Below are 115343 nucleotides of genomic sequence, written 5' to 3' on the forward strand. Positions count from 1 at the left end.
TCTTTTTGGTTCTCTTCAACCCGGCGAGCCGCGTCGTTACATGCTGCAGCGATAAGATCTTCTAGCATCTCTTTATCGTCTTCTAACAGGCTAGGATCGATATCCACTTTACGTACACTGTGAGAACCTGTCATGGTCACTTTAACAAGGCCAGCACCGGCTTCACCGGTCACTTCCATACGCGCAATTTCTTCCTGCACTTTAGCCATCTTGTCTTGCATCTGCTGGGCCTGCTTCATCAGGTTACCCATACCGCCTTTTCCAAACATATCTATTTCTCTTCAATTAAGGGTCGAATAAAGTTGGCTCATCTTACTTAAATAATGTCGATAATCAATCAAAGCCGTACAAACTTATGACTGAGGTAACGCCTTAAAGTTCGACTTATCGATGAGCTCAATGGTATTTCCTTTTAAACTCAATAGCTCAGGAGCATAACTTAAACTATCGTCTTCAAGCTCTGCCCCCATCTGACTCATTAGCCATTGGATATTGCTATCGGTTAACAAGCCTTGGTGTGCCTGAGCTTGGATCTCCCGATGAAAACGCTGTCGTACCTCAAGTGGTGTCTCTCTTTCGCCATCGACTCCCACAGAAATGTTAACTTTACTTTCACCGCCTAACGCTTTGGCTAAAGCTTCTTCTAACTGCACAATGGCAATATCCGCAGCCAGGTGCTTCTGATTAGGCTTTAATAAGAGAGACAAGGGCTCGGTAAACTCATGACATACTGAATTCACCGCCAATTGACGCACCCTTCCGCCGACATCGATAGCAGACATCAAACGATACCACTTAAGGTCTATTTCATGGCCTGTCACCTCCCCTTCTCCCAGAGGGGGAAGCGGCTCAAATGACTGAGTTTGTATTCCTGTCTGTACCTGTTCTTGTCTAGGTGCTTGTGCTGTTAATTGAGCTTCTACATGAGTCGATGACGATTGATGGACATCTAAATTTTGCTCATAACCACCTGAAGAGCAGGCACTTACAGCCGGCGTTACTTCAACAGGTTCTTCCCAAGGAGGCCTGTCTTCAATCTCAGATGCTGAAACAGGCTCAGTAACTTGTGTCTTAACTTGAGTCAAAGGTTGGTCTGCACTCACCTGCTCATGTGGAGCCAGAGCGTCTAGCGAAGACGGTGCTTCACTAAGAGCTTCATTATCAGTTAGCGGTTTTCGCTTAGGAGGGGCAAACTCCTTGCGCTGGGGTTCAGACTTTTTTTCACCACTCTCCTCAGGCGTTTTGGCCAGATCCGTGAGCAGTGAGTCTCGCGCCGCTAAGACGGCGTCTAAAATATCGTCTTCCGGATCAAATTCTGTTGCTAACTCCGGTTCAGCTCCGCTAGTTGAAGAGTCAACTCTCAACTCTGTCGAAGGCGTCACTGCTTGCTTTACACTATCAGCCGTAGGCAGACTTTCAAAAGCTTGGTAATCCCTCTCTTGCTCTTCATTCTCTTGTTGAAAACCATACTGAGCATCGAAGGCAGCATCTTGAGCTAACTGTTCAGGGCTTAACAGACTCTGAGGTAAACCAGACTGATTTGTATCAGGCTGGTTTATTTCAATAACACCTTCTTCGGGCGAAGTTACGATTTCTTTTTTGTCATCAACTAAGCCTGTCGTTTCAGCTTGGCTCTCAGTTTCAGTCTCAGTCTCAGTCTCAGTCTCAGTCTCAGTCTCAGTCTCAGTCTCAGTCTCAGTCTCAGTAAGAGTTTGGCCAGTGGTGACTTGATTGACAATAGTTTCGTTAGCCATCGGAGACGGCTCAATGACCTCTACCGATTTATCATTCGCCGCAGCATCTGATGCTACAGATTTATCAAGGTTTTGCTCTGCAGTGTTAATGCTGCTCTGCTCTACCCCCAGACTCGATGCCTGACTTAAAATGATCGCTTGCTCGCTATTAAGGGCAAGTAAATCATCTGCCTCATCATCTTGTTCAGCTTGGGTTTGAATTTCTGGCGTAAGTTCAGAAACAGGTTCTGTTTTAGCTAACACAGGCTCGCTAGTAAGCTTTTCTTGCCTAGCTCCTCTGTTCACAGCTTCGGGCAAAGCCACTTTAGCAGGCTTATCCACCACCCAACGGGTCACAGGTGTTTCAGGCACGAAGGAGACGGCCCTCAGCAGCGCCATCTCTAATCCGGACTTAGGATCCGGCGCATGGGGGAGATCTTTCCTCCCCGTCAGTAACAACTGATAATAAAGTTGTACCTGTTCAGGGCTGAGTTGCTCCGCGAAGACCTTAATCTGTTCACTATAAATGGAAAGCTGAGCCGCTGCGGGTGCAAACTGAGTCAAGGTTATTTGATGCAATAATTCCAGTAAACTTCTGAGCACTTCTTGGGGATCTGCACCAAAAGACAAGATTTGGCCTATCACCCCCATTAAATTCTCGATATCCCCTTGGACTAAAGCATTAAACAAGGTGATCACATGTTGCTCATCTATACTGCCAAGCATGGTCTGTACTTGAGTCAACTGCACGGTTCCGGCACCGAATGCAATGGCTTGATCTGTAAGACTCAAAGCATCTCGCATGCTGCCATTGGCCGCTTTAGCCAACAGAGTCAACGCATTTGACTCGAATGTGAGCTGTTCCTGGGTAAGCACATGGGACAGCTGGGATGAAATTTCATCCTGAGTCAGGCTTTTCAAGTTAAATTGCAAACAACGAGACAATACTGTCACAGGCAGTCGCTGAGGATCTGTTGTTGCCAATAAGAATTTAACGTGTTCAGGTGGCTCTTCGAGCGTCTTTAATAACGCATTAAAACTGCTGCGTGACAGCATATGCACTTCATCGATGAGATACACCTTGAAGCGGCCACGACTGGGACGATACTGCACATTATCGAGCAGTTCCCTGGTATCATCGACTTTCGTTCTCGAGGCCGCATCGACTTCAATCAAATCGACAAACCGCCCTTCGGCAATTTCAACACAGCTGGAACACTGACCACATGGAGAGGCAGTTACGCCCTGTTCACAGTTTAGCCCTTTAGCGAATAGCCGAGCTAAACTGGTTTTACCCACACCTCGGGTGCCGGAAAACAGGTAAGCATGGTGTAATCTTTGCTGAGTGAGCGCATTGGTTAATGCAAGTAAAACATGAGACTGACCAACCATTTGCTCAAATGTGGCAGGGCGCCATTTTCTGGCCAACACCTGATATGACATGGAACTCCCCAAAGTGTCATTTAGTAAATTCGGGAGCACGCTCCTCAGTAATCTGCACCATAACATGTCATGTTAACAGGCGCTACTGAGGAGCATTTGTACGCTGTATTATTCGCCGTCAAATTGCTCCATGGCTTCTAGAGGCTTCTCACCACCGATATCCGTCATAGAGATAACCAGAAGCAACATGATTGACTTAGCCAGCTACCTGCGGGTAATTTTTGTACGCTGTATTATTCGCCGTTAAATTGCTCCGTGGCTTCTGGATTAATAGCCTTCAAAACCACTGAGTTTACGTTGAACTAGTCGCCTTCAAACTCACAAAGTTTAACCAGTTTAAGATCCATGGCTTCGAGACGCTTTTCACCACCAATATCGGGCAGGGAAATGACAAACGCAGCATGATTGACTTTGCCACCTAGTTTACGGATCAACTTGACAGTGGCTTCTATCGTGCCGCCCGTAGCAAGTAAATCATCGACCACTAATACTTTGTCATCAGCAGAGATGGCATCGGTATGCAATTCCAGAACATCTTGACCATATTCAAGATCATAGCTCTGAGAAATCGTCTCACGCGGCAATTTACCAGGCTTACGCACAGGTACAAAACCGACACCTAGTGCCAAGGCTAAAGGCGCCCCGAACAGGAAGCCACGAGCTTCAGTACCAACGATTTTGGTAAAGCCTTGATCTTTGTACTCCTCAGCCAGGAGTTCAATGCTTGCTCTATAAGCCGCAGGCTCTTCAAGCAAACTTGTCACGTCTCTGAAAAGGATCCCGGCTTTCGGGTAATCAGGAATTGTTTTTATGCTCTGTTTTATCAATGCTAAGCTGTCTTTGTTCATGACCATCATCTTTTGGTTTGGCTGGCTAATCGCGCCAGCTTTAAAAAATCCGGCTAAAGCTTATGTGTCTTTCAGCATACTTGCAACAATCTGCCCTACTAAATAGGACAAAATTTGAGGCATTGAGTCACAGTTTTGCGATATATTCTAATTCAGTCATCTAGTTCAGGGATCTGCTTGAGGTATAAACCTAGCCCTATGGCGATGCAGAGCAGCATTACTTTTACCCATATTAATGGTGCGATGGCGATGCTAACGGTAAAGCTGAGTCCACTGACAATATAAGCCTTCTTCTTTAGCCCTTTGCGGATCCCTCTGTTCTGCGCCCAATCATTCAATGCTTCTGAAAACCAAGGATGAGTCATCAACCAGTTGTGTAGCCGGTCACTAGAGCGGGCAAAACAGAAGGCGGCGAGTAAAATAAAAGGCACGGTTGGTAATATTGGAAGCGGGATCCCCAGCAAGCCCAGCGCCAAGCTGCATAATCCACAAATCAAATAAAAACCACGTTTAAAAGCCATTATCTTCCTTAGCTATTTATTTAGTTGTCAGCTGAGATATTTATAACTTAAATCATCGGTTAACGCACTAAATTAACGAGCTTAGCCGAAGTCAAAAAAAACCACTCAAAAGAGTGGTTAATTTACCCAAACAATTACAGGGTATCTAGACTTGTATTAGTCTAAAAATCAGATGAGTCCGGTAAGTTTCAACCAAGATAAGGTCGCAGGTAAAGTTGGGATCATCATGACTAAGATGAAACCAATGAAATAGATGATGTTAAATGGATCTTTAAATGGCTGACTCATAACTTCCTCGCTCAATGACTCGGGTAATTTTATTGATCTAGATCAATTTTTGGCAACATTATAGAGATTTGCCCATTGTTTAGGAAGCGAGTATTTAACCTTTTTACTGGCATAAATGCTTTTGATTATGATTTTATTAGGAATAATGCTCTTAGCTAATATCGATAAGCTCCCGAAGCTTATCGACTCATTAGAACCTATTACGTCAAATCCATTAAGACGGATGTTGTTTCACGACTCCCTTAACGGCGAGTTCAACTAACATGTCTCCACAACCGTGAGCTAATATCTCCTCTTCCATCTGGGGATAGGTTTGTTTCAGCCAACTGAGTAGATGGTAGAAACTGACAGATTCATATTGGGATAAGTAACCCAATACTTGGGCCGTTAAAGGGTTGAGCTGCAAGAAAATAACTTCATCCTGTACATCGCGATATAGGCAAAATAACTGCGGAGTTTCGGCTGGAGCAACAGGTCGATAATCCTCGCTAATTCGCTGTACATCGAAGCTATATTGCAACACCTTAGCCGTATCAGACAAACACAGTGACACTTGCTCTATCGGCTCTTGGATATTCTGGTGCAGCGGATTATCTTTAGCGACTGCCACGACCAGCTCCATATATTCATAATGAGCCAGTTCGATAATAAAAACGGGATCACTCTCTTTCAACAGGTATTCAGACTGGAGAAAAACGACAAATTCCTGAGCTATTTCGATAAATATCGGTGTCTGACAGTCATGGGTCACAAAAAATTCTTGGACTAGCGCTAACCAGTCTTCTTCTGAATATAAACTTTTCAACACAGGAAATGCACTGGTCACAAAGCCATTAATATTATTGAAAAACAGATCCCGGTAAATCTTCATCCGCCTGGCTTCTGTGCCCTCAGGTAAAGGACGCGAAGGCTCCTTTATATAATCGATAAATGACTGTTGAATGGCTTCAAAACTCATCATGCACTCCTTGAAGTCTGGGACAAACCTGCCTGTTGATAACGATGGATTTTGTCTATCTCTTTAAGCAGCACTGGGGTCTTAGGGATATTAAAGTCTCGCTCTAACAAGGTAGGATGTACTCCATGTACTTGATAACAAGTTTGGAGTAGTTGCCATACAGGTGACACAATATCTGCGCCATGGGTATCGACAATGATATCTTTTGCTTCTTCAAAATGGCCAGCTATATGAACATAGGCAACGCGCTCTGTCGGCATAGTCCTTAAAAATTCATTGGCATCATAACCATGGTTAATTGAGTTCACATAGATGTTATTCACATCGAGTAGCATTTTACAGTTTGCTTCATCAAGCACTGCAGTGACGAATTCTAGTTCACTCATTTCGGCGCCCGGCGCCGTATAAAAAGACACATTCTCGAGAATAAGCGGCCTCTCGATAATATCCTCAACTTGCTTTACACGCTTAACCACATGCTTGACCGCCTCCTCGGTAAAGGGGATTGGCATAAGATCATACATGTGTCCGGCCCCCGAACAGTAGCTAAGGTGCTCTGAGTAAACCTCGATATTATGCTCATCCATAAAGGCTTTTACATTTTTGACGAACTCTATATCTAAGGGCGAAGGGCCGCCTATGGACAGAGATAATCCATGGCAAAAGAAGGATTTTTTCTCTGTAAGCTGCCTAAATTGTCGACCATACTTTCCCCCTAAAGTCATCCAATTTTCCGGGGCGACCTCGAAGAAATCGATAGCGTTTGGAATAGCGTTGCAAAATTCATCCAACATTTCGCGCCTCAAACCTAACCCCACCTTGGCTCGTTCAATCATATTCACTCCCATAACCTTTGCCCATATAGCCAATCTCAGCGTTATACTTTAATAAAAACAATTAAGGCCAGTATACACTGGCCTTAATTGTCTATTCATTATCCCAAAGGCTGCGCCTCAACAGATAATACAGAATACAGCGTTACTTACATGTCGCCGCCACACTTACCTTCTTTGCCTTTTTTCATATCGCCGCCACATTTTCCTTCTTTGGCTTTCTTCATGTCACCGCCGCACTTGCCCTCTGAGGCTTTCTTCATGTCGCCGCCACATTTTCCTTCACCACACTTGCCCTCTTTGCCCTTCTTCATGTCACCGCCGCACTTGCCTTCTGAGGCCTTCTTCATGTCGCCGCCACATTTTCCTTCACCGCACTTACCTTCTTTGCCCTTCTTCATGTCACCGCCACACTTGCCTTCTGAGGCCTTCTTCATGTCGCCGCCACATTTTCCTTCACCGCACTTACCTTCTTTGCCCTTCTTCATGTCACCGCCACACTTGCCTTCTCCATCGACAAGCTGGTATCCCGCTTCCATCTGACTAAAACCAAATGGATTAGCTTGTGCCTCAGTAGCAAACGCTGAACCAATAACAACGGTACCAAGGGCAGCAGCAACAGCAGTCTTTTTAACTAAATTCATAATGTATTCCTTTCAAATCAGTAAAGTAGTATAGGTTACCAACCAAACTGCATGTCAGCTGGCTTGCATAAGTAGACCTGATGTAGTGCAAACTTATTTCAAAAAAATTAACAAGATCACATTTATGACGCATATTTAAGTACACTTCAAGCCTAAGTATAATAAATAATCCAATAAATTCAAAAGATAAGGCTATTTTTATCAAGTTAACGCTAAGTAACAGAAACATGTTTTGAATCCCGCTTCATCATAAGCTAAAATGCTGCCCGCACAGGCTACAGGACTGATGTTCTATATGCCTAAACCAAGCTAACATCAATGAACTAAACAAGAATGAATCAGACAAGAGCGAAAAAATGCGTGTAATACTCGCCCCAATGGAAGGCGTCGCCGACGCGCCTATGAGAGCACTGCTAACCTCTGTTGGTGGCTATGATCTTGTCATCAGCGAGTTTATTCGCGTGGTGGATCAACTCTTGCCTGAAAAAGTCTTCTATCGCCTATGCGCCGAATTGGCTAATGAGAGTAAGACTAAATCAGGAACCCCTGTCAGATTACAACTACTCGGCCAACACCCCCAGTGGATGGCTGAGAATGCCCAGCGTGCTATAGAACTTGGCTCTCTCGGTGTAGATCTAAATTTTGGCTGTCCAGCCCCTATGGTTAATCGCAGTAATGGTGGAGCGGCACTGCTTAAAGAGCCTGAGACCATCTACCGCGTGGTTAAAGCAGTCAGGGAAGCCGTCCCAGAGCAGCTCCCAGCAACGGCAAAAATACGCCTAGGTTGGGATGATAAGAGTCGCTGCGTCGAAATAGCTCAGGCAATTGAGGCTGCTGGAGCCACTGAGCTCACCGTGCACGCCAGAACCAAGGAAGAAGGCTATAGGCCTCCCGCTCACTGGGAATATATTCAACAAATAAAACAGGCTATCTCGATACCTGTGATCGCGAATGGTGAGGTGTGGAGCCGAGAAGATTATCTCAAGTGCCAGCAAGTGAGTCAGTGTGATGATGTCATGATAGGCCGCGGCGCATTGGCCGTGCCTAACTTAGCCCATGTGATCAAGGGCTCACAAGCTAAAATGTCCTGGTCAGAAGTATTACAGTTACTGCTAAAGTACTCGGACTACGAGATAGTCAGCGAGAAAGAGAAATATTACCCCGCACGAATAAAACAATGGCTAAAATTCATCGCCAAACAATATAGTGAAGCCGATGAGCTGTTTACTCAAGTGAGAGTATTGAAAAAGACACCGGAAATTCTGTCTTTACTCAGAGAGCTTTCATAAGCCTAAAGTACGTTGAAATCAGCAAGAGTCTCCCCTGTGGTCCAACCTCTTAAGGGAAGTAGACAAAACTTCCCACATCTAGTATAAATTTTGATGATGTAAGCACTAAATATGGCCTAGAGTTGATCTCAGTCATGGTCAAAATGCCTCACACGTTTAGACTTAATATCCGAAATAACTTATCAGGCATATACTCGTGAGTAGATCCCACATCAGACATGAATTGTCACAGCTAGAATCTAATCTAAGGATAGAGATAGGTAAGCTTGCACTGAGTAAAAATATTAGCCTCGATACTCAAACAAGTTCCCTGTGCGAACTCATAGCCCTGCTAACCCAGGCAGGACTATATGAGCACCCATTATTCAACCAAATAACCCAAATAGATGCCGCACTGTGTCAGCTAGATATTGGTCTATACGGACTTTGCTCCGATTGCGAGAACGAAATAGAAGTCGAACGATTAGACATCAATCCCGTAGAGCAAAGGTGTGCCCTATGCTCCGAGAGCCATGAACATGAGCATAGGCAAGAACTAAGACTCACCCATTAGGCTAATTTGACCGACTCGATCTAACTTCACTTTTCTTAATCTATTTACCCTACCCTTTCCCTCAAAAGCCACAAATAAAAAAGCCTGCATAAGCAGTAATGCCGGTAAGTTAAGCTTACTGGCATTTTTTATTTCTGGCATATTTCTGTGGTCTGCGCTTGACCGTTCTAGGAAAAGACCGAGTTCGTCGGGGCTCTAAAATCAGGCTTTCAGCCATTTCATAGAAATATTTAAGCTGACGAGGAATTGCACCTGGTGTCGAGTAGGGCAAACCCACTAATAGCCTCAATATATGAGCCAAAGAACCATTAAAACTCAACTGATAAGGGAGATAATCACCTTTGAGTTGATGGCACATTTTCACCATCTGATAACGCACTAGATTATAGGTGAGTAAAATCCCCCACAACTCCTGTTTTACAAGCTCTGGCAATCGACTTCTCAACGTTAAACGATTACCTAGCATGTATTGTTTTTGCTCTCGATAACCTAATTCTATTTCCCATCGATGCACGTATAAATCAGCTATGTCTGCAACGGGATAACGCATGGGATCTATCATTGATGTCAAAACCGAGTATTCCTTGCCATTAACCTTTCGACTTATGAGTCGTACTTCCAGCTCATTAGGCAGTTCTGGCCATCGTTTTCTAGCATGTGGATTACTTTTTAATTGGACTATTTTATCGTTGCGCCCCAAGCTGCGAAGCACCTCATATTGGACATTTTTTTTCAAAGGAATCAACCAGTGTCGCTCGTTACCAGTGGATTGCCACTGATAAAGTAGCCCTAGCGAATAAAAACCTCGGTCAAATAATGTCAGGCTATTATCCGGTGTGGAGTCGATGAGCTTTTCGGCCAAAATCATCTCATTAACGGCGTAATCATCGAAAGCACTGGCGGTAATAAGATGGCTACTTAATTCCATTTGGCAGACCATACGAACTTGAGGATATTGAGTCTCTTTTTGTCGAGAAAAGGCTTCTGCATTATCGGGAGTATCTTCCGCCCGCCAGACTACACCATCGACTCCCAGTAACGTCAGTCCATTCCAGTTTGGATGTAGAGCTTCACGATTCCAGTGAGCTTGAGTGCACTCAAACAGAGCTTTCATTGCCGCTTCACCGAGATTTTTTCGTCGTTGAGTTAATGCGCTCGGAGCAACAAATGGCTTGCCCTCTCTATCAACGATATCGAGCATGTTAATGATGTGAGCCATCGACTTATCATTATAGATAGCCATTCCAATAATAAGCCAAGCCATTGACTCTAGTGTTAATTTACGTTTTCTAATCGTGACTGTTTCAGTTAATGAATACGCTTCCTCTATCAACTCCAGAGGGAGTAAATCTGCGAGGGTTTCAACTTGATGGGGCTTGAGTTGGTTGATCATGTCAAAAGCTTGGGAAACTTGCATAAAAAATCCGAGACCTAGAGATAGGACTCGGATTCTGAAGCATCTAGAAGATCAGTCAACCGATCGATAAATCACTAAATGATCGGCATTACTGCATAAGCAGGCTTCTATGGTCTGTCACATCCCATACTAACTTAGATGCTGATTTTTCTCGGCGAGTCTATTGAATATGGCGTTAAATGAAAGTGACGCCCCATGCGCAATTTTATCGGCAAATTTTTTCTTAAGCTGATAACGCACCTTGATCACGGTTCTTTCTTTCGCTAGCTTCATCACCACGTCATCACTGGTGGATATGGCATCGATAAGCCCCAGTTCGATGGCTTGTTGACCATACCAATGTTCACCCGTGGCGACTTTATCAAGATCTAATTCGGGGCGGTATTTAGCGATAAACTGTTTAAATAGCACGTGAGTTTCTTCGAGCTCTATCTGAAACTTCGCACGTCCTTCATCTGTATTTTCACCAAACAGGGTTAAGGTGCGCTTAAAATTTCCTGCCGTATGTTGCTCATAATCAATATCATGCTTCTTAAGCAGCTTATTGAAGTTAGGTATTTGTGCCACAACCCCAATCGAGCCAACGATGGCAAATGGAGCCGCATACACCTTATTCGCCACACAAGCCATCATATAGCCGCCGCTGGCTGCCACTTTGTCGACACAGATAGTCAAATGAATATCTGCCTGACGCAGACGGTCCAACTGGCTGGATGCCAGACCGTAGCCATGAACCATGCCACCACCGCTCTCTACATTGACGATCACTTCATCGCCCTGCTCTGCAATGGCTAAAATGGCACTGATCTCTTCACGCAAAGAAGCCACTTCACTGGCATCTATGCTGCCCTTAAAGTCGACCACGAATACTCTAGGCTCTAATGCCTCTTCATCTTGCTGCTTCTCGGCTTTCTCTTTGGCCTTCTCGTCCGCTTTAAGTTGCTTCTCATAGGCTTTGAACTGCTTCTTACTCAACAGTTCCTCTTTAAGATCATGCTTAAGGTTTTTAAGATCTTCAGAGAGGTTCGTCAGCAATAGCTCTCCCTTCCCCCCTTTCTGCTTTATCGCAGAAGCAAGCACAACGACAACAACAGCGATAATTGATAACACTATGGTTATTGCTTTGGCGAAAAACAGTCCATATTCGTACAAAAATTCCAAAGTATGCTCCGGCTTTATTTTATCTTGAATGCAAAATTGTGCTTATTCTATCAGTCATCGGCCCAATAACAAATGCACTATCAGGTAAATCAGCCAATAAAAAACCCAGCAAATGCTGGGTTTTAAAGATTAACATTAAGGAGTATTAGCCAGCAGGAACCGCACATGGCTGAATAACATCATCATCTTCAATCATAATAGTCGCAGAACCTTTACCCGCTGTTAGTGCAAACCTTGTAACTTCTTTTTGCATCTCTACAGTTGCGGCAGTACCAGCAGGATCGACAATCGAACTATGATGGCCTTCGGCAAAGCGTACAGCACCAGAACCAGCCGTTGTAGTATCGATACACTCTAAACTCAAGGCAGCGATAAGTGGCTCAGTACCAGCAGTAGGGAAACCTTCGACACTGTTTGGCAATACCTGATCAGGTTTATTATCTTCGGTTCCGTCACCAACTATTTCAATCAAGTGTACGGGAAGACCCGTTGCTTTAAGCATAGCAGCATGGTTGATTGGATCGGCGCTATCTACAGCGGTCTGAACCGCAAAGGCAAATGCAGGTAAGAAGCCTTCATAGACAGCTTGAACAAGCGCTGTATATTCTGGCGTACCAGGTTCATAGCCAGCAGTATTCGCTTCATCAACCAAAGCCTGGAACGTATCTGTCGTTACGATATTTTCGAACAACATAGGGCCAAATGTTGCCGAGCCGATAAAGGTTCCGGCAAATCCCCCCGTTGGCGCAACCAATGATGATGCATTGAGAGCATAGACATTTGGCAGAGCAGTACCTGTTTCTGGGTTAACTAAGCCTGTGCTGGCATAGGTTGAGAAATTGGTATTTACAATAGCGCCGAGACTCAGCCCTTGTGTGCTTATCTTGCCTATATCGAATATTTGAGGCAACTCCATCTGAGCCAGCTGCATAGACAGACCAGTCAGTGCTAATCGTAAACCAAGATGATCTGCAACACTCTGACGGAAATTATCACGCACAGATAAGGTGCTGGCGATATTGATGAAAGCCAATGGATCACCATTTACAAAAGCTTCAGGTTGTCCGATTGCAACGCCGAACTCAGGCGCTGAAGCCGATACTTCATAGACCTCATCATCATTAGCATCGAATGAACGTGCGCCATGCAATGGATGATCGATTGCAACGGTCGCTATGCCCATAGCCGCATAAGTTCCGGCGAAAGTCATCGCAGTCTCTTTACCGCCCCCCAAACCATGTAGTGCAATATTAGTGGGCCAACCAGCTGTAGGCGGTACGAAGGTAATACCTTGCTCTGCACTAAAAGCAACGAGTTTAGCCGCATCAGGCAAAGTAATAAATACTGGAACTGTCTCATGCCCTTTAATGGCAGGAATAGGGTTAAACTTAGTTAGATGTTTGGCTTTATCCGCCGCGGTGCCATCATCGAGTAACCAAGTTTTTCCAGCTAAAAGCGCAGGGTTAGCAATGCCTGCTGCAGGGTCAATATCATAGGCCATGGCTTGCATACCGTAACTTTCTTGACTCATGGTGCCCGCTTGTAGTGCCAGCATCACTGAAACTGGGCTATCACCTGCTGCCTTCCAGCTGCCATTAATTGCTGGCATCATATTTTCATCTAAACACTTTTCAGATGAGCAATCACCGAAGATAGGCAAGATTAACTCAGCTGTATATACATTGGCCAAATCAGCAATTTTGAATATATCACCCGCTTCGGAAGGAATACCTGCAGCGGTTGCAACTGTATAACCTAATGGCGTAGGCAGAACAGAGAAGCGAGGGGCATAAGGATTTTCTGGGGTAGGGTCAGCCATTAATAGTTTTAATGTCTCATACACATCAGCAACAGATTGAGTGGTAAACAGACCCGAATAACTAATTGTTTCAAGATCCACACCATGCTCAGCCGCTATGCCCTTCTCATAACTATTCACTAAGGTTTGAAGAGATAATTGAGCTTCAGTTTCAAGTGGATGAGTGTCAATATCCAACCTGACAGAGTTGTAAGTCGATGAAGGAGCAATCCCCTGACCTGCTGAATCTTGTATTAGATTGGTCGTTACATAGATATAAGACTGATTTGCCTTTAATGGTTTTAGAGGAACAATAACAATTTTATTGCCGACAGCCTTAGAGACAAAATCAACACCAAATGTTAACTCGACGCCGACTTTACAGGCAGAAACTGATGGACTGACTTTACATTCGGGATCAGAAGATAACGGACCACCGACTGTTGCCTCGAACATCCTCACCGCACCGGTCTGAAATACTGAAACCTCATCGAGTGATAACATTGTGCCATCATGATCAGAAGCAAGTTCTACATCGATAGAGATAGGTGCCGTGGTCGACCAGCCATCGAGTGCACCGAGAGCCATTGAAGGATCGGTATAATCGCTGGAGCCGTCGAGCGCTTCGCCAGGGAGATTAATCGTGCCATCTATGGTGTCATTAAAGAGCAAGTCATTTGGCAAAGGTAGAGTACGTTTTGCAGGATCTACATTACCTGGATCGAATGCGATATGAGACTCAGGGATCAGAGGCTCAACCTTATCTTTTAACTCATCGACACTATCTTCACTACAGGCCGTGAGTCCTAGCGCAGATGCAATCGCAACACCCAAAAAGAGTCTTTTCATCTTTGTTCCCCAAATCTTGTTGTAATAATTTTTGTTTTCCCCAAAAAATTTGGTCACAATAGGCAATACCGTGTGACCAAAGTAGGACTTTTACCAGTCCTTACCTAAGCTCAAGTTAACGTAAAAATATTGACTTAGCTACATTTTTGTCACATACAAACAATGAATATGCGCACAATAATTAATCATTTGTTTAAAACAAGTGTTCATCACATCAGTGACTCTAGAGGTGGCGGGGTTTTCCGCCGACAGGAAATATTGACTCATGTTGGAATATCAAGCTGCAAAAGATCTACTTATTAACAAAACTATACTCGTAACAGGCGCTGGTGACGGGATCGGACGCGCGGCTGCCATCAGTTTCGCGAAGCATGGCGCCACCGTTATTCTTCTAGGGAAGACAGTTAAGAAGTTAGAAGCCGTATATGACCAGATAGTGCAAGCCGGTTACCCTAAGCCTGCGATTGTTCCTTTAGATTTAAAAGGCGCAACCGAGCAAAATTATATCGACATGGCAGAGACTATCCAAGAGCAGTTTGGCCATTTGGATGGTGCTCTACATAACGCGAGTCTGCTAGGCGTTTTAGGCCCATTTGAGCATATCTCAATGGATTCAGTGAAAGAGGTCATGCAGGTGAATGTTATCGCCGAAATCATGATGACCAGAGCACTACTGCCTATCATGAAGAAGGCACCTAAAGCATCACTGGTATTTACCTCTAGCGGCGTCGGACGTCAAGGCCGTGCATTCTGGGGCGAATACGCCATCTCTAAATTTGCAACCGAAGGCATGATGCAATCTATCGCCGATGAATATGAAGGTTCGAGCTTGAGAGTCAACAGCATCAATCCTGGTGCAACTCGTACAGGTATGCGCGCAAATGCCTATCCGGCCGAAAACCCAAGCACACTCAAAGAGCCAGAAGATATCATGGCGACTTATCTTTATCTGATGGGCGATGACTCTGTAGATGTCAACGGTCAGCAGCTAAGCGCGCAGTAAGGAAGGTTCTAGAGCCTAGAGCCTAGGGCTTAGGTTCTAGGGATTTTCAGTCCATAGAAATATTGCATAAGTGTTCCGACACAAAAAAGGCTGCATTTGCAGCCTTTTCTAATTCATACTAGATAGGTTCCTAGGCACTAAATCCTAGTAATCTAGTCATTTATTTAACTAAGTTCTCTTACGAACAGGTTTGCTTGCTACGGATTTATGCTTACGCACTGCTCGACGGATCTTAGCACCTTTCACTTTTGAGCGAGCGACGCTGTGCTTATCTGTACCTATAACAGTACGAGTCTCCTCTTTCAAGCCAGCCGTTTTTCTCAGGTAATTCACCTGCTCCATGGTCAACTCAACCCAACCGCCACGAGGCAGAGACTTAGGCAGCTCAATCATGCCGTAACGAATACGGATAAGACGGCTCACCTGCACTTCTTGAGATTCCCATAAACGGCGAACTTCACGGTTACGACCTTCGGCAAGTGACACATGCCACCACTTGTTCATGCCTTCACCGCCAGCCGCTTTCACCTTATCGAAACTGGCCGGGCCATCTTCTAAGGTGACACCGGTTCTCAGGCGTTGAATACAGGCATCATTAACTTCACCGAAAGTACGTACTGCGTATTCACGTTCAACTTCGTTAGATGGGTGCATCAAGCGGTTTGCCAGCTCACCATCTGAAGTAAACAGCAACAGACCTGAGGTGTTGATATCGAGACGACCAACTGCCACCCAACGCGAATCACGTGTCTTTGGCAGACGGTCGAATACCGTAGGACGACCTTCAGGATCTTTGCGACTACAAATCTCACCTTCTGGCTTATGATAAGCAATCACTCGACAGATCAGATCCTCTTCAGATTTAATCGAAACGGTTCGACCATCTATACGGATCTTTACATCGGCTTCGATGCGATCACCAAGATTAGCAATCTCACCATCTATACTAATTCGACCTGCAGCAATCCATGCCTCCATCTCACGACGGGAGCCATGGCCTGCACGGGCCAAGACTTTCTGCAATTTTTCACTCATTAGTAGACTCTTCTGTGTTTAATGTATCTTCAGACCCTGTTTCTTCATTTGAATCCGAACTTGAATTCACATTTGAAAAAAGGGCCTCTAAAGACTCAGTATCGGTTAACGGCGGTAAGTCCGCTAGACGTTCTAAGCCAAAATAGGCTAAAAAATCGGTGGTAGTAGCATACAACGCCGGTCTGCCCGGAACTTCTTTATGCCCCACCGTTTTAATCCATTGTCTATCAGTCAAACTTTTTATGGTCTGACTACTGACTGCTACGCCCCTGACAAACTCTATATCACCTCGAGTCACAGGTTGACGGTATGCAATTACGGCCAAGGTTTCTAAGGTTGCCCGTGAATATTTTGGTGCCTTCTCCTGCCACAGGGGCTGAAGATAAGGACTTAAGGCTTCGATAGTTTGAAATCGATAGCCGCCGGCGACGCTGACTAGCTCAACACCTCGCCCCTCATAATCTTGTTGTAACTCTTCAATCGCAGCTTTGATCTTAACCCGAGTGACACTGAAATTCACTAGCACAGACTCTTTCAGGCTCTTTATACTGACGGTTTTACCTAATACAAACAGGCTCGCTTCGATCAACTGCTTAAGCTGATCGGGATTTATCTGCAGTTTTTGCTGCTTCTTCTGGCTAGACAATCAATACGCCCTAACATGTATGGGGGAAAATGGGTCACTCTGTACAAGCTCGACCAATAACTCTTTAACCAGTTCCATTAAGGCTAAAAAACTGACTACCACACCACCACGCCCTTCTTTGGCATCAAAAAGTGCTTCAAATGGCAAGTATTCCTCACCATCCAGCTTAGCCAAAATCTGTATCATGCGTTCTCGCGTCGACAAAACTTCACGCCTAACATGGTGATGTTCTGTCGCCTCGATTCGCTTCATGACTGCACCAAATGCTAAAGCTATCTCAGTTAAAGACACTTGAGGGGGCACTATCACAGGCTTGATATCCGATGCCGGTGTTACCTTTGCCTGAAACACATCTCTCTCGAGTCTGGGCAGATTATCGAGTTGCTGCTGCGCCTCTTTAATCACCTCATAGGCCTTAAGTTGACGTATTAACCTAGCTCGAGGATCTTCCTCCTCTTCATCTTCAGTCACAGGCCTTGGCAGTAACAGACGAGACTTAATTTCAGCGAGGGTGGCCGCCATGACTAAATAATCGGCGGCAAGCTCGACTCGTGCGCCTTGCAGTAGCTCAATATACTCAAGATATTGCTTAGTCACGGGCCATATTGGCAGCTCTACAACATCGAGTTTTTGCTTACGTATCAGGTATAAGAGTAAATCTAGCGGGCCTTCAAACGACTCAAGAAACACTTCCAGTGCTTCTGGCGGAATAAAGAGATCGGCAGGAAGCTGTTTTACCGGCTCACCTCTGACAATGGCCAAGGGCAAATTTTTTTGAGTCCCTTGCATCGAGTTCCTCAGCTTAAACTACTCTAATACTTGATTATGTTCTGTTTTTAACCAACCAAAACGGTATAAAATAAAATCTTCGACAGTTCAATAAGCACCTTAAATAAAGGCGATTAGCAAACCAGCGCGCGATTATACCCTGTTCACAATGAGTTGCACAGATAATTAGCCGATAGAGATGATGAGAATGAAACGCCCATATTGGGCGCCGACTGAGGGAGGTAATGAATTGAGAGCTAGATAAAGGGGCTGATATCTCCAGCGCCTTCGCGGATCACTTCCATAGCACCATCTGACATGTCGAGCACTGTTGTCGGTTTCTCACCAAGGTAGCCACCATGTATGATCACATCGACCTGGTGTTCCAGAATATCGCGAATATGCTCTGGGTCTGACTCAGTAAACTCTTCACCCGGTAGAATCAAACTGGTCGACATCAAAGGCGCATCCAAGGCTTCAAGCAAGGCTAGCGCGATAACATTATCCGGCACACGAATACCAATCGTCTTCTTCTTTGGGTTTTGCAGTCGCTTAGGCACCTCTTTACTGGCCTTAAAAATAAAGGTGTAAGGTCCTGGTGTATGGTGCTTGAGCACTCGATATGCCTGATTATCGACCTTAGCATAAGCTGATAACTCAGACTGATCACGACACATAAGAGAGAAATTATGATCGTTATCAATCTGACGAATACGCGCCATACGGCTCATGGCATCTTTTTCGCCAAGCAAACACCCAAGGGCATACCCTGAATCTGTCGGATAAACGATGACGCCGCCATTCTTAAGGGCATTAACCGCTTGATTAATCAAACGTGGCTGGGGGTTTTCTTCATGTACGTAAAAAAACTGACTCATATACTCTTATTCCAATACTTCAAATCTGTGGGGTAGCCCGGCTAGTTTCTAGAAAAGTGCTCTAAAACGCTTTTGAAAGCTCAGATGCAAGGTGAACCTAAGCTTGAGAAACTATTCGCTCACTATTCCAACTGTCCATCTGCCACACCCAATTAACACCCTTGGGCTGAAACATGCTCTTACCAAGCTCGATAAAACTGCCTGGAAAATGAAAATCACTGCCAAGGGATGCAGCTAACTCATTTTGCAGACTTAATGCGATTAAATTATTACGATCTTCTATCGTCTGACGACTTCCAACCACTTCCATGGCATCACCGTCAGCCTCTTTAAATTCCCGCACCAGACGTTTGACCCATTTAGCCGACAGCTTATAGCCACTTGGATGAGCCAAAATTGCAACACCGCCAGCTTGATGTATCTTCTCGATAGCCGTGGCCATATCCGACCAGTTATTAGGCACATAACCCGTTTTACCGCGAGCCAAGTATTTCTTAAATACATTTGCCATGCTGGTTGCATATTCATTATTGGCAAGCCAACGGGCATAATGCCCTCGACTCAATGCGGCGCCTCCAGCCAGAGCTTTCGCCCCTTCATAGGCTCCTTCAATTCCAGCCTTAGCTAGCCTTATGCCTATCTCTTTGGCCCTGATCTCACGCAGCTCTCTCTGGTTTGCAAGAAAAGCTTCGAACGCCTCATCTTCCAGACTCACATTGAGGCCCACAATATGAATATCGTGGTTATGCCAGCTCGTCGAAATTTCAACACCATTGACTAACGTTAAGGGGGACTCATGATTTTGATTATAGGCGTGAGCTTCGGCTAATCCTGCGGTGGTATCGTGATCGGTGATCGCAAACATCTGCACACCATTTCCAATCGCTCTTTCAATCAGTTCGGAGGGGCTAAGTTGACCATCCGAAGCATTTGTGTGGCTATGGAGGTCGATTAATAATATTTCATCTGTCATGGACTTATTCTACTTGAGTTTGTTAGCAAAAGGGGAATAAACATAAATAAGAGCTAAATAGCCTAGAAAACTCTTGTTAAACTCTCATTATTCCAGCACTAAAAAACCCATAATTCCCCCCTTCTGGTCAGATAAGATCAAATATAAAAATATTCAATTGACATCATTGACTCGCTAATGCTTTTATATAGCCACTGAATGCAAAGAAAGCATTTAACTTTTACACGTTCTCACTTTTAAAACGGAATCATTTTTCAGATGAAGACATTTTTTTCAGCACAAAACATCAATTGGTGGTGGCACTTCCCAACTTAGCGGGTGGTGTGAAATTCTGTGCTCATGTAAAAGAGACAAGATTCAACAAGAAGCCCGCACAAGATGCGGGCTTTTTTGTACCCAATTTTGAGCAAACATAACCAATTAGAAAAAGCCGATATTTAAGCGCATAAATGAAAGAATTGAATAGAGAAGAGAAACAACAGATGAAACTAGCTCAAGTCAACACGAGTAAGGAGCGGATCTCCTACCCGGAAGATCCTTTAAGTTTATATCAGCATCTTACTCAAGATGCGCCCCACACCATGTTGCTCGAATCTGCTGAAATCGAGAGTAAGGATAATATCAAGAGCCTAATCCTAACCGATGCAGCCTTGATGATACGTTGTGAAGGTTACCAACTGACATTTACCGCCTTGACCGACAATGGTCAGTCTCTACTCTTGCCGATTCAAACCTTCTTTCATAGTGCCAGTTCAAACTTAGAAAACAACGTACTTAAGCTGACATTAGCAAAACAAACCGCGCAGCTAGATGAAGATGCCAGACTCAAATCTACCTCTCCCTTAGATGGTCTGCGCGCCTTAGTCCAAGAGATTGATTGCGGAGCCAGCCCGGCATTTGAAGACCTATTCTTAGGTGGCGTACTGGCTTACGATCTTATCGATACCGTCGAGCCCCTACCTCAGGTGCCCCACGGTGCTAACACGTGCCCGGATTATCTGTTTTACCTGGCCGAAACCCTGCTCACTGTCGACCGTCAACAAGAAACGGCCAATATCGTCACCCATAACTTTATAGCAGAGCCGACGCTCAAGAACGAGTATGCCAAGGTACTCGCCAAACGTGTCGAGTTAGTCAAAGCTCAGATTGAACGGGTCGCAGCCGCTGGCGAACTGATACCGGTTACCGCCGAAGTTGCTGTCGATATCTCGGACGAGACTTTTAAAAACACAGTCATCTCTCTTAAGTCTCATATTGTGGCCGGTAATATCTTTCAGGTCGTGCCATCACGCAGTTTCAGCTTGCCATGTCCCAACACTCTCGGAGCCTACCGCGCCCTGCGCCTGACAAACCCGAGTCCTTATATGTTCTATTTCAGGGGCGATGATTTCACCGTGTTTGGCGCATCACCTGAGAGCGCGCTTAAATATGAGACTCACACTAATCAGGTGGAGATTTACCCCATAGCCGGTACCCGTCAGCGTGGTAAGACAGCCGATGGTCAGATAGATGCCGATCTCGACAGCCGTATTGAACTCGAGCTCCGTCTGGATAAGAAGGAGCTTTCTGAGCACTTGATGCTGGTCGATCTTGCTCGAAATGATGTAGCCCGTATAAGCCAAAGTGGTACTCGTAAGATCCCTGAGTTATTGAAAGTAGACAGATACTCCCATGTGATGCACTTAGTCAGTCGCGTCACAGGGCAACTACGTATAGATCTCGATGCCCTGCACGCCTATCAGGCCTGTATGAACATGGGCACGTTAACTGGCGCACCTAAGGTGAGCGCATCGCAACTTATTCGCGGTGTCGAGCAAACCCGACGCGGCAGCTATGGCGGAGCAGCAGGTTATCTCAATGGCCTTGGTGACATGGATACTTGTATCGTCATCCGCTCAGCCTTTGTTAAAAATGGCATCGCCCATATTCAAGCTGGAGCTGGTGTAGTATTTGATTCAGATCCACAGGCCGAAGCCGACGAAACTCGTCAAAAGGCACAGGCCGTAATAACCGCAATAAAAATGGGAGGCGGACTATGAAACTTTACCTTTTAGACAATTTCGATTCGTTCACCTACAACCTGGTGGATCAATTCAGAAGCTTAGGCTTCGAGGTGGTTATCTATCGTAACGATCTCAGCGCAGACTTTATCGCCAACAAGTTGTTAAACGAAACAGGCAAGGCGGCCCTGGTACTCTCACCCGGCCCCGGCGCGCCCCATGAAGCTGGCTGCCTAATGGCGCTAATTGCCAAACTGGCCGGCAAGGTGCCTATGCTGGGAATTTGTCTCGGTCATCAGGCCATAATTGAGCACTACGGCGGCAAGGTTGAACGCGCCCCTCAAGTGGTACACGGTAAAGCAAGCCCGACCTTCCATGAAGGAGTCGATATCTTTGCCAATCTGCCCTCACCGCTTCCTGTGGCCCGTTATCACAGCTTAGTGGCAACCCAAGTGCCCGATTGCCTCGAGATAATAGCCACAACCGAAGATATGCCTATGGCTATCAGCCACAAGAGTCATAAGGCGGTAGGTTTTCAATTCCATCCGGAATCAATTTTAACTACACTCGGAAGCCAACTGCTGACACAGACCCTGAACTACTTAACCGATGCCCATATTCATACCTCAGCAAAACAGGAGATGCACAATGAGCCAACTTCAACCTCTATTAGATAAACTCTATGCAGGCCAAAGTGCAACCCGCGCCGAGTCGAAATCTCTTGTTGGCGCCATCATCCAAGGTGAGATGAGTGAAGTAGCCATGGCTGGCATGCTGATCGCAATGAAGATGCGCGGTGAGACTATCGATGAAATCTCAGGCGCTGCCGATGCATTGCGCGCAGCGGCAAAACCATTTCCAGCCCCGAGTGATAGTACACGTGCTCAAGGCATCGTCGACATCGTCGGTACTGGCGGTGATGGTCATAACACCATCAATATCTCTACTACTGCCGCCTTCGTCGCAGCAGCAGCGGGAGCTAAGGTGGCCAAACACGGTAATCGTAGTGTCTCGAGTAAATCAGGTTCATCGGATCTGCTTGCCCAGTTCGGTATCGATTTAACCATGGCGCCTGAAACCGCACGAGATTGTCTCGATGAACTCGGCCTGTGTTTCCTGTTTGCTCCCCACTACCATGGTGGTGTGCGTCACGCGGTGCCTGTTCGCCAAGCACTGAAGACCCGCACCCTGTTTAATGTATTAGGACCTTTGATCAATCCATCTCATCCGGATTTCATCTTGCTCGGGGTATACAGCAGTGAACTGGTTAAACCTATCGCCGAAGTATTGAAAGCATTGGGCATGAAGCGCGCTATGGTAGTCCATGGCAGTGGTTTGGACGAAGTGGCTATCCACGGTGACACCTTAGTGTGTGAGTTGGTTGAAGGTGAGATAAAACAATACCAGATCACACCAGAAGAGTTAGGCGTAACCCCTGCCCAGCTTAAGGATCTCGAAGGAGGCACTCCCGAGCAAAACGCAAAATTCACTCGCGCCATACTACAAGGGCAAGGTCAAGCCGCACACAGTCACGCTGTTGCCGCCAACGCAGGTTGTGCGCTTTACATCTCAGGTGTGTGTGACTCAGTCAAAACAGGTACAGCCTTAGCACTCGAGACCCTAGCCAGTGGTAAGGCCTACAGCTTACTCGAGCAACTTGCCAGTGCCAGCGTTGCAGCAAAGTCAGATGAAAAATAGGATTAGGAGCAATAGCGTGAGTAGTTCAACACTAGACTTAAGACAAAGCAATAAAGAAAACGGCGACAGCCCGTCTAAGAGCAGTAATGTATTGACTAGAATCGTCGATACTAAGGCTGCACATATGGAAGCATTGAAGCTACGCTTTCCGGAAGCGAGCCTTAAACCCAAAATATCAGATCGCAGTTTGTTCGAGGCATTAAGGGCGCCAAATGCCGGTTTTATCTTCGAATGCAAGAAAGCCAGCCCATCCAAAGGCCTTATCCGAACGGATTTCGATGTCGAAGCCATAGCCGATGTCTACAATGACTATGCTGCTGGGATCTCGGTACTCACAGATGAGCAGTTCTTTCAGGGCGATATGGATTATATTCCCAAAGTCCGCGCCCGTGTTAAGCAGCCAATCCTGTGTAAGGATTTTTTCATCGATAGCTATCAAGTTAAGCTCGCCGCCCACCAAGGCGCAGATGCTATCCTATTGATGCTTTCCGTACTCGATGATGACCGATACTTAGCTCTGGCCTGCGAAGCAGACAAGTACCACCTCGACATACTCACAGAGGTGAGCAATGAAGCCGAGCTCGAGCGCGCCATTACACTCAATGCCAACATTATCGGCATCAATAACCGTAACCTGCGTGACTTGTCTACCGACTTGGCCACGACAGAGGAGCTTGCGCCTCGTATACCGTCAGATCGTGTGGTGATCAGCGAATCAGGGATATACAATCAGGCACAGGTTCGACGCTTGAGTCCATTAGTAGATGGCTTCCTGGTCGGCAGCTCACTGATGGCAGCTGATGACTTAGACTTGGCTTGTCGTACATTGACGCTCGGCCACAACAAGGTCTGCGGTCTCACATCGGTAGAAGATGCAAATGTTGTCGCCGATGCTGGCGCTATTTATGGTGGTCTCATTTTCGCCGAAAAGTCACCTCGCTATATCACGCCAGACAATGCTAAGTCTCTGGTAGCTACTCATCGGTTCTCGGGTACGCAGCTCAATTTTGTCGGTGTATTTGTTAACGCGTCGGCTAAGACTATCGCCGATATAGCATCATCACTCGAGCTGTTTGCGGTGCAACTCCACGGCAGTGAGTCTGAGTATGATATCGCTCAAGTTCGAATCGCCTTAGAAGCCACGAACAGCAAGGCGCAGATTTGGAAAGCTGTGGCGATTAAACTTGATCCGGAGCAAACCGACAGTGAGCTTGCTATTCCCACAAATGTCGATCGCATCTTGTTCGACAGCAAAAGCAACAAGGCAACTGGCGAGCAATTTGGTGGAACAGGCCTTAGCTTCGACTGGCAACAGTCACTACCAAATAAACAAGACGCCATGCTTGCTGGCGGTTTAGATGCAGACAATGCCAATAACGCGAGCAAACAAGGATTTTATGGCCTGGACTTTAACTCAGGCCTAGAGAGTGCACCGGGGCAGAAAGATCATCATAAGATCGCCGCCGCTTTTAGCGCCCTCAGACAGTATTAATATATTGAACTTTAAGATTATTTATCAGATTAAACTTTGAAATTATAGTCGGCGTGTAGAACGCAGAAATTAAGTATGAGGTTTAGGAGCGTGCGCGGAGTTTGTGCTTACAAATGAGCACACGTGACAACAAGATCATACTCAATAGCAAGTACTACTCGCTGAACAACACTTTAGGATAACCTTATGACCAAACTCGACCCCTACTTCGGCGAATACGGCGGTATGTACGTACCGCAGATATTAGTGCCTGCACTAAAACAGCTCGAAACGGCGTTTATTGAAGCTCAAGAAGATGAAGCCTTTCAAGCCGAATTCAGTGATCTTTTGAAAAACTATGCAGGTCGCCCAACGGCACTGACATTGACCCGAAACTTGAGTCCAAATCCTCTGGTAAAAATCTATCTCAAGCGCGAAGACCTGCTTCACGGCGGCGCCCACAAGACCAACCAGGTTTTGGGTCAGGCCTTGCTTGCCAAACGCATGGGTAAGAAAGAGATCATCGCCGAAACAGGTGCTGGCCAACACGGTGTAGCAACCGCCCTCGCCTGTGCACTGTTAGATCTAAAATGTAAGGTCTACATGGGCGCTAAAGACATAGAGCGTCAGTCTCCTAACGTCTTTAGAATGAAGCTAATGGGCGCAGAAGTTATTCCCGTCACATCTGGCTCATCTACCCTGAAAGATGCCTGTAACGAAGCCATGCGAGACTGGTCAGGCAGCTATGAAAAAGCTCACTACTTACTTGGTACCGCTGCCGGGCCGCATCCTTTCCCCACTATCGTGCGTGAATTTCAACGCATGATTGGCGAAGAAACCAAGAAACAACTTTTTGAGCGTGAAGGACGTCTTCCCGACGCGGTTATTGCCTGTGTTGGTGGCGGCTCAAACGCCATCGGCATGTTCGCCGACTTCATCGATGAAGAAAGTGTACAACTTATCGGTGTAGAGCCTGCGGGTCTTGGTATCGATACCCCTATGCATGGCGCACCACTTAAGCACGGTAAAACAGGCATTTTCTTTGGCATGAAAGCACCGTTAATGCAAGACAGTGAAGGTCAAATCGAAGAGTCTTACTCTATATCGGCGGGACTCGATTTCCCATCGGTCGGTCCTCAGCATGCGCATCTTGCGGCTACCGGCCGCGCGACTTACGAGTCCGCAACAGATGATGAAGCACTTGACGCCTTCCAGCTGCTCGCCCGTTGTGAAGGGATTATCCCGGCGCTTGAGTCATCACACGCCATAGCATATGCACTCAAGCTTGCAGAAAAAGCCACCAAGGAAACCATCTTAGTGGTTAACCTATCTGGCCGAGGTGATAAAGATATCTTCACCGTCGCAGACATTCTAGAAAACCGTGAAAAAGCACAGGAGAGCGGCGATGACCGAATCTAAACAAGCAGGCCGTTACCAGGCAGCATTTGCCGCACTGAAAGAAAAAAACCAAGGCGCGTTTGTGCCATTCGTGACCTTAGGCGATCCAAGCCCTGAACTGTCATTAAAGATCATCGACTGTTTAGTCGAAAATGGTGCCGATGCCCTGGAGCTGGGCTTCCCCTTTTCTGATCCATTGGCCGACGGCCCTGTTATTCAAGGTGCAAATCTACGCTCACTGGCAGCCGGTACTACACCGACTCAGTGTTTCGAGATGCTCACTGTCATTCGGGCTAAATATCCGGAGCTACCCATCGGTCTTTTGCTTTATGCTAACTTGGTTTATACCAAGAGTATCGATAGCTTTTACGCTAAGGCTCAAGCTGCTGGTGTAGACTCGGTGCTTATCGCCGATGTGCCCGTTGAAGAAGCTGAGCCATTTATCGCATCTGCCAAGGCTCATAATGTAGCGCCTATCTTTATTGCACCGCCAAATGCAGATAGTGACACCCTAAAGATGGTGAGCGATAAAGGTGAAGGTTATACTTATTTGCTTTCACGCGCCGGCGTCACAGGTACAGAGGCAAAAGCCGGGATGCCAATCAGTGAAATTTTATCTCGCCTCAAAGAGTACAACGGTGCGCCGCCACTACTGGGTTTCGGTATCGCTGAGCCTTCCCAAGTGAAAGAGGCTATTGAAGCTGGCGCTGCAGGCGTAATCTCAGGTTCTGCGGTAGTGAAGATTATTGCCGCTAATAAAGATGATGAAACCGCATTGTTAACTAAGCTTGGTGAATTTACCCGCAATATGAAGGCCGCAACCTAAAGCTTAACCAATAGACACCAGAGCGCCAACTCACAGAGTTGGCGCTCTTATTTACAGCTACACCACTGCAGTGACTATATTTTTACAACGCTATCATAGGGATTTTTTGGATCAAACTTAACGTTTACCGATTTGCCATCCGGATATCGTTTCTGTTTTTGCTTAGCGCTCAAGCTTGAACTTTCACCAAACGATGAGTCTCTTCCAGAATAAGGCGTGCCGTTAACTTCATACTCATAAGTTAATTTTAAAACGTATTTAGTCTCGGTATACCTAACTTTTCTATCATTTTGTGTTTTAGTCTTTTGTTCTACCTTTTTAACAATTTCAGATGATGTAACATGCCCCTCAACAGACGGCCATTTAGAAACCTCCTGACCGCGCATACAAGCTTTTATCAAGACCACACCAAAAATAATGGCGAAAAAAAGCACAAGAATATTTTTCATAAATCCCTCTATATTACAACAAATTGAACCCCAAAATATTTCAGCAAACTTGATACTGATTTGTTAACTAAAATCTGTTCTTATGTATGTCTATGTAGAAAACTAAACCATATAGTTGAGATTAGTCATCCCAATCTATTTAAGAATGTAATAACGACAAATAAAAACGCCCGAGCATGCTCAGGCGTTTTTATTTGTTAGCGGTAAGCAATGACTGAATTAAGCGTCCTTCTTAACCGCCTCGAGATTAGCTTTATGATCTAGCTCATTCGCTGGCATCTCTTTACCGTCACTCTTCAGATAGTGATCCATCCAGCGCATCAGACGTAGATGATAGTCATACTGAGCGGCAGCCTTACGGTTACCATGGCCTTCGCCCGGGTAGTAAACCAAACGTACCGTTTTCCCCTGCACCTTCATGTAGCGGTAAAGTTCCATAGATTGCGCTGGGTGAACACGGGGATCATCTTTACCATGCATAATAAGCAGTGGCGTTTCTGACTGACCCGCCCAATAAATTGGGCTACGCTCTAAGTACCACTGCCACTTATCCCAAGGGTAAGAGCGGGCATGCACCAGATGCATCTCGTTAGAGATATCGGTTGTACCAAACTTGGATAGCTGGTTAGTCACACCGACAAACATCACGCTAGCTGCGAAATGCTTAGTCAGTTTGGTCGCCGCCCAAGCTGAGGCATAACCACCGTATGAACCACCGGTAATACCGACCTTCTTACTATCAACTAAGCCCATATCGACTAAATGGTCTTTAAACTCGACTAAATCATCGAACTCTTTACCAGCATAATCATTCTGACCAAGCTTTGAGTAGTCGACACCTTTACCCGTACTACCACGGTAGTTCGGGTAAAACACTGCATAACCTTGAGTCGCGCCCAGCTGACCAGGACGGGAATAATTGGTCAGCCAACCGTCTTTGTCATGACTCTCTGGACCGCCGTGTACCGACATGATAAGTGGATAACGTTGACCCTTTTTATAATCCAGTGGGTAAATAAGTACGCCACCTATCTCTACACCATCTTTCGCGTTAAACGAAATAGACTCTTGCTTAGCCAGGCGTTTGTCATCGAGCCAAGTGTTCGAGTTACTCAAGCGGCTCACTTTGTGCTTACTACCACGCAGCATATAGACTTCATTTGGATGCTTATCGGTATTGGCGCGAAGTGCAATGGTCTGGTCAGAATCTGAGAGGCTCAACTGAGAGGCGATAAACGTACCCGCTTTAACTACTTTTTGATAATCATTGCTACCAGGTTTGATTAAGCCAACAACCGAGTCAGTATCAATGTTAGTGATAAAGTAGAGCTCATTTTTGTCATTTTTCCACTCGAAATCACTCACGTGACCTAAGTGATTGGGTAACCACTCACTGATCTTACCGGTTTTAGTTTCTGCGAGATAAAGACGGCCAGCGGCAGGATCGTGCTTATCTTCGGCGCCTAAAATAGCGACATACTTGCCATCATAAGAAAACTCGGCATCACCCAGCTTACCTTCGGTGATAAATGAGGTCATCACCTTCTGCTTCGCCACATTAACGATGTGCCACTGAGACTTCATGTACTTATCATCAATAAGCGCAGTTGGTTGAGTCTTCACTAACAGCCGCTCGCCATTTGATGACCACTGCACATCAGAGACATAGTCCTCAATGTTCCAGGCTACTGGTGTCAGCGGCTTATCGGTCACCGCCAAGTCAAGCACGAACAATTGCTTATTCGTGAGGTTCTCTTCATAGACTTCGGCCATAAAGCCGAGCTTTTTAAGTTCTTTGACGCTTTTGTCTTTAGCTGGTTTGGCAATAATGGCGATCTGCTTACCGTCATGGCTTAGGGCATAGCTAGCGACATCAGTCTCTTTTAGCGCTAGCGTCTTTTGCGCCTGACCACCGTTAAAAGGGATCTGATAAAGCGCGGTAAACTTGTCTTCGCCCATTTTGGCGAGAAAATAAATCAAGCTGCCATCTGCAGACCACTGAATGTTATTAACCGTCACCTGACCTGTGATGTAAGGGCGCTCGACGCCTTTATCATCCACAAGATAAAGCTCAGCCCAATGCAGTCCATTTTCTTCTTTATACAGCTCACGGGGCACATAGCGAGTAAAGGCAACATTATCACCCGATGGACTCACTTGTGCTTGTGCGACTTGCTGTAAGCCAATCACTTCTTCAGCGGTCAAGGTATCGCTTGCGCTCGCAGTAAAACTAAACAGGCCAAGGGATAAGGCTACGGCGTATTTAACAGCATTCAACTGTCTCTTCATATTTTGTAAAAACTCCAATCTGTTCGCTATCTTGTTATTATGATCTTGTTGTTACCATCTCGCTTTACCGCAGCATTATAGATTTATCGATAATAAAACGGAAACAAATGCAAAAGGGAGTTAACGTTATAAACTTTCACTATGAAATGAGCCTGAAAAACAAGAGACTGATTACAGAGAAAAGCAGTTTTATTAAGAGTAATAAATAAGTAAGCTCTCAATTGGATAAGCTAAGTCGTGACAGGATATTAAAAATGGAAACAATAATAGAGAAGCTTGAGCAGTATCGAGAAAGGAATGGCTTTGAACATACGAATTACACTACAAGGAAAGACAGCAGTGGTGACCTTCGAGAAATAACCTTCAAACTCTCTGGCTGGCTTGGTCAAGTTCGTATCACAAAAGATATCGCCTCCAAATATCCGGCATTTAAAGACGGGTCGAAAATTAACTTATTGATGCTTGCTTACTTTGGTACTATGTTGGGCTATTACCTGCAGCAAAAACAGACATCATCACTCCTGTTTTCCCTGGTAATTGGCGGATTTACAGCCTACTTTGCAGCTATGATATTAAGAGAGATAAGAATAACTGACCTCAAACGATTTTTGTTTGAGTAGTTAAGGCTCAAGCCTCTTGGCTATCATTTAACAATTCAGCCTATACCTTTTCAGCTTACGCAATTCGCAACCGTCTTGATTACAGCTTATGGTCATTCTCAAAGCTCTATAGATGCCAAGATAATTCAACTTGCCGTAGCAGAGGTCTTAGGCACAGATAAAATCAATGCAACAAAATTCACAAGTATAGCAATGGCTGCTTCCCTAATGCTCACGGAGATTTTAGGGTATGGATTATGGCAAGCACAGGAAACTCAAGTCTCACAGCCTACTCGACGCCTGGATAAACCCCTTACCTAAGAGCTGGCGTCCTATACTGACGGCGAATCATATGCCTTAGATGAGATTAACGATTCATCAAGGACTTCAGCCTTGTTTCATATACATCATCTATGCTGTATATCAGCTAGGCTAAACCGCTTATGCTACTTGTTTACCCCGCCGCTCGTGTTACACTCGGGCTCTCAATTTTGAATAGCCATTTTGATAATATTCCTATGAAACAACTGCTCGATTTTCTGCCTTTAGTCATCTTTTTTGCCGTCTATAAATTCTTCGATATCTATGTAGCCAGTGGCGCCTTAATCGCCGCAACAGCGCTGCAATTGATAGTCACCTATGCACTCTACAAGAAGATAGAGAAAATGCATCTGGTGACCTTCGTGATGGTGACCTTTTTCGGTACCCTCACCTTAGTATTTCATGATGACACCTTCATCAAATGGAAAGTAACTGTCGTTTACGCGCTATTTGCTATCGCTCTCGCAGTCAGCCAGTTCATCAATAAGCCTATCCTCAAGAGCATGCTAGGCAAAGAATTAGTCGTCGAAGACAGAATTTGGGCCCATGTCACCTGGTATTGGGTAACCTTTTTCATCGCCTGCGGCCTTATCAATATTTATGTGGCCTTCAGTTTGTCCCAAGAAACCTGGGTCAACTTCAAAGTATTTGGCTTAACCGCACTGACCTTGCTTAATACGGTCGTGACGGTGGTTTACCTGTTTAAACACATGCCTGAAGAACATAAGAAAGAATTAACTAAGAAGTAATCCGGCACTGATAAGAAGTCACTGAATATCGGTCATGGGTGCTTAGCTAGCCTAATAAAAGGAACTAAAACTATGTGGTATATGATCTCATCACAAGATGTAGAGAACAGCTTAGAGAAACGCCTTGCCGCTCGCCCAGAGCATCTGGCACGCCTACAACAATTGGCCGATGAAGGTCGTCTGCTTGTTGCAGGTCCACACCCGGCTATCGACAATGAAAACCCGGGAGAAGCTGGGTTTACCGGTTCACTGGTGGTTGCGGATTTCCCATCGTTAGAAGACGCTCAAGCCTGGGCCGATGTAGACCCTTATATTGCTGCTGGCGTGTATGACAAGGTCATAGTTAAGCCATTTAAGCGCGTACTGCCGTAACATACGTTTAGTAAAGGACTCTGAATAGATGAAAATAGTATCTTTTAATATCAATGGCATTCGCGCCAGACTGCATCAACTCCAGGCGCTTATCGACACGCATCAGCCAGATGTTATTGGCCTACAGGAAACCAAGGCACACGATGATGTGTTCCCGGCTGCCGACGTCGAAGCCATGGGTTACAAGGTGCATTACCACGGTGGTAAGGCCCATTACGGCGTTGCCATGCTCTCTAAGCTCGAACCTATTAAGGTACAAAAAGGCTTCCCGACAGATAGCGAAGATGCTCAGCGCCGAATGATCATGGGAACCTTCACCCAAGAAAATGGCCGTCCGTTAACTGTGCTTAATGGCTACTTTCCTCAGGGCGACAACATCAGCCACGAAACCAAGTACCCCGCCAAGCGTCAGTTCTATAAAGATCTGATGACTTACCTTAACGAGCACCACACGCCAGATGAAGATATCGCAATTATCGGTGATATCAATATCTCACCTGTTGATCTCGACATAGGCATAGGCGAGCCAAACGCTAAACGTTGGTTAAAAACCGGTAAGTGTAGCTTTCAGCCAGAAGAACGTGAATGGCTGAAGACTCTAATGGATTGGGGATTACTGGATACTTTCCGCGAGCTGCACCCTGAGCGCACCGAGCGTTACTCTTGGTTCGATTACCGCAGTAAAGGTTTTGTGGATAACCGCGGCCTGCGCATCGATGTGGTACTGGCGACTAAGTCACTCAATGAACGTCTGGTCGAATCCGATGTAGATTACGAACTTCGCGCTATAGAGAAACCATCGGATCACGCCCCGATCTGGAGCTCGTTTAAATAACCACTGACGCTAGATAGCTTTAACTAGCTGACTGATTGAAATATAGGCCCATTGCAACTCTAAGCTGCAATGGGCCTTTTTGTTCCCCTCATAACCCGCACCCAGTAATTCACTATTTAAAAGTAATAGAGCTTTTATTCAGCTATAGCTGAGATTGCAAACTAAGGATATTAATTTGTTATCTTTAGTCACTACCCTTCGCTTATCATTTTCTAAGAAGTAAGTAATAGTCGAGAGAGTGGCTAAATAATCGCTAATAAAAACTAAAAATACGCGCACTGTTCACTAGTATCACTAGAAGACAGGAACGCGACAAGCATTGAGGCAAGTATGGAAGCATCGTTTTGGAATGGTAAACGCGCCCCGGGGATCTCTGATTCCATAGACTTAAAACAATACGGCTCGGCTATTGAAGCCATCGAAGAAGCCTTTACCAAGTACGAAGATAATCCGGCATTTACCAGTTTGGGCCACACTCTTAGCTATAAAGACATTAACCATTACAGTGCCGCATTCGCCCATTACCTGCAAAACCAAACCTCGCTGGTTCCTGGCGATGCTATCGCCATTCAGATGCTCAATACCCTACAATACCCCATCGCCGTGTTTGGTGCATTACGGGCGGGACTGCGTATAGTCAATACCAATCCCTTGTATACCGAACCTGAGATGATTCATCAGTTTAATGATTCAGGCGCAAAAGCCCTTCTGTGTATGGATATCTTCGCCAAGTCGGTTGAGAACATTCAGACAGAAACGAGTCTCGAATTGATCATCACCACCAGCCTTGCCGATATGCTGCCCCCAGTGAAGCGCGTATTGATCAACTCCACAGTCAAACACATCAAGAAGATGGTTCCCAATTACCACTTGCCTCAGGCGGTGTCATTTAGAAAAGTCCTGAAACAGCATTTAGGCAAGGGATTTACCCCTGCCCATCTCGATAAACCAGACGACACCATAGTCCTACAGTACACAGGAGGCACTACAGGTGTCGCCAAGAGCGCCGAGCTCACTAATACCAACATCATCGCAAATATGCTCCAAGCTGGCGTAGTGACACATCAGCATGATGAACACGGCGCGCCTATGCTGGATGATGGACAAGCGATCATGGTCGCTCCTTTGCCCCTGTACCATATCTACTCTTTTACTGTGCATCTAATGGCATTTTTCAGACTGGGTCAGCACAGCATACTTATCGCTAACCCAAGAGATACCGAAACCTTCATCAAGGCGATGAAACCTTTTAAAATAAATGGCCTGATGGGGCTGAACACGCTATTCGTTTCCCTGATGGAAAGTCCGAGTTTCAAACAAATCGATTTTAGTGAGATGAAATTTACCCTGTCCGGCGGCACAGCCCTGATGGACGATACCGCCAAGCGCTGGAAAGCGCTCACCAGCGTTGGCATCTCCGAGGCTTATGGCCTGACCGAATGTTCACCCGCCGTATGCATGAATCCAATTAATGGTTTAGAGCGATTAGGCACCGTGGGTCAAGCGCTGCAACACACGGCGCTCAAGTGCATAGATGCACTCGGTGAAGAGGTGTCGGTTGGCGAGCGAGGTGAGCTCTGCGTCAAAGGTCCTCAAGTGATGAAAGGCTACTGGAATCGCCCTAAGGCCACCCGTGAGTCATTCACTCAAGACGGGCAATGGCTGCTCACCGGTGATATCGCCATTATCGATGAAGATGGTTTCGTCAGCATAGTCGACCGAGTCAAAGACATGATCATAGTTTCTGGTTTTAACGTATTTCCCAATGAGATAGAAGGCGTAGTGGCCACTCATCCTGATGTGGTTAACTGCGCCGCTATCGGTGTTGAAGATACTAAAACCGGTGAGGCGGTTAAGCTCTATGTTGTTATACAAGACAATGCCTCACTGACAGGAGAAGAGATCAGAGCGTTCTGCAAGAACAAGCTCACTGGCTATAAAATCCCTCGTCAATTTGAGTTTAGAAGCGAGTTGCCCATGTCGCCTGTGGGAAAAATTCTTCGGCGCAAACTAAAAGATGATAGCAGAGCAACAGAGGAAGCGAGCAAACAGAGCGCTTAGGGTGTCTGTTTCTATAGCCGTATCTATCTTCTATTTCTCTTTATTTGGACTTATATTTGCCGTTCTGAAGCGCCCAGGCGCTTCGCCCGTCCAACGTTTAAAGGCTCGCTGAAAAGCAGTAGGTGAGCCAAAACCTAGCAGGTAAGCGATTTCACCTAAGGTTAACGCCGTATCCTGTACATAACTTATGGCTAAGGTGCGGCGAGTATCATTCAAGGTTTGTTGAAAGCTGCCGCCCTCCTCCACCAGTTTGCGCCTGACGGTCCAGGGAGCCATGTTCAGCTGCTCCGAGACTTGTTCCAGTGTCGGTGTACTCCCGTCTAGCAGAGGGCCAATGACACGGCTGACCTTCTCATGAAAACTCAATCCCAAACGCACTTTTTCCAGCTCTTCATCTGCACCTCTTCGAAGTAACTCAAAGGTTGGCGCGCTTCGATTGATACAAGACCAAGCTAATGCCTCGGCTTTGATGACGATATAATTACTCGCTTGTTCAAACAGTACTGGGCATTTAAACAACTCATGGTATTTTTCTGCATAAACTGGCGCTGGAAACTCGAAGCAGACTTTTTCAATCCCGTCATTTTTGCCACTCAGAGCTTGGATTATCTGGCACCAACCAGACAAAACGGAATCGACAACGAAATAGTTGTAATCGTTATAGGGCTTGATGGAATAAAACATCAGCACCCCTTGGCCTTGCACAACGCCATACTCCCGACTCAGTTCCAGAAACCTATCCTGCTCCATACCAAATGCCTGATTCACAAAAAATTGCGATTGGCCTCTGGAATTGTATTTATTGAGAGGCTCAAAGGTGGCTATCAGCTCACAGGCCTGCCTGAGATCTTGGGCGCTAAGTGCCAGTAAGCCTGCCATCCCCAAATTGGTGGCCGTGGTGACTTCTCCCATAACCAGCCCAAGCCAAGGTAATTCACAGGCTTGTATACAGTCATGACCCAGACGCATAAATTTAGGAATACTCACCCTGGCATCGGGTGAAGCTAACGATATTGAATCAATAGAATATTTATCCAATATTTCATCGCACTCAACCTCAAGGTGCTCCATAGCCTTGAGCATGATCTCAATATAAGAAACCGAAATATCACCTAGCTTCATACTCGTTCACCATGTAAAAAATCATTCATGACGCAAACAACAGTCATTAATTTGTAATCTTTAGTCATTGGCCAATGCTATCATTAGCTCTATCTTTAACCAAGAATAAATAATAAAAGGGAAGAGAGATGAGCAACTCCTATCCACATTTAATGGCACCACTAGATTTAGGTTTTCGTACAATTAAGAATCGCAGCTTGATGGGCTCGATGCACACGAACTTAGAAGAAGCCCCCAACGGGTTCGAGCGCATGGCAACCTACTACGCCGCTCGAGCAGCCGGTGGGATAGGCATGATAGTTACCGGCGGTTTCGCCCCAAATATCGAAGGCGGCGGCATGCCCAATGCCACCATGATAGCCACAGATGAAGATATCGAGAAGCACAGGTTAATTACCCGAGCCGTGCATAAAGAAGATGGCGTGATCTGTTTGCAAATTTTGCATACAGGACGTTACGCCTACCACCCTAAACTGGTGAGTTGTTCACCCTTGCAGGCACCAATCAACCAGTTTGTTCCCAGAGAGCTGGATGAAGCAGGCATAGAGAAACAGATCCAGGACTTCGTCAACTGCGCCCTCAACTCTCAAAAAGCGGGTTACGATGGCGTCGAGATAATGGGGTCCGAAGGTTACTTCATCAACCAATTCATCTGTAAGCGCACCAATCACAGAACCGACCGTTGGGGTGGCAGCTATGAAAACCGCACCCGACTGGCGTTAGAAATAGTTCGCAGAACCCGTGAAGCGGTTGGTGAAGCGTTTATCATCATCTTCAGGCTCTCCATGCTCGACTTAGTCGAAGGCGGCAGTACCTGGCAAGAGGTAGTCGAGCTGGCTAAGGGCATCGAAAAGGTTGGCGCGACGATTATCAACACAGGTGTTGGCTGGCATGAGGCACGGGTTCCCACCATAGCCACCAGCGTCCCCAGAGGCGCCTTCGTCGAACTCACCAAACGCATGAAGAAAGAGGTGAGCATTCCGCTTTGTACCACCAACCGCATCAATACCCCGGAAGTCGCCGAAGAGATCCTCGCCGAGGGTAATGCCGACATAATCTCCATGGCCCGGCCTATGCTTGCCGATCCTGACTTCATGGCCAAAGCTCAAGCGGGAAAATCCGATGAGATCAACACCTGTATAGGTTGTAATCAGGCCTGTTTAGATCATATTTTCCAGATGAAACTCGTGTCTTGTCTGGTGAACCCCCAGGCCTGCCATGAGACCGAACTGATTATAAAGCCCACCAAGCAAAGCAAGGAAATCGCCGTGGTTGGCGCAGGACCCGCGGGTCTGGCCGCGGCAACGACCGCAGCCAGACGTGGACACAATGTCACCCTGTTCGAGGCCGATGACAAGATTGGCGGTCAGTTCAATATTGCCATGCAAGTACCGGGTAAAGAGGAGTTCAGCGAAACCATCAGGTACTTTAAGAAACAACTCGAGCTCACCGGCGTCAATGTCAGGCTCAATACCAGACCCCGCGAAGAAGACTTGATTGGATTCAATGAAGTATTACTGGCAACCGGTATCATCCCACGTCAACTGGACATTCCAGGAATTACTAGCGACAAGGTACTGAACTACTTAGATGTACTAAGAGATAAAAAACCGGTAGGCAAGCGCGTGGCCATCATAGGCGCTGGCGGCATAGGATTCGATGTGGGTGAATATCTCTCCCATCAAGGACCGTCAACTAGCTTAGATAAAGATGCCTATATGAAAGAGTGGGGAGTGGACCTTAGCGGATCGACACCGGGCGGTTTAATCGAACCACAATGTGAGCCCTCGCCGCGGGAGATTTTTTTGCTGCAACGTAAGTCTTCGAAAGTAGGAGCTGGCCTAGGTAAGAGTACAGGCTGGATCCACAGAACCGTGCTGAAAAACAAGGGCGTGAAGATGATTAAAGGTGTGCAGTACAATAAGATTGATCATAGGGGCCTGCATATCTCTATCGAAGGTGAAGAGCAGCTGCTCGAGGTGGATAACATCATCATCTGCGCCGGGCAAGACTCACACAGAGCCATGCAAGCCAAGCTTGAGGCCAACAAGGTGAAAGTGACCCTGATTGGCGGTGCAGATATTGCTTCCGAGCTAGATGCAAAGCGGGCGATTAAGCAAGGTACCGAAGTCGCTGCAGCGTTATAATTTACAGATCCTAGGACCTAGGTTCTAGGATCTTCTTTAAAAATAATAACGACTCGCCAGCTGCCATTGCTGTTCGACTAAGTCTTTGGCATAACCTTGTTCGACCCGGGCAGCTCGTTCTGAGTCGATACGGTTATATTCTGCCTGCATAAACCAACCTTTACTGAATTGATAACTATAAGAAAGTGTCATAGCTTGACCCTCCTCGCTGTTATCATCATCAAATGTTAAATCATCGTCTGTGACACTAAAATCTTCGAAACGAGCCGATAACCTGTGTTTCTGCCATCTATGACTGAGCAAGATAAATGCCGAATAAAAACCGTTATCGACTATGTTCATGCCATAGGGAGACTGCATCAAGGTATCTCCTTTCATATATTGAGCGATAACCTCCATGTTATAGGGCAGACGCCACTTGGTGCCCATATGCACAAACTGAGTCAACCAGGCATATTGACCCTGTTTCACTACTCTCGTATCGGCATCATTATCATAATATCCCACTTCCAGTCGCCCCAGCCCCTGCATGCGCCACTGAGTCTTCACATGATAGCCGATGCGATCATCTAGCTCTAAGAAAGGATCTGACTCTTTTGCCTGTGAACTTAATGAACCGCCATCCAGACTGGGAAGTTCGCTCAAGGGGAGTTTCTCTTGCCAAAGCGTCTGACGTGAACTGTTAGTCCAGCCGTGCCAGGCCAACATGGCCCCTGTGGTATCGTTATTTTGAAAGAATTCGGCGGAGAGAGTAAAGTCATGGCGGGAATCATGAAACTTACCCAGATAGTCCAGGCTTAACTGAGCACCGATATGGCGCACCTCTTCACCTAACCAACTGTTAATTCCTGAATACGTTAAGGTATAGGGAGAAGACCAGGCGGTGGCAATATTTTCCATAGAGATTTCAGGATACATAACCCCGAGTTTGCCTGACAAACGTAATCCATTGTTCCAAGGCAAACCCTTGTATTTAAAATAGGCCTCGGTAATGCCGATATTATCCTCCACGCCATCCCAATAAGCATTAGCTACCACATGTGCTGAGAGCGGGTTATCCCAATCGATATCATAACTCACACCCGCCTGTGCCAGTGAGAGCTGACCATCAGGATTGTATCTAAACTTGCCAAGCCCACCATCAACATAGGAGGTGATGCCGTCGGTATAACTGGCCCTGACATCTATGATCCCCGAGAAACTCTGCTCGGCAGCGAATCCCACCGACGAGTATAAACTCAGTATCCATACCCAATATTTCATCCATGCTCCTCTGTATTGCACTTGTTGCCGATAGGCTTCAATCCTTAAAAAGTAAACATGACGGCTAGTAACCAGAATTTACCAACCAAGCGACTAAGGTATCGGCATCGGCCGGCTTAGACAAATAATAGCCTTGCCCCATCTCACAGCCTCTCTCGGCGAGCCATTTTAGAGCGCCCTCATCTTCAATGCCTTCGGCGACGACACGTAAACCTAAGCTGTGGGCTAACTGCAAGGTCGAGTTCACTATGATTTGGTCGTCTAAATTAACCATCAGGTTTTGCACAAAAGACTTGTCTATCTTTAACTCATCCACAGGCAACTGCTTAAGCTGAGCCAATGATGAGTAACCTGTGCCGTAATCATCGATAGATAATTTAAGGCCATACTGCTTCAGTACCCTGAGTTGCTTGATGGCATTCTCGGGATCAGACACCACGGCATCTTCGGTGATCTCTAAAGTTAACGCCTCAATGGGTACACTCCTGTCTGATATAACATCCAGCACATACTGACAAAAATTCGTATCTTTTAAGTTTTCCGCCGAGATATTTATCGCGATGCCTAAGTCTATACCTTGGTCTTTCCAACTCAGGTATTGATCGATAGCTTCATTCATCACCCAACGGGTTAAAGCATTCATCTGGCCCATCTGCTCGGCAATAGGAATAAACTCATCGGGAGGGATCATTCCCCTATCTGGATGCAGCCAACGCACCAGCGCCTCCACGTGAGTCACCTTATTCAGGGTTAAATCTAGCTTAGGCTGGTAAAAGAGCACCAATTCCCCGTGCTGTATGGCTGATTTGAGTTCGTTGATCAGCTGCAATCGCTCTAAAGTATTCACATCGATCTGTTGATTGTAGATCTGTTGCTCTAGTTTATTCTTCTTAGCATGTTGCATCGCCGTATCGGCTTGACGGAGCAAAGTTTCTAAATCACTGGGGTAATGAACAAAACTCACGCCTATGGTCAACTGCAGATGCAAGGAGATGTCTTGATAGCGATATTCAGCTTCGATATTTTTCTGCACCTTAGCCAGCAAGCTGCGCAGTGCCTTGGGAAAGGTGTCTTTAAAGGCTAAGACAAATTCATCGCCGCTCATACGGCACACGAGAGTGATATCATCGATGGAAGACAGGCGCCTGCCGATCTCTTTTATAACCTCATCTCCCACCACATGCCCTAAGGTGCCGTTCACCTCAGTCATGCGCTTAATGTTAATCAAACAGATAGCCACGGCCGACTTAGCTTCAAACCAGGGCTGAGTCACACGTTCAAGTTCGTTCTTGTTAGATAAGTTAGTCAGAGGATCATGATAGGCCTGAAAGGCAATCTTACTTTCACGACTGAGAATCGCCTGCTGCATCACAGTAAACTCTTCGGCCAAGTCTTGCATCTCTATGCTATTGCCCACCTGCACCTTAGAGTTGTAGTTTCCCTTGGCGATATATCGCGCCTGCTCAATCAATAATTTAATCGGTTTAGTCACACCACTGGAGATAACGAAAGCCAGTAACAGGGAGATGGGCAGCATCAATAGAATTAAGCCCAATTGTTGTAGCCATTGCTTCTGAAACGACTCGAGTACGTCATAACGGGTTAAATACATGAATGCATGCAGCTGCTTCTCGTTTACCTCCCCGAGTGCTTCATGCCACAGCACATATTCATCATTAAGCTGACCGTCTTGGATATAATCAGACACAGCCTGATAATCATCGGCATTTAATTGTTCGGCAGACAAGCTGACTAATTGATTTTTTTCCCCCGCAGATGTCACCATAAAACCCGCATTGAGTCCGGTTTTCATCTGTAATGAACGCGCTAATTCATCACCGATGATGAAGCCAAAGCCCACCCAACCAATGACATTGTTAGCCCCACTGGTTAAGGGAGCAAATTTTATCTGGTATATATTATCTTCCAAAGGATATAAAGGCTTGACTCCCTGCAACTCGCTATCCAGTTGGAAGCGGAATGCTTCACCTTGCTCGGGGCCTACTCGAACCTTTCCCTTCTCCATCCCTTTGGTCTTGAGCATCAGCTCACCAATAATCTCGCCTTCGATATCCACGGCGATAGCGATATCTGCATTGATACGCTTTCTGTGATTATTCAGTGCTACTAAAAAACTGCGGCTATCGCCATCGATAAAGATATCTTTGAGGCCAAAGTCTTTAGCCGCAGTATCTGCGAAAGCTGAAAGGTAATAATTACGGTCGTTATACTCGGATTTAAACACCAACTCGGCCACCGAGAGTTGGTTTCTTAACTGCTCTTGCTCTAGGCGTTTATTGGCGTAAAACGTGATGGAAAACGAGATTGCCTGCACCGCGATCAATAAGATCACGAAAAAGGCAAATATGCGTGTCTGTATTCGATTGAATATACCGAACATCAATAGCCTTCCAAAAACTCAAAGTCATCGAGACTCTTCTGGGACGGAATATCCCCCATCAAGGCTGAAACTGTAATAGATAACGCCTTTGTCAGCGGTAGAGTCACCTCCTGTGACAGAGTGTTATCACGGGTTAATAGCTGAGGATGCCAGATCACTAAGGTATAATCGGCGTCAGCAGCGTTCTCAAAACTGACCCATCCCATCTCATCGGTTAAGCCAAAGTACGGTGTGTCGACCACCAGCAGATGGCCACTCATCCAGTCATGAACATTGCATCCCATAGAGACATGGCCAACCTGATCAAACACCATGGTCTTGGTGGCGTTATCTTTACGTAATTTAAAGGAGAAACGTTTGGGGCCAGCCGCTGAGTAAATATGATGAGTAATATCATCATCGTTGACGAATTGCAGCTCGTAGCCTTTCTGCACCACAGTAATATAAGGGGTGAATTGCTTGTTTCTCTGGTGGACCTCCAATGGCGCCGCCATATTATCCATCGCAACTTCTGACTTAGACCCATCAAGGTGTTTAGGCTGCAGGTAGACCACCATATTCTCCATCGCCTCGCCGGCCGGATCCACGAGTCTGATCGTTTCAGCATTCACTGTGAAACTTGACATCGCAAAGGGACCTAAAAAAAGTCCACCGAAGAGTAATACTTCCCGTCTATTTATCACATCAACCTCAACTCTCGTTATTACAGAATTAGTCATCACAAAGAAACGCTAACAGGTAAAAGACAACAAGATATCGTTTCACCCGCGGTTGTCCCGCTGGTATAAAGAACGGAATAGACAGAAATAAATTTCACATAAAACTAACAATCAAGTATTTATTTAGAAGAATCACACTCATAAGATAAATAATAGGCAATAAAAAAACAAAACCAAGGTTTTGCTTTTTATTCGTGCTCAAATGAAGAATTAGCTGGTTTTATACTGCTGTAAAATACCATCTAACGCGGTAGATGAATGCTGCAGCTCTGCGGCCAATGAGACTGAACGCTGGGCCGTTTGCTTAATCGTCTCCGACTGTTCGCGTATATCATTGAGTTGCATGGCAATATCACGTGCAGAGACACTCTGCTCTTCAGCAGATGCGGCAATTTGTGAACTCATATCGAAAACATCGTTTGTCGATGCCGCCATAGAATCCACATCTTCACCCACAGAGACTATAGCGCCTCGCCCCTGATCGGCCTGCTCGACTATCTCCTCAGTCACCCGAGTCAATTTAGTCGAGCCAGACTGCAAGCCTTCAATCATAGACTGGATCTCCACCGTCGCCTGTTGCGTTCGGCCCGCTAGGGTTCTCACTTCATCGGCGACCACGGCAAAGCCGCGCCCTTGCTCACCGGCACGAGCCGCCTCAATGGCAGCATTCAGCGCGAGTAGATTCGTCTGCTCAGAGATGCTGTTAATGGTGGTCACTACCGCTCCTATCTCAGAGGCGTTACTTGACAACTGAGACACCGAGTCAGATGCAGCCCCTATCTTAGCCACAAGCCCCGAGATACGCTCAACCGCATCTGTGATGCGCACTTTGCTCTCTTCTGCTTGATGTGAATTGGCCTTGGTCTGCTCAGAGGTATTAGCCGCATTGCGTGATACTTCTTCGATAGCAGCGGTCATCTGATCCATGGCCACAGCCACGGTATCTAAAAACTGATGCTGGAAACCGATTAACTCGTCACTCTGTTTTGCCTGCTGATTAAATTCATCGGCAGCTTGAGCCAAAGTCGCGGCATTGTTACCTATCGCAGTGACCATCTCACTCATGTTATCTGCGCTACGATCTATCTCGGTAGCGATCATAGAGAAATCATCTTTACCGAAAAAATTAAGTCTTTGAGTTAGATCGCCATCGGCCAAACGCTTAATCGCGATATACATATCCCACAAGCCTCCACCTAAAGAGGTTGAGATCCAATAACTCAATTGAAACAGGGGCAATAAACCTGCCAGAGCAATCCAAAGCATAACGTTAGCATCACTCAAAGCCTTGGCTTCCCAATCGGCCACACGCGTATTGAGTTGCAAATATTGGCTGCCAACGGCTGAAGTGACAGTCACATTATCCCCCTGACGAGATGAGCTGATGCGACTGACCACTCGCAGACCTTGCTCAGTGGCAAACTGACGTAGTTCATTATTTTTTAGCCCCTGAGCATTGGCTACAGACGCAAAGGCATCGACCATAGACTGGGCTCGAACTTGAGAGCTTTGTACTGCATGTTCTTTTACATAATTCAAATTAACCAAAGCGATACTGGCTGTGATCAGTGCCACCAGAGAACACACTAGCCAAAACTTACCGTTCAGGCTGAGCTTGATCATCAAGGCGTCTATTTTTCTAAATTCAATTTGTTTCATATTAGTAACCTGGTCCTAGTTCGGCTAATCACTCTTTAATAAGCGACACAATCTAACCTTGCTATTCGCTTGTGTTCGTTTGTGCGGTGACTTTATTTGTGTTTGACGTCCCCATGAACGTTCGCCACTTGTGAGTCAGACTAACAAGTTGTCCGGTAAATAAGGTCATGGAGTAACCGAGCAATGCGCCCAGTATTAATGCAGGCAATATATTAGCAATATCGCCTGCCATAGCGAAGGTAATGCAGCAACCAATAAAGGCGCCAGGAATGAAGGCAAGTTTATGATAACTGGCTTGCAGGCACATGGCTGCTGTGACAATTCCAGTGAGCAGATAGCCCACAAAAGGCGACTCAAAATAACCACTGCCGCTGATAACAATCCAAGCCCAAAACACACCAGACAGATTCGTTGCCCAACTTATCAGTACGCCTTGAAAACCCGGTTTAGTTTGAGCGAAATAGGTACTACAGGCTAGAAAGCCTATCCAAGTGACTAGGCTGAATGCATCGGCGACGCCGGCCCAAACAGCCGCAAGTAGACCCGCCGAAATGGCAATTTGCCAACGATTTTCCATGTATTGACCCCTCATTACATAGGAAGAAGGCCAATTCTTATTGTTTGATTGACCATTTTGTTGATTAAATTACTCCCTTTTGTAAAACAAAAATAGGATCTAGGACATAAACTCAGTATTAACTGCTGCTTATTTGCGCCAAAATGCGATTTTAGCGGCATTTTCACCAATATGAGCTGACAACGAAGAAAACGAAATGTAGTAAAAAGACTAAAATTTATTCAAGTCTTAATCAAAAATTTCGGTGATAGTAAGAATGACCTATGCAACCACAGACGAAGACCCTATCTCGTTCCTAATTCTATGTTCCTAGTTCCCTGATAGATACCGACCGAGACGATGGCCTAAACACAGCAGCGTATAACTCGGAGGAAGCCCCCAAGATTCAGGAATGACCGAGGCGTCACAGACAAACAAGCCTTTCACTCGCGTCTCTAAGTTTTCATCCACTAACTCACCAATTTTAACGCCGCCTCCGGGATGCGCAGCAAAATGATGGCTATTAAATATCTTGGTCGCCCCCGCCTGTTTGAGAATACTGCGGGCAAGCTCAGTCCCGGTAGCCAAACGCTGTCGATCCATATCTGTCAGCGACTTATTAAGCCATTTCGGACCTATGTTACCACCCAGATCATCTTTGACCTTCACCATGATGCTCAAAGTTTTTTCATGAGCCATAAGTCTGTCTAAGCGGCCCACTTGCGTAGCAAACGCCAAATACAGAGGCTTAGGTAAAGTGAGATCTGAAAGCGTTATGCCCTCATCGCTTAAGTGCATGCCAGCGGCCATGGGGATCTCTTGACCTGCAGCCTGTTCACTGCTGCAGTTAAGATCATCCACAGTGCCCATCACGGCTATCACAGGGTCGACAAAGTAACCTTTACCAGCTTGGCCAAAATCTGTCTGATCTAAACCCAGTGCTGCTAAGCCCGATTGCTCTAAACATGAGTTTTGCAATATCCTCGGCGAGCCTACACCACCCGCCGCAAGAATCACCTTGTCGGCGAGCAGAGTATGTACGCTGCCTGCTTGATGATATTCCACGCCAATAACACGGCCACCTCGATGAAGTACCCGGCTCACCTTGGCCTTAGTGATTAATACTGCATTACTGTGTAACGAGTCATCGACAAATTCACGCGCCGTCCACTTGGCATCGAAAGGGCAACCATAACTGCAGCGGTGGCAAGATGAACGGCACTTATCGATATGGACAAATTTCTGCAACTTTTGCCAATCGTGCCCAAGGGATGACGCCCCCAGGCTAATCCGCTTGGCTAAGGGACCGATAAGATGATCGGGCAAGGTATTGATAGGCAGTGCTTGACTCATGGCCGCTAAGTCTTGTGTCAAGTCTATACCGTACTTTTGAAACATGGCTAACGGCGGTGCCATGGCTGTCGCGAAGTTAATCGCCGAACTGCCGCCGACGGTAATGCCCCGCATCAGCAACGACATGTCGGCATGCATCAAGGCTCCCTTGCCTGGAATACCGGCTATCTTCACCATCTGAGATAATTGACCAGTCAGTGGCGCATCATCACCCCACTCCAGCATCACCACAGACTGACCCGCTTCAGCCAGTTTTTTAGCCACGCTTGCCCCGCCCGGGCCTGTGCCGACGATGATGACATCAGGCTGATTGCCGTTCTCTACCAAGTTTCACATCCAATAATTTATTTAGAACATTGATAATACTAATAAAAATAAAAAATGCCAGTCAAACTGACTGGCATTTTTTCATCGAGGGAGCTTTGAGCGTGAACACCTGCTACACAGTAAGCAGCTTACTCACAGGCAAGTCACGTATTCTCATTCCAGAGGCCGCAAATATGGCATTGGTCAGGCTAGGCGCGACCGGAGGGACACCTGGCTCGCCCACACCTGCAGGCGGCGCTTCTGACTCGATGACGATAGTCTCGATTTCAGGACATTGGGGCATTCTCAACATGGGATAATCATGAAAATTCGACTGCACCACGTGACCATCCTTAAAATCAATTTCCCCCATCATGGCAAGGCTCAAGCCAAACATGACAGCGCCTTCGGTCTGTGACTTCACTCTATCGGGATTGACCACAGTGCCTGCATCTATGGCAGATATCGCCTTTAATACTTTCAGCTGCTTATCCTCTGAGACTTGGACTAATAAAGCCGTCGCCACGAAAGCGGTGAAGCTTCTGTGGACCGCAAAGCCCCAGCCTTGATTTTTACCCGCAACGCCAGCCTTATCCATGGCCTGCTCGACCGCATCGATGACACCACGATATCTGGCTATGTCTACAGGATGACGCGCTAAGTCTTCACCATAGTTACCGTATTTGAATGCTTGATTGGCGAAGGTCTCTTGACGAACCTCACCTAACAGCGCTTTCCACATCACAGTGCAGGGCTTATTGGCTTTCACCGCCAGCTCATCGACGAAGCTGCCGATACCGAAGGCGTGCTGAATGTTACACACTGAGCGCATCCATCCGATACGGGTATGAGCCTCGGCCTTAACCGCTTCGCACCTGAGACTCTTGACCGCCAACGGCACGTCGACAAAACCTAGGTCCAACTCCCAGCCTGCGGGGTAATCAGCTCCTTCTGAAAAGGTCGACCCTATGCTTGGAAACCCTGAGCGCTGCAGTATTGCTTCTGGCATCTTGTCACTGCCAAGTTTGGCCTGATAGTGCTGAGCGCTGATGGCATGCAGGTAGCCATTTTGGATCTCATCTTCACGACTCCAGCACACCTTAACGGGGCTCCCCGCTTTTTTAGATAATAGCGCTGCCTCGACACAATAATCAGGCTTAGACTTACGTCCAAAGCCGCCGCCAAGCAAGGTGACATTCACCTTCACTTGCTCCTCTTTCAAGCCTAAGGCCCCCGCCACATTTTGCTGTACGCTTTGAGGTGTCTGGGTCGATGCCCACACTTCACATCCCGATGCGGTGACACTCGCCGTAGCCGATGGCGCTTCCATTGGCGCATGAGCCAGATAAGGCACGGTATACAGGGCACTGACGGTACTTTCTGCTGGCCAGTCTGTGACCTCTTTACCTTGCTGACGCATCAGCTTACCGGGCTGAGTGACCCGATCTTTCAAGGTATTTAAATAAACCTGAGAGTCATGGTCATCATTACTCGATGCCGACCACGCTATCTTCAATGCTTTACGGCCTTCCAGTGCACTCCAGCTATTACTGGCAATCACAGCCACACCGCCCAAGGGGTGAAACATGGGGGCGCCTTTGGTGGGTGACAGTTGAATCACATCCACGACGCCGGCCACTTTACGGGCTGCAGCATCATCGAGTTTAGCTACTTCACTGCCAAACACAGGCGGACGTGTGATGCTCGCGCACAGCATGCCGTCGACTTGCACGTCATAACCGTATTGCGCCTTGCCCGTGAGCATATCCTGCATATCGACGATAGTGTGGGACGCACCTATATGCGTGTACTCACTCACCGGCTTAAGGCTCAAAGTTTTAACATCTGGCAACTTCACTTTTGACGCTGCCATGGCAAGTTCACCAAAGGTGGCACTCTTACCCGATTTAGCATGACTAACCCGATTATTACTGGTCGAAACTTCAGATAACTCGACTTGCCATCTGTCTGCAGCGGCCTGCTCCAGCATAGTCCTAGCCAAAGCGCCCATCTCACGCATCTTATCGAAGCCTTTGCGAATACTGCGGGAGCCATCGGTATTTTGACTACCATAGCGCTTATCCGCCAGCCCCTGCACCACAACCACATTATCCCAGTCGGCACCCAGCTCATCGGCTAACACCTGAGGTATTCCGGTACGTATACCCTGCCCCATCTCGGAGCGATGGCAGGTCAAGTACACCTTGTTATCTTCGCCAATAGCAATAAAAAGGTTAAGGCGTGAATCAGCATTCTGCGCCATCACCATGGGACTCCAACCTAGTCCGCTGGCTCCCAATGCCAAACCGCCTCCTGTGGCGCCAAAAAGCTTAAGCACATCGCGGCGGCTAAAGTTCTGCGTTGCAGTAAATGAACTCATGCCGTCACCTCCTGTTCAACACGGCTATTATCACTGCTCTCGTCACTGTGCTGAGTAAAAGAGTTCTGATCAGATGCGCTTTTAATGGCTGATTTGATACGGGTATAGGTGCCGCATCGACAGATATTGCCCGCCATTGCTTCGTCTATATCCCTGTCACTCGGCTTACTGTTAGTGGTTAACAAGGCCGCCGCCGACATCAATTGACCTGACTGGCAGTAGCCACACTGAGGCACGTTATGCTCGGTCCAGGCTCGCTTGAGTTTATCCGCTTCAAGGCCCTCGATGGTGGTCAGCTCTTTACCCTGAACTTGGCTCAAACTGGTTAAACAGGCTCTAGCAGGTTTTCCGTCAACATGAATGGTGCAAGCGCCACAAAGGCCCGCACCACAGCCATATTTAGTGCCGGTCAATCCCAACATGTCACGTACGGCCCACAACACAGGCATCTTAGGATCGGCATCCATCTGGAACAGCTTGCCATTTATCTTCAGTGTCAGATTATTATCAGACATTACACACTCCTCGTTTGCCAATCACATCGAAAGATGGGCATGCTTTTTATTAAAATAATTATTAGTCTATTCTGAGCAGAATGGTTATTTAGAATTTGCTTTTGTCGGTACGTTTTTCGATGGACAAGCTGTTAACCAATCGTGCAACTCATCTCGGGTATCAATATCGAAAGAGGCACTCTCCATTTCTACAGCCACCATATTGCCATGGTTAAACAAGTCATTTAACACAGGTTTAGCCCCGCGATCACCGCTCAATTTGAGTAACTTCGGGTAATCGTCTCGATGAAAAATGGCCGGAACCGATAAGGAACCGAGGTAAAACCCACACACACGAGTGTCTACCTGACGCCTCGCTTTTATTAAGGAATGGAAATGTTCAGGCTGCAAGGCCACCTGATCGGCAAGTGAGATCATCAAAGACTCGGCCCTCTGCTCTTGGGCATAATCAACAGCGGCCTTGACCGAAGTGGACATGCCCAGTTGCCACTGAGAGTTATAAACGAGTTTAGCATCGCCTGGTAATACCGATGACAAGAGATCGGCATGAGCGCCTAAGATAACCACCAATTCGGCACCTAGTTCATCGCTAAAAAATTTAAGCTTTCGGTAACTGTCCAACAACAATGGAGTACCTATATCATCTATGCCCTGCGCCAGCTTAACGCCATTGAAGCGCCGACTCTGGCCAGCAGCCATCAAGACGATCAATGGAGGTTTCATTGTTTGCTTAGCCTTCATAGCATGACCTTATCCAGAGCAATCTGCTCAGCTTCATGGAATACCCCGTGGCACTGAGACAAGATACTTAAAGCCACAGATTCGGGAAGCTCCCCTCCCAAGGCAATGCCTGCGGGTGCGGCAAACAAGCAGTTAAAATCAGCTAGGTTTAGCCCAGCTTTTTCTAATACTTTATCGCGTCTGTGAGCGGGCCCCAATAACGCCGTATACTTGATTTTATCTGAGATCTGACAAGCATAACTGAGCGCATTAGCATCTAAGTCTAGATTGTGTTGCATGATAATGATGCCATCTAAACTTTCGGCAAAATTATCGGGTAGATCGTCTATCGTGTGCTTAAATATTTTGGCACCAGGAAAATCATAATTTCTGGCATAACTGGCTCTTTCATCGATAAGATCGATCTGCCAGCCGAGATTAAGCGCCATAGACACCATAGGCTGGGCATCTAAACCGCCACCAAATATGGCAATCCTAAACCTAGGCCTCATAGGAACCACCAGCTCGCTTCTATCGGTGTGCAAGATCCCTGTCCGCTTAAAGTCATCAATTGAAAATTCGGCATCACAATACTCGACAATTTTAGCGCTGACATTAGCCAGTTCAGTACCTCTTCTGGGCAGAGTTAATTGATAAAAGAAGGGCTCGCCTTTATGTAGTTGCTCAGCAAGCTGATGAAAATGCAGATAATGGTTATCTCGGCTCAGCGGCACTAACATGAGATCAACGATGCCGCCGCAACCTAAATGATAACTCACATCGGTTTCATCGCTGGCATCATATTGCACCAACATGGCTTGCCTTTCCTGTATCGCCATTTGTGCATGGCGTCTCAAGTCACCTTCTAAACAGCCACCACTAAGGATGCCAATCGCACGCCCCAAAGGGTGAAACAACATCATGGCACCGGGTTTACGATAAGAAGAACCTTGCACATGAGTAATGATGGCCAACACCCAGTCATCGTTTGGCGCAGACTGCCAATGGGAGAGAATATCTTCGATATGATAGGACATATCCATTTGTCTCTTATTGTTATCGATACAGAAAATCTAAGCTAACAGAGATGTTTAACAGAGTGAATAGCCAATGCATTGCAAAATATGTCTGCAATGCCAATGCGGATAAATCATCGACCTTCACAGAAGAAGACATTCCATGCGCAATAGAAGCAACGATTTGTTCCACAATGATATGAAATAAGCAGTAAATAAAAATGGCCCCTGAATTACAGGAGCCATTTATAGACTTTTTTATACGGTGCTAATACTAATCGGTATTTCTAGCCAAAAAGCTGATCCGCCACGAAAGGGTTTTGATCACGCTCTGTGCCGAAAGTCGAAATGGGTCCATGGCCAGGAATAAACTCCACATCACGACCCAACGGCCAAAGGTTTTTGGTGATCGAGTCTATCAAGTCTTGATGATTCGACTGAGGAAAGTCGGTGCGGCCAATTGAACCATGAAATAACACATCGCCCACCCATGCAGTACAGCTACTGGCCGAAAAAAACACTATGTGGCCCGGTGTGTGCCCCGGACAGTGCAGCACCTCTAAGGTCAAAGCACCTAAAGTGACGGTATCACCACTTTCAAGATATTGCGTCGGTGCGAATGGGGCACAATGTACAAACCCAAAATGTTTACTCTGCTCTGGCAGATTATCTAACCAGAAACTATCGGCCTTATGTGGACCGATAATAGGAATGCCAGCATGCTCAGACAATGCGTTTGCGGCGCCGACGTGATCGATATGACCATGAGTCAATAGTACTTTTTCTAACTTAACCCCAAGCTTATCCACCTCAGCCAAGATTCGCTCCATATCACCGCCAGGATCAACAACAGCTGCGGCCTTGGTTTGGTCACACCAGATAAGACTACAATTTTGCTGAAATGGTGTGACAGGAATAATCTGGTACTTCATGAGTTTCCGCCTAAGCTGGCTATCTATTTCGGGAATGTTAAATAACTCTTTTTTAAATGACTGTTTTAAATAAGAGGCATTTACTATAAGACATTGGTATTTTCTATAACTGCTTTATATATATTAAGTTAAGGTTAAGCCAAGTTCACTCTTTTATCTCTCGGGTATACCCAAAAATTGATCTAGATCAATTTGCGTGAAGTATCTCTACATCATCACAAGGTTTTTTAAACTTTGTATCCCCAGTAATTTTGTATACAATTTGCCAATAATGACGCTCTGCTCACCATTCTAGTGAGAGATAAAATGAGCATCAACTTCTCACTCTATTGTACAAGGCCGCCATGAAATCTGACTTAACATTTGCAGGATTAAAAGCCATAAAACACAGTTTCTCACTCCCCCTAGATTATGCCAAGCCTGATGGCAAGCAGATCACCGTATTCGCTCGTGAGTTGGTTTCCCCTGACAACCGAGACAAACAGCTTCCCTATCTGGTATTTTTCCAAGGTGGACCAGGATTCGGGGCGATTCGCCCCGCCGCTAATGGAGGCTGGATAAAACGCGCTTTACAAGAGTTCAGAGTCTTATTATTAGATCAACGTGGCACAGGCCTTTCTACACCTGTGAGTTACCTAAGCCTGAATCATATGGACTCAGAGCAACAAGCCCAGTACCTGACAAACTTTCGCGCCGATAGCATCATCAAAGATGCCGAAGCGATACGCGCTCAGCTAAGCCCAGATAAAAAGTGGAGTATCCTAGGCCAAAGTTTCGGTGGTTTTTGTGTCTTGAAATACTTAAACGATGCTCCAGAAGGGCTCAGTGAAGCCTATATCACAGGCGGCATTCCATCACTGACCCGTCACGCTGATGAAGTATATCAAGCCACCTATAAGCGAGTATTAGCGAAAAACCAAGACTTCTTTAAACGCTTTAGCGACGCCCAGACACTCATCACTCAGCTTGCCGAGCACATCAGTAACAATGAGATCCGTATCGCCACCGGTGAACGACTCACCGTTGAAATGCTGCAACTGCTAGGCATCAATATAGGCATGGAGCAAGGGCCAGAGTCTGTCTACTACTTGCTTGAACAGGCACTTATCGAGACCGAATCAGGCACACAGGTAAACCCGCTATTTCTGGCACAATTTTGTCAGTTACTGGATTTTAATACCAACCCCATTTTCGCCCTGCTCCATGAGAGTATCTACTGTCAAACACACGCTTCAAAAGGCGAAGTCTCAACAAGCAGCGCTTCAAATTGGTCGGCTCAACGCATTCGTGGCCAATATGATGAATTCAATTACGAGTCGGGCAAGCCCTTCCTCTTTACCGGAGAGATGGTCTACCCCTGGTTTTTCGAGCAATTCACTAACCTCAAACCACTCAAACATGCCGCCAACTTACTCGCCCAGAAATCTGATTGGTCACAGCTGTATGACTTGGACACCCTGGCGAACAACCAAGTCCCCGTCGCTGCAGCCATCTATAGCGAAGATATGTTTGTCGAAATGAACTACAGCCTGGAAACCGCCAAGCGAGTCGGCGAGCTCAAATATTGGTTAACGTCTGAGTATGAACACAATGGCATCCGCATGAATGGTGAGCATATTCTTGATAAGCTGATAGCGCTTAATCGTGGTGAACAGCTGCGTTAATGCCCAGCCAAGCAGGAGCAATGTGCATGGCATTTGATACGTGAAATGCACTGGTTCAAGATTTCATAGATGGCATAGTTTTCAACTAGCCTATCTGCGGAACATCCTCCCGTTATTCAATAACGGGAGGATGTTCATTCAGCTCTAGCTCTAGCTCTAGCACCAAAAACTCACAAAAATAAAGTCACCAATGCTCATAGATCAATGTCTTCTAGGGTAATTCCCCCGCCTTTATCTCTTCTGAAATTTGATAAGGCATCATTCCTCGTCCTGACCAGAGAATTGTAGAGTCGAAATCAATGCTCAACATGTATTTAACATTGTGAGGGAATTGAAAATTAGGAAGGTCAAGCGCTGTAGGCAAGATCTATATATGGCTCCTTGGTTTCTACGCATGAAACTGAAAAATCGAACAACCCAGAGCTTCTCACCCATTTAGTGGGACTAGTATTAGTAAAACAGACTCTCCCGATATACTTGGATTGATTGCAGTTGAATAAAGCGATTTGTTTCATTGTGACAGATCTTGATCATAGTGATGAACCTTACATTGCCACGTACACGACCTAGCCAGAACCCGCCGTGACTGGCGACTAGTTGGAGCAGGTATTACAATAAGCCACAATGAATTGACATTATCAGGCCTGCTTAATTAGCCATTAATATCGCATACAAAAAAACCAGGTTCTGTCGCAAACAGAGATCGGGCCGCTATAAATTGAGGGGACGGACTTCCTCAGACACAACTAGGCCGCTAAAGAATAAAATTGTTCCCATGGGGTCATAATTTCAGTCGTGTCCATTTGCCCCAGCTTAATCATGGAGCAAAGTTCAACGCCTGCCAGTGTCGACTCAGCCCCTTTCCAAGATTTCCAACCTAGACATTGATGCATTTTTCCCTTCACTTTTCGATGGCTTTGCTCGACAATATTATTCAAATATTTAACAGCCAAAACCTCAATCATAAACAGCATATATCCAGATAACCAAAGACGAATATTGATGGTATCTAATGCGGCGGCATTCGCGCCACTTTTATCAATGACAACTTTTTCAGGTAAACCATGTTGGTTGATAGCCTTGTTGAAAAATGCCCGTGCCGCTGGCTCATCACGGGTTTCACTCAAATAAAAATCAATAATAGCGCCGTACTTGTCCACGGCTCGATAATAGTAAACCCACCGACCTTTAACTTTTATGTAGGTTTCGTCCATTCGCCAAGAACCAGATACTCGACGCTTTTTCTTCCTGAATATGGCTTCGAGTTGCGGCGCATATTTGATAACCCACCGGTTCAGGGTTGAGTGGTCAAAATGGATATTTCGCTCAGCGAATATCTCCTCAATTTCACGGTAACTGAGTTTGTAGGCCAGGTAATAGCGAAGCGCCTGCATGATGATATCTGATGGATAATGTCGCCCCGAGAAGTTGAGTGTCATGCAGTGGATGTTCTTAATTAATGTCTGAACATCATCGACACTTTAGCTGGTTTCGTCAACTTTGCGACAGAACTGACCGGTGGCTATTAACCAATAATGCTGTGCATTGAAGGTGGTACTAGTTAAATCCTTTACATACAGTTGTTTGTGCGTTTGTTTTTGCGAGTGTTAAGTATGTTTGTTGTCAGTTTTTTAATTGGTTTTTTGTAAGGTCATAGGATTTTACCTGTCATTAATTTGACTGGTAGATGTTTTTTTGTCTATTTTTATTATTGTTTTATCCAATGATTAAATGTTTTTGTTCTATTTTTACTCTGTTTTTATCGTGTTTTAAATTATAGGATGAGTTGTTTTTACTTAATAGGGCTTTGTGGCATTTTTAAATTTAAATATTTACATTCTAAGTTTGCATGTAGAGTTTTTAGCTGGTTGTTCTTATAAGTGCTTGAATGTTTTAGATATGGTTTTATTTATTTTTTATGATGTTCAACTATGTCTAGAACGATTGTTTAATTATTTTGTTTTGTTCTCTTGTTAATATAAAAAACTTGATATAGATTCTCGTTCCCATTTTGGATTCATACTTAACGGAGTAATAATGAACAAGATTAAACTTATTGGCTTACTGGCTTTGTTTGCAACGACAGCAGCATCTGCAAATGAGACGATTGTATTTCCTGGTTCTACAAGCACGTCTGCAGTGGAGGCATCGATCACCTTCCCACAAGAGAAGTCACCGATTGCACTTGTTGGTGGTTATCAAGTCGAGGGTGGTATTTTGACATCAAGAACCTATAACTGCGGCATTAACATCAGCGATCTTGAGATTGAAGCTAAGTTGCATTGGGACGGCGCGACTCCACAAATTTTGATAGTAGGTGAAAATCTTATTATGTGCCGTTCTGGCTCTACTGGCCCATTTTCAGTTGACCTAACTGAGTTCATTACTAACATGCCTGCACACATTTTAGACAGAATTGAAGTGGCGAATGGCGTACGTCTTGGGCTGTAAGCATATCAATTCGTTCTCTTAATGTACCCAATAAGGTTCTGTCGCAAAGTTGACGAAACCAGCTAAAGTGTCGATGATGTTCAGACATTAATTAAGAACATCCACTGCATGACACTCAACTTCTCGGGGCGACATTATCCATCAGATATCATCATGCAGGCGCTTCGCTATTACCTGGCCTACAAACTCAGTTACCGTGAAATTGAGGAGATATTCGCTGAGCGAAATATCCATTTTGACCACTCAACCCTGAACCGGTGGGTTATCAAATATGCGCCGCAACTCGAAGCCATATTCAGGAAGAAAAAGCGTCGAGTATCTGGTTCTTGGCGAATGGACGAAACCTACATAAAAGTTAAAGGTCGGTGGGTTTACTATTATCGAGCCGTGGACAAGTACGGCGCTATTATTGATTTTTATTTGAGTGAAACCCGTGATGAGCCAGCGGCACGGGCATTTTTCAACAAGGCTATCAACCAACATGGTTTACCTGAAAAAGTTGTCATTGATAAAAGTGGCGCGAATGCCGCCGCATTAGATACCATCAATATTCGTCTTTGGTTATCTGGATATATGCTGTTTATGATTGAGGTTTTGGCTGTTAAATATTTGAATAATATTGTCGAGCAAAGCCATCGAAAAGTGAAGGGAAAAATGCATCAATGTCTAGGTTGGAAATCTTGGAAAGGGGCTGAGTCGACACTGGCAGGCGTTGAACTTTGCTCCATGATTAAGCTGGGGCAAATGGACACGACTGAAATTATGACCCCATGGGAACAATTTTATTCTTTAGCGGCCTAGTTGTGTCTGAGGAAGTCCGTCCCCTCAATTTATAGCGGCCCGATCTCTGTTTGCGACAGAACCCACCGGTCTCACAATTGACTGTCCCCCTTTAATTTAAATTAAAAGCCCTCCCCTTACCTAATAACATAGAAAAAGAGAATAAATAGAGTGACAGCAACTCCATACCTTAAAAAAAACCAATAAGATATGATGTAAATCAAATAATAATAAACAACTAAAAAGTAGATAAGGATAAATTCAACCGACAACAATTAATATTGGAATTTACATTAACACTCTCTTGATATAAAAATAATTATCATTAATATAAAACCCAAGAGTTAATAAATGCTGTTTAACCTTATCAAGGAAGACCATGAAAAATAGATTCACATCAAATATAATCTTAGCGACTATCTTAGCAAGTACGCCTGTATACACTTTGGCAAACCAACTTAACAATGCTATTTCCTTATCATCTCAACCCTTAATTTCAGATCAATTATCCATCCGCTATGATCAAGCATGGAAAATAAGTTTTGCTCAGGATCACGCGCAAATCGTGCAACAAATTCCTGATCCACATGTCATTGCTGCTGGTGAATTAAAAACAGCATTAGAAAAGCATGGCTATCATGGCATTGATCCAGACAAAACGTTTTTTAACATGTTTGATGGCGGGAATAGCAGCCCACGAAGCTATAACGGCTGGGAACATCACAATCAACCTCATCGCTCTTACACGCTAACTCAAGCAAGCATACTCAACATATTTAATCAATTTAGCGACAGTTTTCCTGGCGATATAGACCTGTTTACGGGCGTATATAAACAGGGAATGGGCGCACCTCACTATAATGAACACAATGACGTTCGACTTCTGTCTTCAAAATTATGGGACATTGTCTATTATGATCTTGATATTCAAGCTTCTTACACACTAGCGCTAAAGAATTTTTGGCAAGAATACGGTGAGAAGTTTACCCATTTAATGCGTGACAACTTCGCCTTTTCTGCCCATCAACAATATACGCTAGGCTTACTCAGCCAAGCACAATATCAACTCGCTACCGCAGCCATCAAAGGTCAACGCTCTCAGGATATTTACGTCTATCGTTTTGATATTTACGGTTATGACTCAACCGATATATTGCTCATTGAACAAGAGGGACGTAAAGCCGGTTTACTCTATATTCCTGGTGCTAATCAATCTTTTATCCCTTTTAACAATGAACGTCACCTGAAGAAGATTCTTTATACAGCTATACAAACTGACGCATCAAAGCAAGCACTCGCTAAACATTTCAGTCTCTATAATCGCCAAGACGGTGTGAGTTATTCAGGAGTTGATTCAGCCTTAAGTGGACTCGCTGATGATTCATGGGATGAATCCTATCTGATGATGAAAAAGCACCCTATCTATGATGACGTTTTTGCTCGCTTAACTGAAATTCAAAAAGCCAGAATGGCCAGTGATGGCGATACCGTTATCAAATCCAATAGCGAATCTAGACGTGATTATATTCTGAGTACGACTTACTCCTTATTCACCGTATTGCCTATTATGGATCTGATTTTGCCTGAACTTGGCATCCCAATCACCTTAGCAATCGGCTCTACTCAACTGGGATTAAGCATAGATCAATCGATCAACGGCGATACATTAACTGAGCGTCTACAAGGCACCAAAATGACGGCGGTAAACTCAGCGCTACTTGCTGCGACAGTTGTCATCCCCACCGTTGCCACATATGGCCGTAATGTATCAGAGTCTCTCGGGGTTATTGCAGAAAGTATCGATAATCAGATACTGCTTAATCGAGGGGTGACTGAGCCAGAAATGGCAGGCTTCAACCGGATCCCAACAATCGTAGAGCACCCTCAAACAGGTGAGGAGCTATTAGGTGTAAAACTCACCGACCAACCGCGAACTGTGCTACTCAAAGCTGATGGCTTCGGAATATATAGGGAAGTGGAACCTTTAAGCGGGCGGATTATTACCAACTCACGTGTAGTACGAACACTCAATTATGAAACCGGTGAAGCACAATGGCTAAGCAATGGGGGGTTAAGAGCCGGTGGCGTCAGTGAGCCGATTGATGAAGCAGGCAGTGTCGCCGAAGCTGAACATAGTGAAGGGGGAAGTTCGCAATCTGAGATTTTACTGCCAGAGGATCTTCCAGAGCGTCCAGGGATAGGTGGATCAGGTTACGCTGATATGGGGGGACGTCTCGATGATGTTACCCGCGACTTCTTAGAGCTTGAGATGAGAGTCGACCCCTATTCAAAACTAACCGATATTAACGCCCTGCATAACTTAAATCAGCAAGCTCAGGCTGAGATCCAAAACGTACCATTTTTACACCGTTACCAGCCCGAACTAAAGGGGATCACCACTTTCAGGGGCGACGAGCGCTTACCGGATGAACTCTTTCACTCAGGCTTTAACCGCAGAGTCGAACCCGTCGAGTATATACGATTAGCCGAGCATACCCGAGCGATTCGCGGGGTCATCTCAACCAGTACCGATGAATCGGTGGCGGTAAGTTACGCCATTCACAACCAACGAGGTTACGTTTATGCCATTGAACTCAATCACGGCGGAGCTGCAGTTGAGACAACGTTACGTAATGAAACCTTAAATGAAGTTGCCACTCTTAATATTCCACCGGAAGACATAATATTTGCAGTTGGGCCCTTTAATAACACCGAAGTAAACTTCAGTATTATTAAGGAACAAGTCGATGCAAGAACCGCTGAGTTACTGATAAATCCACACTCCATGGCTACAGCTGAGGTCGCTGATGCCGCATTTGAAAAACTAAAAGCCAGCTTAAAGTATGAGCTAAGTCCGGAGATGTCTTTCTCCGAACGCTATGAAAATCGTCAAGATCTTTTCTGGCATGAAGATGAGTCATTAGTAGAATAAGCACCAATAACACTTAAAGCTGAACACAAGCCTTTAAGTCATCGATAACGCTATGGAACCTAGTATTATTGGGTTCCATAGTCACGATTAAAGCTACAGTTTGGGGGTTTCGCCCATACATCAATTAGCGGTTAAGTCGTAAATCCTCGTCCGAACAGGGCGGGGATATAAGCCCAAGGCTCCATTACAGTCCTTGATGTGCGGGCGCTTTAAGCTAAATTTAGAAATTCAAACCTTAAAAAAGTAGGTGTCCATTGTGATTGTATTTTTACAAACAAGGTGACTGGCTCGGCAGATATGAGAAAATGGCTGCATAAACTGCTTACCTGAGCAGAAAGAGACCATTTGATTATCTGTACAAACTGGATAATTTAGATCGCAACGCCACCAGCATGCTCAATATTATTGATAATTGCTATATAAAGTAGTGCAGCCCTTAATTTTTAGAAAATAGATTGAGTACCGAGGGCACCTGAGGAAGATGGTTATCCAAATATAAGCCGCTGAAATCAGCTTGGTCTCTCAAAGAGAGCAGGCCTCTTCAGCTGTTATTACTTCTCCTGTATGAAAATCTTTTATAGGTCTATCGCCAATTTGTTCGTAAGTTATTTCGCTGTATACAATTTGATTACCTTCAGGGGTCGTATTAATAGCTGTAACTTCAAAGTATGAGTTTCGGTTAATTAACACTTCCAGCTCATCATCTCTCACACTTGGAATGACAATCCCATGCACCCCTTTGATAAGTTCAAAACGGGACATCTGTCCGTTATGAAAAATAAAAGCCGACATTTTAGATACGGAGGTTGAAATAAAAGAGCTTGGACTCACCACATCACCAACTTCAACTAGATGTCCATATTTAGAAAGTAAACTCTCACCACGGTATACAATCCCCTTAAATTTAATTCCATTCTCGAATGCAGAATCCATAACCTTAATTAACTGTGAGGTTTCCTGTTCTATTATTCCTCTTCTAAATACGTCACGAACACTCTGATAAGCATCATCTTGAAAGCGTTCAAGAGCATGAAGCTCTTCATCAGACAAAGTATTCATTTGCTGGTTGGCTTGTTGATAGAGTTCATCCCTAACCCTATAGTAAGTTTCAAGATTATCACTAGTGCCAGGATCGGAAAGATCTTCAATTATGTGCTTTATTTCTGTAGGACTGTAATGTTGAGGGTTAAATGTAAGACCCGCTATAGTGTGAAATGGAATGAAAAACAAGCTGATTATTAGGATTTTAGAATAATTAAGTTTCATTTTTGACCTGTTGGTATTTATTGGTAATACAATACTTATTACTGGTAAGTTAAGTTTAACTCAAACTCATAATACACCTTATAGAAAGTACGGGGTGCAAATGTAAATTTTGACTCATGCATTGATGTATTTTAATTTTAGTAAGACTGGGGTTAGCCGTGTTTTCAAGATCTTTGTATCAGGGGGATAGATGGGTTAAGTAGGCTAAATTTAAATGGTGAATCAATTGAAGTCAGAGTTTAGTAGATAATAATAGGTTTAAATCAGCTTCGTTTGAGGGGCTCATCCCAATCACGACACATTTAGATACTGTAAAATACTGACATGGTCATTTTATCAAGAGGGAGCGTTAAGAAACTCCATACCGCTATTTCTCGATTTTATTCTATCAAGACAATTTATTTAATCCCTTAAGGCAGTCTCCATATCTATGAAGGTTTAAAGAAAAATAACCCGCTAATTGATGGCTTAAGCATCCCCTCATAATAACCAGAGGCAGCAAGGCTTCCAGAGTATAATAAGCCAAATCACTCTATGTTCTAAAATTTATAACATGATAAATAAAGCCCTTATTCATAATCACATCGATGAACTCTTTGGCCATGACATGCATGCTAAAAGGGTCACCTCACTTGCTAATGCCGCTCACGGAGTGATTGAAAAGGGGTCACTCGCTATTCATGCCATTGGCGCTGGCTTAGCCCAAGCCAATAAACTTAAGCGTAAGTCTGCTATTAAACAAGTAGACCGATTACTCAGTAATACAAAGTTAAACGTCTGGCAATTACTGGACTCCTGGGGGCCTTATATTATCGGTGCACGCAAAGAGATAGTGGTCTCTCTCGATTGGACTGAATTTGATTCAGACGACCATTCAACCATCGTACTGAGTATGCAAACAACCCATGGACGTAACACGCCACTGCTATGGAAAACCCATCGTAAACATGCTTTAAAAGGTAATAGAAACAACCATGAAGATGAGTTGTTGGTTAAGTTAAGGTCGATCGTTGCAGAGGATGTTAAAGTGACAATTGTTGCTGATAGAGGCTTTAGTGATACGGCACTATTTAACTTCATTGAACATGAGCTGGGTTTTGACTTCATCATTAGAATTAAGGCTAATATCAAAGTCACCGATGCGGTAGGAGAGCTGTTTCCAGTAAAGGACTGGCTATTACCCAGCGGCATAACAAGAACCCTTAAGGACGTTCAAATAACGGGTAATAAGCAAGCAGTCGCTCGGGTCATTTGCACCAAGAAAAAAGGCATGAAAGAAGCTTGGTATTTAGCATCAAGTCGACGTGACCTAGTGAGTAGCAAGATGTTGACTTTATATGGGAAACGTTGGGGGATAGAGACGACTTTTCGTGACATTAAAGACTATCGTTTTGGCATGGGGATGAGTGCCACCTACACGCGTTCCCCGGTACGTAGAGACCGGTTGTTTTTGCTAAGCGCCTTGGCGATAGGCTTGCTGACGCTACTAGGAAAAGCGGGCGAGGATGCTGACTTGGAAAAGACAATAAAGGCAAATACCAGTAAAACTCGCTCATACTCTCTGTTTCGCCAAGGTTGTATTTACTATGAACTGTTACCCACGATGCGAGAAGAGTGGGCAGAACCTCTAATGGATAATTTTTATCGTTACCTTAAAAACCAGCCTATTTACCGTTCAATTTTCGGGATTATTTAAAATTGAAAAATGAGGGGATCTCTAAGAATTGATGGGGTAAAGGTATGGTGAACACCCCTCCTAATGATCAGTAGACATTAAGCAAACCTGTCAGGATGAGGGGATATAACCATCCACTCCCCTAGGACAGTAGAACGTCCTCTCCCTGCTTCCTATACTCTTCACCACTCTTGCGGCAACAATACATCGAATTGGATCATTTTTATGCCAGAATTTTTAGCGACCCTTACTCACGGAAAACGATTTAAGGCCGCCGTAAAAGAACTCCCATCTGATGACCTGAAAGCGCTCGCTACCAGACTTGAGAGAATCATTGCTGGAATAGAAACACAGGCCACAGCCACCCTTGAAAAAGAAGCTGAGCGTAATGCGAAAATTGAGATCATAAGAAAACAAATGACCATGTTAGGGCTCTGCATTAATGACATTAATTCGCCCCCTAAGCCTACTAGGGGGAAAAACGAACGACGTCCAGCAAAATACATGATTGAGGTTAATGGCCAAATCATCACCTGGACAGGTCTGGGGCGCAGACCAACCGTATTTAATATTAAGTTGGATGAAGGTTTTGCGCTTAATGATTTTTTAATCAAATAAACCATCCCAACTCCCTAGAGTGATTTGCTTTTTGCTAAGAAGCTGTAAGGCATTAGCTCGCAAGGTACGTCACTTTATCCAGTATCGCTTGATAGCTGCTCAGTGGATGCTGCTGTATAAGATAGCAAGGCTGCAACTTACTGAAGTTAGCGCTTCAGGCCAAATTGGCTGTCCCATTACTTCTATTATTCATCTAAAGGTATTAGCAATGAATAAGCTTGTTATTAGTTTAATCCTTTCGCTTGCGAGTGCACCTGCACTGGCCCGCGATGGGGCCTATTACCATGACCCCGATGATCTTACCCATCGTACTTCTTGGATGTCCTCAATAAAGGACGAAACCAAGATTACCCGTATTTCAATTCCGGGGACACACGATACAGCCTCGAGGCACTATGGAGATATCACCAAAAACCAAACTCTGACTATCCGTCAGCAACTTGATGCTGGTATTCGGTATTTCGACATCCGGCTGAAAAGCGTGTTCGGCTCGCTGCACCTCTATCATGGCCCTATGTATCTCTGGCAAACCTTCAACGAAGTGATGACGACAACCCGGGATTTCCTCAACGAGCATCCTAGCGAAACGGTTTTGATGCGGATCAAGAAGGAACAGCCGGATCTGACATTGGGGTTCAACTTCGAGGAAAACATTAATCACCACATCAATCTGTTTAGCGATACTTTCTGGAACACAAGCTCTAGTTCGTATATTCCCAGTCTCAGTGAGGTGCGCGGTAAGGTCGTCATTTTAAAAGATTACTCGAGTAGTCAGGTGACAGGGATCCGATACTCTCAGTTTGATATCCAGGACAAGTTCAATATGTCGAACAACTGGGATTTGTACGATAAGTGGCAGAGTGTAAAGGGACACTTGCAAAAAGCCAATGCCAATCAAAGCGACATGGGCTACATCAACTACCTATCGGCATCGGGCAGTAGCTATCCCTATTTTGTGGCCAGCGGACATGTGTCGAACGATACATGGGCGTCGCGGCTGTCGACAGGGCTAACGACCCCCGGCTGGGAAAACAGCTATCCAGACTTCCCGCGAACGGCCTGTTTTATTGGTATATGCACTATTTCATTTGAGGGGACGAATATTCTGACACGCGACTACTTGACCCGCTCCGATATGGTTTATGCCGGTATTGTAGCGGCTGATTTTCCCGGTGAGGATTTAATCGCCAAGGTTATCGACCTTAACCAGAAGCCAGGCATAGTGAAAGATGATCCATTTGCCATCAGGAATGCCAAGTACCAGAGCTGCTTCGATTTCCGTGGTGGGGTATCTAGCAACCAATTCCTGTCCCTGAACCCAAACTGCCATGTGACAGGGTCGCAAGTGTTTAAGTATGAGCTCGGCTCCAAGCAACTGAGGGTTAATGGTACTCACTATTGCCTAGATGTTAAGGATGCTCAGAACAAGCATCGCCAGCCAGTTATTGCTTATAGCTGTCATAGCGGCAAGAACCAGCAGTGGCAGCTAAACTCAGACCGCACCATCAGTAGCCTTATGAGTGGTACTCGCCGTTGCTTGGATGTAGATCAGAATCGATTGGACTCCTATGGCAACCCGACAATGACTATATTGGAGTACTCGCCGGGCTCACCGGTTCAGCAATTCGATAAGTTTTTCTAGCCAACTATATGACCTGTGCGGCAGCTAGGATCCCCCTTACTCTCTCTGATGCTTCTCGAATCGAGAAGCATCTAGGGCATTACAGCTTCCTACATAAAGTTTAGGTATATTACTGTCGTCCCCTATCTGGTTTTAAAAATAGGAAAATTCGCGTTCCTCTTTATCAAGCAAGCGCTCGAACTGAAGCTGACCGTCACTCACCCACCACATTCGGCCTGCATCGGTAAAAATCCTTAATCCCATGGCAAACTGCTCAAGGATATCGTATTCGGTTACACCATGAGACGCGAGATCCCGCAAGTCCAAGAGGCTGACCAATACCTAAGACAATCAGATGAGCAAGACCAACAACTGACGAAGGGTAGCCACGGCACGTTTCAGTTCATGGATGTTCAGCTCAGGCAGGTGAGTGAGGTTTTCATTTTCATATGGTTGATTAATCGTAATAGATAAGGGCTGGGGGAAACAGGACACGGAAAATACGATGGGAAATAACAGTGCCTAGTGATGTTCACTCAGCAGTGTCGTCCCTTGGGGATCACAGTGACACCATGCATCAACCTAGATACTGTAGGATCAATCTTTGCAACAGAGCCATACTTAGCTAAGTGTTGAAACTTTTCCAAGCTTTGGAGTTTAATATGGTTAAGTCCAGTATGTTTTCTTGGATAGCTTTTGCTGCTTTATCTATCTGCTGTTTGTCAATATTTTTGCTAAAAGCCGCCATCGCAGAAGAGGTATCAAAACCCACATTAATTGTTACCTATGGCTCTCATAACGCTGAGCCCTACGCAATAACCGAAAGTAATCAGTTGGTTGCAGGCATAATTAAAGACATCTCTGATGAAATTGCTGATGAACTTGATATCAATGTTACTTACATTGAAACACCACGAAAAAGAGTAGAGCGCTACTTGACCAGTGGCGAGGTTCACTTTACACCGATCTCAAACCCTAAGTGGTTAACACCCAATGAAGCTTATCGCTGGAGTCAGCCACTTTTTATTGAGCAAGATAGATTATGGGTTTTGAAAACGTCTCCCAAAGTCATAGAGGAAGTAGAGGAACTCTTCGGAAAAGTGGTCGGCACAATACGGAACTTTATTTATCCGACCTTAACCCAATATTTTGAGCAGAAGCAGATTTACCGCTCAGATGTAAGGGAGATGCCATCGAATATCGCTAGATTACAGCTCAAACGTATAGATGGTTTTATAGGCTCAAGAACATTAGTTATGTTCGAACTAACTAGACAGCAAGACAGCGCGATAGCTTTAAGCCCCTTGGTGATAAGTGAACACAATATTCATGGTGTACTGTCAAATAAGGCCCCAATCACGTTAGCCGAGCTTAATAATGCGATAGGTAAACTAAATAGTCGTGGTGTTATCGATGGGATTATTGAGAAGTACGCCCCGAAAGAGTAATCTTTGCAACAGAGCCATTAGCGGCTTGTTTCAAAATGGGAAAAGAAATATCCACCGTTAGCCCCTTACCGACACCACTGGTGAGCTTGATATGACCATTCAGCTTTTGAGTGACGATATTATGAATAATGCTGAATCCTAGCCCACTGCCCCCTTCATCTCTTTTAGTGGTGAAAAAGGGCTCCATCACCTTTGGCAGAATCTCATCAGCAATACCAATGCCATTATCACGATATTGTATGCTGACTTCATTTTCTTGAGCCGATACAAGCAGTGTAATCGTGCCATTATTTTGCTCTGCAAAACCGTGGATAATAGAGTTGGCTATCAAGTTAGTTATCACCTGAGATAGGAATCCTGGATAAATAAAGCAAGTGCGATCTTCAATGCAGTCAAAATCAACCGTTACTTGTGCTCTCTTGGTTTTAGGCAACATGCTGTGGATCACTTCTTTGAAGTAATCAGATAGCAATACCTCTCGTGCTTGTTCACTCATTTGATCGACTGATATTTGTTTAAAGCTGCGAATGAGATCTGCCGCTGAAGATAAGTTTCGGGTTAAAATCGTCATTGAGCTACGACTTGATTCTAAAAAAAACTCAAAATCCTTCTCATTTAACTCCCCTGAGGCAAATTTCTTGGCTAATATTTCAATTTCATCTTGCAAAAAGCTGGTTGCGGTAACGCCAATACCTATGGGGGTATTCACATCATGAGCTATACTGGCCACCATTCTCCCCAATGAGTTAACTTTTTCCGTTTCAAATAGTTGTAATTGTTTCTGTTTTTCAAGTGCTTGACGTTCTAATAATGCAATTTTAAATAGTTGAAATGCCGTATACATTTGATCTGTTTCTAAGGTGGCAGAGTATTGAGGTATTTCTGTCTCATAATCGCCTTTACCAAGATCAATCATTCCTTGGGAGATATTACTGACTTGTTCGGTTATTTTTCCCGTTAAAAAATAAAAGATGATAACCAGTAATGTACACGCAATGAGTATGCATGAAATTATCCACACACTTAAAGTATTTGCTAAGGCTAGTTGAGACGAAATATCTATGCTCATCTCTAATACGCCGCGCACATCACCTAATTTCCAGTCTGATTTCGGCGTTAGTGGGTGATTATTATGACAATCAACACAAGTTTTAACTTGCATTTGATCAGAAATCGCGACTCTTAATACCGTATGATCATTTTCTTTATTGACGACACTAATTATTTTTCTTGGATTTTCATTGAGTTCCAACCACGCTTTTTGTTGAAAAGGGTCAAGTACAATATGTTGACGGTTAGGAAAAGGGTAAGGACTGTATAAGTTCAATTTACTGCCATGTTCATCGAACAGCTGGCTTAAATCGTGAATCATGGTTGCTGGCAGAGGGATTTTATCAGTCTCACCTAAGTGCTTAATCACCGGTGTTAATACGCCATACTCTTGTACTTTCTTAACGATATTGTTGGTGTAATAAGTACGTAATAATTTCAGTTGTTTTAAGGAGTTAAGTGCTGTGTGCAATGCATGTTGCTCAGCATTTCTTTCAACCAGCATTGGAATAGAAAAACTAAGTACCGCTAACATAATCGCCATAATAAGCGAAAGTGGGAATATTATCTTGAACCGTAAATTTTTTTGAAAGAATGACATAGCTATCCATTTTTTCTGAGCTTGACCTTTACTTAGTCCATCACTGAAATATAGCCATAGATGACTTAGAAAGAAACTTAAAGAGTGTTATGAGATAACAGGCCTAATACAAAAGAGGAGATTAGCTGAATCGACGATCTTGACAACAGAGCCCCTATTTATCTCCATTCAATATTTGCGAAATCTTAGTCTCAGCTTTTTCGATCACTTCTTTATGCTTGGCACTCGCCTTATTCAAATCAACGCCTTCCTCATTGAGGGTCTGATAATGAACCAGGCTAGAGGTGTACTGGTTCTTCACCATATATTGAATCACGTGCTCGAGTGCACTTTGCCACTTGCTGCACGGTGTATGAGTAACACACAGGAGGGAAAAGGGTTATCTGATTAGAAAATCATTAAGCTCAAAACCTTCATCCAGCTTACGATTAAATACGGTTGGCCTGCGCCCCCGCCCCGTCCAAGTGATGACTTGGTCATTAACCTGAATCTTGTATTTTGCTGGACGTCGCTTGATTTTCCCGCCAGCAGACCTTGGGGGCGAATTGATATCATCCATGCAGAGTCCTAGCTCGGCCACCTGTTTTCTGATGGCCTCAATTTTCGCATTACGTTCTGCATTTTTTTCAAGGTCGGCAGCGGCCTGTGTTTCTCTTTGCTTAATGATGCTCTCAAGTCGGGTGGCGAACACCATCAGTTCGTCAAAGGGGAGTTCTTTTACGGCTGCCTTAAATCGTTTTCCGTGAGTAAGGATTGATAAAAATTCTGACATAAAAATGATCCTATTCGATGTTGTTTTGCGATAAACGTGATGCACAGTATAGGAAACAAGGGGGGGGGCTCTACTGTCCTAGGGGAGTGGATAGTTATATTATTCCGCATCTAGTTAGCAATTTTTTGAATCATTATGAGTAGGACGACTCTAACGCTCGCGTTCTGCAAACATAAAAGCCCCGATAGACGGGTTTATACGATTCCTTTGAGTAAGCCTCTGGTTTTCTAAACAAGATAGAATTCACCGGACGCTTACTATATTACTATGACCTTATCTATGTGCCATCCATAAAGCGCCTGTTAATGGCAACGAATATCGGGCAATAGAGCCCTGCATCCTTGGGGCGTTTTAAAAATACTCACTGATAGCTAAGTAGCGTTGACGTATATGCTCTATTAATAGGCGTATCTTCTTCGGTGGTTTACGCGTAAAAGGATAGACAGCATATACGCCAAGTTTTTTTGCGACTCGATTAGGCATCACATCGATTAAATCCCCCTTTAACAGATCGTGGTAAACTAAGCAGCGAGGTACATAAGCGATACCATATCCGCCTAAAGTCGCTTTTCTTAGAGCGGAGGCATTGTCAGTGGTAAAGTTGCCTTTAATTTTGAGAATATAGTCCCCCCCATCCCCTTTGAATTCCCATTCACTTGCCCCTGTTGTCTGGTAGGCGTACTGCAAACAATTATGGTCAATTAATGTTTCAGGCTCCGTGGGCTGGCCGTGGCGTTTGATGTAATCCGGCGTGGCGCAAATGATCCATTGAGACTCTATTATGTGACGGGCGATTAAGCTTGAGTCTTCTAAATAACCGGTTCGAATGACAAGATCATAATTATCTTCGATAAGGTCGACAAACAGATTTTCCAGTGACATATCGACAGTCATACCAGGGTACAGAGCGCAAAATTCGGCGACGGCATCGGCTAAGAGCAGTTCTCCTGAGATCGTCGGCACTGACATTTTAATGTGACCTGTGATGCTTTCACCAAATCCAGAGATGGTATTTATGGCTTCAGTGGCAACTTGCTGAACATTGGCAGCTCCTTTGTACAACTTTTTTCCCGCTTCACTGAGTGTCAACTTTCGGGTTGTTCGATAGAGAAGTTGCACACCAAGATCTGTCTCTAATCGTGCAATTCTTTTACTCACCACCGAATTAGTCAGTGAATTCTGTTCTGCAACGCGGCTGAATGAACCTTGTTCAACCACTTGAGCAAATAAAATCAAGTCATCAATCTTTGTCATATTAACTCGTTTTTGGAAAAAATCTTTTTCATTATTGCTCTATATCACAAAAAGTAAAAGAGGTACGGTTGCATTGTTGTAACAAGACAGTCTCACATGAGGGTGAGTAAAAATCGAATCAGGCTGGATCACAGTCAATAATATAAGGAATCACTATGAGGGTTGCCACCTCAAATAGACATTAGGTCAATAGTGAGATTAAAGGATAAATAAGCATGAACCAAACCCTACTCGCGTTAATCGCATTCACCCCGATTGTGGTCGCAGGCGTCCTCCTCGTCCCCCTCAACTGGCCAGCAAAACGAGCCATGCCAGTGGCTTTTATAATGACCGTTATTATCGCGCTATGTAACTGGGAGATGACAGTCACCCGTGTCGTTGCTTCATCACTGCAAGGTTTGGGCATTACGGTTTCAGTGCTGTGGATCATCTTTGGTGCCATTTTTTTACTGAATACGTTGAAGCATACTGGCGCAATAAATGCGATACGCAATGGTTTCACGGGTATCTCAGCCGATAGACGTGTCCAAGCCATTATTATTGCTTGGTGTTTTGGCTCTTTTATTGAGGGCGCGTCCGGCTTCGGTACTCCTGCGGCTATCGCTGCACCGCTGCTAGTAGCAATCGGTTTCCCTGCAATGGCAGCCATATTGATGGGGATGATGATCCAATCGACCCCGGTTTCATTTGGTGCGGTTGGCACGCCGATTATCGTGGGAGTAAACAAAGGCCTCGATACCCATAACATCACAGAAGCCCTTGTTGCAAATGGCTCAAATTGGGACGTCTATTTACAAGAAATCACCACCAATGTCTCGTTAATCCACGCCGCTGTCGGGACGTTTATTCCCCTATTAATGGCCATGATGTTAACTCGATTTTTTGGCGAAAAAAGAAGCTGGGCCGAAGGTCTGGATATCTTGCCTTTTGCACTGTTTGCAGGCTTAGCTTTTACTATCCCCTATGCATTAACCGGCATGTTGCTTGGGGCTGAATTTCCCTCGCTTATCGGTGGTTTAGTGAGTCTGGCGATTGTGGTGTCTGCGGCTAAGAAAGGTTTTCTTGTTCCTAAAAAAACATGGGACTTTAAACTGGAAGCACGCTGGCCTACGGAGTGGATTGGTTCATTAAAAATGGAGATTAAAGAGGATAACAAGCCGATGAATCTGGTATTAGCTTGGACGCCCTATGTACTGTTGGCGTTTATCTTGGTCGCTAGTCGTGTGAGTGCAGATTTAAAAGGGTTACTGCAAGGCGTGAGTTTCACTTTTAATCACATCCTTGGAGAAGTTGGGGTCAGTGCTTCTATTGAGCCATTTTATCTCCCTGGTGGTGTTCTTGTGTTTGTCGCCGTGTTGGCCGCGTTACTGCAATCTGGCAGTGTAAAACCTTTGGCCAGTGCATTGGGTGAGTCGAGTAAAACCTTAATGGGGGCTGGCTTCGTCCTTATGTTCACTATACCTATGGTGCGGATTTTCATTAACTCTGGCGTTAACGCCGCTGATTTAGCCAGTATGCCGATGACTACGGCTCATTTCGTATCAGACGTTATGGGAGATTTGTTCCCTGGTTTTAGTGCCAGCATTGGTGCTTTAGGGGCCTTTATTGCAGGTTCAAATACAGTGTCAAACATGATGTTTAGCCAGTTTCAGTTTGAGGTCGCTCATACGTTAGCGGTGTCGAGTGCCGCGATGGTGTCATTGCAAGCGGTGGGTGCGGCGGCAGGAAACATGATTGCAATCCATAATGTGGTAGCCGCTTCAGCCACGGTTGGCCTGTTAGGTCGAGAAGGGGCGACGTTGCGCAAGACCATTATCCCTACTCTGTACTATCTTATTATCACCGGCATTGTGGGATTAATTATGATTTACGGTTTCCATATTACCGATGCACTAATGGTTAACGAGTCACACCAACAAGGAGCCACCTATGCGGATCTATCCGGCAAAACCTAAAACCGTGTATTTTTATGGCACTTGTCTCGTGGATATGTTCGATCCCGAGGCCGGACTCGATGCCATAAGCTTACTTGAGCAACAAGGCCTCGAGGTGATTTTTATTGAAAAGCAAACCTGCTGTGGTCAGCCCGCTTATAGCTCAGGTTATACCAAGGAAGCCAAACTTGTGGCACAAAACCAGATGGATCTCTTTGTTGATCCTTGGCCCGTGATTGTGTTGTCGGGGTCCTGTGGGGGCATGATGCATCACCATTATCGTCGCCTGTACCAAGGTGATAGTGCCCAAGCGACAGTAGAGAAATTTTGCAACCGGGTATTTGAGCTTACTGAATTTTTGGTCAATGTGTGTCGAATTAAACTCGAAGACAAAGGGGATGCTACGTCTGTGGTGATGCATACTTCATGTGCTGCTCGCCGTGAAATGAACGTTCATGTGACCGCAACTCAGTTACTCAACCAGCTGCAAAATGTAGAGCTTAAAATACCAGCCTATGAAAGTGAGTGTTGCGGTTTCGGGGGGACTTTTGCTGTGCGCCATCCTCACATCAGTCAGGCAATGGTGGAAGATAAGACACGTCATTTATCTGAGACCAAAGCGGCAGTGCTGGTCAGTGCTGACTGGGGATGTTTATTGAACATTAATGGGGCCTTTGAGTATCAAGGGCAATCGTTGAAAGGTCGCCATATCGCCAGTTTCTTACTCGAACGTATCGGAGGTAAGTGAGATGAATCATTCATCAAAGGGTCCTGAACATTTTCATTCTCAAGCTAAAGCAGCGCTTGGTGATCCTCAGTTGCGACAGAACTTTCGTGGGGCAATGGATTACCTGCAGGATAAACGTAAAAGCGCCTTTCATGATCCGGTCGAAGAGGAGAAAATTCGCGACCTATCTGAAGCGATACGCCAGCGTTGCTTGAGTAAATTACCTCAACTGCTCGAGTTGTTGGACACCAACTGTACCCGCAATGGTATTGAGGTACATTGGGCGGAAAATAGTGATGAAGCCAATGATATTATTGCCAGAATAGCTCAGCGTCATGAGGCAAAATTGATCATTAAAGGCAAGTCTATGGTGAGTGAAGAAATTGAGCTCAATCATGAGATGGCCAAGTTAGGTATTGAATGCCTGGAGAGTGATATGGGGGAGTATATCGTCCAACTCGATGGTGACAAACCGTCTCATATCATCATGCCTGCTATTCATAAAAATAAACAGGAGGTGAGTGATACCTTTGAGCATCACTTAGATAATTTCACGCCGACACTCGATGTCGATGAGCTGATTCAAACGGGACGTACTCGCCTCAGACAGAAATTCTACGATGCTGACATTGGCCTATCTGGGGTTAACTTTGCGGTTGCCGAAACTGGCAGCTTATGTTTAGTGGAAAATGAAGGCAATGGCCGCATGTGTACCACTGTCCCTAAGGTGCATATCGCCATTACCGGCATAGAGAAAGTCGTTGAATTTTTATCCGATGTGCCGCCGCTGTACAGTGCCTTGACTCGCTCAGCCACAGGACAAGCCATCACCACTTACTTTAATATCATCAGTTCTCCCCGCAAAAGTGGGGAGCGAGATGGTCCTCTAGAGGTGCATCTTGTCTTGTTAGATAACGGCCGGACTCAAGCTTATCAAGATGCAGACATGCGTAAAACTTTGCAATGTATCCGCTGCGGAGCCTGCATGAATCATTGTCCTGTTTATACGCGTGTTGGCGGACATGCTTACGGCACTGTGTATCCAGGTCCGATAGGTCAAATTATCTCACCGCATCTTATGGGACTTGATAAGACGAAAGAGTTAGTGACGGCCTCTAGCTTTTGCGGGGCTTGCGCTGAAGTCTGCCCGGTTCGCATTCCTATTCCTGATATATTGCAGCGATTACGTACCGCAGCGAAAAATCCCCCTGAGGCAGATATGATACCGATGACAGGTCAAGCCTCTGCGGCCAGTACCTTAGAGTCATTAGCAATGAAAGGGTTTGCGTTTGCCGCGACGACCCCCACTCTCTATCACGCTGGAACGTGGTCGGCAACAAAACTCAAAGGCTTAATGCCAGACAATATAGGCCCATGGACACAATGTCGGACCTCGCCCAAATTTGCCGATAACACCTTGCATCAGCTTATAAAAACGCGTAACAAAAAAAAGGGAGAGACATCATGAGTCTAACGGCTTCCAGCAGGGTAGCTAAACGGGCAATATTAGCTCGACTTAACCGGGTTAAGCTCCCTCCCATAGAGAAAGAAACCTTGAGTTATCCAAGGTGGAAAACCCAAGATGAGCAATTACTAACACAACGATTTATCGCGGGTTTATCAGCGAATCATGCAGAGGTTATTTGCGTCAACTCAACAGAAATAGCTGCAACACTGACACAGGTGCTGACAAGTAAGGCATATAAGAGCGTGGTGTTAGGCTGTGCTTGTGATGAAACCTTGAGTGATAGCGCCGCTAATGAGTGCACTGCTTATCACTGCGAAAAGGGGGAGTTTTATGCAGAGATACTGGCAGGGGCGCGACACTGTGATTTACTTCAGTTTGATTCAGTTGTTGAAGATTTCAAGTCACGTCTGTTTAATGAAGTCGATGCGGGGATAACACACTGTTTTGGCGGCATAGCGGATACTGGCACCTTAGTGCTTTGGCCAGATAGGGCTGAACCCAGAACCTTATCATTAATTCCCCCTTGTCATATCGCGTTAATCAAGCGTTCGACTATCGTTAGCAATTTCGCCGGGATGATGAGTGAGCAAGCGTGGCAGGAGAAAATGCCGACCAATATTGTCTTGGTCTCTGGTCCCTCAAAAACGGCTGACATTCAGCAGACGTTAGCCTATGGGGCTCATGGCCCTAGTCAGTTAATTGTGATCTTGGTTGAGGATAGGTAATGGCGGCGGTTTATCTTTGCATGTTGAACTCGACATAAGTACGACAATAATTAACGTCGCTAGCACGGGGATGTGCAGCGACTTAACTGACAACTCAGTCAGTTACAATTATAAACGCCTAATGAAAGACTCTATATAGGCTGGTGCTCTGGCATTTAATATTGGATCTGCTGACGGGGCTATTCCCTTAGGTAATTGTACTGGATTAAAAATACTCTTCTCACATTGTAGAGTTGCAGCTTCATCATCTCGACTGCCATTAATAATCACTTCTCCTACTAACAAGTGTTGGCGAGATTCAGGCCATAGAATAGTAGGATCATCTATAGAGTCACCTTCTTCAGCAAATTTAATATACACATTCCACATTGCTGGTTTAGCTTTTATACGTGTTAACAACTCTTCTTTTAAAAAATCATCAGTTAGATGAGCTAATTGAACTTGGGATAGCGTACTTTTCTCCTCAACAGGTTCAAATATCCAACGCCCTGCCGTTATTTGATTATCATAAGTATTAAATAGAAAGCTGTTAACACCAAAGTAAGCGCTGTTTGCAAAGCTAGAGCTCGGTAACATCTGATCTATATGTTCAAAGAATGCTTTCGCATCAGGTTTATTATCAATCAGCCATTGCTTACCTTCGGCCCCTTGTTTGACTTTGGTTTGAAAGGTAAAAAAATCGTCAATATCACTCGCAAAAAAGACTTGCGAATTCGTAGTCACAAAATTCAAGCTTTCATTATTGCCATCAATCTTGAGTGACATAAAACGACCAGCTCCCTTATCTGAGGCATGTGGATTGGTTCCTCCGAGGGAGAAACGTGCGATAACCCCGATTTCTGCTTGATTAAAAAGTGGTATAGCTAATGCGTTATTTATTTTGGCCGAAGGTTTAAATACACCTGACGTACAAAAGCCTTTAGCGTGGTTACGCAATTTTACCTTTTTACCCGCTTCACGACTTTCAGTATCCAAAGTACCATTAACGGCATCGACTAATTCGGGGATGGTTTTCTCAGTAGCAAACAATGGTGCTGAGAAGATTGATAAGCTAGATAAAATACTGACCTTAATGAGGCTATTAACATTTTTTGAAATCATGATTCTGTCCTGCCCTTAGTTATATAATTAACAAGAAACAAGTACGGCTTGGAGCGGTAAATCTTTCACTATTAGCTGACGCATTGTCTTTTTTAACACTTTGCAAACACAACAAGATCAATGAGTACGCGAACCCGCAGCAAGTAAGTAAAAAGCAGAGTTAATCCCAACAGAGTAATCAGATGCTAAGCCATTCTCTAACGACTGAGCGGGATATAAAGAAATTAGCGGTTGTTTTAAGGGCTGAAAATGAAAGTCTAAGAGTGCATTTCCCGCGCTTGGCAGACGTTAGATTAAATTGAAGGTACGAGCTTGAATGACATATACCAACACCACAAGCCTCTGGATTCCGGCTCAAAAACGCTACCTGAATGACGAGAAACAATGACCAATTTAGTGAAAGAGAAGTCGATCAAAATAAAGGGGCCTAGCGAATAAGCTCAAATGAACTCAGAAAACGCTTAAACTCTGAGTTTATCCACTCATTATACCCCGTATTGCGACAGGTTTTATCGCTCAAAAACCAAATTAGATAACATATATAACACTCCAGCATCTTTTACGCAGAACACCCCTATAAAACCCACCACACACCTTACACTCAGACACCACTCTGCAGGCGTCTCAACACAAACAGCGTCACAAAAATGGAAATGGAACAATATTGCAACACATTGGTTTAATTTACTTTTTATATTCACATTCTAGCTGTTTTATGTTTACCTTATGCCCCCACATATTGTGTGGCGACTAAAAACTCAGCCTGTAAACAGGCTGAATCCTTTAAATTCGCTTAACTTTATGCAGTTATCAACGTGATATATCAAGGAAAGAGAATGAGATTATTTACAGCTTCAACATTGGCGATAGCCCTATTAAGTGTAAACGCAATGGCTGCCGAGGATAATGCCTTTCAACATGAAGCTAGTGTCGGTTATTTGACCAATTCAGATGAAATGGGAGATGGGATTCTAGGCGTCAACTACCGATACTATGTTAATCCTGTAGAACAAAACACCAGCCCTTACGCACTCAATGGATTTCTGGCTCAAGAATCTAATATCGGGGCACTCTATACTAATTTTGATGACAAAAATATTGATACCGTCGGTGTTGATGGCACTTATGTCTTCGATTCCAATTGGTTTGTGGGCCTAAACTACCAACGTAACAGTATCGGTAATGTTGACCTCAACACTTACGGCGTTGAACTGGGTTATTATGTTAATGATAACACCTCATTTTCAGCTTTTTTTGATGATGGCACAGATGACAATGCAGAGGAAAGTTACGGATTAACCATTCGTCGTTATTTAGAATTAGACTCCACGCCTGGTATTGATTTATCAGCAAACTGGCTACATGCCGACTCAGAAAACAACTACACCTTAGGCGCTGACTGGTACGTATCCAACTCATGGTCTGTTGGCTCAGGGTATACGCGTGATTCGGATGATGGGGATTTCGATATCAGGACAGCTTATTGGTTACGCATCTCTGATGATTTTTCCGCTAACTTCGCTGTCTCAAAAATCATTAATGGGGATATAGACGGTGTGGGTTTAGGTATCGCACTCACAGGTCGTTTCTAATCCTGTAGTCATACAAACTTATATGGCGCTCAGGGCGGTTCATCAGCCCTGGGCTTTCACAGGACATTTATTTAAATTCCGTTATGCCCTTTGGATTCACAGAGAAGATCACCAACCTCTAACTAACGATTTGACTCGCGTCAACTGTTCTTTAGGATAGTAGCCCATCATTGTTCTCCCCTTCACTATAGAGAAGATAATTTTAAATAATTGCCTTCTTTTGGCCAAAAAAGCATTGTTGGTGCCCAAAATTATTCAAGTTCTATATTTACCTCAACAATAGCTACACGATAAAACCATAAAATCCTTGTTCAAACTGGAGTTATACAAAAGTGAATAATTTCCTAAATCAATGGTTCGATATATACGATAAAGGGAATGGAGTTGAGCTTGAATCCCTCACCAATGATGTAAAATTGCAATGGTTCGATCTCCTTCAGCTTGCTAAGGCGGAAAAATTGAATGCTTGGAATAAATGCCCGCCAGGGAGGTTATCACTGATCTTGCTGTTTGGTCCTGTGGCTTACTTACTCAAAGACAATGATAAAGCACTACATGAAGAGGCTAAATTGCTCTGTATTGAGGGGATAAGAAAAGGATTTGATTCCCAATTAAAGTTAGTTCAACGTCGATGTTTTTACGATCCACTATTTTATTCATCAAAAGCTGAAGACCATAGGCTATTGTTGCTACTTCTTAAAGGAATGGAATCTCAAGCATCTGAAGATGAGAAAAAAGCGTGGTTTACCTGGTTTACACAAGCTTCCTCCATTAGATAATGGACTGGATAAAAGTACGACCTTGAATGACATATACCGACACCACAAGCCTCTAGATTCCGGCTCAAAAGCGCTACCGGAATGACGAGATACCATTACCCAAAAAATGAACTCGGGTAAAAGTTATATCTGAGGACATTTTCTTTCATATGTCTCAACATTGGACAGTATGCCGTCTCGATTTTCTCTCATTATACTCGCCACAGGCTTCATACCATTTTTTACCATTACCCTCCCCGAAGCCGGATTGCTTGATAAGTGTTCGGCTTGGAGGTGATCTATGCCCAATTTAGTGAAAGATAGCTCGGTCAAGGCTGTAACAGCCTCCGAACAGTAACCCCGTCCCCAAAAGGGCACACCAAACCAATAACCCAGTTCGGCTTTTTTACCGCAAATTTGTACTAGGCTGACCGTACCCAATAATCGGTCAGTTTCTTTTTCCGTGACGGCATAAATTAATCCTGAGCCATCCTGCCATCTAGCTGCATGGCTTGATATCCACCCCTTTGCCATCTCTAAGGTATAGGGATATGGAATATTCATGGTTGGACTTGATACCTTAGGATCGCCAGCCAAATGGGCAACTTGAACGGCATCTGATAACGCAAACGGGCGTAAGATAAGTCTCTCGGTTTCCAGTAAAATTTGCTCCATGACTGACTCCATAACTTGAATATTTAAGGCTTAATAGTGCCATTAATTAACTTACTGGCCAGTTAGTTAGACGATTGTAAGCAAAACTATTTGTGCTTACTCAAGAAAAATATCATACCCAGCGAATAAAACCACACAGACTTCTTATACCAATCGCGCAAGTACGACAGCAGCTGCGGATCTTAACAGCATAGCCCTTCTATGGCATCAAAGTCATCAAAGTCATCAAAGTCATCAAAGTCATCAAAGTCATCAAAGTCATCAAAGTCATCAAAGTCATCAAAGTCATCACGGTCAACATGCCCTATTTATTATCAATTTAAATTTGATAATAAATCAATTTATAGCTGCTTTAAACGAACAAGAATCACGTTTAATCTAAGCCCAATTATGCACAGCTAGCACAATGGCTCTGCATCGCTTTCAAAGAAAATTTAAGAGAACCACTTTATGTCGAACAAGATTACTATCGGGGTTACCGACCTATCTTTTCACCATGTCGCAGCATCGCTTGTGTATAACGTATTATCAGAAATGGGCTTTGAAGTTGAGCGTATTTACTCTCCTCATCAAGACAACTTCGCTAAGCTAAAGTCTGGCGAAATTGATATGTTGTCGTCTGCATGGCTGCCTTCTAGCCATGGTATCTATAAATCAGATGTGGAAGCCGCCCAGCCTTTACTTGAGCTAGGTTTGCATTACCAACCCTATGCACTTTGGGGAGTGCCTGATTACGTACCGGAAGAGGTGGTTTCGCAAGTCAGCGACTTAGTCAAACCCGATGTTATTGTTCGCATGAATAAAAATATTCAGGGGATTAACCCTGGTGCTGGAATCACTCGTTTCTCAATCAAAATGATGGATGAATATGCCCTTAAGGGTGCAGGTTACTCTTTTAATACTGGCAGTGAAGAAGACTGCTTTGGTGCATTTGAAACAGCCGTAAACAATAAAGAGTGGATTATAGTGCCGTTATGGAAGCCGCAATTCTTGCACCACAGCTACCAAATTCGTGAGATATCAGAACCAAAAGGCTTGCTAGGTATCGTAGACAGAGCCGTACTTTTGCTGCGCCAGGACCGAGTATCTCTATTTACTCAGGCACAATTGGACCGACTAGATGCACTGCGCTTTTCAAATGAAATCATTGCGGCGCTTGACTATCAAGTATCACGGGAAGGCATGCCTATAGATGCTGTGACTAGGGCATGGTTAAATCAATCTCCATACTAAAACAGCTAAGACATTGGGCTATTGAAGAGTCACTTTGATGTTCAGAGAGTTTAGATACAGCGGCAAGCTCAAGACAATGCTCCACCTATTGATACTCTCTGAACGACGCTTCATTCGAAGCTAAGTCAAAATGCATTTTTCCATTGTTCGGTATCGACAAACCATCGTTCTTCAAAGATTTTGTTCCCATCGAATCTGAACAAGACTGAAAGCTGAGAGCCTGCAATTTTGTCTGACTTCCATTCAACAATAGAAACCACTTCGCTCCCCCCTTCAATTTGTCGCAAAGCTGTTATTTCAAACCCCGGTGGCAGTAGTCCTCCTAGGCCGTTTAATGCTTCGCGAAATGCTTGTCGACCTTTTAATACATCGGTTTGTCCTGGCATAATAAACACCATCTGATCCACATAATCAGCCACTAAGGTATCGAAGTCCCCCGCACCTACGGCTTCCCAGCCTGCTTGTACTATGTCCGCTAAACCCATGAGTTTTTCCTTTATTGATACATCATCGTTTTTGTATCATCTAACTATAGAAGTTATCGGTTGATCTTGTGGTGTCCCTCTCCTTACTCCCTGTTAATAAGTGGTTGCCAATAATCGCCACATCCTTATAAAATATCATTAAACATCATTGTGCTTTTAGCTCTTGAGTTCAGATCCCTGCTTCTGGCTGTACTGATTGATCTCAACTGTTGAGTGAGCAATATTAAAGCGCTCTTTCAGCAAGGTTTTAACTGCTATTTTGACCTGATCTGTGTCTGCATCTTCGTTGACATCGACTTCTAGGGTGATCATGGGTCGCTCTTGCGTGATAGACCATGCATGGACGTGTCGTACCTTAATCACGCCTGAGAGTTCAGCTTCTAACTCCTGAATAAGCTTACGTCGGTCGAAGTCCCGCGGCGCACCTTCTAACAGGATATGACCACTTTCACGCACGACGTGCCAGGCTGAACGCAGAATAATGATCGCAACAAATACTGAGAGAATAGGATCGATGGGTGTCCAGCCAGTATAAATAATGACTAAGGATGCAATGATAGCGCCGACCGAGCCAAGCAAGTCTCCCGCAACATGTAATAGTGCCGCCTTGATATTGAGGTTGTCCTTCTCACCTCGGGTCAAGATCCAAAAAGCAAGAATATTAACAATCAAACCACCAACGGCAATCAACAGCATGGTTCCGCCAAGGACTTCTACGGGCTCATTAAGCCGCTTAATGGCTTCAAAACAGATCCAGGCGGCGATCAAAAACAGAGAAAGACCATTAACCAGAGCAGCCAATACCGAAAAACGATCGAAACCATAAGTGGCTTTCCAAGACGCCGGGCGCTTAGCCAGATGAAAAGCGAACCAGGCCAAGCTCAAAGCGACAAAATCCGTCAACATATGCCCAGCATCTGCTATCAGCGCAAGTGAGCCAGATATGAGCCCGCCCACCACTTCGGCAATCATAAATCCGCCAGTCAGAATGGCTGCTATCCCGACCGCTCTTTGATTACCGGTGCCATGAGTGTGACCGGGTGCATTATGGTCGTGATCCTGTGCCATTGGCTGATTCCTTAAAAATTAAAGTGAGAATTATCTCAGTTCCACAGTTTATTTAATCTAGGCTAACTCAGCTCTAGATGACTTGGAAACTTAAGATTATTGAACATTTACATGACCAAATACAAAAAACTTTACATCATATCCATGACGATAAAAATTAACACCAAAGCGCAGTAAACCGATTATCATACTGATTACCATGGTCATTTATTGATACATACTATCAACAGATGTTTCAAGCATTAAACCCTTTTGAAAATTTGTGTTGCTTGTATTGTTGATCTAATTATTCTGGCTAATTTACTCCTTGCTTAACTAAATAGATATAAGATATATTCTAAAAATATATCCACATAACCAATTATAATTTAGGGGAATAATTATGATGGCATTGATATTTTGTTTGTTCTTAATCGCTATGATTTTAGCGGTGCAGGGCAAACGTAACTTGGCATTCTATGGCTTTGGTGTCTCTCTTGCGGTGAGTCTCTATTGGTTCTCACACCATGCAACCGACACTCTCGCAATTTTATTATAGGACGCTTAAGATGACTGAATCATTATCGCGACAACTCAATGCACTTGGCGCTATCGCCATCTCTTTGGTACTGGCATTCGCCTTCTACTCTCAATTTGCCGCTGGTGAGCTTCCCTGCCCCTTGTGCCTATTGCAAAGGGTTGGTTTCGTTGCCGTCATGTTTGGCCTGCTTTGTAATGTTATTTATGGTCCAAGGACCTCGCATTACGGCATTATGCTATTCGGCGCACTATTTGGTGCTGCGGTAGCCCTTAGACAAGTTGCATTACACGTGATCCCTGGAACGCCTTTTTATGGCGACCCATTCCTGTCATACCATTTTTACACCTGGGCCTTTATCACGTTCTCGGTGATCGTATTGGGCACTGGTGTCATGCTGTCATTTACCTCTCAGTATCAAGAGGTAAAGTATCAAAGCCTGTCTAAAATGCCGCTACTGAGTAAAGTCGCTGTTGGCGCAGTGCTTTTGGTCACCCTGATGAACGTACTCAGTACTTTCGCTGAATGTGGTCCATTCGAGTGCCCTGCCGATCCTGTTCAGTACTGGTTATTCAGCTAGACACTTGATAACGATAAACGGACACGGCCTTGGCTCTGTCCGTTTTTTTATGCCTTCAATCGACCCATGATTCATTCTCTTCAGTCCCTCTAATCACTCAGCCTTTATACGCTCAGTGAACCTTAATCTGCCCGCTATTTATCTTCCGCATAATCTTGCTTAAGGCTTTCCTCTTGTTCCCTCGACCAGTATCCCGCTAACAGTGAGCCAGATAAATTATGCCAGATAGAGAATATCGCAGCAGGCAGCGCCGATGCGGGACTGAAAAACTTAATAGATAACGCAGTAGCCAAACCTGAGTTTTGCAGGCCGACCTCGATAGAGATAGTTTTACAAACTGTATGACTAAAGCCTAATAGTCGGCAACAGCTATAGCCCAATACAAGGCCTATAGCATTGTGCAAGAACACAGCAACAAAAATGATAGGTCCTATCTTGTCGAACTGACCCGCGTTCAAGGCCACGATAATGATGATTGCCATCACAATGGCCAGAATTGACACTAGAGGCAAAGCTGGCGTTATCTTACTGACTTGAGAGTTAAAGAGGTGATTAATCATCACTCCGACGGCGACCGGCATTAACACGATTTTGACTAAGCTTACCAGCATTGCCGACATTGGAATATCTATCATCTGACCTAGAAGGAGTTCGATAATCAAGGGGGTGAGTAACACGCCTGCCAAGGTTGATAGTGCTGTCATGGTAATAGACAGGGCCACATCACCTTTTGCCAGATAACAGACCACATTTGAGGCTGTTCCCCCCGCGACGCTGCCCACCAGCACCATACCGATAACCATGTCACGCTCTAGTCCCAAAGCTAAACTAATTAAAAGCGCACTGATTGGCATAATACTAAATTGTAAAATCAGTCCCACCAGCACGGCACGCTTCTGCTTTAAGGCTCTCGAAAAATCATCCAAGCTAAGAGTTAACCCCATCGAGAGCATGATAATGATCAGCAGAGGCACGATTAAGAACTTAAGCTCGGTAAACCACTGGGGCATAAAATAAGCCGTTGTAGCACCGAGTAGTGCAAATATAGGGAACAAGCGATTGATCTTTTCTAGCATGGAGCCTCTTTAAACATATTAAATAGGGTTGGTATAACACAATCAATTGGCGTACTTACATACTAAGCTTTATCACTATTTGAACTAACAGTTTGTGTTCACCTTAGTTAGGCTCGCTATTCGCTTGCATATGATACTCAAACTCATCTTCGCCGGTAATGATAAAACCAAGCCTTTGATATAATTTAAGAGCCGGATTACCTTTTAATACGGTCAGCTCAACGGCCCTATTGTCAGCCTTGGTTAGCACTTGCTGCACCACTTTTTTACCTAGTCCTTGCCCTTGAAGGCTAGGGTGAATTTGGATCTGCATAATCTCAACTTTGCCGTCATCCTCGCGGTACTTTAACGTACCGATCGTCTCGCCGTAAAATACGATTAAATGAGAACATGTATACCCATCGTCCAGACGTAATTCATGCTCTTTTTCAGACAAAAATTGACCGGAGTTCTCGAGGTGCTCAACCATAGTCAATTTACGTAAATTCAATAAATATGCCCTATCATCTTGCGTGGCTAGAATAAACTCAAAACTCATTAATGACCTCATTGAACTGACTGTTAGGATTGGCTAGAGTTAATGAATTGACTCACCTCTGACGAACTTGTCAGCCTGATAAATCGAATGATTCAATTATTTATTAATCACGAATATGCCATAGATTCCCAACGGGGGCTTTAAATAACGGTATATATAACGAGGTTGAACGGAAGAAGGGATACACTTTCAGAAAGGCTAACACAATAATATTCTTAAGGAATAAAGGGAGCTTCTCAGCCAAAAGGACCAGTGATGACTGAGAAGCAAATCCACCTATCGGAACAGAGAGACCAACAGGCAAATTTTGGAGCTTACCAAAGTGACTAGTAACACTTTGATACACGAGAATATAGACTAAAACTCAGGACAAGATAACTCCCCTTTAGGACAGGTAGACAAACTAGAAATCAAAAAGAAGCGTATGTCTGCCCCATAATATAGAAGATATCAATGTCCTCAATTACCATTCATCTTTGAGTAATAGCAATGGGTATAAAGCACGCTCGTTAATGATGAAAATTGAATGGCAGGCCAAGCTTAACTAAGCTACACCTAAAGAATAAAGAACATAAACAAATAGGAGGAAGCGATGAATTACCACTTAGGCGACTTAAGCAGTGATATATTAATCGGCATAGTCAATGAGCACTTGCGTCTCACTTGTGAAGACAAACAGGCTCTTTTTTATGATCTGGATATTCCCGGTGATTTGCTTGAGAAGAAACTCAGTGACGCGGGTTTTACTTATCACTCTGCCAGCAATCAATATCGAGAGATGAAATAACCCGATAACATGTTATCGGGTCCTTGGCACTCCAATCACAGCCACTAAAACCTTAGCCACTATATGCGCCACTGGCATAGTGCAATTCATAGCTGTGGCTGTAAATCTCCAGGATATTACCAAATGGGTCTTCCATGTAAATCATGCGATAAGGCTTCTCGCCAGGATAATAGTAACGTGGCGCCTTCATGCGTTTCTTACCGCCTGCGGCAACGATCTTCTCGGCTAGCTCTTCGACATTGGGATCTTGAACACAGAAGTGAAAGATGCCTGTCTTCCAGTATTCGAAGTTATCTTGTGGGTTTTCTTGATTCTTAAACTCAAACAACTCCACGCCGATACGATCGCCGGTCGACAAATGGGCAATACGAAAACGCTCCCATCCCGCACCGAACACATCGGTGCACATCTCACCTATGGCACTGGGATCTTCGACAACTTCCGATGGCTCCATGATCACATACCAGCCTAACACCTCCGTATAAAACTTAACTGCGGCGTCTAAATCCGGGACTGATATACCGATATGGGAAAACGTTCTTGGATAAGGCATGGCCTGTTGCTGTACGTGAGCTGGAGTGCCGTTATTTGTATTCTCGTTACTTACATCATTATTACTGACATTGTTCGTAGACATAGTGACCTCGTTAATCAATGTTGAAAGGGGACTGCTTTCGATGAGGTCAATATACTCAAGACAAATAAGAATTAGAAATTATCAATATTTCTCATTATAATAATTTTTTGTTATCACAGAATCATATTGAGTTGGCAAATGCTGAATCCTACCTGGTTGCACACCTTCAAGACCTTAATCGAGGTCGGACACTTTACTCAAACCGCCGAGAAGCTTTATATGACTCAGCCCGGCGTCAGTCAGCAGGTTAAGAAGTTAGAGTTAGCCTGCGGTTATAGCTTAATAAAGCGTGAAAACAAAAGCTTTGAGATAACCGAGCAAGGTCGACAGGTCTATGATTTCGCATTGCGATTGGCGAGTAACGAAACTGAGTTACTGGAAAGCCTAAGTTTTGATGACCCCTATTCAGGGTTATGCCGACTATCTTGCTCGGGAGCATTAGCACTGCATATTTACCCTGAACTCCTTAAGCTACAGGCACAACACTCAAGCCTGATCATACATCTTGAAGCCGCGCCCAATTATAAAATACTCGATGATATTCAAGACGGTGCTATCGATATCGGCGTAGTGACTCACCTACCTAGTCCGAGTCTGTTTAATTCACAAACCTTAGGTTGTGGGCCTCTATGTCTGATTTTGCCTAAACGATATAAAAACGAATCTATTACAGCTGCGGTACTCAAACGGTGTGGCCTAGTGAAGCACCCCGACGCCGCCCACTATCTGTCTCTTTATTTTGATCTCTGCAGCGAGCCTGAGTTTGCTCAACTCAATATTGATACACTCGACACCGTCAGCTATGTGAATCAGCTGAGTCAAATATTACTGCCCATATCCCAAGGCATAGGTTTTACCGTACTACCAAAGAGTGCATTGGATAGCTTCTCTCATAAGGAGAAGGTATACATTCATAGGCCCAAACAGGCCGTCGCAGAGCAACTTTATTTGGTACAGAAGCGAAACCGTCAACTACCCGCTCGTTATCAAACAATAACAGCTCAACTAGATGCACTAATTAAACAGTCAGGGAGTAAGAAAAATGAACAAGAATGATGGATACCCTGAGCTTACCTATAATGCTCATCAAACTGCCACTGTTAAGTTGTGCCCACGATTTTGCAGCTTGATATATTGAGCCCATGAAAGGATTCTTTATCTCGTAGTAAGCCTCTCTATCATAACGAAATCGATTTGCTAGCGCCTTTTTACGACGGCATATGCTGCCCGAGTAATGGCATCTGCACGCAAGTCATCACAAAAGACTAAAGGATAGGTTTTATAATAGACATTCATATGTAAACTTATAACGAATAATTAACTAAGACCTTTATCTTAAAGACGTATTTGCCCATAATAGCGAAAATTATCACCTTTAGATGTAAAACCAAACGGTCGCCTTGTTTATTTAATTCACTATGGGGTGAACAGCTAATTTTTTGATAAGACTTTAACCTGAAATTCAGGCTTATCAAATATTATCTAATCACTCAGCATCTCAACTATTTTCATTACTTTGCATAATTAGATCTCAAATGAACTCATACTCGCTCAAGAAAAAGATACTTATTTCCGTCGTAATCGCACTTTCACTCGTCATAGGTTTACTCTCCTGGCAAAGCTATTCCAGTCAAAAGTCTCTTTTGATGCAAGGCAGCATTGAGCAAGTTCAACGTTTGGGCGATCAACAAGCCCAGCGGATCCAAGAATGGCTATCTGCTCGCCAAAGTGCCATAGCCGCCGTCGCAACCAAAATAGAAGGCGACTCCCTCAGTGCTCTACAACAAGCACAAGATTCCGGGCATTTTGAATTAACCTACTTTGGCACTCAAACAGGACAAATGCAGGACTCAGATCCCAGCATAGACCGTACAGGCTATGATCCCCGCAGCCGACCTTGGTACCAACAAGCCATGCGTGAACGCGGTCCTATCTTGACTAAGCCTTATGTCGATGTTGCCTATAACATTCTAGTTGTCACCATGGCTCAACCTACCTTACAAGGTGTTGTGGGTGGTGATTTGTCAATTGATAGTCTCGTCGATAGTATCAACAGAATGAAATTACCGTCCAATGGTTACGCCATCATGATGCATAATGACGGCACAGTGATCGCGTATAAAGACCAGAGCAAAACAATGAAACCTATAGGTGATATTGACTCTGAACTCCACCGCGGGTTACCTGAATTAAGTCGTAAGACAGGGGCACTTCTACCCGTCTATTTTGACAGTGAAGGTAAAGAGAAGTTGGTTTGGGGCGAAGAGATCCCAAACACGGATTGGGAGTTGATCTTCATACTGGATAAAGCGACCTTAGAAGCTCCTCTATCTTCTTTGTTGCTCACTCAACTTGGCTTATCTGCCCTAGTGTTACTACTGAGCGTAATTGCGATCTCATGGTTACTAAGCATGTTATTGGGTCCTTTGAATAGAGTCTCTGTGGCACTGGCTAAAATCGCCGATGGTAATGGTGATTTAACTCAGCGCATCGAAGTCGATAGCCAAGATGAAGTAGGCGTACTTGCCGATAGCTTTAACCGCTTTGTCGGCAGCCAACATCAACTTATCAGCCATATCCGCCAATTAGCCAGTGAACTCGATGCCGATGCGGAGCAAAGCTTAGCCACCAACCAAACTTCAGTTGCAGAACTTCAACGTCAACAACAAGAGGTCGCTATGGTGGCCACAGCCGTTACCGAGATGGCAAGTGCAACTCACGAAATTGCCGCCAATGCGGAAAATACTGCCACTGCAGCACAACAGTCCGCAACCAGCAGCGGAGAAGGAAAAGCCCTGGTGGATAAGACTCGCACCACCATCAACTCTTTGGCCACTGAAGTAGAGCAAGCGACTGATGTCATCGGCGAACTGAGTCGTCACGCTCAATCTATCTCGGGTATTCTCACCACTATTCAAGGCATTGCAGAGCAAACGAATTTACTCGCTCTCAATGCCGCCATCGAAGCGGCCCGTGCAGGTGAACAAGGTCGTGGCTTTGCCGTCGTCGCCGATGAAGTACGGGTCTTGTCTCGCCGCACACAGGACTCAACCCAAGAGATCTACACCACGATTGAGACCCTAAGAAACACGACTGAGAAAGCCGTTCACTTGATGGAAAGTAGTCAAGGATTGGCCAGTAACAGTGTGTCAGATGTCAATGCTGCGGCTAATGCCCTCGAGGAGATCACTCAAGCGGTTAATGCCATTTCAGATATGGCCGGGCAAATCGCGACAGCGGCTGAAGAGCAGACCCAAGTGACGGGAGAAATCACCCAAAACACTGTCGCAATTAAAGATGTTACCGATGAGATCACCAATTCAGCTACGGCAGACTTGTCACAGGCTAAAAAACTGAAAGATCGCGCCAACGATCTTAACGCTCAGGTATCCACTTTCATCTTGTAATCGATTAATACCAACCGATATAACAAGCCAAAATTAAAAGGAGAGAATCGTTCTCTCCTTTTAATTCCGATTGATCTGATTAACTCTTGGTTTTCTTCTTAGTGTAACGACGCTTCTTAAAGCTGCTTTTCGGCGCTTTAACACCTTGTAATGCTGTCGGCAATTGTGAACCTGCCTGAATGATCAACTGGCCAAGTGAGTCGACTAACGGTGTCATAAAACTTTGATACTTAGCTTCCTTGCGACTAATGGCATCGAGATTACTCTCCCACAATGCTGTCATATCAGGCGTGGTTGCACTCATGGGCAAACTGTTTATCAGTCCCTTGCCGACCTCAGTGGCGATAATGGTTTTTCCTTGCCTACTAAGGAAGGTGCGCTTAAACAGTAACTCTATGATCCCGGCTCGAGTCGCTTCAGTGCCCAGTCCATCAGTATCTTTCAATATTTTTCTGATCTCGGGATCCGTCACATAGCGATTAATGCCTGTCATGGCCCCAAGCAAGGTGGCGTCGGTAAAATGTTTCGGTGGCTGAGTCTGCTTCTCGATAAGCTCCCCGGCCGCCGAATGAAGTGTTTGACCTTTCTTCAGTGCTGGCAATCGCTGTTTAGTGAGTTCATCTTCATCATTGCCATTGGTTGCCGTTAACTGTGAGTTTTCACTATTTCGATTAAAAAGCTGCTTCCAGCCCAGCGCCCTTTCCTGCTTGGCCTTAGTCTTGAAATGACCGCCTTCAATCAATATCTGAACTTCTGTTTCACTGTAGAGATAAGGCGGATAAAACTGGGCTAGATATTGCCTCGCCACTTGTAGATAAACCTGCTTCTCTCTAGCATTCAGACTCGAGAGGTTTGCTCGTTTTTCTGTGGGTATGATGGCGTGGTGAGCATCGACCTTGCTGTCATTCCAGGCCTTAGATTTTATCTTAGGATCTGGCTTATCGCTTTTCTCAACAAGCTCACCAGCCCCGAAGAGCACGGCATCTATGACTTGAGGGGCTTGAGCAAACTGTTCGGCCGGCAGATAGCGGCTGTCAGATCTCGGGTAAGTGATCAACTTATGTCGCTCGTAAAGGGTCTGACAGGTGTCGAGCACCTCTTTGGCACTCATACCGTAGCGTTTGGCTGCATCAATCTGCAGGGAAGACAGACTATAAGGCAGAGGCGCATTTTGCTTCTTGTCTTTAGCAACAACTTGAGTGACTTCCGCTGATTTATCACTGATGCGACCAACCACATTTTGTGCCAGCCCTTTAGACAAGACTCTCCCTTCTTCATCCATGTAAGGTTGGCAGGCTTCACTGGGCTGCCATTTGGCTTTAAATGCTTCATTTTGCTCTGTAGTCAGATTGGCCAGCACCTCATAGAAAGCCTTTGAAACAAAGTTAGCTATCTCTTCATCACGACGAACCACTAGGCCTAACAATGGAGTCTGCACACGCCCTACAGATAACACACCCTGATAGCCCACCTTACGACCTTGTAGGGTGTAAGCTCTGGTCATGTTCATGCCATAAAGCCAATCGGCACGAGAGCGGGCTAAGGCAGAAGTAGAAAGTGGAATAAATTCACGGTTACTACGCATCTGACCAAGAGCCCGTTTGACAGCTTGGGGGTTGAGATCGCTGATCAGCAAACGTTGTGTCTCGTTAAGCTTATCGCCCTTGACCCCCAGATGAGAAATCACCTCATCGACTAACAGCTGCCCCTCTCTATCAGGATCGCCGGCATTGACCAGTTGAGACGCCTTTTTTACTAAGCCTCTGAGAACCGTCAATTGGCTGCGGGTCTTAGGTTTAGGCTTCATCTTCCACTTTTCAGGAATGATGGGCAGATGCTCGAATTTCCACGACTTGTATGCGGCATCGTAACTATCGGGCTCAGCCTGCTCTAACAGATGACCAATACACCAGGAAACACAATCACCGTTAGCCGCCATGATATGACCATCACCCTTTTTATGGGGCTTAGGTAGCACATCGGCGATGGCTCGGCCAAGGGAAGGTTTTTCTGCGATATAAAGAATCATAAGTGGAACTCAAACTACTGTACAAATTACCAGTAACTTTAGCCTAAAGCGCAATTAGCCGCAATGGTTTGATGTAAATTGACAAGGTAATAGCCCATCCTTTTGTAAACTCAGTTGAGAATGATTATCAATTAGGTATTATTGGCTTATTCACTCGTTTTTAAGGGAGGTCATTCATGATTGTAACGACAACGGGAACCGGCAGCAGTTTAGATAAACTACTCTTATATCATTTCCTTATGGTGACTGCGGTTGCGCTATTGATCACCCCTCTGGTAACCGACAATAAGTTCTTCGAACTAATGCTATTGGTGACCATGCAAATTGTCTTAACCTGTATTAGCACGCTCATTGGGATCAGCATGGGTCATACAGTGAGTAAACGTGCGGCTAGCGTGCTGTTCGCCACTTGGATGCTAGTTTGGTGTGTTCACTTAGCTTGAGTTACTGTTTTAGCTTGTAAAAACATGAAGGCAAGCGTTAACTCTGTAAATGAGTTAACGCTAATGCGTTGATGATTCTTTATATACAGTGTTAAGTCAGCGGTTTAGAAAGTGGTAAAATATAGTCTAGTCCACCTGTAATAGCGGCGACTTGTGCCAAAATACAGTTCTCATCATCAACTTTAGGGCTATCCGGATACACTTCAGTGGTGGTCGCGTAGACACTGTCACTGAATCCAATACATAGACCTAGCGCTTTAGTAGCGTAATTAATCACACCAAATTGAGACAATGGCGCCCCAATAAGTTTGCCTGCATCATCGGCCGGAGCAATATGGGTAACCTTAACAACTGATTCGATAATTGCAGTTTGAAAGTCATCTGCTGGCAACTCAGTGTTACCCACCAGATAGAAACCATCGGGAATATTCCAATTGCTATGCTCCACTGCATCTCTGGCCGCTAAAGCCGGCCTGAACTCAGAGTTATCCGTATCTGTTGTTTCATGTAGGTCAATATGCGCGGTGATATCAATACCTAAATCTTCAACATAAGCCATCAAGGCTGCAGACTCTTCGGCTGGACTGTCTTGATAGAATGAGCGATTAGGATCGACCGCATTTGGGTTCCAGCGGTTGATGGTTTCATATCCCCAAGGGCTAACGCAAGGAGCAACCAGGATATTAAACCTGTCTTCATACTCCTTCGCCTTAGTTTCCAAGAAACGGATCGCGCCTTGTACACCACTGGTTTCATAGCCATGAACCCCGCCTGTAACTAGCACAGTCGGCTTATCCTCACTCCACTGCTTTGACTTAACCACAAATAAGGGGTATTCACTGGGGTTATATGACAAGGCACCGTACTGGTCGACTTGAAAGTGCTCTGCAAACGGGGCAATTTTAGCCACGACCTCTTGCAGATAAGAACGTTTGATCGTTTGTGCTTTCAGCCATTTCGCTTTTTCAGACTCGCCCCATACTTGGCCACTTAAACCTATTGGGTAACTGCTTTGTTGAACCATCTGTACTCCCCTGAACTTTAACAATAAAAAAGCCGACACTCACAATGAGACGTCGGCTTTTATGACACTTAATGACTCCTTAGAGCCCCTAGCAGACTAACATCTATGGATGACAAACGTTATGAAGCTCTAAGTTAGTGCCGATATCTTTGCTGCGGTTAGCCTTAGCATCATCATTACGTAACTGAGTGATGTGATCTAAGTAAGTCTGATCCACATCGTTAGTAATGTAATTCCCATCGAAAACCGAGGTCTCGAAACGCTTAATCTCAGGATTCTCCATACGAACCGCTTCCGCTAAGTCTTCAAGATCTTGGAAAATCATGCCATCGGCACCAATCATCTTACTGATCTCATCGACATCACGACCATGAGCAATCAACTCGCTGGCTGTTGGCATATCGATACCATAAACGTTAGGGAAACGAATTTCTGGTGCAGCCGAAGCAAAATACACTTTCTTCGCGCCAGCTTCACGAGCCATCTCGATGATTTGCTCGGACGTAGTGCCACGTACCACAGAGTCATCGACTAACAAGACATTCTTGCCCTTAAACTCGACACCAATTGCATTGAGCTTGCGGCGTACCGACTTCTTACGCTCCTGTTGACCAGGCATGATGAAGGTACGGCCAATATAACGGTTTTTAACAAACCCTTGGCGATATGGCAGCTCCAAGTGACGGGCGATTTCTAACGCAGTATCACATGAGGTTTCTGGAATAGGGATAACCACATCAATGTCATGATCTTCCCATTCGTTCTTGATCTTTTCACCTAGTTTAGCGCCCATGTTCACGCGACTACCGTAGACAGAGACTTTATCGATAGTCGAGTCAGGGCGTGCGAAGTAAACAAATTCGAACAAACAAGGTGCATAGGTAGGGTCTTTAGCACATTGACGCGTATATAGCTCACCATCTTGGGTGATATACACGGCTTCGCCCGGCGCGATATCGCGCATTAGCTTGAAACCAACTGCATCTAGCGCCACACTCTCAGAGGCAACCATATACTCGATGCCATTTTCAGTCTCTTGCTTACCCAGTACCAAAGGACGGATCCCAAATGGGTCACGAAAAGCAACCAGACCTTGGCCTATGATCAAGGCAACAACAGCATAAGCGCCACGAGTCAATGAATGCACACTGGCAACCGCATCGAACACTTCATCGGCGCTTAAACTCTCGTTTTTGCACTGCTGAAGCTCATCGGCCAACAGGTTTAACAAGACTTCAGAATCAGATGTTGTATTCACATGACGGCGCTGTTTGAGCAGACGCTCGTGTAACTCTACGGTATTGGTCAAGTTGCCGTTATGGGCTAATGAAATACCAAATGGAGAGTTCACGTAGAAAGGTTGAGCCTCAGATGCACTCGAGCTGCCTGCAGTTGGGTAACGAACATGGCCGATACCTATGTTACCTTGCAGACGTTGCATATGTTTAACTTCAAATACGTCTTTTACCAGACCATTGGCCTTACGTAATCTAAACGCACTACCATCAACAGTCACGATACCAGCAGCATCTTGTCCGCGATGCTGGAGTACGGTTAGTGCATCATAGATAGGCTGATTAACCGATGATTGGCCAACTATTCCGACGATACCACACATGGGTGAGATTCCTCATTGTAAGATGTTCTGATAATTATAATTTTTAGCCGCAAAAGTCAGAATCGACTTAAGCTAAACCTACTAATGCTTTAATGCATTTTATATTTTGGGTACAAAGCTTGACGTGTTTTCTATGTAGTCAAAAAACCACTGGATAACAACGCCGAATTCGGGCACGAGTTTTGAACTCTGCCACCAATCCGTATTGGGTGCGCCCGTGAACGCATCCAGGAAAAACAGTAAAGCACTGACAATTAAGGCGCCTCTTAAAGCACCGAAACATAGACCCAAGACTCGGTCGGTCCCGGATAACCCCGTCTTGTCGACCAACTGACCAATGAGATAATTAATTAATGCACCGATAATGAGTGTCGCTATAAAAAGAATAGCAACTGCGACACCGTTTCGGAGCATTTCATCTTGCATTTGGGTGAGGTAAACCGCGAGGTCTTGATAAAACTGACTCGCAACAAAGAAGGCTGCAAACCAGACAACTAAGGACATGGCTTCTTTAGCGAAACCACGGAGTAGACTGATAAGAGTCGAGACTCCGATAACAGCGAGAATGGCGTAATCGATCCAAACCATTTAATGATAATCCGACATAGGGTTAAGACGGCGGGATTTTAACAGAGACCGAGCACATTCTCACCCCCAAATGGGATAATTTATTGTTTCGATCTCTAATCACAGTTTTCGCTTAAGAAGCCGTTGGGCTATAAGAGACGATTCGCCCTTTAAGCTTGGTCAACTTCTCGATACCCGGCTCCAGCGACTGCAGCTTAGCTTTGGAGATTTCAGGCCCCACAAACACCTTAGTCAACTTGCCATCGACAGGGTTAGTCGGCAAGGTATAGGCATTGAAGCCTCCGGCTCTCAACTTACTGATGAGGCCTTTAACATTAGCAGCATTATTGAAGCTGCCTAGCTGTAATGTATAGGCTGCACTCGTCGGCATCACAGGCTTAGCAACGGGTTTCTTAATCGGCTTTTGCGCAGGCTTAGATTCAGGTTTAACTTCGGGCTGGCTCTGTGGATCCACATTTGTACTTGCAGTCTGCTGCGCAGGTTTTTTCTCTGTCTCGACCACTTCCCATTCACCACCACCTGGGGTATCGGTCTGCTCCTCAGACTTAAATGCTTGCTCTTTGTCACTAAGGTCGACCGCTTGCATTGCCTCATCTGGCAGGCTCATCTCGGTGACTTCTGGACGCAGGGGGATCTCGGAAAATTGCTCTTCTTGTTGCACCTTTTTGCCGTCGAGGACATCGGGGAGGAAAATAACCCCTAATGCAACGAAGACGATAACGCCCACGAGACGGTTCTGAAAATGACCAGACAACTTACTATCTTGCTCTTTATCCTTTGTATCCATGATTAATCACGACCACCCAGTTCGATATTTTTAAACTCTGCCACAGTGTAAAAGGAGCCAAATACAATTACTACATCTCCTTGGGATATTTCTGCAGCTATTGCGCGCCAAGCAGACTCTACTGAATCGAAATGCTTAGCATCGGCCATAGGCTGAACCTGTTCCATAAGTATCTTTTCGAGGGCCTCTCCAGTGGCGCTACGCTCAGTTTGCAAACTAGTAAACGCCCACACATCGACCTGAGATGCCAGAATCTCGATAACTTGACGGCAGTCTTTATCTTTTAACATGCCACACAAGGCAAATAACCGTTTAGGCTGATGCTTTTCAAGCTGCTTAGCAAGATAACGTGCGGCATGAGGATTATGGGCCACATCGAGCAGAACCAGAGGCTGTTCACTGACCACTTCGAGTCTGCCTGTGAGCCTAGCTTCTTGTATGCCTTTACGAACAATATCATCACTGAGCTGAGGCCAGCCCAGCTCAAGTAAGGCGAGTGCAGTTGCCGCATTAGGCAATGGCAGCGAAGGCATTGGAATATCACTCATGGTTTGCAGGCCGCTGAACTTCCAAAAAGTGACCTCACTGCTATAGCTAAACTCATGACCCACACGATGAATGACTGCACCTAAATCATGAGCATATTCGACCACACATGCAGGTAAATCAGGCTCACCGATTATCACGGGTTTATTGGCGCGAAGGATACCCGCTTTCTCCATGCCGACAGACTCACGGGTATCGCCAAGATACTCTTGATGATCGAGATCGATTGAGGTGATAACGGCAATGTCGGCATCGATAATATTGATAGCATCCAATCGGCCGCCGAGCCCAACTTCCAATAACACGGTATCTAGCTTGGCTGCTTTGAAGATATATAAACCTGCCAATGTCGCAAACTCGAAGTAGCTCAGGGAGATATCTCCACGGGCCTGGTTGATAGCGTCGAAGGCTTGAATGAAAAGCTCGTCATCGACATCTTTACCATTGATGCGAACCCGCTCATTATATTTGAGCATATGGGGCGAGCTATAAACGCCGACGCTTTCTCCCGCCAGGAGCAGCACCTGCTCCACCATGGCGCAGGTAGTTCCCTTACCATTGGTTCCGGCAACCGTGACAACCTTAGTGGCACCGAGATCCCTAAGTCCGAGTCGCTCGGCCACATCGGCTACTCGCCCAAGTCCCATATCTATCTCAGTTGGGTGTATGGCAAGTAAGTAATCTAACCAGATATCTAAACTGGCATCTTGAGCGGGAGCGTTAAACATGGTTATTCAGCTCTTGATAATTAATTAAAAAGTTCCACCACAAAGTGGTGCCAATAAGAGATACCTAGCAATTCCATCAATCCAACATAAACAGCGGACCAAGTGCTAACTTTGGTAATTCATATTTATCCGGATAAGTCACATCGACCATATATAGCCCATTAGGCTTAGCGGTAGGGGCCGCCTTACTTCTATCTTTGAGTGCCAACAGGTCGACAATCCAATCTTCACTCTGATGACCCTGACCAATCTCAATCAATGAACCCACGATGTTTCGCACCATATGGTGTAAAAAAGCATTAGCCTTGATATCCACACATAGATACATGCCCTGGCGCGTTACATTAACCTCATGAACATGGCGAAATGGGGTCTTAGACTGGCAATGAAGCGCTCTAAAACTGGTAAAGTCATGTTCACCGACAAAATACTGGGCCGCATGATGCATCTTCTTCTCGTCGAGTTGACCTCGGTAATGGCTCACTCCCGAACGTAAGATCCCAGGCCTCAAATGATAGTTATAGATAATATAACGATAACGTCTGGCCGTCGCTGAGAAACGAGCATGAAAATCTTCATCGACTAGCTTCACCCATTTCACCGCGATATCATCGGGTAAGTTGACGTTAACGCCTAAAGTCCAGGCACTCTCTTTACGAATGGCAGTAGTCTCGAAATGTACCACTTGCCCCGTACCATGAACCCCAGCATCGGTTCTTCCGGCGCAGTGAACGGTAATGGGCTGATTGGCTACTTTTGACAGTGCTCGCTCTAGTTGAGCCTGAACTGTGTCGACTTCGAGCTGACGCTGCCAGCCATAATACTTGCTGCCATCATATTCGATACCTAACGCTACTCGCATACACCCTCTTTGCACTTGTCTCTATCGCCACACATTTTATCAATCATGGGGGTTAGTTGGTTACCCAGAAAACCCAGAGAAGTTGTTTGACCTATTTGGGCGCGGATTTTAGCACACACTTGAATTACAGATAAGAAAAACGGCGCTTGATGCACCGTTATTTTTAGAAATGAGAAAAATTTAATCTAAGGATTTGATTAAACCCTCGGCTTCTTCCTTCTGCCTGTCATTTCCATCTATCTGCACCTCTTTAAGCAAGGCTTTAGCACTGTCGTTATCATCAATCTCTATATAGGCTCGGGCGAGATCTAACTTGGCATTAACCGAATTCTCTTCATCATCGACATCCACCATGGCAGCGTTACCCATCAGGCTGTCTAATTCGCCCATATCGACATCTAGCTCTTTGTATTGATCTGTGTCCACCACCTCTTCATCGGCCTCATTGAGCAGACGATCGATATCGATAAAACCATTGTCCTTCTGGAAGTTAGTAAGATCGTGCTCCGGCACTGCTACAGCCGGAGACTTGGCTAACTCTTCAGCATCCAGTGCGGCTAACGCCTCATCGACGGTTAGCTTTTCTTTGTCAGCCAGCTTCGAAGGTAATTCACTCTCAACAGGTTCTTCCTCTGCATCCAATGATGGACTTAACAGCTCATCATTGCTCGCTAGTTCAATAACAGATTCTTGCACATCGGCACTCGGCTCCCAATCTAGGCTGTTATCATCAGACTTCTTGCCGCCTTTTAGATCGGAGAACATACCGCCAACTGCTTTGGTAGCCACAGGGTCTTTGGCAGTTTTAGGATCAACAGCTTCAAGATCGGCTAACAAAGAATCCAACGCATCATCGCCACTAGGTTCACGCTCTAAGCTTGGCTCAGAAGCCGAAGCGAGCAAATTGTCGTCCTGGGATTCAGGCTTATCTAGCTGTTCAGCGATACCAGTATCGGCAATATCGAATTCGGCAAGTAATGAATCGAGATCATCTTCACTATCTGCAGTCGTCTCGACTTCCCCTTCGAGCTCGGCTGAAATGGCATCGGTCAAATCCGCTTCAGGCTTTGCAGTTATTGCTGAAGGGGTTTCTTCTGCTGGTACGGCTTCTGCTTGAGTATTTTCTATTGAAGTATCTTTTATTGAAGAGTCTTCTATTCGTGCATCATTATCTTCTTCATCAAAGCCAGCCAACAGAGCATCTAGATCTTCTACATTATCATCTTGATTCGTGTCCACTTCACCCTCGAGCTCGGCAGAAATAGCATCACTAAGATCGGTTGTTTCGGCATCCTCTGCAGGCGCATCGAACCCCGCCAGTAAAGCATCTAAATCTTCTTCAGCCTCTTTTTCACTATTGTCTTTGTCGACAAGCTCTTCACCGGGTGTATCTTCTTCGGCGGTCATAGTGACATCTTGCTCTAATTCTGCAGCAATTTCTTCTGATAGATCTGCTTCGACATCATCCCTTGGCGCATCGGCTGGTTCATCGAATCCCGCTAAGAGCGAGTCTAAATCATCTTCGGCGACGACATCACTCTGAGTTTCATTTTCAGCATCAGTCTCTACCTGAATACTCGATACATCGGCTGGCTCATCGAATCCCGCTAAAAGCGAATCTAAATCATCTTCGGCGACAATATCACTCTGAGTGTCAGTTTCGGCTTCAGTCTCTACTTGGGTTTTCGATGCATCGTCTGGCTCATCGAAACCTGCTAAAAGCGAATCTAAATCATCTTCGGCGACAATATCACTCTGAGTGTCAGTTTCTAGCTGGGTTTTCGATGCATCGTCTGGCTCATCGAAACCTGCTAAAAGCGAATCTAAGTCATCTTCAGAAACGATTTCACTGCTTGACTCAACGGGGCTGCTTTCTTCTGCAGAGGCTTCTTCTACAGAGTCAGTTTCAACAGGTATGTCTTCGATAGAGGCCACTTCATCAGGCGTCTCATCCTTAGTTGGCTCCTCATCGAAACCTGCTAGCAAAGAATCTAAATCGTCTTCACCCGCTTTAGCCTCCTCTTCATCTTGCTCCCCCATCGCCTCAGCCCAAAGGTCATCCAAAGACTGCCCTTCTTCTTCGACAGGCTCCTCCTCACTTGGAGTTTCACCCGGATCAACAAACATATCCGAAGCCAGATCCACTTGTTCGTCGTCACTACTCATATCCACTTCAGGCTGTAATTCAGCCGTATCTATGTTCATGAGTGAATCGATTGAGTCTTCTTCTTCGGTATCTAAGTGAACAGCCATGGCTTCGAGGTCTTCACCCGCCGAGGCCTCTGCGGTTTCAGCCTCAGCACCTGCACTTGGATCAGGTGCTGGAGTCACTTCCACTTCTTTATCAACCAGCTCTTCTTTATCAGTCCCTTCATCGCGGCGACGCCTCAGGAAGAACCACAATAAAACGAGTACCAATAATGCAGGAATGGAGATAGCCGCGATTAACATCAAAGGATTACTCATCAGATTACGCCACTGATCTGTATCCTCCTCAGGCACAACTGTCTGCAAGGCATTAATCTGTTCTTGTAGGGACTCAACCTCTTCAGTGAGGCTAGCACCTTGCTGCATACTGATCTGAAGTTGCTCTTCCAATATCGCAACTTGCTCATTGAGTTCGGCAATTTTACTCTTCAATGTCTCGGTATCAGAATTACCTAAATCTAACTGATCCTGGGCCCTGCCTAGCTCATCTGTAAGTTGTAAGTTTTTAGCTTCTGCCGCTTCGAGCTTAGCGGTTACCTCGGCCACCCCTGCGCTTGCTGCTGGTTTCTGAGCCACACTCGTATCGGCAGGAGTAATAGGCAGAGTGACAGGTCTGGCTGGCGTGCTAGTGGTGGCTTCAGCTGCTTGCCTTGCTTGGACAACTTTAGGCTGAGTCGCTGTCCTCCAGCCTTTATCATCTCTCTCGGCCCGCGCTTTAGCCATGCTCTTTGGTATGGCGAGCATCAAGTCTTTTGACGGAATGAGCAGTATCATGCCTTTTTCTAAACTATTAAAGTTGGCATTAGAAAAGGCATGAGGGTTAGCATCATAGATAGCCGCCATGACCTGATAGATGCTGACACTGTTATCAGGGCGTACCTTTTGAGCTATGCTCCAGAAAGTATCGGAAGATTGAGTCGGGCCATATTGACGGTTAGTTTGCCTCACCTCACCATCGGGGCCAGTGATCTTCAACGGCTCCGCGGCAAAAGCCGTTTGGACGAAGGGACTTACAGTAAAAACGAGTAGAGCTGAGGCCATCAGACCGACAAGATACGGAGTGCGAAAGTTCATCAATTTTCCCTTTCAAGCGCAGTTGTGCTGCAATTCCAGCAGCGAAGCTTTAGGCAATTGTATTTATTGAGATTACTATAAACCAGAAATCCCAGGTCTGCTACTGTTCACAATTCAAAAACAAGTGCTAAAACAAAAAAAGCCTGCATATTGCAGACTTTTTCATCAAATTAGGCATTTAGCCTATTATAAAATTCGAAATTAGTAATAATCTCGAATCAACACCTCGGCTATTTGAACACTGTTGAGTGCTGCACCTTTTCTAATATTATCAGAGACAACCCAAAGGTTTATGCCGTGTGAATGAGAGATGTCTTTACGCACACGTCCCACATAAACGGGATCTGTGCCAGCAGATTCTGTCACTGCTGTTGGGTACTCTTCATTGGATTCAAATAATTCAATCCCTTGAGCCTCAAGCAACACAGCTTTAACATCTTCGGCTTCGACTGGTTGAATAGTCTCCAGGTGTATCGCTTCCGAGTGGCCGTAAAATACCGGTACTCGAACCGCAGTTGGGTTGACGACTATATTGTCATCACCGAAGATCTTCTGGGTTTCCCAGACCATCTTCATTTCTTCCTTGGTGTAACCGTTTTCCATAAACTTATCAATTTGCGGTAACACATTGAAAGCGATCTGTTTCGGGTAAACCTTAGGTTCTGCTGGAAGTCCCTGAAGTAATTTAGCACATTGGCCAGCAAGCTCTTCAATTGCCACTTTGCCAGAACCCGATACCGACTGATAGGTGGCGACATTGATACGTGAGATACCGAATGCATCATAGATAGGTTTAAGGGCAACCAACATCTGAATCGTCGAACAGTTTGGGTTAGCTATGATATTACGGTTACGGAAGTCGGCAATCGCCTCTGGGTTAACCTCAGGAATAACCAAAGGTATATCACTATCGTATCTGAAATGAGAGGTGTTATCGATGACAACACAGCCACTTTCAGCAGCGATCGGCGCCCACTTCTCAGAAACATCACCACCAGCAGAGAAGAAACCAATCTGCGCCTGAGACCAATCGAAGGTGTCTACGTCAAGAATTTCTACCTGTTTACCGTGGAAGCTGACCGTACCACCAGCACTACGACTACTGGCTAGAGGAAATAAATTCGCGATGGGGAAATTGCGCTCTTCGAGGATCTCAATCATGGTTTGACCCACTGCGCCCGATGCACCTAATACGACAACATTGAATTCTTGCGACATAATTACTGTCCGACTCCTGAAAAACCTAAATTGGACAACCAATTTACATCAGATTGCCCAGTGTTTACTAGCCTTAAGGCACTAAATTCACGCCTATGCTTGTGATTTTTTCTCATAAGGTCAAAGCCATTGTTATTATCGTAATTAACTTGGGCATTTTTTGATGAATTATCAAGGATGGTTTTTCTGAATAATTCATCGTCATCGCGCAGATCATAGATAAAACGTGTGAGTTGTAACAAGGATTTTTCGCTGGGTATCGATTCGATATCCAATTGAGCACTCCACAATGCTGGTAGTAAAGATTTCATGGACTTATCGGCATCTTTGCCCAATATCTGCATCAACTTTTGATACAGCATATAAGTGCCGCGAGCCTTACCTTCCAAACTGTAACCCGCGATGTGAGGCGTCGCCAATTCGACCAAAGGAATAAGTTCATGCATCGGATTAGGCTCCCCTTCCCACACATCGAGTACCACCTTGATATCCGGCCTTACTTGCTTAATTTTGATAAGCGCACGGTTATCTATCACCTCACCACGGCAACAATTCAGCAGCCAGGTACCTTGCTGTAAGCTGTTGAGCCTAACTTCATCGAACAAGTACCAGGTTTTATGTTCACCCGTCTTAGTGATAGGCACATGCAGACTTATCACATCACAGCGAGCTATCAGTTCATCTAAGGGGATAAAGTCACGGGGATCGCTACCTTGAATAACAGGGTCGTGAAGCAGAACCGTCACATCATAAGCCTCTAGACACTTAGCCACCGCCGAGCCCGTATTACCCGCCCCCACTATCCCCACAGTCTTGTCTCTAAGCTTACCGCCAAAACGATTAATGAGTTCCAGCATAGCAATGAAAGCAAACTCCCCTACCGCCGTAGCATTACAACCTGGCGCATTACTGAAGGGAATGTCACGGCTGGCGAGATAATCGGTATCGATATGATCGGTACCGATAGTGGCACTGCCGACAAACTTCAATTTACAGTTCAACCCAAGCAAGGACTCATTGACTTGAGTCACTGAGCGCACCAAGAGCACATCGGCATCTTTAACCTGCTCAGACGTCAGCTCCCTGCCATTAACGGTTTCAATCGTCCCTAGATCCCCAAATAATTCTTGTACATAAGGCATGTTTTCATCGGCAAGGATCTTCATTTTCATTCCAAAAATTGAGGTGAATGCGTTAGTTGGTGCATTCTAACAAGGTGGAGGCAGCTTGAGAACGAAGCTGGTTACATTTTTATCTATGTTGTCGCCCAGCTTCATTTATATTTGGAAGTGTATTTAACGGTCGCATCTTCATGGCTATCTATCAATTTCCAACGGGGTATATGTGAGTGAAGTAAAGCTTCAAGCGAGCGAGAAGCAGGCCTTTAGGTAAGGATACCCTTATGAAGCGCTTCTGAGCGCTGGGGACAATGATACTCAGGAACCATGATGACATTCCCCACATATATGAACTCATCCCGTTTAAAATAGATTCTTTTGGGAAACACTACACCAAGTCAGCAAACAACCATCATTGATTTGATATCTAACCACCAAAGCTTCTGTCCTGCCAAACACGGATTGAAGATAAGTATTATAAGTAAAAAAAAGTTCACATCTGTTCAAGTCTACATTAATAAGGCTCACAGAATTGAAATCCAAAATTTGATGAATAAATGGGTAAATTGCTTTATAAATGGATTCTTTTGCAGAAAATATCAAGGTCAAAAACAATTGAAAATCAGTAAACAGTCTTGAATAACCCCGCTCTGTTTCAGAGATAATCTGTTCATGTATGCTTTGAGCCAACTCTGAGGAAACGATATTTTCAATATCAATACCAACCCCCATCACATTTTTCTCCTGCCAGACTACCACTGCAACTGCATGACCATCACAGTGCGAAATTGACCCAGAGACTCCTGCAGGCCAAAGGGGCTGATGACCAGCACCAATTTTGATGGTCTCTGATGTATTGATATGTAATTTTGTCAGTACACGTTTGGCACAAACTCTACCTGCCAAAAACTCACAACGACGCTTTGGCATGGCTCGCGCTAATGAGGGTGGCAGCGTGACACCTTCATTGAGCATCAGTTGTTCATATTCTGGTTTATACCTCACACCTAGATAGCTAAATTGAAGGTTTGATGGCCAATTCACAATATTCATCTATTTTTACACCAAAGTCCCAATAACAACTGCTACCGCATTCAACCAAAGGTAATGATAATCATTTTCATCTAATCCAGATGTGTTGGCAATTCATTCCTATGAACTTTACAAATCGTCCCCATGCAGACTTTATAGACCATCATGAGTGACTCTTCAGTGAAGCCGCTGCCAAGTTACCACTCGGCTTCGCCATGGTGATGGCTTACAAGGAAAGTTAAATCAAAAAGGGCATCGTTAGGACAACACATATATTTAGCGGTTCTGCCTAAGTTCAGCACCGGGATCGAACTTAGATAGCCATTTTGGCACTGAGTCTTTTGCTCAATTCGAGTTGATTATTCCCTTAAATTACTACCAATTCGAGTAGACATAAAATGAGATGCTCAACAGAATAGCGTTCTGGTTTCTGCTATGAAAATGGCTCTGTCAATGGAGTAGCGAGATGAGATACCAGAGATCACTACAGATCATTTCGTGCAGCGCGTGTCCATTCATGCCAATGAAATATTGGCGTACTAGCTGACCAAGAAGTATTAAACGGTAACTAATATGAACAACGTTTACACCAAAACCAGCTCAAATTGTATCCCAATAGCAAATCACTACACCGACCATGACAATCTGGAAACACCAAACTGTCAATCATTTGGTGGCTGTTTGGGGTGCCAAATACACACGCTTTCCGGCTACGGTGGCTGTACGTCATATCGAGCCAGTTCTGAAGAGAAAAATGTGGCTCTCCGGCTCCTTATTGTCGTCAAAGGCAAAAACATTCGGTGGAACAAAGGCACTGACGATCCACTATTATTGCAGAAAGGAAAAAGCGTGCTGATATTCTCTGCTAACACATTCAATGATGTGTTCATCAGTGAAGTTGAAAGCAACGTAGAGATCATTGACATTCGGTTTGACTGCCAATACCTGATGTCAATTTATCAACAGATGAGTGATAAATTTGAGGATAACGGCATTAACCCACACACCGAAAATCGTCCATTCGTTTTCGATACCAGCATTCAAATTCAACAATTCATCAACCAACTGACCAGCGAAAGTGCCGAGAATGCAGCGGATTCAACGGGTAACCTATTTGTCGTGTCACAAGCTTACCAATGCTTATCGAAGGTGCTCAACCAGCTAGAGATGATCATGACCAACAAGAAACAGGATAAATATTCTTGTCTGTCTAATCACACGCTAAATAAGATCCGTAAAGCTCACAGTTTGATCACATCGACGCCAGGTGAAAACTGGAGCATCAAACAACTATGCAACGCAGTAGGGACCAATGAAACCAGCTTCAAACGAGGTTTCAAATTATTGTTCAACAACACCTTCTCCAAAATTCTTCAGCAAATACGCATGGAAGTAGCGGCAAAGGAACTGGCATCCACAGAGCATCCTATCATCGATATTGTCTTCAACGTTGGGTATTCCAGCCCGTCGCATTTCACTAAACTGTTTAAACAACACTTTGGACAACCCCCTTTTCAATACCGAAAAAATCGCCACCTCTCTTAGTTAGGCTAGCAGCAGGTTGATATATTGCCTAGCGCACCATTACGATTTCACATGGCAGTGCCCCCTGCCATGATAAAACCTCCGCTGCGCAATCGCATTTAACTAACAAAAAAAGATAAGGGAAAACTCAGGTTATCCTCTCCCACCCAAGATTCACTTATTGACCAACCCAGCCGTTTTCGCTTAGGTAATGATAGACTCACACAATCACTAATGATAATGTTTCTCATTCCGATCTGTAGCGACAAGTAAAAATATGGCTTACTATACACTCCCCTTTAATTTGGATTTAATGGAAGAGTCCATTCAAACCAACGGAAATATGGTGTTCGAACATACCAATTGCGAATTTTCTTTACGGTGCAATAGGCTTAACAAAGAAGTCACTCTTAGCCTATTTAAAGGAAACTTTTACGCCCCGACACAACTGGATACCCCAGACAAAACCGAGTACGACGCGATTACCATCATGCTCAATTTGGGCAATGCTGTTTATTACCAGATTGACAGTTTAAATTCGCCAAAAATTTTCCCAAGCCATTCTATCGCATTGTGTTATTCAAATACCCGGACAGGCTTGTGCAGATACCAACCTCAAGCTAGTTTGCTTTTTGCTTTGCAGATCCCAAGAAGTCTATTGCTAGAATACATCGACATTATGCAGATTGGAGAAAAAACCAAGCGACGACTGGAACGTCGAGAACCCTTTATTATAATGAAGCCCGCCAATGCACCATTGTGTCGTATCGCGTCAAAGCTATCAGAGCCAATGAGCCAGTCTAACGCTTCAATACATCAACACCTCTCTTATTCGTTCATCAGCGATGTTACCCGCTACTTGCTTGAAAACAATGGAAGAAGTCACCGAATTGACAGCAGTGAGGGTCTAGAAAAAGCAATCGCGATCTTAGACAAAGAGTTTATGTTGCCACCCACAATAACCCAGTTATCACGTCGGGTAGGCACCAATGAAACCTCTTTAAAACAATGGTTCAGAAAAGAGTTCAATACCACTATTCATCAGTACGTTATCCAACAAAGAATGACCAAAGCGGTCGAACTTCTATCGGTCGGAGCATTCCCTATCTGTCATGTGGCTCAGGAAGTCGGTTACTCAAACCCTGGTCATTTTGCTGCCGCATTCAAAAAAGAATTAGGATGCAAACCTTCTGGTTATCTATCTTCAAACCAAAATCAGCACGCCCTACCCTGACATGTTACTGATAACCACAACACCAACATGACTGCCGTGTAGGGCTTAATCATTCTCAGGCGATCTGTTACTGGTTAAGTTATACCGTGGACACACCAATATACACATAAGCCCACCTTTAGAACGTCGCCAATTATTTACCTTTACGCTTTATAAGACCATACGGTTAAAACGTCGGTTCTCGCTTTTTTTTCACCTTTTTGAGTTAGCGAATACCCGCCCAAATTTGCATTATATGCTCAGCGTTATTAAATGAAAGGATAGACATAAGATGTACAGGAAATACCTCACCCCAATCGCCTTGGGAATGACTTTGGCAACAATAAGTGACTGTACGCTTGCAGAAGATAGCGATCATGAAGTAATTATCATTCAGTCCACCAAGCAAGATGTGCCATTGGGGCACGTGGACAATTCGGTTAGCGTTAAAACAGGCGAAGAACTTGAAAAAGCCGGCATCTTTGCGGTTAAAGATCTGGAGAAAGTATTCCCAGGTTTAGTGATCCAAACTCGTGGTAACAGAACCTACGCCAACACCACTATTCGTGGAATGAGTTCACCGGACTACTATTCTCCGACGGTTAGCATCTATGTCGATGGCATTTTGCAAGACAGTGCCTTCCTCACACAACAACTACAAAATGTTGAGCAGGTTGAATTACTCAGAGGCCCACAGGGAACCTTGTACGGCGGTAATGCACAAGGTGGTATTATTAGCATTATCACTAAAAAAGCAACCGACCAAGCCAAAGCGTCCGCAGGTGTGACTTACAGCAACCAGAGTCGTCAGCTTAACGGATCGGCAGCAATTGCACTCAGCGACTCCACTTATGCAGATTTGGTTATCCGCTCTTTAACCGATGAAGGCAATATCACCCATGTTCCAACCAACACAGAAAAAGCAAACGAAACCAAAGAGCTCAGTGGCGTTGCTCGCCTTCACTTCATAGCGGAAGATTCACCTCTGAGCATGACTCTCTCTGTTTCGGCAGATGACTTGGACAGTAATGAAGAGTGGTACCTCACTCAGACTGAATTCGATAACAAAAAAACTAGCCAGACTATTCCTGAGCTAAAACGTCAAGTAAATACCTATTCAGTTAACATTGGCTATGACCTAGGCAACGTGACACTCACCAGTATTACAGCATACCAAAATCGAGATGTCGATCGTCAATTTATTGGAGGGGATTGGGAAGAAGATCAAAACACATTGAGTCAAGAGCTACTGGTGAATACCCGCTTTAATGAATCACTGTCAGCATTGTTCGGCGGCTACTTTGAAAGCCGTCAGTTAGATGTAGGTACTGAATCTGGCGCCAAAAACACGATCAAGAGCGATACTTACGCAATGTTCGGTCAAACCACTTACGGGGTAACTGACACACTGGATTTGACCCTTGGCCTACGCGCTTCTCATTTATCTACCAGCTCTGACTTTGATGGTAATCCTTTATGGATGATTGCTGGCTACAATGAAGAGAAATCTGAAAGTATGCTTTCTCCAAAAGTCGCCATTGGTTGGCAAGTAAATGAAGACTCCAGAGTATTCGCTTCTTTAACCAGTGGTTACCGCCCAGGAGGATTCAGCCCCGTCCCTCGAAGTTATGGTGATAAAGACGGCTATGATGCTGAAAAATCACTGAATGGAGAGCTAGGTTGGCGTACTTCTTTGGTCGAAAATACCCTCGTTGTGAGCGGTGCACTTTATTGGATCGAAACCAAAGATATTCAACTTTATACCGGTGTACCAGGCAGTCAAATACTTAACAACTTGGGTGAGGCTAAGAGCCATGGACTAGAGCTTGAGCTGGCTTTCTACCCAACCACAGACCTGACACTGACACTGGGAGGCACACAAGGAAAGTCGACATTTGAGTCAGGTAATGCAGGTCTTCAAGGCAACACACTGCCATATGCGCCTGATACGACAGCAATCGCAGGTATTGAGTACTTCTTGCCACAATCATTGCTTGATGGAGAAGTGTCGCTGATAACCAACGCACGTTACACTTCAAGCTTGTTCTTCGACGAGCGAAACACCTCGTCCCAGTCAGGCTACACCTTGGTAGACTTCGCCGTTAATTACGCGTTCAACGACAAGCTCTCCTTCCGTTTGTTCAGCAATAATCTAACGGATGTAGAATACAAAACCTACTCCTTCTCTATGGGTGGACCAGCGTTAAGTAACTATGGCACCGACAGAGAAGTGGGCCTGAACGTGAAGATGGAGTGGTAACCTGATGGAGTCCACTATCCGCAATGCTCCGGGCTTCGGACTCACATCACTGCTAAGCGTGATGGCAGGGGTTTATACCATCCAAAGCTTGATCGGTATGTTCACACTGCAGGGCCTCCCTGCAGTACTGCGATCAGAAGGTCTTTCTACCTCCCAAATTGGTCTTTTTTATATCGCCATGCTGCCGTGGGCATTGAAGTTTCTTTGGTCACCCTATATAGAGTCATTGAGGAAGCAAGGTCGCACACTCAAAAATCACGGTTACCTCATCCTGTTTGCTCAAGTGATGATGCTTGTCGTACTTGGGATCTTGGCACTCACTTCTGCCCTGCACCAGATCACGCTAATTTTTGCCTGCGTGCTAGTACTAGCACTGCTATCGACCTTTGCTGATATCAGCACCGATGGACTGGCTGTGGATCAGTTGCTCAAGTCACAAAGAAGAGTCGGTAACGTCATGCAAGTGGGGGGCGCCTATTTGGGTGCCATTTTTGGAGGGGGGGTGTTCATCTACCTAACAGGAACCATGAGTTGGCAAATCGCCATATTTGTTCTGATGGGACTCGTGGTGATCATGTCATTGCCTACTTTAAAGTTGCTCAGCAAAAACACGACACAATCTGGCGTAAGTGATGGCCATATACCCTCTCTTAAAAGTGCTTTTTTAAACCCCAAAATAAGACAAGGTTTACTACTGATAGCCCTGTGCCAATTGGGGACGCGCGGCGTGTTATCTATGATGATGCCTTTCCTGTACGACAGAGGCATTAATCTGGAAAATCTGGGGTTACTCACCGCTGGCGGTGGCGCCATCACTGGATTTGTCGGGATAGTCTTCAGCGGATGGATAATTAAACATATCAGCGCAATCAAGATGGTGACTTACTGCTTATTAGCAGAAATGATTGCCTATACTGGATTCTTTTTCTACTCCGCCGAGTTAATCCACTTATCATATGGACTGGAGGTCCTTTTTGTCATGAATGGCGTCATCTTTGCGGCCAAGTTTGTTGCCTTGTATACGCTGATGATGGAATGGTCCTACGGCAAGCAAGCTGGTGTTGATTTCTCCTGTTTCCAGTCCATGGACATGATAGTGGCCATCGTAATGGCCGTATTGTGCGGCTGGATTATTGCCAACTTTGGATACGAGGTCCATTACACCATGGCCATCATAGCGACGTGTTTGGCGGCGCTTACATTACATCAATCCCCTCGTACCCGCGATCAACGATCTTTTAATATGAGCATTTTCAATGCCCAAGAAAAAAAATAAGTAAATTCTAAAGCCCACATTTTCATGGGCAACCCAGTTAATTACTCAGTCTAAGCTGTTGCACACGTCAACGGCTGGGCTTCTTTTACCTAAAATTTGCCAAGGTAAGATGCCGATATGTCAGATTCGAAAACAATAGTCTCTAAATTTAGGGAGGCAATTTACCACTCATTTGCCATCTCCAGTAATGCACTCAGTGACACCGACAACCTGTTTGAAATTGGACTCGATTCGATGTTTCTCATGCGCATGGTTAACCAATTTCGTCGGGCTGGATGCAACATCACATTAAAAGAGATGTACGAGCACCCTACTCTCGCGGAGATCCAAACTCTGGTAGAGATAAAACAAGGAGCCAGTCCCAAAGGCAATACCGTCAAGCCGGAAAAGACACCATGTCCCATCATGACCGATGGCAGCCCCTTCCCGATGACATCAGTACAGCTTGCGTATTACATTGGCCGCGACGAAAGCCAACCTTTAGGCGGAAACAGCTGCCATCTGTATCAAGAGTTTAACGCCTATTCACTTGACCCCAAACGGCTTGAAACCGCGGTTAATACACTGATTAACCGCCACCCCATGCTCAGTGTCGCATTCCAAGATAACGGGATGCAACGCTGGGTAGCGCCTATTGGCACATATCAGGTAACGCGACACGATTTCACCGCCTTGTCTGAAAGTGGCGCTGAATGTGAAATGAAGTCCATCCGTGATCGGCTAAGTCACCGAGTACTGGATGTGCAAAACGGTCAAACCATCGACATTCATATTTCGCTGCTGCATGAGCACAAGTCCCGCGTGCATGTCAGCATCGATCTTTTGGTTATGGACGCATCAAGCTTTAGCCTATTCTTCAACGAGCTATCAGCTTTACTGAAAGGTGAACCGCTGCAACACCGATCTCCAGATTACGATTTTCGCAGCTACCTGCATCAAGAATCCACCGAATTTGCAACACAAAAAAGACGATCAGCCCGCTTTTGGCAATCACAATGGGAAACCTTACCAGCCGCCCCAAATTTACCTCTGGCTAAAGAGCCTGCGCACGTTAACAAACCACGATTTAGCCGCCGCAGGCACCCATTACACCAGACTCAATGGCAACAGCTTCAAGCACTGGCGTCATGCAATCAGGTCACACCAACCATGGTGCTCGCCACGCTTTACTCCGCTGTGATGTCTCGTTGGAGCGGGCAGAGCAAGCTATTGCTGAACTTAACACTATTTGATTGCCACCCATTCAATGATCACGTCAATACCATGCTGGCAGACTTCACCAATATTTTGCTATTGGATAGCGAAATTAACGGCGCCAACGTTATCGACCTCATCAAAGCTCACCAACACCGGTTTGCGGAACTTTATGAGCACCGCATGATATCCGGGGTCGAGGTGCTTCGCGATTTGAAGAAGAACGGCACTCATCCCCATGGTGCGCCCATTGTATTTACCAGCAACCTCAACAAGTCCCTATTTGGTGACGACACCGATGGACCTCTCGGTGAGCCGGGCTGGGGCATATCCCAAACACCTCAGGTATGGCTGGACTTTGTCGCCTTTAAACAGGGTGATGGGATCATTCTGCAATGGGATGGCATTGATGAGTTGTTCCCTGACGGTCTTATGGAGACCATGTTTCATACTTTCGTTCAACTGATAGAACACCTACTGGAGGGAAATCAACATTGGCATGCTCCGCTCCCTGATTTACAGCCTAAAACACAAAGAAGCATACGCAGTAAACTGAATCAGCTTCAGGGTGAATTACCACCGGGGCTACTTCACGACCGCATATTTGAGCAAGCAAGCTTACACCCGTCCCGCATTGCGGTCATCAGCTCTGGCGAGCAACTGAGTTATGATGCGCTCACCATAAAAGCCAGAAAGTTGGCCCATTTACTGGTAGAGGCAAACATGCAAAGTGGCGATCATGTCGCTGTCAGCATGGAAAAAGGCACGGGACAAATCGTCGCAGTACTTGCCATTCTTTATGCCGGTGGTGTGTATGTTCCTATTGCCCCAAATCAACCCATCAGCCGCAGGAAAAGCATTGTCGCCAATGCCAACATCCGTATTGTCTTACGCTGTAAAACCGCAATAATTCAATTTGAGTGGACAGACTCAATCCACATCAACTGGCAGGATGCAAAAGGAGCTACTCTGCCATTGTCAGCCCCCCTACGCAGGCCAGAAGATACGGCATATATAATCTATACGTCAGGCTCAACTGGTACACCCAAGGGAGTGATGATCTCCCACCAATCGGCACTCAATACGTGTGTGGACATCAATGATCGCCACAAGGTCTCCCCAAACGACCGTGTCCTCGCACTTTCTGCTTTGCATTTTGACCTCTCTGTCTACGACATTTTTGGTGTGCTGGCAGCAGGTGGCGCCTTGGTCTTGCCACAAGAAAACCAACTTCGCGATCCAATGACATGGGATAGCCTAGTGTCGGAACACCAGATCACGTTATGGAACACAGTCCCAGCCCTATTCAACATGTTCCTCACATTCTGCGAAGGAATGAAGTTCAACTCCCCGTCTTTGCTTAGGACTGTGATGTTATCTGGCGATTGGATCGATCTATCACTACCAGAACGGTACCGTCATTTTCAACCTGAGGGCACCTTCAGCGCCATGGGTGGTGCAACCGAAGCCGCCATATGGTCGAATGAATACCTTGTGGATGAAACCGATCCCCACTGGCGCTCAGTACCTTATGGCTACCCGCTAAAAAATCAGGCATTTAGAGTGGTCGATGATACGGGTCGGGACTGTCCAGACTGGGTTCAAGGAGAGTTATGGATTGGCGGATCCGGAGTGGCTCAAGGCTACTGGAACGACAACCAACGTACGTCACAGCAGTTCATCGAACGGGTTTGCCCTGAGACAGGCGCGCCTCAGCGTTGGTATCGCACCGGAGATACCGGCTGTTACTGGCCAGACGGGACGTTGGAGTTTTTAGGGCGTAAAGACAACCAGGTAAAAGTGGGCGGCTACCGCATAGAACTGGGCGAAATAGATGCTGCACTCAACCGCCTCGACGGTATTAGCCAAGGTATGGTGCTTGCACTTAGTCAGGCAGCCAGCAAAGATAAACAACTGGAAGGCTTCGTGGTAACGGAAGGAGTAGAGTTACTTTCAATTGTAGAGCCCCACCCGTCTCTGCCCAATAACTACCAAACACTATTCCGACAAGGTGTGGACGCAAAAGCCGCTGAGCAAGACGCCGATGTCGGAGGTTTCTTGCACCAGCATTTGTCTACTTGTGTGGCCGACAGTCTCACGCCGAAATCGCTAAAGGAATGGCTCCAAAGTTACGGCGTCATTGAACGATACACTGAGTTATTCGAGAAATGGTTAGCACTTCTTTGCCAACATAACCTGGCAGATAAACACGAAAATGGTCGTTATCCGACCTATCAGTTAGCCCCAGAAGTACCCAATCGCTCTTGGTTACTAGACCATTCACCTACTAACTTAGTTAAATTAAACCAGCTTTTTAGGCAGATAATAACGGGCAAAACCCCAGCGTATGCGCTGCTCGACAGTCCCCTATCACCAGAATCATTACTCATGGGCTCCCCCACTCTGCAAATGCTTATTGCTAAGACCATAGGCGCGGTTTCCAGGCTGTCTGCCAAACTGGGGAAACCGATCACTGTGGTTGAAACCGAATCACGCAGCGGCTTACTGGCAAGTCAATTCGCCACCTTGTTAGGACCCGATAAAATTCAATATCACGCTGTGGATCCATCCTTGTCGATGACCCACCAAGCCAGCTCACGCCTTAAGCGACTGACACATGCTAAAGCTCGGCATGATGGTGCTGCCATAACAGCAATGATGGCTAACAAAGCAGATGTACTACTGCTGAACAATGTACTCCACCGCCAACAAGATCCTATCGACTATCTCAATGACGTTAAAACCTTGCTTGCTCCCGGCGGCATGATGCTGGTGTTTGAAGTGACAGAGTTCGGTGAAGGCGCTTTGATAAGCGCACAAGTACTGGAGGCGGTGCAACCACAGCGACTAGCAGGTGCCATACTTGAAGCTTCATTTGAACAAGCGGGATTTAGCCTCGAGCATCAGGATATTGTCGGCAATCACGCGTTATACGTACTAAAGAACAACAATGCACTGATGAAGCCAGATACCCGCAAGTTACTGACTAGACTCAGTGAACTCTTGCCCGCGTATATGCTCCCCAAACGCTTTACCTTCATGGACGCGTTACCGCTAACCCCCAATGGAAAAGTCAATCGAAAATGCCTCAGCGAACACAATACAGGCTCTTCAATCACCCCACCCGAAGCTCAGCCGCTGTTATCCGAAAAAGAGACCATATTGGGGCAAGTATGGCAGTCATTATTCAATCAAGCCGCGCTGGACAAAAACAGTGATTTTTTCCTATTAGGAGGCGATAGTCTGCTGGCAACACGCTGCATTGGCGAGCTACAAAAAGTAGGATTTCAAGGCGACCTGACTGAGTTATTCACCAAGACAACATTGGGCGAATTTGCCGCCACCCTTAAGCCTGCAGATCCTAGC

95 protein-coding genes and 1 other annotated feature (2 of these 96 only partly in view) are annotated in these 115343 nt (G+C 45.2%); of the genes, 41 read left to right on the forward strand and 54 right to left on the reverse strand.

The features are described 5' to 3' along the window. From sps_RS08190 to sps_RS08220, 7 genes are all read right to left on the reverse strand, one after another. A protein-coding gene (locus tag sps_RS08190) for a YbaB/EbfC family nucleoid-associated protein (RefSeq protein WP_012143188.1) crosses the window boundary here: on the reverse strand, window positions 1-269 show its 5' portion. 61 nt of this gene lie to the left of the window's left edge; 269 of the gene's 330 nt are visible here — the first part of the coding sequence; the start codon lies at window positions 267-269; its stop codon lies off the left edge, out of view. Window positions 270-353: 84 nt separating this feature from the next. Continuing rightward, window positions 354-3176, reverse strand: a complete 2823-nt coding sequence (gene dnaX, locus sps_RS08195; RefSeq protein WP_077752087.1) for a DNA polymerase III subunit gamma/tau — start codon at window positions 3174-3176, stop codon at window positions 354-356. Between the two features lie 302 nt (window positions 3177-3478). Further along, window positions 3479-4030, reverse strand: coding sequence for an adenine phosphoribosyltransferase (apt, locus tag sps_RS08200; protein ID WP_077755602.1), 552 nt, complete (start codon window positions 4028-4030; stop codon window positions 3479-3481). A gap of 146 nt (window positions 4031-4176) precedes the next feature. After that, window positions 4177-4545 (reverse strand): YbaN family protein, encoded by a 369-nt coding sequence (locus tag sps_RS08205; RefSeq protein WP_077752088.1) that lies wholly within the window; start codon window positions 4543-4545, stop codon window positions 4177-4179. A gap of 502 nt (window positions 4546-5047) precedes the next feature. Beyond that, complete coding sequence (locus sps_RS08210) at window positions 5048-5791, reverse strand: HvfC family RiPP maturation protein (RefSeq protein ID WP_077752089.1); 744 nt, start codon at window positions 5789-5791, stop codon at window positions 5048-5050. Beyond that, window positions 5791-6627 (reverse strand): HvfB family MNIO-type RiPP peptide maturase, encoded by an 837-nt coding sequence (locus tag sps_RS08215; protein WP_077752090.1) that lies wholly within the window; start codon window positions 6625-6627, stop codon window positions 5791-5793. The genes sps_RS08210 and sps_RS08215 overlap by 1 nt, the downstream gene beginning before the upstream one ends. 146 nt (window positions 6628-6773) lie before the next feature. Continuing rightward, window positions 6774-7268: an HvfA family oxazolone/thioamide-modified RiPP metallophore gene (locus sps_RS08220; RefSeq protein ID WP_077752091.1), complete on the reverse strand. Its 495-nt coding sequence runs from the start codon at window positions 7266-7268 to the stop codon at window positions 6774-6776. Window positions 7269-7624: 356 nt separating this feature from the next. On the opposite strand from sps_RS08220, the gene dusC reads away from it, so the two are divergent. Next, window positions 7625-8557 carry a tRNA dihydrouridine(16) synthase DusC gene (gene dusC, locus sps_RS08225; protein ID WP_077752092.1) on the forward strand — a complete coding sequence of 311 codons (933 nt, stop codon included), beginning with the start codon at window positions 7625-7627 and terminating at the stop codon, window positions 8555-8557. Window positions 8558-8753: 196 nt separating this feature from the next. Then, a complete protein-coding gene (locus sps_RS08230) occupies window positions 8754-9110 on the forward strand; it encodes a TraR/DksA family transcriptional regulator (RefSeq protein WP_077752093.1) in 357 nt (118 codons plus the stop codon). Between the two features lie 115 nt (window positions 9111-9225). On the opposite strand, the gene sps_RS08235 is transcribed toward sps_RS08230, so the two are convergent. The 3 genes from sps_RS08235 to sps_RS08245 all read right to left on the reverse strand — a co-directional run bounded on the left by sps_RS08235 (window position 9226) and on the right by sps_RS08245 (window position 14335). Further along, window positions 9226-10527 carry an IS4 family transposase gene (locus sps_RS08235; RefSeq protein WP_077751912.1) on the reverse strand — a complete coding sequence of 434 codons (1302 nt, stop codon included), beginning with the start codon at window positions 10525-10527 and terminating at the stop codon, window positions 9226-9228. A 129-nt stretch (window positions 10528-10656) separates the two neighbouring features. Then, entirely contained in the window at window positions 10657-11688 is a 1032-nt protein-coding gene (gene sohB, locus sps_RS08240) for a protease SohB (RefSeq protein WP_077752094.1), read from the reverse strand. A 145-nt stretch (window positions 11689-11833) separates the two neighbouring features. Beyond that, a complete protein-coding gene (locus tag sps_RS08245; protein WP_077752095.1) occupies window positions 11834-14335 on the reverse strand; it encodes a VolA/Pla-1 family phospholipase in 2502 nt (833 codons plus the stop codon). A gap of 265 nt (window positions 14336-14600) precedes the next feature. Here sps_RS08245 and sps_RS08250 point away from each other — a divergent pair, with 265 nt between their 5' ends. Beyond that, window positions 14601-15338, forward strand: a complete 738-nt coding sequence (locus sps_RS08250; RefSeq protein ID WP_077752096.1) for a YciK family oxidoreductase — start codon at window positions 14601-14603, stop codon at window positions 15336-15338. 168 nt (window positions 15339-15506) lie between these two features. On the opposite strand, the gene rluB is transcribed toward sps_RS08250, so the two are convergent. From rluB to rnm, 5 genes are all read right to left on the reverse strand, one after another. Continuing rightward, complete coding sequence (rluB, locus tag sps_RS08255) at window positions 15507-16373, reverse strand: 23S rRNA pseudouridine(2605) synthase RluB (protein WP_077752097.1); 867 nt, start codon at window positions 16371-16373, stop codon at window positions 15507-15509. Continuing rightward, the gene (gene scpB / locus sps_RS08260; RefSeq protein ID WP_077755603.1) at window positions 16366-16992 is read right to left on the reverse strand and encodes an SMC-Scp complex subunit ScpB; all 627 of its coding nucleotides are present in this window, start codon (window positions 16990-16992) and stop codon (window positions 16366-16368) included. The genes rluB and scpB overlap by 8 nt, the downstream gene beginning before the upstream one ends. 27 nt (window positions 16993-17019) lie before the next feature. Next, complete coding sequence (locus sps_RS08265; protein ID WP_077752098.1) at window positions 17020-17808, reverse strand: segregation and condensation protein A; 789 nt, start codon at window positions 17806-17808, stop codon at window positions 17020-17022. 236 nt (window positions 17809-18044) lie between these two features. Further along, window positions 18045-18665, reverse strand: coding sequence for an L-threonylcarbamoyladenylate synthase (locus sps_RS08270; protein ID WP_077752099.1), 621 nt, complete (start codon window positions 18663-18665; stop codon window positions 18045-18047). A gap of 97 nt (window positions 18666-18762) precedes the next feature. Further along, the gene (gene rnm / locus sps_RS08275; RefSeq protein ID WP_077752100.1) at window positions 18763-19638 is read right to left on the reverse strand and encodes an RNase RNM; all 876 of its coding nucleotides are present in this window, start codon (window positions 19636-19638) and stop codon (window positions 18763-18765) included. Between the two features lie 285 nt (window positions 19639-19923). After that, window positions 19924-20032: a sequence feature (Trp leader region), on the forward strand. An 88-nt stretch (window positions 20033-20120) separates the two neighbouring features. Here rnm and sps_RS08280 point away from each other — a divergent pair. The 6 genes from sps_RS08280 (at window position 20121) to trpA (ending at window position 27031) form a co-directional block, all read left to right on the forward strand. After that, window positions 20121-21677, forward strand: coding sequence for an anthranilate synthase component 1 (locus sps_RS08280; protein ID WP_149027400.1), 1557 nt, complete (start codon window positions 20121-20123; stop codon window positions 21675-21677). Further along, window positions 21674-22315: an aminodeoxychorismate/anthranilate synthase component II gene (locus sps_RS08285; RefSeq protein WP_077752102.1), complete on the forward strand. Its 642-nt coding sequence runs from the start codon at window positions 21674-21676 to the stop codon at window positions 22313-22315. Before sps_RS08280 ends, sps_RS08285 begins: the two co-directional genes overlap by 4 nt. Next, the gene (gene trpD, locus sps_RS08290; protein WP_077752103.1) at window positions 22287-23336 is read left to right on the forward strand and encodes an anthranilate phosphoribosyltransferase; all 1050 of its coding nucleotides are present in this window, start codon (window positions 22287-22289) and stop codon (window positions 23334-23336) included. Before sps_RS08285 ends, trpD begins: the two co-directional genes overlap by 29 nt. Then, window positions 23326-24828 (forward strand): bifunctional indole-3-glycerol-phosphate synthase TrpC/phosphoribosylanthranilate isomerase TrpF, encoded by a 1503-nt coding sequence (gene trpCF, locus sps_RS08295; protein ID WP_077752104.1) that lies wholly within the window; start codon window positions 23326-23328, stop codon window positions 24826-24828. The genes trpD and trpCF overlap by 11 nt, the downstream gene beginning before the upstream one ends. A gap of 186 nt (window positions 24829-25014) precedes the next feature. Beyond that, window positions 25015-26226 carry a tryptophan synthase subunit beta gene (trpB, locus tag sps_RS08300; protein ID WP_077752105.1) on the forward strand — a complete coding sequence of 404 codons (1212 nt, stop codon included), beginning with the start codon at window positions 25015-25017 and terminating at the stop codon, window positions 26224-26226. Beyond that, window positions 26213-27031: a tryptophan synthase subunit alpha gene (gene trpA / locus sps_RS08305; RefSeq protein ID WP_077752106.1), complete on the forward strand. Its 819-nt coding sequence runs from the start codon at window positions 26213-26215 to the stop codon at window positions 27029-27031. Before trpB ends, trpA begins: the two co-directional genes overlap by 14 nt. 74 nt (window positions 27032-27105) lie before the next feature. Here trpA and sps_RS08310 read toward each other — a convergent pair whose 3' ends face one another. Together sps_RS08310 and sps_RS08315 are read right to left on the reverse strand one after the other, a co-directional pair. Next, window positions 27106-27480, reverse strand: a complete 375-nt coding sequence (locus sps_RS08310; RefSeq protein ID WP_077752107.1) for a DUF3592 domain-containing protein — start codon at window positions 27478-27480, stop codon at window positions 27106-27108. A gap of 219 nt (window positions 27481-27699) precedes the next feature. Beyond that, complete coding sequence (locus sps_RS08315) at window positions 27700-29769, reverse strand: S9 family peptidase (RefSeq protein WP_077752108.1); 2070 nt, start codon at window positions 29767-29769, stop codon at window positions 27700-27702. 254 nt (window positions 29770-30023) lie between these two features. Between sps_RS08315 and sps_RS08320 the strand changes: the two genes are divergently transcribed. The 5 genes from sps_RS08320 (at window position 30024) to sps_RS08340 (ending at window position 34706) form a co-directional block, all read left to right on the forward strand. Next, complete coding sequence (locus sps_RS08320) at window positions 30024-30389, forward strand: hypothetical protein (RefSeq protein ID WP_077752109.1); 366 nt, start codon at window positions 30024-30026, stop codon at window positions 30387-30389. A 497-nt stretch (window positions 30390-30886) separates the two neighbouring features. Beyond that, complete coding sequence (locus sps_RS08325) at window positions 30887-31438, forward strand: septation protein A (RefSeq protein WP_077755604.1); 552 nt, start codon at window positions 30887-30889, stop codon at window positions 31436-31438. 72 nt (window positions 31439-31510) lie between these two features. Beyond that, window positions 31511-31810 carry a YciI family protein gene (locus sps_RS08330; protein ID WP_013052083.1) on the forward strand — a complete coding sequence of 100 codons (300 nt, stop codon included), beginning with the start codon at window positions 31511-31513 and terminating at the stop codon, window positions 31808-31810. Window positions 31811-31838: 28 nt separating this feature from the next. After that, the gene (gene xthA / locus sps_RS08335) at window positions 31839-32645 is read left to right on the forward strand and encodes an exodeoxyribonuclease III (RefSeq protein WP_077752110.1); all 807 of its coding nucleotides are present in this window, start codon (window positions 31839-31841) and stop codon (window positions 32643-32645) included. A 330-nt stretch (window positions 32646-32975) separates the two neighbouring features. Then, window positions 32976-34706, forward strand: a complete 1731-nt coding sequence (locus tag sps_RS08340) for an AMP-binding protein (RefSeq protein WP_077752111.1) — start codon at window positions 32976-32978, stop codon at window positions 34704-34706. Between the two features lie 30 nt (window positions 34707-34736). On the opposite strand, the gene sps_RS08345 is transcribed toward sps_RS08340, so the two are convergent. Continuing rightward, the gene (locus sps_RS08345) at window positions 34737-35828 is read right to left on the reverse strand and encodes an AraC family transcriptional regulator (protein WP_077752112.1); all 1092 of its coding nucleotides are present in this window, start codon (window positions 35826-35828) and stop codon (window positions 34737-34739) included. Window positions 35829-35956: 128 nt separating this feature from the next. On the opposite strand from sps_RS08345, the gene sps_RS08350 reads away from it, so the two are divergent. Continuing rightward, window positions 35957-37975, forward strand: a complete 2019-nt coding sequence (locus sps_RS08350; RefSeq protein ID WP_077752113.1) for an NADPH-dependent 2,4-dienoyl-CoA reductase — start codon at window positions 35957-35959, stop codon at window positions 37973-37975. Window positions 37976-38011: 36 nt separating this feature from the next. On the opposite strand, the gene sps_RS08355 is transcribed toward sps_RS08350, so the two are convergent. From sps_RS08355 to sps_RS08405, 11 genes are all read right to left on the reverse strand, one after another. Then, window positions 38012-39238 (reverse strand): hypothetical protein, encoded by a 1227-nt coding sequence (locus sps_RS08355; RefSeq protein ID WP_077752114.1) that lies wholly within the window; start codon window positions 39236-39238, stop codon window positions 38012-38014. Between the two features lie 64 nt (window positions 39239-39302). Continuing rightward, entirely contained in the window at window positions 39303-41639 is a 2337-nt protein-coding gene (locus sps_RS08360) for a bifunctional diguanylate cyclase/phosphodiesterase (protein WP_077752115.1), read from the reverse strand. Beyond that, complete coding sequence (locus sps_RS08365) at window positions 41639-42265, reverse strand: cupredoxin domain-containing protein (RefSeq protein WP_077752116.1); 627 nt, start codon at window positions 42263-42265, stop codon at window positions 41639-41641. Before sps_RS08365 ends, sps_RS08360 begins: the two co-directional genes overlap by 1 nt. Window positions 42266-42568: 303 nt before the next feature. After that, window positions 42569-44017 (reverse strand): methyl-accepting chemotaxis protein, encoded by a 1449-nt coding sequence (locus tag sps_RS08370; RefSeq protein ID WP_077752117.1) that lies wholly within the window; start codon window positions 44015-44017, stop codon window positions 42569-42571. Between the two features lie 61 nt (window positions 44018-44078). Further along, window positions 44079-44594, reverse strand: coding sequence for a DUF1097 domain-containing protein (locus sps_RS08375; RefSeq protein WP_077752118.1), 516 nt, complete (start codon window positions 44592-44594; stop codon window positions 44079-44081). 309 nt (window positions 44595-44903) lie between these two features. Beyond that, window positions 44904-46253: a GMC family oxidoreductase N-terminal domain-containing protein gene (locus sps_RS08380; protein WP_077752119.1), complete on the reverse strand. Its 1350-nt coding sequence runs from the start codon at window positions 46251-46253 to the stop codon at window positions 44904-44906. 112 nt (window positions 46254-46365) lie between these two features. Continuing rightward, window positions 46366-48612 carry a xanthine dehydrogenase family protein molybdopterin-binding subunit gene (locus sps_RS08385; RefSeq protein WP_077752120.1) on the reverse strand — a complete coding sequence of 749 codons (2247 nt, stop codon included), beginning with the start codon at window positions 48610-48612 and terminating at the stop codon, window positions 46366-46368. Next, window positions 48609-49127, reverse strand: coding sequence for a (2Fe-2S)-binding protein (locus sps_RS08390; RefSeq protein WP_218919640.1), 519 nt, complete (start codon window positions 49125-49127; stop codon window positions 48609-48611). Before sps_RS08390 ends, sps_RS08385 begins: the two co-directional genes overlap by 4 nt. An 84-nt stretch (window positions 49128-49211) precedes the next feature. Beyond that, on the reverse strand, window positions 49212-49850 hold the full coding sequence (locus tag sps_RS08395; protein WP_169915715.1) for a nucleotidyltransferase family protein: 639 nt from the start codon (window positions 49848-49850) through the stop codon (window positions 49212-49214). A gap of 14 nt (window positions 49851-49864) precedes the next feature. Beyond that, window positions 49865-50884 carry an XdhC family protein gene (locus tag sps_RS08400; protein WP_077755605.1) on the reverse strand — a complete coding sequence of 340 codons (1020 nt, stop codon included), beginning with the start codon at window positions 50882-50884 and terminating at the stop codon, window positions 49865-49867. A gap of 266 nt (window positions 50885-51150) precedes the next feature. Further along, window positions 51151-51795 carry an MBL fold metallo-hydrolase gene (locus tag sps_RS08405; protein ID WP_077752122.1) on the reverse strand — a complete coding sequence of 215 codons (645 nt, stop codon included), beginning with the start codon at window positions 51793-51795 and terminating at the stop codon, window positions 51151-51153. A 344-nt stretch (window positions 51796-52139) separates the two neighbouring features. On the opposite strand from sps_RS08405, the gene sps_RS08410 reads away from it, so the two are divergent. Beyond that, window positions 52140-53459: an alpha/beta fold hydrolase gene (locus tag sps_RS08410; protein WP_077752123.1), complete on the forward strand. Its 1320-nt coding sequence runs from the start codon at window positions 52140-52142 to the stop codon at window positions 53457-53459. A gap of 746 nt (window positions 53460-54205) precedes the next feature. Here the strand turns inward: sps_RS08410 and sps_RS08415 are convergent. Then, window positions 54206-54898: an IS6 family transposase gene (locus tag sps_RS08415; protein WP_077752124.1), complete on the reverse strand. Its 693-nt coding sequence runs from the start codon at window positions 54896-54898 to the stop codon at window positions 54206-54208. A 598-nt stretch (window positions 54899-55496) separates the two neighbouring features. Between sps_RS08415 and sps_RS08420 the strand changes: the two genes are divergently transcribed. The 3 genes from sps_RS08420 (at window position 55497) to sps_RS28075 (ending at window position 59622) form a co-directional block, all read left to right on the forward strand. Continuing rightward, complete coding sequence (locus tag sps_RS08420) at window positions 55497-55910, forward strand: hypothetical protein (RefSeq protein ID WP_077752125.1); 414 nt, start codon at window positions 55497-55499, stop codon at window positions 55908-55910. Between the two features lie 108 nt (window positions 55911-56018). Beyond that, a complete protein-coding gene (locus tag sps_RS08425) occupies window positions 56019-56711 on the forward strand; it encodes an IS6 family transposase (RefSeq protein ID WP_077752124.1) in 693 nt (230 codons plus the stop codon). Between the two features lie 358 nt (window positions 56712-57069). After that, a complete protein-coding gene (locus sps_RS28075) occupies window positions 57070-59622 on the forward strand; it encodes a dermonecrotic toxin domain-containing protein (protein ID WP_149027245.1) in 2553 nt (850 codons plus the stop codon). 522 nt (window positions 59623-60144) lie between these two features. Here the strand turns inward: sps_RS28075 and sps_RS08440 are convergent. Then, window positions 60145-60888, reverse strand: a complete 744-nt coding sequence (locus sps_RS08440; RefSeq protein ID WP_077752126.1) for an ADP-ribosyltransferase — start codon at window positions 60886-60888, stop codon at window positions 60145-60147. A gap of 553 nt (window positions 60889-61441) precedes the next feature. On the opposite strand from sps_RS08440, the gene sps_RS08445 reads away from it, so the two are divergent. The 3 genes from sps_RS08445 to sps_RS08455 all read left to right on the forward strand — a co-directional run bounded on the left by sps_RS08445 (window position 61442) and on the right by sps_RS08455 (window position 64823). Continuing rightward, on the forward strand, window positions 61442-62584 hold the full coding sequence (locus sps_RS08445; protein ID WP_077751384.1) for an IS4 family transposase: 1143 nt from the start codon (window positions 61442-61444) through the stop codon (window positions 62582-62584). Between the two features lie 204 nt (window positions 62585-62788). Further along, on the forward strand, window positions 62789-63181 hold the full coding sequence (locus tag sps_RS08450; RefSeq protein ID WP_077752127.1) for an H-NS histone family protein: 393 nt from the start codon (window positions 62789-62791) through the stop codon (window positions 63179-63181). Between the two features lie 208 nt (window positions 63182-63389). Further along, window positions 63390-64823, forward strand: coding sequence for a phosphatidylinositol-specific phospholipase C domain-containing protein (locus sps_RS08455; protein WP_169915717.1), 1434 nt, complete (start codon window positions 63390-63392; stop codon window positions 64821-64823). 132 nt (window positions 64824-64955) lie between these two features. On the opposite strand, the gene sps_RS28465 is transcribed toward sps_RS08455, so the two are convergent. Beyond that, window positions 64956-65129, reverse strand: a complete 174-nt coding sequence (locus sps_RS28465) for a hypothetical protein (protein ID WP_169915719.1) — start codon at window positions 65127-65129, stop codon at window positions 64956-64958. A gap of 335 nt (window positions 65130-65464) precedes the next feature. Here sps_RS28465 and sps_RS08460 point away from each other — a divergent pair, with 335 nt between their 5' ends. Continuing rightward, window positions 65465-66250, forward strand: a complete 786-nt coding sequence (locus sps_RS08460) for a substrate-binding periplasmic protein (protein ID WP_077752129.1) — start codon at window positions 65465-65467, stop codon at window positions 66248-66250. Here the strand turns inward: sps_RS08460 and sps_RS08465 are convergent. The 4 genes from sps_RS08465 to sps_RS08475 form a co-directional block, all read right to left on the reverse strand. After that, a complete protein-coding gene (locus sps_RS08465; RefSeq protein ID WP_077752130.1) occupies window positions 66222-67901 on the reverse strand; it encodes an ATP-binding protein in 1680 nt (559 codons plus the stop codon). The two genes, sps_RS08460 and sps_RS08465, sit on opposite strands and share 29 nt — an antisense overlap. 154 nt (window positions 67902-68055) lie before the next feature. Next, window positions 68056-68205 carry a hypothetical protein gene (locus tag sps_RS28470; protein WP_169915721.1) on the reverse strand — a complete coding sequence of 50 codons (150 nt, stop codon included), beginning with the start codon at window positions 68203-68205 and terminating at the stop codon, window positions 68056-68058. Between the two features lie 75 nt (window positions 68206-68280). Further along, window positions 68281-68673, reverse strand: a complete 393-nt coding sequence (locus sps_RS08470; RefSeq protein WP_077752131.1) for an H-NS histone family protein — start codon at window positions 68671-68673, stop codon at window positions 68281-68283. A 351-nt stretch (window positions 68674-69024) separates the two neighbouring features. Further along, window positions 69025-69927, reverse strand: coding sequence for a LysR family transcriptional regulator (locus tag sps_RS08475; protein WP_077752132.1), 903 nt, complete (start codon window positions 69925-69927; stop codon window positions 69025-69027). 215 nt (window positions 69928-70142) lie between these two features. Between sps_RS08475 and sps_RS08480 the strand changes: the two genes are divergently transcribed. The 4 genes from sps_RS08480 to sps_RS08495 are packed head-to-tail and all read left to right on the forward strand — an operon-like array spanning window position 70143 to window position 74781. Continuing rightward, the gene (locus sps_RS08480) at window positions 70143-71882 is read left to right on the forward strand and encodes an L-lactate permease (protein ID WP_077752133.1); all 1740 of its coding nucleotides are present in this window, start codon (window positions 70143-70145) and stop codon (window positions 71880-71882) included. Next, entirely contained in the window at window positions 71857-72609 is a 753-nt protein-coding gene (locus sps_RS08485) for a (Fe-S)-binding protein (protein WP_077752134.1), read from the forward strand. Before sps_RS08480 ends, sps_RS08485 begins: the two co-directional genes overlap by 26 nt. Before the next feature lies 1 nt (window position 72610). After that, window positions 72611-74056 (forward strand): LutB/LldF family L-lactate oxidation iron-sulfur protein, encoded by a 1446-nt coding sequence (locus sps_RS08490; protein WP_077752135.1) that lies wholly within the window; start codon window positions 72611-72613, stop codon window positions 74054-74056. Further along, window positions 74053-74781, forward strand: coding sequence for a LutC/YkgG family protein (locus sps_RS08495; protein WP_077752136.1), 729 nt, complete (start codon window positions 74053-74055; stop codon window positions 74779-74781). The genes sps_RS08490 and sps_RS08495 overlap by 4 nt, the downstream gene beginning before the upstream one ends. Before the next feature lie 108 nt (window positions 74782-74889). Here the strand turns inward: sps_RS08495 and sps_RS08500 are convergent, their stop codons facing one another. Further along, a complete protein-coding gene (locus sps_RS08500) occupies window positions 74890-75882 on the reverse strand; it encodes a catalase family peroxidase (RefSeq protein ID WP_077752137.1) in 993 nt (330 codons plus the stop codon). Window positions 75883-76718: 836 nt separating this feature from the next. Between sps_RS08500 and sps_RS08505 the strand changes: the two genes are divergently transcribed. Together sps_RS08505 and sps_RS08510 are read left to right on the forward strand one after the other, a co-directional pair. Further along, window positions 76719-77474, forward strand: coding sequence for a putative porin (locus sps_RS08505; protein WP_077752138.1), 756 nt, complete (start codon window positions 76719-76721; stop codon window positions 77472-77474). A gap of 332 nt (window positions 77475-77806) precedes the next feature. Beyond that, window positions 77807-78253 carry a DUF924 family protein gene (locus sps_RS08510; protein ID WP_077752139.1) on the forward strand — a complete coding sequence of 149 codons (447 nt, stop codon included), beginning with the start codon at window positions 77807-77809 and terminating at the stop codon, window positions 78251-78253. Between the two features lie 123 nt (window positions 78254-78376). Here sps_RS08510 and sps_RS08515 read toward each other — a convergent pair whose 3' ends face one another. Continuing rightward, complete coding sequence (locus tag sps_RS08515) at window positions 78377-78907, reverse strand: GNAT family N-acetyltransferase (protein ID WP_169915723.1); 531 nt, start codon at window positions 78905-78907, stop codon at window positions 78377-78379. 450 nt (window positions 78908-79357) lie between these two features. Here sps_RS08515 and sps_RS08520 point away from each other — a divergent pair, with 450 nt between their 5' ends. After that, window positions 79358-80140, forward strand: a complete 783-nt coding sequence (locus sps_RS08520) for a glycine betaine ABC transporter substrate-binding protein (protein WP_077752141.1) — start codon at window positions 79358-79360, stop codon at window positions 80138-80140. 125 nt (window positions 80141-80265) lie between these two features. On the opposite strand, the gene sps_RS08525 is transcribed toward sps_RS08520, so the two are convergent. After that, window positions 80266-80625, reverse strand: a complete 360-nt coding sequence (locus tag sps_RS08525; RefSeq protein ID WP_077752142.1) for a nuclear transport factor 2 family protein — start codon at window positions 80623-80625, stop codon at window positions 80266-80268. Window positions 80626-80781: 156 nt separating this feature from the next. Continuing rightward, window positions 80782-81693 carry a cation diffusion facilitator family transporter gene (locus tag sps_RS08530; protein ID WP_077752143.1) on the reverse strand — a complete coding sequence of 304 codons (912 nt, stop codon included), beginning with the start codon at window positions 81691-81693 and terminating at the stop codon, window positions 80782-80784. Between the two features lie 382 nt (window positions 81694-82075). On the opposite strand from sps_RS08530, the gene sps_RS28475 reads away from it, so the two are divergent. Both sps_RS28475 and sps_RS08535 read left to right on the forward strand, forming a co-directional pair. Next, window positions 82076-82231: a DUF5993 family protein gene (locus sps_RS28475; protein ID WP_169915725.1), complete on the forward strand. Its 156-nt coding sequence runs from the start codon at window positions 82076-82078 to the stop codon at window positions 82229-82231. 10 nt (window positions 82232-82241) lie between these two features. Then, window positions 82242-82790, forward strand: a complete 549-nt coding sequence (locus sps_RS08535) for a disulfide bond formation protein B (protein ID WP_077751958.1) — start codon at window positions 82242-82244, stop codon at window positions 82788-82790. Window positions 82791-82924: 134 nt separating this feature from the next. Here sps_RS08535 and sps_RS08540 read toward each other — a convergent pair whose 3' ends face one another. Together sps_RS08540 and sps_RS08545 are read right to left on the reverse strand one after the other, a co-directional pair. After that, on the reverse strand, window positions 82925-83866 hold the full coding sequence (locus tag sps_RS08540; protein ID WP_077752144.1) for a bile acid:sodium symporter family protein: 942 nt from the start codon (window positions 83864-83866) through the stop codon (window positions 82925-82927). 103 nt (window positions 83867-83969) lie between these two features. Beyond that, window positions 83970-84404 (reverse strand): GNAT family N-acetyltransferase, encoded by a 435-nt coding sequence (locus sps_RS08545; protein ID WP_077752145.1) that lies wholly within the window; start codon window positions 84402-84404, stop codon window positions 83970-83972. A 592-nt stretch (window positions 84405-84996) separates the two neighbouring features. On the opposite strand from sps_RS08545, the gene sps_RS08550 reads away from it, so the two are divergent. After that, the gene (locus sps_RS08550; RefSeq protein WP_077752146.1) at window positions 84997-85191 is read left to right on the forward strand and encodes a DUF4250 domain-containing protein; all 195 of its coding nucleotides are present in this window, start codon (window positions 84997-84999) and stop codon (window positions 85189-85191) included. Window positions 85192-85243: 52 nt separating this feature from the next. Here the strand turns inward: sps_RS08550 and sps_RS08555 are convergent, their stop codons facing one another. After that, a complete protein-coding gene (locus sps_RS08555; protein ID WP_077755607.1) occupies window positions 85244-85744 on the reverse strand; it encodes a lactoylglutathione lyase family protein in 501 nt (166 codons plus the stop codon). A 222-nt stretch (window positions 85745-85966) separates the two neighbouring features. Here sps_RS08555 and sps_RS08560 point away from each other — a divergent pair, with 222 nt between their 5' ends. Next, window positions 85967-86884 carry a LysR family transcriptional regulator gene (locus tag sps_RS08560; protein ID WP_077752147.1) on the forward strand — a complete coding sequence of 306 codons (918 nt, stop codon included), beginning with the start codon at window positions 85967-85969 and terminating at the stop codon, window positions 86882-86884. Between the two features lie 479 nt (window positions 86885-87363). Next, entirely contained in the window at window positions 87364-89235 is a 1872-nt protein-coding gene (locus sps_RS08565; RefSeq protein ID WP_077752148.1) for a methyl-accepting chemotaxis protein, read from the forward strand. Between the two features lie 79 nt (window positions 89236-89314). On the opposite strand, the gene sps_RS08570 is transcribed toward sps_RS08565, so the two are convergent. Then, complete coding sequence (locus tag sps_RS08570; RefSeq protein ID WP_077752149.1) at window positions 89315-91264, reverse strand: DNA topoisomerase III; 1950 nt, start codon at window positions 91262-91264, stop codon at window positions 89315-89317. A gap of 176 nt (window positions 91265-91440) precedes the next feature. Between sps_RS08570 and sps_RS08575 the strand changes: the two genes are divergently transcribed. Continuing rightward, the gene (locus sps_RS08575) at window positions 91441-91707 is read left to right on the forward strand and encodes a hypothetical protein (protein ID WP_077752150.1); all 267 of its coding nucleotides are present in this window, start codon (window positions 91441-91443) and stop codon (window positions 91705-91707) included. A 91-nt stretch (window positions 91708-91798) separates the two neighbouring features. Here sps_RS08575 and sps_RS08580 read toward each other — a convergent pair whose 3' ends face one another. The 10 genes from sps_RS08580 to sps_RS08625 form a co-directional block, all read right to left on the reverse strand. Continuing rightward, window positions 91799-92731, reverse strand: a complete 933-nt coding sequence (locus tag sps_RS08580; RefSeq protein ID WP_077752151.1) for a M14 family metallopeptidase — start codon at window positions 92729-92731, stop codon at window positions 91799-91801. A 103-nt stretch (window positions 92732-92834) separates the two neighbouring features. Further along, window positions 92835-94349: an amidophosphoribosyltransferase gene (gene purF, locus sps_RS08585; protein ID WP_077752152.1), complete on the reverse strand. Its 1515-nt coding sequence runs from the start codon at window positions 94347-94349 to the stop codon at window positions 92835-92837. 99 nt (window positions 94350-94448) lie between these two features. Beyond that, window positions 94449-94937 (reverse strand): CvpA family protein, encoded by a 489-nt coding sequence (locus tag sps_RS08590; protein WP_077752153.1) that lies wholly within the window; start codon window positions 94935-94937, stop codon window positions 94449-94451. Between the two features lie 112 nt (window positions 94938-95049). Next, on the reverse strand, window positions 95050-95691 hold the full coding sequence (gene dedD, locus sps_RS08595; protein WP_077755608.1) for a cell division protein DedD: 642 nt from the start codon (window positions 95689-95691) through the stop codon (window positions 95050-95052). 35 nt (window positions 95692-95726) lie between these two features. Further along, window positions 95727-96998 carry a bifunctional tetrahydrofolate synthase/dihydrofolate synthase gene (gene folC / locus sps_RS08600; protein ID WP_077752154.1) on the reverse strand — a complete coding sequence of 424 codons (1272 nt, stop codon included), beginning with the start codon at window positions 96996-96998 and terminating at the stop codon, window positions 95727-95729. Window positions 96999-97074: 76 nt separating this feature from the next. Next, complete coding sequence (truA, locus tag sps_RS08605; RefSeq protein WP_077752155.1) at window positions 97075-97860, reverse strand: tRNA pseudouridine(38-40) synthase TruA; 786 nt, start codon at window positions 97858-97860, stop codon at window positions 97075-97077. A 180-nt stretch (window positions 97861-98040) separates the two neighbouring features. After that, window positions 98041-101142, reverse strand: a complete 3102-nt coding sequence (locus sps_RS08610; RefSeq protein ID WP_077752156.1) for a FimV/HubP family polar landmark protein — start codon at window positions 101140-101142, stop codon at window positions 98041-98043. Window positions 101143-101343: 201 nt separating this feature from the next. After that, entirely contained in the window at window positions 101344-102360 is a 1017-nt protein-coding gene (locus tag sps_RS08615; RefSeq protein ID WP_077752157.1) for an aspartate-semialdehyde dehydrogenase, read from the reverse strand. 2 nt (window positions 102361-102362) lie between these two features. Then, a complete protein-coding gene (locus tag sps_RS08620; RefSeq protein WP_077752158.1) occupies window positions 102363-103526 on the reverse strand; it encodes a 4-phosphoerythronate dehydrogenase in 1164 nt (387 codons plus the stop codon). A gap of 315 nt (window positions 103527-103841) precedes the next feature. Continuing rightward, a complete protein-coding gene (locus sps_RS08625) occupies window positions 103842-104531 on the reverse strand; it encodes a 4'-phosphopantetheinyl transferase family protein (RefSeq protein ID WP_077752159.1) in 690 nt (229 codons plus the stop codon). A 552-nt stretch (window positions 104532-105083) separates the two neighbouring features. Between sps_RS08625 and sps_RS08630 the strand changes: the two genes are divergently transcribed. From sps_RS08630 to sps_RS08650, 5 genes are all read left to right on the forward strand, one after another. Next, a complete protein-coding gene (locus sps_RS08630) occupies window positions 105084-106055 on the forward strand; it encodes a helix-turn-helix transcriptional regulator (RefSeq protein ID WP_077752160.1) in 972 nt (323 codons plus the stop codon). A 256-nt stretch (window positions 106056-106311) separates the two neighbouring features. Next, window positions 106312-107268: a helix-turn-helix transcriptional regulator gene (locus tag sps_RS08635; RefSeq protein WP_077752161.1), complete on the forward strand. Its 957-nt coding sequence runs from the start codon at window positions 106312-106314 to the stop codon at window positions 107266-107268. Window positions 107269-107539: 271 nt separating this feature from the next. Next, entirely contained in the window at window positions 107540-109507 is a 1968-nt protein-coding gene (locus sps_RS08640; protein WP_149027247.1) for a TonB-dependent receptor, read from the forward strand. Window positions 109508-109511: 4 nt separating this feature from the next. Next, entirely contained in the window at window positions 109512-110783 is a 1272-nt protein-coding gene (locus tag sps_RS08645; protein ID WP_149027248.1) for an MFS transporter, read from the forward strand. Between the two features lie 117 nt (window positions 110784-110900). Beyond that, window positions 110901-115343: the 5' portion of a non-ribosomal peptide synthetase gene (locus sps_RS08650; protein ID WP_077752162.1), read on the forward strand. It continues 1728 nt past the right edge of the window; only the first 4443 of its 6171 coding nucleotides appear in the window; its start codon is at window positions 110901-110903; its stop codon lies beyond the right edge, outside the window.

It is taken from the genome of Shewanella psychrophila, from assembly GCF_002005305.1.
GTDB lineage: Bacteria > Pseudomonadota > Gammaproteobacteria > Enterobacterales > Shewanellaceae > Shewanella > Shewanella psychrophila.

What these genes read in the sequence shown, in the direction of transcription:
- sps_RS08460 (WP_077752129.1), top strand. Translation starts at nt 65,465, where the DNA reads ATGGTTAAGTCCAGTATGTTTTCTTGGATAGCTTTTGCTGCTTTATCT.
- sps_RS08525 (WP_077752142.1), bottom strand. Translation starts at nt 80,625, where the DNA reads ATGGGTTTAGCGGACATAGTACAAGCAGGCTGGGAAGCCGTAGGTGCG.
- sps_RS08345 (WP_077752112.1), bottom strand. Translation starts at nt 35,828, where the DNA reads ATGAAGCTAGGTGATATTTCGGTTTCTTATATTGAGATCATGCTCAAG.
- trpD (WP_077752103.1), top strand. Translation starts at nt 22,287, where the DNA reads ATGAGCCAACTTCAACCTCTATTAGATAAACTCTATGCAGGCCAAAGT.
- sps_RS08410 (WP_077752123.1), top strand. Translation starts at nt 52,140, where the DNA reads ATGAAATCTGACTTAACATTTGCAGGATTAAAAGCCATAAAACACAGT.
- sps_RS08385 (WP_077752120.1), bottom strand. Translation starts at nt 48,612, where the DNA reads ATGAGTTCATTTACTGCAACGCAGAACTTTAGCCGCCGCGATGTGCTT.
- sps_RS08310 (WP_077752107.1), bottom strand. Translation starts at nt 27,480, where the DNA reads ATGAAAAATATTCTTGTGCTTTTTTTCGCCATTATTTTTGGTGTGGTC.
- sps_RS08325 (WP_077755604.1), top strand. Translation starts at nt 30,887, where the DNA reads ATGAAACAACTGCTCGATTTTCTGCCTTTAGTCATCTTTTTTGCCGTC.
- xthA (WP_077752110.1), top strand. Translation starts at nt 31,839, where the DNA reads ATGAAAATAGTATCTTTTAATATCAATGGCATTCGCGCCAGACTGCAT.
- sps_RS08630 (WP_077752160.1), top strand. Translation starts at nt 105,084, where the DNA reads ATGAACAACGTTTACACCAAAACCAGCTCAAATTGTATCCCAATAGCA.
- trpB (WP_077752105.1), top strand. Translation starts at nt 25,015, where the DNA reads ATGACCAAACTCGACCCCTACTTCGGCGAATACGGCGGTATGTACGTA.
- purF (WP_077752152.1), bottom strand. Translation starts at nt 94,349, where the DNA reads ATGTGTGGTATCGTCGGAATAGTTGGCCAATCATCGGTTAATCAGCCT.
- sps_RS08215 (WP_077752090.1), bottom strand. Translation starts at nt 6,627, where the DNA reads ATGATTGAACGAGCCAAGGTGGGGTTAGGTTTGAGGCGCGAAATGTTG.
- sps_RS08395 (WP_169915715.1), bottom strand. Translation starts at nt 49,850, where the DNA reads ATGAAACCTCCATTGATCGTCTTGATGGCTGCTGGCCAGAGTCGGCGC.
- sps_RS08615 (WP_077752157.1), bottom strand. Translation starts at nt 102,360, where the DNA reads ATGTCGCAAGAATTCAATGTTGTCGTATTAGGTGCATCGGGCGCAGTG.
- sps_RS08545 (WP_077752145.1), bottom strand. Translation starts at nt 84,404, where the DNA reads ATGAGTTTTGAGTTTATTCTAGCCACGCAAGATGATAGGGCATATTTA.
- sps_RS08450 (WP_077752127.1), top strand. Translation starts at nt 62,789, where the DNA reads ATGCCAGAATTTTTAGCGACCCTTACTCACGGAAAACGATTTAAGGCC.
- sps_RS08465 (WP_077752130.1), bottom strand. Translation starts at nt 67,901, where the DNA reads ATGTCATTCTTTCAAAAAAATTTACGGTTCAAGATAATATTCCCACTT.
- rnm (WP_077752100.1), bottom strand. Translation starts at nt 19,638, where the DNA reads ATGACAGATGAAATATTATTAATCGACCTCCATAGCCACACAAATGCT.
- sps_RS08550 (WP_077752146.1), top strand. Translation starts at nt 84,997, where the DNA reads ATGAATTACCACTTAGGCGACTTAAGCAGTGATATATTAATCGGCATA.
- sps_RS08440 (WP_077752126.1), bottom strand. Translation starts at nt 60,888, where the DNA reads ATGAAACTTAATTATTCTAAAATCCTAATAATCAGCTTGTTTTTCATT.
- sps_RS08540 (WP_077752144.1), bottom strand. Translation starts at nt 83,866, where the DNA reads ATGCTAGAAAAGATCAATCGCTTGTTCCCTATATTTGCACTACTCGGT.
- sps_RS08390 (WP_218919640.1), bottom strand. Translation starts at nt 49,127, where the DNA reads ATGTCTGATAATAATCTGACACTGAAGATAAATGGCAAGCTGTTCCAG.
- sps_RS08370 (WP_077752117.1), bottom strand. Translation starts at nt 44,017, where the DNA reads ATGAAACAAATTGAATTTAGAAAAATAGACGCCTTGATGATCAAGCTC.
- sps_RS08640 (WP_149027247.1), top strand. Translation starts at nt 107,540, where the DNA reads ATGTACAGGAAATACCTCACCCCAATCGCCTTGGGAATGACTTTGGCA.
- sps_RS08530 (WP_077752143.1), bottom strand. Translation starts at nt 81,693, where the DNA reads ATGGCACAGGATCACGACCATAATGCACCCGGTCACACTCATGGCACC.
- sps_RS08475 (WP_077752132.1), bottom strand. Translation starts at nt 69,927, where the DNA reads ATGACAAAGATTGATGACTTGATTTTATTTGCTCAAGTGGTTGAACAA.
- sps_RS08340 (WP_077752111.1), top strand. Translation starts at nt 32,976, where the DNA reads ATGGAAGCATCGTTTTGGAATGGTAAACGCGCCCCGGGGATCTCTGAT.
- sps_RS08350 (WP_077752113.1), top strand. Translation starts at nt 35,957, where the DNA reads ATGAGCAACTCCTATCCACATTTAATGGCACCACTAGATTTAGGTTTT.
- sps_RS08590 (WP_077752153.1), bottom strand. Translation starts at nt 94,937, where the DNA reads ATGGTTTGGATCGATTACGCCATTCTCGCTGTTATCGGAGTCTCGACT.
- sps_RS08265 (WP_077752098.1), bottom strand. Translation starts at nt 17,808, where the DNA reads ATGCAAGGGACTCAAAAAAATTTGCCCTTGGCCATTGTCAGAGGTGAG.
- sps_RS08210 (WP_077752089.1), bottom strand. Translation starts at nt 5,791, where the DNA reads ATGAGTTTTGAAGCCATTCAACAGTCATTTATCGATTATATAAAGGAG.
- sps_RS08455 (WP_169915717.1), top strand. Translation starts at nt 63,390, where the DNA reads ATGAATAAGCTTGTTATTAGTTTAATCCTTTCGCTTGCGAGTGCACCT.
- sps_RS08375 (WP_077752118.1), bottom strand. Translation starts at nt 44,594, where the DNA reads ATGGAAAATCGTTGGCAAATTGCCATTTCGGCGGGTCTACTTGCGGCT.
- sps_RS08425 (WP_077752124.1), top strand. Translation starts at nt 56,019, where the DNA reads ATGACACTCAACTTCTCGGGGCGACATTATCCATCAGATATCATCATG.
- dnaX (WP_077752087.1), bottom strand. Translation starts at nt 3,176, where the DNA reads ATGTCATATCAGGTGTTGGCCAGAAAATGGCGCCCTGCCACATTTGAG.
- sps_RS08555 (WP_077755607.1), bottom strand. Translation starts at nt 85,744, where the DNA reads ATGCCTTATCCAAGAACGTTTTCCCATATCGGTATATCAGTCCCGGAT.
- sps_RS08315 (WP_077752108.1), bottom strand. Translation starts at nt 29,769, where the DNA reads ATGAAGAGACAGTTGAATGCTGTTAAATACGCCGTAGCCTTATCCCTT.
- sps_RS08360 (WP_077752115.1), bottom strand. Translation starts at nt 41,639, where the DNA reads ATGTTCGGTATATTCAATCGAATACAGACACGCATATTTGCCTTTTTC.
- sps_RS08400 (WP_077755605.1), bottom strand. Translation starts at nt 50,884, where the DNA reads ATGTCCTATCATATCGAAGATATTCTCTCCCATTGGCAGTCTGCGCCA.
- sps_RS08645 (WP_149027248.1), top strand. Translation starts at nt 109,512, where the DNA reads ATGGAGTCCACTATCCGCAATGCTCCGGGCTTCGGACTCACATCACTG.
- sps_RS08280 (WP_149027400.1), top strand. Translation starts at nt 20,121, where the DNA reads ATGAAACTAGCTCAAGTCAACACGAGTAAGGAGCGGATCTCCTACCCG.
- sps_RS08480 (WP_077752133.1), top strand. Translation starts at nt 70,143, where the DNA reads ATGAACCAAACCCTACTCGCGTTAATCGCATTCACCCCGATTGTGGTC.
- sps_RS08250 (WP_077752096.1), top strand. Translation starts at nt 14,601, where the DNA reads ATGTTGGAATATCAAGCTGCAAAAGATCTACTTATTAACAAAACTATA.
- sps_RS08220 (WP_077752091.1), bottom strand. Translation starts at nt 7,268, where the DNA reads ATGAATTTAGTTAAAAAGACTGCTGTTGCTGCTGCCCTTGGTACCGTT.
- sps_RS08570 (WP_077752149.1), bottom strand. Translation starts at nt 91,264, where the DNA reads ATGATTCTTTATATCGCAGAAAAACCTTCCCTTGGCCGAGCCATCGCC.
- sps_RS08580 (WP_077752151.1), bottom strand. Translation starts at nt 92,731, where the DNA reads ATGGTTCAACAAAGCAGTTACCCAATAGGTTTAAGTGGCCAAGTATGG.
- folC (WP_077752154.1), bottom strand. Translation starts at nt 96,998, where the DNA reads ATGTTTAACGCTCCCGCTCAAGATGCCAGTTTAGATATCTGGTTAGAT.
- sps_RS08560 (WP_077752147.1), top strand. Translation starts at nt 85,967, where the DNA reads ATGCTGAATCCTACCTGGTTGCACACCTTCAAGACCTTAATCGAGGTC.
- trpCF (WP_077752104.1), top strand. Translation starts at nt 23,326, where the DNA reads ATGAAAAATAGGATTAGGAGCAATAGCGTGAGTAGTTCAACACTAGAC.
- sps_RS08365 (WP_077752116.1), bottom strand. Translation starts at nt 42,265, where the DNA reads ATGTCAAGTTTCACAGTGAATGCTGAAACGATCAGACTCGTGGATCCG.
- sps_RS08320 (WP_077752109.1), top strand. Translation starts at nt 30,024, where the DNA reads ATGGAAACAATAATAGAGAAGCTTGAGCAGTATCGAGAAAGGAATGGC.
- apt (WP_077755602.1), bottom strand. Translation starts at nt 4,030, where the DNA reads ATGGTCATGAACAAAGACAGCTTAGCATTGATAAAACAGAGCATAAAA.
- sps_RS08575 (WP_077752150.1), top strand. Translation starts at nt 91,441, where the DNA reads ATGATTGTAACGACAACGGGAACCGGCAGCAGTTTAGATAAACTACTC.
- trpA (WP_077752106.1), top strand. Translation starts at nt 26,213, where the DNA reads ATGACCGAATCTAAACAAGCAGGCCGTTACCAGGCAGCATTTGCCGCA.
- sps_RS08485 (WP_077752134.1), top strand. Translation starts at nt 71,857, where the DNA reads ATGCGGATCTATCCGGCAAAACCTAAAACCGTGTATTTTTATGGCACT.
- sps_RS08330 (WP_013052083.1), top strand. Translation starts at nt 31,511, where the DNA reads ATGTGGTATATGATCTCATCACAAGATGTAGAGAACAGCTTAGAGAAA.
- sps_RS08625 (WP_077752159.1), bottom strand. Translation starts at nt 104,531, where the DNA reads ATGAATATTGTGAATTGGCCATCAAACCTTCAATTTAGCTATCTAGGT.
- sps_RS08235 (WP_077751912.1), bottom strand. Translation starts at nt 10,527, where the DNA reads ATGCAAGTTTCCCAAGCTTTTGACATGATCAACCAACTCAAGCCCCAT.
- sps_RS08520 (WP_077752141.1), top strand. Translation starts at nt 79,358, where the DNA reads ATGTCGAACAAGATTACTATCGGGGTTACCGACCTATCTTTTCACCAT.
- sps_RS08245 (WP_077752095.1), bottom strand. Translation starts at nt 14,335, where the DNA reads ATGAAAAGACTCTTTTTGGGTGTTGCGATTGCATCTGCGCTAGGACTC.
- sps_RS08500 (WP_077752137.1), bottom strand. Translation starts at nt 75,882, where the DNA reads ATGATTTCAAAAAATGTTAATAGCCTCATTAAGGTCAGTATTTTATCT.
- sps_RS08445 (WP_077751384.1), top strand. Translation starts at nt 61,442, where the DNA reads ATGATAAATAAAGCCCTTATTCATAATCACATCGATGAACTCTTTGGC.
- sps_RS28075 (WP_149027245.1), top strand. Translation starts at nt 57,070, where the DNA reads ATGAAAAATAGATTCACATCAAATATAATCTTAGCGACTATCTTAGCA.
- sps_RS08535 (WP_077751958.1), top strand. Translation starts at nt 82,242, where the DNA reads ATGACTGAATCATTATCGCGACAACTCAATGCACTTGGCGCTATCGCC.
- sps_RS08610 (WP_077752156.1), bottom strand. Translation starts at nt 101,142, where the DNA reads ATGAACTTTCGCACTCCGTATCTTGTCGGTCTGATGGCCTCAGCTCTA.
- sps_RS08515 (WP_169915723.1), bottom strand. Translation starts at nt 78,907, where the DNA reads ATGGAGCAAATTTTACTGGAAACCGAGAGACTTATCTTACGCCCGTTT.
- sps_RS08620 (WP_077752158.1), bottom strand. Translation starts at nt 103,526, where the DNA reads ATGAAGATCCTTGCCGATGAAAACATGCCTTATGTACAAGAATTATTT.
- sps_RS08270 (WP_077752099.1), bottom strand. Translation starts at nt 18,665, where the DNA reads ATGAGTCAGTTTTTTTACGTACATGAAGAAAACCCCCAGCCACGTTTG.
- sps_RS28475 (WP_169915725.1), top strand. Translation starts at nt 82,076, where the DNA reads ATGATGGCATTGATATTTTGTTTGTTCTTAATCGCTATGATTTTAGCG.
- sps_RS08490 (WP_077752135.1), top strand. Translation starts at nt 72,611, where the DNA reads ATGAATCATTCATCAAAGGGTCCTGAACATTTTCATTCTCAAGCTAAA.
- sps_RS08405 (WP_077752122.1), bottom strand. Translation starts at nt 51,795, where the DNA reads ATGAAGTACCAGATTATTCCTGTCACACCATTTCAGCAAAATTGTAGT.
- rluB (WP_077752097.1), bottom strand. Translation starts at nt 16,373, where the DNA reads ATGAGTGAAAAATTGCAGAAAGTCTTGGCCCGTGCAGGCCATGGCTCC.
- sps_RS08355 (WP_077752114.1), bottom strand. Translation starts at nt 39,238, where the DNA reads ATGAAATATTGGGTATGGATACTGAGTTTATACTCGTCGGTGGGATTC.
- sps_RS08420 (WP_077752125.1), top strand. Translation starts at nt 55,497, where the DNA reads ATGAACAAGATTAAACTTATTGGCTTACTGGCTTTGTTTGCAACGACA.
- truA (WP_077752155.1), bottom strand. Translation starts at nt 97,860, where the DNA reads ATGCGAGTAGCGTTAGGTATCGAATATGATGGCAGCAAGTATTATGGC.
- sps_RS08635 (WP_077752161.1), top strand. Translation starts at nt 106,312, where the DNA reads ATGGCTTACTATACACTCCCCTTTAATTTGGATTTAATGGAAGAGTCC.
- dusC (WP_077752092.1), top strand. Translation starts at nt 7,625, where the DNA reads ATGCGTGTAATACTCGCCCCAATGGAAGGCGTCGCCGACGCGCCTATG.
- sps_RS08495 (WP_077752136.1), top strand. Translation starts at nt 74,053, where the DNA reads ATGAGTCTAACGGCTTCCAGCAGGGTAGCTAAACGGGCAATATTAGCT.
- sps_RS08415 (WP_077752124.1), bottom strand. Translation starts at nt 54,898, where the DNA reads ATGACACTCAACTTCTCGGGGCGACATTATCCATCAGATATCATCATG.
- sps_RS28470 (WP_169915721.1), bottom strand. Translation starts at nt 68,205, where the DNA reads ATGGTGAAGAACCAGTACACCTCTAGCCTGGTTCATTATCAGACCCTC.
- sps_RS08285 (WP_077752102.1), top strand. Translation starts at nt 21,674, where the DNA reads ATGAAACTTTACCTTTTAGACAATTTCGATTCGTTCACCTACAACCTG.
- sps_RS08505 (WP_077752138.1), top strand. Translation starts at nt 76,719, where the DNA reads ATGAGATTATTTACAGCTTCAACATTGGCGATAGCCCTATTAAGTGTA.
- sps_RS08205 (WP_077752088.1), bottom strand. Translation starts at nt 4,545, where the DNA reads ATGGCTTTTAAACGTGGTTTTTATTTGATTTGTGGATTATGCAGCTTG.
- sps_RS08565 (WP_077752148.1), top strand. Translation starts at nt 87,364, where the DNA reads ATGAACTCATACTCGCTCAAGAAAAAGATACTTATTTCCGTCGTAATC.
- sps_RS08470 (WP_077752131.1), bottom strand. Translation starts at nt 68,673, where the DNA reads ATGTCAGAATTTTTATCAATCCTTACTCACGGAAAACGATTTAAGGCA.